The sequence below is a fragment of the Leucobacter sp. cx-328 genome (assembly GCF_014530035.1).
In the GTDB taxonomy this organism is placed as follows: Bacteria; Actinomycetota; Actinomycetes; order Actinomycetales; family Microbacteriaceae; genus Leucobacter.
On sequence record NZ_JACVMX010000010.1, the window covers coordinates 1 to 115343 of the forward strand.

General features: G+C 62.2%; 100 protein-coding genes, 6 tRNA genes, 2 rRNA genes and 1 pseudogene (1 of these 109 running past the window's edge). 62 read left to right on the forward strand and 47 right to left on the reverse strand.

Translation table 11 applies throughout. The annotated features are described in order from the left end of the window. The 4 genes from ICL81_RS10510 to ICL81_RS10525 all read left to right on the forward strand — a co-directional run. Positions 1-120: ribosomal RNA gene (locus ICL81_RS10510) — 23S ribosomal RNA — on the forward strand; the annotation flags it as partial. A 165-nt stretch (positions 121-285) separates the two neighbouring features. Then, positions 286-402: ribosomal RNA gene (gene rrf, locus ICL81_RS10515) — 5S ribosomal RNA — on the forward strand. A gap of 425 nt (positions 403-827) precedes the next feature. Continuing rightward, a complete protein-coding gene (locus tag ICL81_RS10520; RefSeq protein ID WP_188034842.1) occupies positions 828-5066 on the forward strand; it encodes a SpaA isopeptide-forming pilin-related protein in 4239 nt (1412 codons plus the stop codon). A gap of 158 nt (positions 5067-5224) precedes the next feature. Then, positions 5225-6067, forward strand: a complete 843-nt coding sequence (locus ICL81_RS10525) for a M15 family metallopeptidase (protein ID WP_188034843.1) — start codon at positions 5225-5227, stop codon at positions 6065-6067. Positions 6068-6143: 76 nt separating this feature from the next. Here the strand turns inward: ICL81_RS10525 and ICL81_RS10530 are convergent, their stop codons facing one another. Beyond that, entirely contained in the window at positions 6144-6881 is a 738-nt protein-coding gene (locus ICL81_RS10530) for a VIT family protein (RefSeq protein ID WP_188034844.1), read from the reverse strand. 138 nt (positions 6882-7019) lie between these two features. Between ICL81_RS10530 and ICL81_RS10535 the strand changes: the two genes are divergently transcribed. The 4 genes from ICL81_RS10535 (at position 7020) to ICL81_RS10550 (ending at position 9845) form a co-directional block, all read left to right on the forward strand. Then, on the forward strand, positions 7020-7763 hold the full coding sequence (locus ICL81_RS10535; protein WP_215394788.1) for a LysE family translocator: 744 nt from the start codon (positions 7020-7022) through the stop codon (positions 7761-7763). A 140-nt stretch (positions 7764-7903) separates the two neighbouring features. After that, on the forward strand, positions 7904-8275 hold the full coding sequence (locus ICL81_RS10540) for a GntR family transcriptional regulator (protein ID WP_188034846.1): 372 nt from the start codon (positions 7904-7906) through the stop codon (positions 8273-8275). Continuing rightward, positions 8272-9012: an ABC transporter ATP-binding protein gene (locus tag ICL81_RS10545; RefSeq protein WP_223160697.1), complete on the forward strand. Its 741-nt coding sequence runs from the start codon at positions 8272-8274 to the stop codon at positions 9010-9012. Before ICL81_RS10540 ends, ICL81_RS10545 begins: the two co-directional genes overlap by 4 nt. After that, positions 9009-9845 carry a hypothetical protein gene (locus ICL81_RS10550; protein WP_188034847.1) on the forward strand — a complete coding sequence of 279 codons (837 nt, stop codon included), beginning with the start codon at positions 9009-9011 and terminating at the stop codon, positions 9843-9845. Before ICL81_RS10545 ends, ICL81_RS10550 begins: the two co-directional genes overlap by 4 nt. A gap of 117 nt (positions 9846-9962) precedes the next feature. On the opposite strand, the gene ICL81_RS10555 is transcribed toward ICL81_RS10550, so the two are convergent. Next, positions 9963-10208 carry a hypothetical protein gene (locus ICL81_RS10555; protein ID WP_188034848.1) on the reverse strand — a complete coding sequence of 82 codons (246 nt, stop codon included), beginning with the start codon at positions 10206-10208 and terminating at the stop codon, positions 9963-9965. Beyond that, a complete protein-coding gene (locus tag ICL81_RS10560) occupies positions 10189-10413 on the reverse strand; it encodes a hypothetical protein (RefSeq protein ID WP_188034849.1) in 225 nt (74 codons plus the stop codon). The genes ICL81_RS10555 and ICL81_RS10560 overlap by 20 nt, the downstream gene beginning before the upstream one ends. A gap of 322 nt (positions 10414-10735) precedes the next feature. On the opposite strand from ICL81_RS10560, the gene pdxS reads away from it, so the two are divergent. The 5 genes and pseudogenes from pdxS to ICL81_RS10585 form a co-directional block, all read left to right on the forward strand. Beyond that, positions 10736-11620 carry a pyridoxal 5'-phosphate synthase lyase subunit PdxS gene (gene pdxS / locus ICL81_RS10565; RefSeq protein ID WP_188034850.1) on the forward strand — a complete coding sequence of 295 codons (885 nt, stop codon included), beginning with the start codon at positions 10736-10738 and terminating at the stop codon, positions 11618-11620. 250 nt (positions 11621-11870) lie between these two features. After that, positions 11871-12764, forward strand: coding sequence for an ABC transporter substrate-binding protein (locus ICL81_RS10570; protein ID WP_188034851.1), 894 nt, complete (start codon positions 11871-11873; stop codon positions 12762-12764). 26 nt (positions 12765-12790) lie between these two features. Further along, positions 12791-13783, forward strand: coding sequence for an amino acid ABC transporter permease (locus tag ICL81_RS10575; protein WP_188034852.1), 993 nt, complete (start codon positions 12791-12793; stop codon positions 13781-13783). A 20-nt stretch (positions 13784-13803) separates the two neighbouring features. After that, a complete protein-coding gene (locus tag ICL81_RS10580; protein ID WP_188034931.1) occupies positions 13804-14559 on the forward strand; it encodes an amino acid ABC transporter ATP-binding protein in 756 nt (251 codons plus the stop codon). A gap of 240 nt (positions 14560-14799) precedes the next feature. Then, positions 14800-15093, forward strand: a pseudogene (locus tag ICL81_RS10585) (YbjQ family protein); the annotation flags it as partial. Positions 15094-15162: 69 nt separating this feature from the next. Here the strand turns inward: ICL81_RS10585 and tagD are convergent. Beyond that, positions 15163-15561 (reverse strand): glycerol-3-phosphate cytidylyltransferase, encoded by a 399-nt coding sequence (gene tagD / locus ICL81_RS10590; protein ID WP_188024565.1) that lies wholly within the window; start codon positions 15559-15561, stop codon positions 15163-15165. Between the two features lie 77 nt (positions 15562-15638). Next, positions 15639-15857, reverse strand: coding sequence for an SCO4848 family membrane protein (locus ICL81_RS10595; protein ID WP_188034853.1), 219 nt, complete (start codon positions 15855-15857; stop codon positions 15639-15641). Positions 15858-16239: 382 nt separating this feature from the next. On the opposite strand from ICL81_RS10595, the gene ICL81_RS10600 reads away from it, so the two are divergent. Next, positions 16240-16641, forward strand: a complete 402-nt coding sequence (locus ICL81_RS10600) for an acyl-CoA thioesterase (RefSeq protein WP_188034854.1) — start codon at positions 16240-16242, stop codon at positions 16639-16641. 80 nt (positions 16642-16721) lie between these two features. Here the strand turns inward: ICL81_RS10600 and ICL81_RS10605 are convergent, their stop codons facing one another. Together ICL81_RS10605 and ICL81_RS10610 are read right to left on the reverse strand one after the other, a co-directional pair. Continuing rightward, positions 16722-17207 carry a GNAT family N-acetyltransferase gene (locus ICL81_RS10605; RefSeq protein WP_188034855.1) on the reverse strand — a complete coding sequence of 162 codons (486 nt, stop codon included), beginning with the start codon at positions 17205-17207 and terminating at the stop codon, positions 16722-16724. After that, positions 17204-17500 carry a cupin domain-containing protein gene (locus tag ICL81_RS10610; protein WP_188024559.1) on the reverse strand — a complete coding sequence of 99 codons (297 nt, stop codon included), beginning with the start codon at positions 17498-17500 and terminating at the stop codon, positions 17204-17206. Before ICL81_RS10610 ends, ICL81_RS10605 begins: the two co-directional genes overlap by 4 nt. A gap of 249 nt (positions 17501-17749) precedes the next feature. Between ICL81_RS10610 and ICL81_RS10615 the strand changes: the two genes are divergently transcribed. Beyond that, entirely contained in the window at positions 17750-18349 is a 600-nt protein-coding gene (locus ICL81_RS10615) for an HdeD family acid-resistance protein (RefSeq protein ID WP_251382106.1), read from the forward strand. Positions 18350-18434: 85 nt separating this feature from the next. On the opposite strand, the gene ICL81_RS10620 is transcribed toward ICL81_RS10615, so the two are convergent. Genes ICL81_RS10620 through ICL81_RS10635 form a run of 4 tightly spaced genes read right to left on the reverse strand, consistent with a single transcriptional unit; the run spans position 18435 to position 21076 of the window. Beyond that, positions 18435-19046, reverse strand: coding sequence for an SseB family protein (locus ICL81_RS10620; protein WP_188034856.1), 612 nt, complete (start codon positions 19044-19046; stop codon positions 18435-18437). A 29-nt stretch (positions 19047-19075) separates the two neighbouring features. Further along, positions 19076-19696 carry an energy-coupling factor transporter transmembrane component T gene (locus ICL81_RS10625; protein WP_188034857.1) on the reverse strand — a complete coding sequence of 207 codons (621 nt, stop codon included), beginning with the start codon at positions 19694-19696 and terminating at the stop codon, positions 19076-19078. Then, a complete protein-coding gene (locus ICL81_RS10630; protein WP_188034858.1) occupies positions 19693-20391 on the reverse strand; it encodes an ABC transporter ATP-binding protein in 699 nt (232 codons plus the stop codon). The genes ICL81_RS10625 and ICL81_RS10630 overlap by 4 nt, the downstream gene beginning before the upstream one ends. A gap of 4 nt (positions 20392-20395) precedes the next feature. Further along, positions 20396-21076 carry a biotin transporter BioY gene (locus ICL81_RS10635; protein ID WP_188034859.1) on the reverse strand — a complete coding sequence of 227 codons (681 nt, stop codon included), beginning with the start codon at positions 21074-21076 and terminating at the stop codon, positions 20396-20398. Positions 21077-21195: 119 nt separating this feature from the next. Here ICL81_RS10635 and ICL81_RS10640 point away from each other — a divergent pair, with 119 nt between their 5' ends. Further along, positions 21196-21789, forward strand: coding sequence for a TetR family transcriptional regulator (locus tag ICL81_RS10640; RefSeq protein ID WP_188034860.1), 594 nt, complete (start codon positions 21196-21198; stop codon positions 21787-21789). Between the two features lie 399 nt (positions 21790-22188). Here ICL81_RS10640 and nucS read toward each other — a convergent pair whose 3' ends face one another. Next, the gene (gene nucS / locus ICL81_RS10645; protein ID WP_188034861.1) at positions 22189-22881 is read right to left on the reverse strand and encodes an endonuclease NucS; all 693 of its coding nucleotides are present in this window, start codon (positions 22879-22881) and stop codon (positions 22189-22191) included. A gap of 17 nt (positions 22882-22898) precedes the next feature. Next, positions 22899-24260 (reverse strand): MATE family efflux transporter, encoded by a 1362-nt coding sequence (locus ICL81_RS10650; RefSeq protein WP_188034862.1) that lies wholly within the window; start codon positions 24258-24260, stop codon positions 22899-22901. 125 nt (positions 24261-24385) lie between these two features. Between ICL81_RS10650 and ICL81_RS10655 the strand changes: the two genes are divergently transcribed. Both ICL81_RS10655 and ICL81_RS10660 read left to right on the forward strand, forming a co-directional pair. Continuing rightward, on the forward strand, positions 24386-24574 hold the full coding sequence (locus ICL81_RS10655) for a hypothetical protein (RefSeq protein WP_188034863.1): 189 nt from the start codon (positions 24386-24388) through the stop codon (positions 24572-24574). Positions 24575-24702: 128 nt separating this feature from the next. Beyond that, positions 24703-26703, forward strand: a complete 2001-nt coding sequence (locus tag ICL81_RS10660) for a M13 family metallopeptidase (protein ID WP_188034864.1) — start codon at positions 24703-24705, stop codon at positions 26701-26703. A gap of 479 nt (positions 26704-27182) precedes the next feature. Here ICL81_RS10660 and ICL81_RS10670 read toward each other — a convergent pair whose 3' ends face one another. Together ICL81_RS10670 and ICL81_RS10675 are read right to left on the reverse strand one after the other, a co-directional pair. Continuing rightward, entirely contained in the window at positions 27183-27440 is a 258-nt protein-coding gene (locus ICL81_RS10670; protein ID WP_188034866.1) for a hypothetical protein, read from the reverse strand. Positions 27441-27540: 100 nt separating this feature from the next. Continuing rightward, on the reverse strand, positions 27541-28380 hold the full coding sequence (locus tag ICL81_RS10675; protein WP_188034867.1) for a TipAS antibiotic-recognition domain-containing protein: 840 nt from the start codon (positions 28378-28380) through the stop codon (positions 27541-27543). Between the two features lie 624 nt (positions 28381-29004). Between ICL81_RS10675 and ICL81_RS10680 the strand changes: the two genes are divergently transcribed. Continuing rightward, positions 29005-30174: an acetyl-CoA C-acyltransferase gene (locus ICL81_RS10680; protein WP_188034933.1), complete on the forward strand. Its 1170-nt coding sequence runs from the start codon at positions 29005-29007 to the stop codon at positions 30172-30174. Positions 30175-30239: 65 nt separating this feature from the next. Here ICL81_RS10680 and ICL81_RS10685 read toward each other — a convergent pair whose 3' ends face one another. Further along, positions 30240-31517 carry an MFS transporter gene (locus ICL81_RS10685; protein WP_188034868.1) on the reverse strand — a complete coding sequence of 426 codons (1278 nt, stop codon included), beginning with the start codon at positions 31515-31517 and terminating at the stop codon, positions 30240-30242. A gap of 254 nt (positions 31518-31771) precedes the next feature. Here ICL81_RS10685 and ICL81_RS10690 point away from each other — a divergent pair, with 254 nt between their 5' ends. From ICL81_RS10690 to ICL81_RS10730, 9 genes are all read left to right on the forward strand, one after another. Continuing rightward, positions 31772-33970: an ATP-dependent Clp protease ATP-binding subunit gene (locus ICL81_RS10690; RefSeq protein WP_188034869.1), complete on the forward strand. Its 2199-nt coding sequence runs from the start codon at positions 31772-31774 to the stop codon at positions 33968-33970. 95 nt (positions 33971-34065) lie between these two features. Beyond that, positions 34066-34521 carry a hypothetical protein gene (locus tag ICL81_RS10695; protein ID WP_188034870.1) on the forward strand — a complete coding sequence of 152 codons (456 nt, stop codon included), beginning with the start codon at positions 34066-34068 and terminating at the stop codon, positions 34519-34521. Positions 34522-34607: 86 nt separating this feature from the next. Continuing rightward, positions 34608-37541, forward strand: a complete 2934-nt coding sequence (locus ICL81_RS10700) for an adenosylhomocysteinase (RefSeq protein ID WP_188034871.1) — start codon at positions 34608-34610, stop codon at positions 37539-37541. A 47-nt stretch (positions 37542-37588) separates the two neighbouring features. Beyond that, complete coding sequence (locus ICL81_RS10705) at positions 37589-38020, forward strand: cupin domain-containing protein (protein ID WP_188034872.1); 432 nt, start codon at positions 37589-37591, stop codon at positions 38018-38020. Positions 38021-38077: 57 nt separating this feature from the next. Beyond that, entirely contained in the window at positions 38078-38914 is an 837-nt protein-coding gene (locus ICL81_RS10710; RefSeq protein ID WP_188024536.1) for an ABC transporter substrate-binding protein, read from the forward strand. Positions 38915-38936: 22 nt separating this feature from the next. Beyond that, positions 38937-39803, forward strand: a complete 867-nt coding sequence (locus tag ICL81_RS10715) for an amino acid ABC transporter permease (protein WP_188034873.1) — start codon at positions 38937-38939, stop codon at positions 39801-39803. Next, positions 39800-40555 (forward strand): amino acid ABC transporter ATP-binding protein, encoded by a 756-nt coding sequence (locus ICL81_RS10720; RefSeq protein ID WP_188034874.1) that lies wholly within the window; start codon positions 39800-39802, stop codon positions 40553-40555. The genes ICL81_RS10715 and ICL81_RS10720 overlap by 4 nt, the downstream gene beginning before the upstream one ends. Positions 40556-40817: 262 nt before the next feature. Then, positions 40818-41411 (forward strand): hypothetical protein, encoded by a 594-nt coding sequence (locus ICL81_RS10725; RefSeq protein WP_188034875.1) that lies wholly within the window; start codon positions 40818-40820, stop codon positions 41409-41411. 152 nt (positions 41412-41563) lie between these two features. Then, positions 41564-42790, forward strand: coding sequence for a multidrug effflux MFS transporter (locus tag ICL81_RS10730; RefSeq protein ID WP_188034876.1), 1227 nt, complete (start codon positions 41564-41566; stop codon positions 42788-42790). On the opposite strand, the gene ICL81_RS10735 is transcribed toward ICL81_RS10730, so the two are convergent. Together ICL81_RS10735 and ICL81_RS10740 are read right to left on the reverse strand one after the other, a co-directional pair. After that, positions 42791-43813 (reverse strand): low specificity L-threonine aldolase, encoded by a 1023-nt coding sequence (locus ICL81_RS10735; RefSeq protein ID WP_188034877.1) that lies wholly within the window; start codon positions 43811-43813, stop codon positions 42791-42793. 98 nt (positions 43814-43911) lie between these two features. Then, complete coding sequence (locus tag ICL81_RS10740) at positions 43912-44391, reverse strand: hypothetical protein (RefSeq protein WP_353055508.1); 480 nt, start codon at positions 44389-44391, stop codon at positions 43912-43914. Positions 44392-44615: 224 nt separating this feature from the next. Between ICL81_RS10740 and ICL81_RS10745 the strand changes: the two genes are divergently transcribed. From ICL81_RS10745 to ICL81_RS10760, 4 genes are all read left to right on the forward strand, one after another. After that, a tRNA-Thr gene (locus ICL81_RS10745) sits at positions 44616-44687 on the forward strand. Between the two features lie 29 nt (positions 44688-44716). Then, positions 44717-44790, forward strand: a tRNA-Met gene (locus tag ICL81_RS10750). Positions 44791-44944: 154 nt separating this feature from the next. Continuing rightward, positions 44945-45016, forward strand: a tRNA-Thr gene (locus tag ICL81_RS10755). Positions 45017-45045: 29 nt separating this feature from the next. Next, positions 45046-45119 (forward strand) — tRNA-Met (locus tag ICL81_RS10760). Between the two features lie 315 nt (positions 45120-45434). Here ICL81_RS10760 and ICL81_RS10765 read toward each other — a convergent pair. Beyond that, on the reverse strand, positions 45435-47243 hold the full coding sequence (locus ICL81_RS10765; protein WP_188034878.1) for an RNA polymerase sigma factor: 1809 nt from the start codon (positions 47241-47243) through the stop codon (positions 45435-45437). A gap of 287 nt (positions 47244-47530) precedes the next feature. Between ICL81_RS10765 and ICL81_RS10770 the strand changes: the two genes are divergently transcribed. Together ICL81_RS10770 and ICL81_RS10775 are read left to right on the forward strand one after the other, a co-directional pair. Then, positions 47531-50731: a hypothetical protein gene (locus ICL81_RS10770; protein WP_188034879.1), complete on the forward strand. Its 3201-nt coding sequence runs from the start codon at positions 47531-47533 to the stop codon at positions 50729-50731. A gap of 333 nt (positions 50732-51064) precedes the next feature. Continuing rightward, entirely contained in the window at positions 51065-52684 is a 1620-nt protein-coding gene (locus ICL81_RS10775; RefSeq protein ID WP_188034880.1) for a leucine-rich repeat domain-containing protein, read from the forward strand. Positions 52685-52957: 273 nt separating this feature from the next. Here ICL81_RS10775 and ICL81_RS10780 read toward each other — a convergent pair whose 3' ends face one another. Continuing rightward, on the reverse strand, positions 52958-53407 hold the full coding sequence (locus ICL81_RS10780; protein ID WP_188034881.1) for a MarR family winged helix-turn-helix transcriptional regulator: 450 nt from the start codon (positions 53405-53407) through the stop codon (positions 52958-52960). 171 nt (positions 53408-53578) lie between these two features. Between ICL81_RS10780 and ICL81_RS10785 the strand changes: the two genes are divergently transcribed. Continuing rightward, positions 53579-53992: a cytochrome c oxidase subunit 4 gene (locus ICL81_RS10785; RefSeq protein WP_188034882.1), complete on the forward strand. Its 414-nt coding sequence runs from the start codon at positions 53579-53581 to the stop codon at positions 53990-53992. 19 nt (positions 53993-54011) lie between these two features. Here the strand turns inward: ICL81_RS10785 and ICL81_RS10790 are convergent, their stop codons facing one another. The 3 genes from ICL81_RS10790 to ICL81_RS10800 form a co-directional block, all read right to left on the reverse strand. After that, on the reverse strand, positions 54012-54395 hold the full coding sequence (locus tag ICL81_RS10790) for a helix-turn-helix domain-containing protein (protein WP_188034883.1): 384 nt from the start codon (positions 54393-54395) through the stop codon (positions 54012-54014). A gap of 22 nt (positions 54396-54417) precedes the next feature. After that, complete coding sequence (locus tag ICL81_RS10795) at positions 54418-55050, reverse strand: NAD(P)-dependent oxidoreductase (protein ID WP_188034884.1); 633 nt, start codon at positions 55048-55050, stop codon at positions 54418-54420. 171 nt (positions 55051-55221) lie between these two features. Continuing rightward, positions 55222-55689, reverse strand: coding sequence for an SRPBCC family protein (locus ICL81_RS10800; protein ID WP_188034885.1), 468 nt, complete (start codon positions 55687-55689; stop codon positions 55222-55224). Positions 55690-56087: 398 nt separating this feature from the next. Between ICL81_RS10800 and ICL81_RS10805 the strand changes: the two genes are divergently transcribed. The 3 genes from ICL81_RS10805 to ICL81_RS10815 are packed head-to-tail and all read left to right on the forward strand — an operon-like array spanning position 56088 to position 59381. After that, positions 56088-56588 carry a hypothetical protein gene (locus ICL81_RS10805; RefSeq protein ID WP_188034886.1) on the forward strand — a complete coding sequence of 167 codons (501 nt, stop codon included), beginning with the start codon at positions 56088-56090 and terminating at the stop codon, positions 56586-56588. After that, positions 56509-58629: a LuxR C-terminal-related transcriptional regulator gene (locus ICL81_RS10810; RefSeq protein WP_188034887.1), complete on the forward strand. Its 2121-nt coding sequence runs from the start codon at positions 56509-56511 to the stop codon at positions 58627-58629. Before ICL81_RS10805 ends, ICL81_RS10810 begins: the two co-directional genes overlap by 80 nt. 38 nt (positions 58630-58667) lie before the next feature. Next, positions 58668-59381 (forward strand): DUF1361 domain-containing protein, encoded by a 714-nt coding sequence (locus ICL81_RS10815; protein WP_188034888.1) that lies wholly within the window; start codon positions 58668-58670, stop codon positions 59379-59381. Here the strand turns inward: ICL81_RS10815 and ICL81_RS10820 are convergent. Continuing rightward, entirely contained in the window at positions 59347-60711 is a 1365-nt protein-coding gene (locus tag ICL81_RS10820; protein ID WP_188034889.1) for an MFS transporter, read from the reverse strand. The genes ICL81_RS10815 and ICL81_RS10820 overlap by 35 nt on opposite strands. A 282-nt stretch (positions 60712-60993) precedes the next feature. Further along, positions 60994-62358 (reverse strand): class I SAM-dependent RNA methyltransferase, encoded by a 1365-nt coding sequence (locus ICL81_RS10825; protein WP_188034890.1) that lies wholly within the window; start codon positions 62356-62358, stop codon positions 60994-60996. 93 nt (positions 62359-62451) lie between these two features. On the opposite strand from ICL81_RS10825, the gene ICL81_RS10830 reads away from it, so the two are divergent. Continuing rightward, a complete protein-coding gene (locus tag ICL81_RS10830) occupies positions 62452-64167 on the forward strand; it encodes a long-chain-fatty-acid--CoA ligase (protein WP_188034891.1) in 1716 nt (571 codons plus the stop codon). Between the two features lie 358 nt (positions 64168-64525). On the opposite strand, the gene ICL81_RS10835 is transcribed toward ICL81_RS10830, so the two are convergent. Further along, positions 64526-65503 carry an SPFH domain-containing protein gene (locus ICL81_RS10835; protein ID WP_188034892.1) on the reverse strand — a complete coding sequence of 326 codons (978 nt, stop codon included), beginning with the start codon at positions 65501-65503 and terminating at the stop codon, positions 64526-64528. 103 nt (positions 65504-65606) lie between these two features. On the opposite strand from ICL81_RS10835, the gene ICL81_RS10840 reads away from it, so the two are divergent. Beyond that, entirely contained in the window at positions 65607-66263 is a 657-nt protein-coding gene (locus ICL81_RS10840) for a nucleoside triphosphate pyrophosphatase (RefSeq protein WP_188034893.1), read from the forward strand. A 48-nt stretch (positions 66264-66311) separates the two neighbouring features. After that, on the forward strand, positions 66312-67796 hold the full coding sequence (locus tag ICL81_RS10845; RefSeq protein ID WP_188034894.1) for a prealbumin-like fold domain-containing protein: 1485 nt from the start codon (positions 66312-66314) through the stop codon (positions 67794-67796). A 31-nt stretch (positions 67797-67827) separates the two neighbouring features. Here ICL81_RS10845 and ICL81_RS10850 read toward each other — a convergent pair whose 3' ends face one another. Continuing rightward, positions 67828-69591, reverse strand: coding sequence for a PucR family transcriptional regulator (locus ICL81_RS10850; protein WP_251382108.1), 1764 nt, complete (start codon positions 69589-69591; stop codon positions 67828-67830). 199 nt (positions 69592-69790) lie between these two features. Between ICL81_RS10850 and ICL81_RS10855 the strand changes: the two genes are divergently transcribed. From ICL81_RS10855 to ICL81_RS10865, 3 genes are all read left to right on the forward strand, one after another. After that, positions 69791-71278 (forward strand): CoA-acylating methylmalonate-semialdehyde dehydrogenase, encoded by a 1488-nt coding sequence (locus ICL81_RS10855; RefSeq protein WP_188034895.1) that lies wholly within the window; start codon positions 69791-69793, stop codon positions 71276-71278. Positions 71279-71412: 134 nt separating this feature from the next. Next, the gene (locus ICL81_RS10860; RefSeq protein ID WP_188034896.1) at positions 71413-72780 is read left to right on the forward strand and encodes an aspartate aminotransferase family protein; all 1368 of its coding nucleotides are present in this window, start codon (positions 71413-71415) and stop codon (positions 72778-72780) included. A gap of 158 nt (positions 72781-72938) precedes the next feature. Next, complete coding sequence (locus tag ICL81_RS10865) at positions 72939-74315, forward strand: NAD-dependent succinate-semialdehyde dehydrogenase (protein WP_188034897.1); 1377 nt, start codon at positions 72939-72941, stop codon at positions 74313-74315. Positions 74316-74769: 454 nt separating this feature from the next. Here ICL81_RS10865 and ICL81_RS10870 read toward each other — a convergent pair whose 3' ends face one another. From ICL81_RS10870 to ICL81_RS12225, 7 genes are all read right to left on the reverse strand, one after another. Further along, on the reverse strand, positions 74770-75489 hold the full coding sequence (locus tag ICL81_RS10870) for a CE1759 family FMN reductase (RefSeq protein ID WP_188034898.1): 720 nt from the start codon (positions 75487-75489) through the stop codon (positions 74770-74772). A gap of 33 nt (positions 75490-75522) precedes the next feature. Next, a complete protein-coding gene (locus ICL81_RS10875) occupies positions 75523-75981 on the reverse strand; it encodes a MarR family winged helix-turn-helix transcriptional regulator (protein ID WP_188034899.1) in 459 nt (152 codons plus the stop codon). 10 nt (positions 75982-75991) lie between these two features. Then, complete coding sequence (locus ICL81_RS10880; RefSeq protein WP_188034900.1) at positions 75992-77182, reverse strand: CE1758 family FMN-dependent luciferase-like monooxygenase; 1191 nt, start codon at positions 77180-77182, stop codon at positions 75992-75994. A gap of 385 nt (positions 77183-77567) precedes the next feature. Next, entirely contained in the window at positions 77568-78170 is a 603-nt protein-coding gene (locus ICL81_RS10885) for a DUF4190 domain-containing protein (RefSeq protein WP_188034901.1), read from the reverse strand. Between the two features lie 128 nt (positions 78171-78298). After that, positions 78299-78790, reverse strand: a complete 492-nt coding sequence (locus ICL81_RS10890) for a hypothetical protein (RefSeq protein WP_188034902.1) — start codon at positions 78788-78790, stop codon at positions 78299-78301. A gap of 6 nt (positions 78791-78796) precedes the next feature. Further along, entirely contained in the window at positions 78797-79675 is an 879-nt protein-coding gene (locus ICL81_RS10895; RefSeq protein WP_188034903.1) for an exodeoxyribonuclease III, read from the reverse strand. A gap of 75 nt (positions 79676-79750) precedes the next feature. Further along, positions 79751-80686: a CPBP family intramembrane glutamic endopeptidase gene (locus ICL81_RS12225; protein ID WP_188034904.1), complete on the reverse strand. Its 936-nt coding sequence runs from the start codon at positions 80684-80686 to the stop codon at positions 79751-79753. 207 nt (positions 80687-80893) lie between these two features. Here ICL81_RS12225 and ICL81_RS10905 point away from each other — a divergent pair, with 207 nt between their 5' ends. Next, positions 80894-81457 (forward strand): GNAT family N-acetyltransferase, encoded by a 564-nt coding sequence (locus ICL81_RS10905; RefSeq protein WP_188034905.1) that lies wholly within the window; start codon positions 80894-80896, stop codon positions 81455-81457. Positions 81458-81566: 109 nt separating this feature from the next. Further along, positions 81567-84980: a pyruvate carboxylase gene (locus ICL81_RS10910; RefSeq protein ID WP_188034906.1), complete on the forward strand. Its 3414-nt coding sequence runs from the start codon at positions 81567-81569 to the stop codon at positions 84978-84980. Between the two features lie 54 nt (positions 84981-85034). Here the strand turns inward: ICL81_RS10910 and ICL81_RS10915 are convergent, their stop codons facing one another. The 3 genes from ICL81_RS10915 to ICL81_RS10925 all read right to left on the reverse strand — a co-directional run bounded on the left by ICL81_RS10915 (position 85035) and on the right by ICL81_RS10925 (position 87539). Continuing rightward, positions 85035-85412: a DUF3592 domain-containing protein gene (locus tag ICL81_RS10915; protein ID WP_188034907.1), complete on the reverse strand. Its 378-nt coding sequence runs from the start codon at positions 85410-85412 to the stop codon at positions 85035-85037. Between the two features lie 78 nt (positions 85413-85490). After that, positions 85491-87017 (reverse strand): Ig-like domain-containing protein, encoded by a 1527-nt coding sequence (locus tag ICL81_RS10920; RefSeq protein ID WP_188034908.1) that lies wholly within the window; start codon positions 87015-87017, stop codon positions 85491-85493. 129 nt (positions 87018-87146) lie between these two features. After that, positions 87147-87539 carry an MmcQ/YjbR family DNA-binding protein gene (locus tag ICL81_RS10925; RefSeq protein WP_188034909.1) on the reverse strand — a complete coding sequence of 131 codons (393 nt, stop codon included), beginning with the start codon at positions 87537-87539 and terminating at the stop codon, positions 87147-87149. A gap of 136 nt (positions 87540-87675) precedes the next feature. On the opposite strand from ICL81_RS10925, the gene ICL81_RS10930 reads away from it, so the two are divergent. From ICL81_RS10930 to ICL81_RS10945, 4 genes are all read left to right on the forward strand, one after another. Then, positions 87676-88314 (forward strand): TetR/AcrR family transcriptional regulator, encoded by a 639-nt coding sequence (locus ICL81_RS10930; RefSeq protein ID WP_188034910.1) that lies wholly within the window; start codon positions 87676-87678, stop codon positions 88312-88314. A gap of 18 nt (positions 88315-88332) precedes the next feature. Beyond that, positions 88333-89424, forward strand: a complete 1092-nt coding sequence (locus tag ICL81_RS10935) for a zinc-binding dehydrogenase (protein WP_188034911.1) — start codon at positions 88333-88335, stop codon at positions 89422-89424. A gap of 150 nt (positions 89425-89574) precedes the next feature. After that, the gene (locus ICL81_RS10940) at positions 89575-90243 is read left to right on the forward strand and encodes a YoaK family protein (RefSeq protein ID WP_188034912.1); all 669 of its coding nucleotides are present in this window, start codon (positions 89575-89577) and stop codon (positions 90241-90243) included. Between the two features lie 60 nt (positions 90244-90303). Next, positions 90304-92079, forward strand: a complete 1776-nt coding sequence (locus ICL81_RS10945; protein ID WP_188034913.1) for an alkaline phosphatase family protein — start codon at positions 90304-90306, stop codon at positions 92077-92079. A 56-nt stretch (positions 92080-92135) separates the two neighbouring features. Here the strand turns inward: ICL81_RS10945 and ICL81_RS10950 are convergent, their stop codons facing one another. From ICL81_RS10950 to ICL81_RS10965, 4 genes are all read right to left on the reverse strand, one after another. Next, positions 92136-93848 carry a long-chain-fatty-acid--CoA ligase gene (locus tag ICL81_RS10950; RefSeq protein WP_188034914.1) on the reverse strand — a complete coding sequence of 571 codons (1713 nt, stop codon included), beginning with the start codon at positions 93846-93848 and terminating at the stop codon, positions 92136-92138. Between the two features lie 88 nt (positions 93849-93936). Beyond that, entirely contained in the window at positions 93937-94566 is a 630-nt protein-coding gene (locus tag ICL81_RS10955) for a trimeric intracellular cation channel family protein (protein ID WP_188034915.1), read from the reverse strand. Positions 94567-95199: 633 nt separating this feature from the next. Then, positions 95200-95276 (reverse strand) — tRNA-Arg (locus ICL81_RS10960). 81 nt (positions 95277-95357) lie between these two features. Further along, positions 95358-95431: transfer RNA gene (locus ICL81_RS10965), tRNA-Arg, on the reverse strand. 194 nt (positions 95432-95625) lie between these two features. Here ICL81_RS10965 and ICL81_RS10970 point away from each other — a divergent pair. Both ICL81_RS10970 and ICL81_RS10975 read left to right on the forward strand, forming a co-directional pair. Continuing rightward, positions 95626-96198, forward strand: coding sequence for an adenine phosphoribosyltransferase (locus ICL81_RS10970; RefSeq protein WP_188034916.1), 573 nt, complete (start codon positions 95626-95628; stop codon positions 96196-96198). Between the two features lie 15 nt (positions 96199-96213). Continuing rightward, a complete protein-coding gene (locus ICL81_RS10975; protein ID WP_188034917.1) occupies positions 96214-97989 on the forward strand; it encodes an AMP-binding protein in 1776 nt (591 codons plus the stop codon). Between the two features lie 623 nt (positions 97990-98612). Here the strand turns inward: ICL81_RS10975 and ICL81_RS10980 are convergent. Then, positions 98613-99593 (reverse strand): o-succinylbenzoate synthase, encoded by a 981-nt coding sequence (locus ICL81_RS10980; RefSeq protein ID WP_188034918.1) that lies wholly within the window; start codon positions 99591-99593, stop codon positions 98613-98615. A gap of 130 nt (positions 99594-99723) precedes the next feature. Between ICL81_RS10980 and ICL81_RS10985 the strand changes: the two genes are divergently transcribed. From ICL81_RS10985 to ICL81_RS10995, 3 genes are all read left to right on the forward strand, one after another. After that, complete coding sequence (locus ICL81_RS10985) at positions 99724-100665, forward strand: 1,4-dihydroxy-2-naphthoyl-CoA synthase (RefSeq protein ID WP_188034919.1); 942 nt, start codon at positions 99724-99726, stop codon at positions 100663-100665. Between the two features lie 202 nt (positions 100666-100867). Beyond that, positions 100868-102103, forward strand: a complete 1236-nt coding sequence (locus ICL81_RS10990; protein WP_353055509.1) for an AMP-binding protein — start codon at positions 100868-100870, stop codon at positions 102101-102103. Beyond that, on the forward strand, positions 102100-103077 hold the full coding sequence (locus ICL81_RS10995) for a 1,4-dihydroxy-2-naphthoate polyprenyltransferase (protein ID WP_188034920.1): 978 nt from the start codon (positions 102100-102102) through the stop codon (positions 103075-103077). Before ICL81_RS10990 ends, ICL81_RS10995 begins: the two co-directional genes overlap by 4 nt. A 224-nt stretch (positions 103078-103301) precedes the next feature. On the opposite strand, the gene ICL81_RS11000 is transcribed toward ICL81_RS10995, so the two are convergent. Further along, the gene (locus ICL81_RS11000) at positions 103302-103673 is read right to left on the reverse strand and encodes a DUF4229 domain-containing protein (protein ID WP_188034921.1); all 372 of its coding nucleotides are present in this window, start codon (positions 103671-103673) and stop codon (positions 103302-103304) included. A gap of 115 nt (positions 103674-103788) precedes the next feature. Here ICL81_RS11000 and ICL81_RS11005 point away from each other — a divergent pair, with 115 nt between their 5' ends. Together ICL81_RS11005 and menD are read left to right on the forward strand one after the other, a co-directional pair. Beyond that, entirely contained in the window at positions 103789-104271 is a 483-nt protein-coding gene (locus tag ICL81_RS11005; RefSeq protein ID WP_188034922.1) for a PLD nuclease N-terminal domain-containing protein, read from the forward strand. After that, positions 104271-105989 carry a 2-succinyl-5-enolpyruvyl-6-hydroxy-3-cyclohexene-1-carboxylic-acid synthase gene (gene menD, locus ICL81_RS11010; protein WP_188034923.1) on the forward strand — a complete coding sequence of 573 codons (1719 nt, stop codon included), beginning with the start codon at positions 104271-104273 and terminating at the stop codon, positions 105987-105989. Before ICL81_RS11005 ends, menD begins: the two co-directional genes overlap by 1 nt. Before the next feature lie 73 nt (positions 105990-106062). On the opposite strand, the gene ICL81_RS11015 is transcribed toward menD, so the two are convergent. After that, positions 106063-107403: an isochorismate synthase gene (locus ICL81_RS11015; protein ID WP_353055510.1), complete on the reverse strand. Its 1341-nt coding sequence runs from the start codon at positions 107401-107403 to the stop codon at positions 106063-106065. Between the two features lie 99 nt (positions 107404-107502). On the opposite strand from ICL81_RS11015, the gene ubiE reads away from it, so the two are divergent. The 3 genes from ubiE to ICL81_RS11030 are packed head-to-tail and all read left to right on the forward strand — an operon-like array spanning position 107503 to position 110690. Next, positions 107503-108252 carry a bifunctional demethylmenaquinone methyltransferase/2-methoxy-6-polyprenyl-1,4-benzoquinol methylase UbiE gene (ubiE, locus tag ICL81_RS11020; protein ID WP_188034924.1) on the forward strand — a complete coding sequence of 250 codons (750 nt, stop codon included), beginning with the start codon at positions 107503-107505 and terminating at the stop codon, positions 108250-108252. A 41-nt stretch (positions 108253-108293) separates the two neighbouring features. Continuing rightward, a complete protein-coding gene (locus ICL81_RS11025; protein WP_188034938.1) occupies positions 108294-109307 on the forward strand; it encodes a polyprenyl synthetase family protein in 1014 nt (337 codons plus the stop codon). Positions 109308-109313: 6 nt separating this feature from the next. Further along, positions 109314-110690 carry an FAD-dependent oxidoreductase gene (locus ICL81_RS11030; RefSeq protein ID WP_188034925.1) on the forward strand — a complete coding sequence of 459 codons (1377 nt, stop codon included), beginning with the start codon at positions 109314-109316 and terminating at the stop codon, positions 110688-110690. Positions 110691-111881: 1191 nt separating this feature from the next. Here ICL81_RS11030 and ICL81_RS11035 read toward each other — a convergent pair. The 3 genes from ICL81_RS11035 to ICL81_RS11045 form a co-directional block, all read right to left on the reverse strand. Then, positions 111882-112622: a hypothetical protein gene (locus ICL81_RS11035; RefSeq protein WP_188034926.1), complete on the reverse strand. Its 741-nt coding sequence runs from the start codon at positions 112620-112622 to the stop codon at positions 111882-111884. A 328-nt stretch (positions 112623-112950) separates the two neighbouring features. Continuing rightward, positions 112951-113907 carry a 3-methyladenine DNA glycosylase gene (locus tag ICL81_RS11040; protein ID WP_353055511.1) on the reverse strand — a complete coding sequence of 319 codons (957 nt, stop codon included), beginning with the start codon at positions 113905-113907 and terminating at the stop codon, positions 112951-112953. Between the two features lie 75 nt (positions 113908-113982). Continuing rightward, positions 113983-114420 carry an RNA-binding S4 domain-containing protein gene (locus ICL81_RS11045; protein WP_188034927.1) on the reverse strand — a complete coding sequence of 146 codons (438 nt, stop codon included), beginning with the start codon at positions 114418-114420 and terminating at the stop codon, positions 113983-113985. Between the two features lie 31 nt (positions 114421-114451). Between ICL81_RS11045 and ICL81_RS11050 the strand changes: the two genes are divergently transcribed. After that, the gene (locus tag ICL81_RS11050; protein WP_188034928.1) at positions 114452-115081 is read left to right on the forward strand and encodes a YigZ family protein; all 630 of its coding nucleotides are present in this window, start codon (positions 114452-114454) and stop codon (positions 115079-115081) included. A gap of 26 nt (positions 115082-115107) precedes the next feature. Then, positions 115108-115343, forward strand: the beginning of a protein-coding gene (locus ICL81_RS11055; RefSeq protein WP_353055512.1) for a DNA polymerase III subunit delta'. Its footprint extends 958 nt past the window's final position; only the first 236 of its 1194 coding nucleotides appear in the window; it begins with the start codon at positions 115108-115110; its stop codon lies beyond the right edge, outside the window.

Sequence of the window (115343 nt, forward strand, 5' to 3'; positions counted from 1 at the left end):
GAGATCTCCGTAGACTTCGGTCTGTGAGGCTCCCAGTAGATGACTGGGTTGATAGGCCAGATGTGGAAGCGCGGTAACGTGTGGAGCTGACTGGTACTAATAAGCCGATGACTTGATATTCTCCCTCATTGAGTTGAGGGGCATGGATTTCGGGATTCTTAAACGATATTGTTCGCGTTCACTTTGTGGTTCTTGATGTACGAGAAGCCACGCCGGTAAGCATTACCGATTCGCCTGTGACAGGGTTGAAACGGTATTCTGGTGTGGTTGATATGTGTATAGAGTTACGGTGGTTATAGCGTCAGGGAAACGCCCGGTTACATTCCGAACCCGGAAGCTAAGACTGACAGCGCCGATGGTACTGCACTCGGGAGGGTGTGGGAGAGTAGGTCACCGCCGGACACCTTTTGGTGGGTGAGAGGGGAACACTGTTTCAGCAATGAGTGCTGGGGCGGGGTTTCCCTTTCACTGTTTTTGGGGGGTTCGTTCCTCTGGTTTCTTCCTTTTTTGGGGGAGGGGCTAGAGGGGCGGGCCCCCCCCTTTTTTTGTACCCAAAACCGGGCAAGGCTCCTATCTCCAATAGTGGTGCTCGGGCAAAACGCCTGTTCGGGACATAGCGGTGATTGCGGGAGAGCATCTTCCGTGAAAGGTTTCCCTTTTGAGTTTTGATTGACACTTGTGCATTTTCTATGCGCGTGAAACAATTGAATGAACATTGTGCGCTCTGTGGGGACAGGCGCACGCTCTGGACGCAGACAACTCTGTGTCCTTCACGCGAGGCCGCGACATAGTTCGCGGTCTTTTTTCGTTTCTAGGGGGGAACGACGATGTCTGAGTACATCAAGCCGCGCCTTGGCGCGCGCTTTTTCGTGCCGCTGTTAGCAGGTTTGCTCACAGCACTACTCGCGTTTGCTGGCTTTGCTTCGCCCGCAAACGCTGCTGAGGATGCAGAAGGCCCAGCCGCTTCGAGTGGAACTGGTTCGCTGACGCTTATCGGCTTCGGCTCAACCGGCGGCTCGCATGATAACAAGCCCACCTTTGTTGAGGGATCTAGCTACAAGTTCAAGTTGGGCTACGACGACATCTCGGCTGGTGAAGTCATGACCTTTGCTCCGCCCGAGGGGATGGCTATCTCGCCGGACTCCTTGAAGGTGCCAGAGGGCAATGACGCAATCAAGGAGCTCGAGCTCCTCGCAGACGGTAGCGTGCGTATTACGTTCGCTGATGAGATTGATCCAGACTTCGCACAGGGCGTCCTTGAATTTGAGTTCATCGTCAGCGAGCGTATTGATTCCGAGGTGGCTGAGGTCAACTGGGTACTGAACGGTACACCCACTTCAAAGGTCACGATCGTCTTCCTGGAGCAGGATGATGAGCCCGGCTTCATTAAGGAGTCCCGCGCAAAGTCTGCAAACAGTGGCACGTGGAATCCCGGTGTTTCAGTGGAGTTCGATCCCTCGGATAAGGATCGCGAGCACGGCAAGGTTGTGCTCGGTAAGGGCGCTGCGACCAGTACCGTCACGTACACGTACACCGTGAAGACTGAAGCAGGCGGCGAGATCACTTTTGAAGACTCGCTTGGCGATGCTGATTTCGCTTTCGATGGTCAGCTCTCGATGTCAGGCACCACTCGTGACGAGGACGGCCTGAATATGAAGGACATTCCAGCGTCGGATGTCCTCGCTATTCAGGGGCAGAAGTTCACCCACACCTTCACCGCGGCTCCTAACTCGGTTTACGTCTTCACCTACACAGTAAAGATCGCCGATGCCGCGGCTCTCGCTCGTGTCCAGGAACGGCTGCAGAAGGCGTACGATGACAACATCGACGGCGTAGACGGCGGTACCTTTAAGTTCCCGTTGGCAAACACGGTGACCGAGGGTTCTAAGACGACCGGTAGCGCAACGGTTCAGGTGCAGGGTTCACTCGGTCGCATGCCCGGCCCCGGTTACGGCGAAGCGTTTACGAAGGCAGTCGATAAGACATCAGAAACGTTTAAGACTGTTGACGAATATCTGAAGTCCGGTGATCCGCTTCCCCAGTCGATTCCACTGAACTACACACTCACGGCAGACTTGACCAAGTTCAAGGATTTTGCAGATGGCGCACTCGCGCTGAAGCGCAACGTTGTCATGACCGATACGCTTCCTGCCTCGGCGGAATGGCTTGCGGCTGACGAGGACTTCCTGCAGCTCACCGACGGTACAAATACTGTCACACTGCAGCCTGCTGACCCCACAGAAGTCTCGAAGGCTGACTTTGCGAAGGACGAGTATGCCCTTCACTACCGTCTTGAGGGGCAGGTGCTGCAGGTCAACTTCGGCAAGGATGTGACCAAGAACTACACGCTCAAGGTCAAGGCACAGCTGAACAATGTGCCTGAAATTGCCAACAACCCGACCCACTACGATCAGACTTTCATTCTGAAGAACCGTGCGGTATTTGAGCACAGCACGCGCCCGACCATCGGCACGACCAACCCTGAAGCGAATACGAGCATCAAGGTAAACGTCGACACCACCGATGGCGTAAACGACGACAAGATGTTCTCGAAGACTGCGTCGGCAAATGAGATCAAGGCTAAGCCTGGTCAGTCGATCAAGGTGAACTACGGCTTTGAGATTGGTCGCGACTTTGCGTCCACCGGTCAGAACCTTCCTGACGCCTCACAGTCGCGAATCATCGATCATGTTGATCACAGCGTGTTCAACGTGTCGGACGTAACGATTCCTGCGATCAAGGATTCGATCAAGGGCACCTACGGCCCCAACGGCCAGGTTGCGCTGAACGGTTCGCACTTCGATCTTTCGCTTGACTCGGATGGCTACCTCGTCATCGCTCCGAACGCTGAGTTCGCGGCCGCGGTCAAGGCGAAGCTCCCCGCGGATACGTTCCAGTCAAAGTGGAAGATTAACTTCGACCTGGCAACGCACGCCTTTGACGGCAAGGAAACGAAGCAGCTGAGCAACTCTGCTGACTACCTTGGTGAGGGCCAGGAGATCACCTTCAAGTCGAACTGGCAGGTGAGCAGCAGCTCGTACGGTGACGAGCTCTCGCTTCGCAAGCAGGTAGCGCCGAAGAACTCGAATGATTACACGAACAACCTTCGTGTTCCGATCAATGCAGATGGCTCGCTTGCAAACAACGAGTTCGTCTACCGAATTAGCCTGACTGCACATGGCAAGTACGACGAGGTGTTTAAGGACATCGTCGATACGTTGCCGGCTGGAGTTAAGTTCAAGTCCTTCGTGAACACTGACCACAACCAGGTTTCTGGTGACGGTCAGAGCATGAAGCTGATCGACTCGGACCTGAACGCTACCTATGCCGACGGCAAGGTCACAATTCAGACTGGTCCGATCAGTCGTGCTCAGAACCCGATTCTGCTCTTCAGTGTTGAAATCACTGACTTCACGAGCGCTGTTGCAATTAAGAACAAGATGGCTGGTTCGATCGCGACGATCACGCCGACCAATGGCTACCCGCTGAGTCTCCTGAAGCAGGATAGCTCGGATCCTGAGAAGGTTTTGAACGATGAAGACGCTCGCTTTGAGCTGCTCGCCGCGGATCAGTCCACGGTTCTCTTCTCGGATCTTCGCCTTGAGGATGGAGACATTCTCACTGCTGACGGTACTGCGGTAGTCGTTGACGAAAAGGACTCGACGTACTGGCTGCGTGAGACTGTCGCTCCGAAGGGCTACGTTCTCGCGAAGGACGCAGTCAAGGTTGTTGTCGATGCGACTGGCGCCTCGGAGACCGTAACGCTGTGGAACAAGCCGCTGCTTGAGCTCGACCTCAAGAAGATCGATGCGACTGATGCTGGCAAGGTCATCTCGGATGAGAACGCACGCTTCTCGCTGCTGGGTCAGGATCCTGAAGATAACACCAAGCAGGTGGAACTCTTCACGGATCTGAAGCTTGATGCGAACGGCAACATTGTTCAGGCTGATGGCACCCCCGCAACGGTAGAAGCAGTTGGCACCTATTGGATTCGTGAAGATGTGGCCCCCGAGGGATACATCCTCGAGACGACTCCTCAGAAGTTCCTCATTGACGATATTTCTGCGGATGCACCCACCGTTAAGTTCAAGAACCAGCCCAAGCTCTCGCTGAACCTGAACAAGGTTGATGTTGAGACCGGTGCCGGCATTGCGACTGACAGCCAGGCAAAGTTCACCCTTATCGGCCAGGATCCAAAGGACCCTGCAAAGAAGGTAGTACTTGGCTCGGATCTCAAGCTCGAGAACGGAAAGATCGTTACCGAGGCAGGTGCGCCGGTTGCGATTGACGCAGTGGGTACCTACTGGCTGCGTGAGGATGCGGCGCCCAAGGGCTACATCCTTGATCGTAATCTGCTTGAGTTCGTTGTTGACGACATTTCGGCTTCGCCCGAGGTGAAGTTCCCCAACAAGGCAGGCAAGACCTACGCAATTGGTGACTTTGTGTGGATCGATGCAAACAAGGATGGCAAGCAGGACGGCCCCGAGTCTGAGAACCCTGAGGAAGTCCTTCCCGGCGTTCGCGTTGACCTGTTCCAGGACGGCGAGATCATCGCTTCGACTGTGACGAACGAGAACGGCCTGTACATCTTTGACCAGCTTCCCGCTGGTGAGTACGAGGTGAAGTTCACGCTCACCGAGGAACAGCAGAAGATCTACGGTTTCACGACCGAGCGTGCTGACGGCTCAACCCACGAGAACGATTCGAACGCAAACACCGAAACCGGCTTCACCGGCAAGATCGTGCTTGATGACTCGAACACGTACCTCACTAAGGACTACCCCTTCGGTAACGTACTTGCGAGCGAGGGCATCGATCCCACCTGGGACGCTGGCGTCATTGTCCTTGACTGGGACGACAACACGTCGGAGCCGATCGATCCCGATGGTGATGGCAACACGTCGACCCCGATTGACCCGGCTCACCCCGGCACCCCGATCGTGAACTCGCTCCCCAACACCGGTGGCACTTCGCCGCTGATCTACGTTGGCCTTGCTGGTCTGCTGATCGCTGCTGGTGGCGCGCTGGCGCTCTGGCGCCGTCGTTCTGCGAAGGCTGCGATCTAACACCTACTGAGATTGGTCGCTGGCTGATCTGAGTACACAACCGAGGGGCTCATGCACTGCATGGGTCCCTCGGTTTTTTCGCGCCAAGACGCTGTTGGTTGGGGGCCAGGGCGCGGATCCGCAGCAAAATGTCGGAGGCATATGAAACGATTGCAGGGATGAATATCGAGAAGACTTGGGCAAATCATCCCGAAGTACGAGCGCGGCGGCGACGCCGGCTCAAGCTTGGTCTGGGTATCGGCGGCGGCATTGTTGTGCTGCTGGTGGTCCTAGCTGTGGTCTTCTGGCCTGCGTTGCAGGCACGGTATGCGCCTGTCGCCCCTGCGGTGACAGCGCCCGCTCCGGCTCCGAAGCCCAAACCAGCACCGGAGCCCACTCCTGAGCCAGAACCTGAGCCGGCGCCGACGTACGATGTCGATTCACCAAGCTCAATCACGGTTGTCGTGAACAAGCAGCGACCCATGAGCCCGATTGACTGGGCTCCTGATGACCTGGTGGTACCTGAGGGGATTCCCTCGGTATGGGGGCATCCGATCCGCGCCGAGGCCGCAACCGCGCTCCGCAAGATGTATGACGCGTCGGTGGCCGCTGGTGTTCCAATCACGATTACCAGCGGATACCGTGATTACGAGCTGCAGAAGGAGATCTACGATGGTCTCGTGGCGCAGGGCGGCGTCGAATTTGCCGACCAAGATACGGCTCGGCCGGGTTTCTCGGAGCACCAGACGGGTCTTGTCGTAGACCTTGAGGGTGACGAGGGTTGTGCGCTCTCGGAGTGCTTCCGCGATACCGCGACGGGTGCTTGGCTGCGTGAGAACTCGTGGCAGTACGGTTTCATTCTGCGCTACAACGAGGGTGAGCAGCCGACGGTTGGCTACACGTTCGAGCCTTGGCACTTCCGCTATGTCGGTGTTGAAGTTGCTACCGCGATGCACGAGCAGGGCGTGAAGAACCTCGAAGACTTCCTGGGGTTGCCAGCAGCCCCCACCAATCTCGACTAGCGGCGTCGCTACCGCAACAGCATGCCCCGCCACTCACACTGTGAAGGGCGGGGCATGCTGCATGTGCAGGCGGGGCCTACGAGACCGCGACGCCGAAAAGTAGACCGATGAGGTACGTTGCGAGCATTGTGGCGGATCCCATAAGGACGTTGCGCAAGATCGCCGGCCCTCGTGGCGCCTCGCCGAGCTTGGCGCTGATCCACCCCGTCAGGAATAGGCCAACGACAACAGCGACCGCGGTCGTGATGACCGAGTTGCCGAAGGGGAGCAGCACCATGATGAGCGGAATGAGCCCGCCGACGGTGAACGCAATGAATGAAGAGAACGCCGCGGCCCAGGGGCTCGTGAGCTCTTTGGGGTCAATGCCGAGTTCGACCTCGGCGTGCGCTGCGAGCGCATCGTGCGCGGTGAGTTCTTCTGCGACCTGGCGTGCGAGCTTGGCGGAGAGTCCGCGGCGACGGTACAGGCCGGTGAGTTCTGCCAATTCGGCAGCGGGTTGCTCCTCGAGTTCCTGCTTCTCCCGCTCGATCAATGCCTTTTCGGTGTCTCGCTGCGTGCTCACAGAGACATATTCGCCACCGGCCATTGAGAACGCGCCAGCGACGAGGGCGGCGACGCCCGCGGTCATGATCGCTGCGGTGTTGCCAGGCGTTGCGGCTGCCACGCCGATAACGACACCGGCGACAGAAACGATGCCGTCGTTACCGCCGAGCACGCCCGCGCGCAGCCAGTTCAGACGCTGGCCGATGCCTTCTTCTTTGTGTCGCTCATGGAGATGGTTGATTGCAGATTCGATGCTCTGGTCGTCACTCATAGTGTCATCATCGTCCGAAAACGGGGAACGCACAAGCAAGGCAAGGCTGCCATTACCTCGATGTGATGGTCTCTCCTTCCCTTGCAATGTAAGGTCAAACGGCTCGGGAGGCAGCCCGCAATCTGGCAGAATTGATAGGTGGTAGTAAGCGCGATGTCGGTAACGGCGTGGGTAACCCTGTTGGTAACATTTGCGGCAGCGGTGATTGTGCCCGGACCCGATACCTTCCTTGTGTTGAAGCTTGGTCTCCGCAGCCGCAGCGCGGCGCTGTGGGGTGCGGTCGGCATCATGACGGGCAACGCGGTGTGGACGGCGGCCTCCGTCACGGGACTCGCGGCGCTCATGCTTGCGATGCCTGCGCTGTTGCCGATTCTGCAGGTCATCGGCGCTGCAGTGCTCGGTTGGATGGGCATTCAGGGTGGTCGGTCTGCGATCCGCGCCTTGCGTGACCGTGCGCGGGTGCGCGCGAGTGATCGTGCGCGTGAACTGGTGACGACCGGGTCGGTGACTATTCCTCTGGGTGAGGCCGCGGGCGCGGATCAGCCCAGCAGCAGCCCGTCGGTCGCCGGCGAGCCTGTGGCGCATCCCATGCGGATGGGCTTCCTCACGAACATGTCGAACCCGAAGGCGCTGCTGTTCTTCACGGCGCTGTTCTCGCAGATTCTTCCTGCGGAGGCGACAACGCTTGATCGAGCGCTGGTCTTGATTGCGCTGACGATTGTTGGTCTTGCGTGGTTCGTTTCATTTGCATTGCTCACATCTTCGCGTGGGTTCCAGCGGTGGTTTGGTCGTGCGACGCCCGTCATTGATCTGTGCGCGAGCGTGGTCTTCTTGCTCGTTGCGGTCGTGGTGGTTGTGGAGTTGGTGCTCGCTCTGCTGTAGGGGTTCATACTTCTTGACCTTGTATTACTGTCGTAGTACAGTGGTACGTGTGAGGGTTGAGTGACTCTGTCGAACGTGGACGGGGGAGCGCTCCGAACCGGTCGGCACTCTCGCGTGACTTTACTCAAGGAGAATTCCCTATGCAGATCGACGATTCGCGCCCGATTTGGGCACAGCTCGTCGACGAGTTCCGGCAGCGTATTGTTGCCGGAACTTGGCCTCCAGGCGGCAAACTTCCCTCGGTGCGTGAGCTTGCGCTCGACGTCGGGGTGAACCCGAATACGGTGCAGAAAGCGCTAGCCGAGGTTGATCGCCTCGGCTTAACGGTGACTGAGCGAACTGCGGGCCGGTTCGTGTCAACGGACGCTGCCGCCATCGCTGAGGCGCGCGCTGCGCTCGCCGCAACGAAGGTGACAGATTTTGCTGCCTCGATGGCTGCGATGGGAATGACGCTTGAGCAGGCTTCCGAGCTGCTCACGCAGCTCTGGAATGACAGAGAGGACGCGTCTTGACTGACCACTCGCTTATAGACCCGCCAGGGGGAGCCGCCGCTGCCCCGGTGATTGAGGTGAATCACCTCACCAAATCTTTCCGCGCCCGCAGGGTGTTGAATGACATCAATTTGCGCATCGCACCCGGCCGTATTGTCGGCCTCATGGGTGACAACGGTGCTGGCAAGACCACACTGCTGAAGATTCTTGCGGGCGTGCTTGCAAACTGGTCCGGCGACGCGCGGATCGCGGGCAGCGTGCCCGGCCCCGCATCGAAGGCGAAGGTGTCGTTTCTTCCAGACACCTCGTTCCTCGCCCCGCATTTGCGGGCGGCCGACACCATTGCGCAGTTCGAGCGCTTCTTTGATGATTTTGACGCGGTGAAGGCGCGGTCCATGGTCGACTTCTTCGGGCTGCCATGGGACGTGACGCTGAAGAACATGTCGAAGGGCATGCGCGAAAAGGTTCAGATCGCCCTCGCGATGTCGCGCAATGCTTCCGTGTACTTGCTCGATGAGCCGATCTCTGGCGTTGACCCCGCCTCACGTGATGTCATCCTCCGCGGCATCCTGTCGAACCTGAACGACGGTTCGACGCTCCTGCTGTCGACGCACTTGATTAGTGATGTTGAAGCAATCGTTGACGATGTCATCTTCCTGCGAGCGGGGCATGTGCTGCTCGAGGGGTCTGCTGACGACCTGCGTGAAGAACACGGTCTCGGCATAGATGCGCTCTTTAGGAAGGTGTACGCAGCATGATCGGCGCACTGCTTTCTCATCATTTCCGCGCCTCAGCGCGCACCGTGTGGGCTGGTCTCGCGGCGATTCCGGCCGTGATGATCCCTGCGTTCGCCCTGTTGGCCATCAATGTTCCGGTGCTTGGCGGCATTGGCTCGGTGCTTGGGGTCATCGCAGCGGTCGCTGCCGTGCCCGCAGCGTTGGTCATGCTGGCCATTGATTACTGGCGCACCATGTACGGCCGTGAAGGCTACTTCACGATGATCATCCCGGTGCGCGGTCGCGCTCTGTACTGGACGAAGCTGCTGCATGCGCTCATCGTGAGCCTTGCTGCGACGGCGCTCACGCTCGTCGGCTTGTTCTTGTGGGTGGTGGCGAATGGCATTGCGGCGCGCGCACCGCTGGGCGAACAGCTCGCCGGATTCCGTGAATTGATACTGAGCAGTGTTGGTAGCCCGATGCTGTGGTTCCTGGTGGGGGCGCTCGCTGCGCAGCTGCTCTTCGTGCTCGTTGCTGGCGCAACGGTGCTCTCGGTTGGGGCTGAGGAGAGATTCTCCAGTCTTGGCGGGGGAGCGCCCATCATCTTGGGAGTTGCGCTGTACTTCTTCATGCAGGTGCTCAGCGTGCTCGCGATGATGTTCGTGCCGCTCGGCCTGCAGGTCACTGGCGCTGACGCGGGCAGCATCGTTTGGAACGGTATGCTCTCCGAAATTGTGGAAGCCGTTCGTCTGGGACCTGAGGCTCCTGAGCAAACCATGATTGGCATTGGCTTCTTGCCGCTGCTCGTTGTGGTGGGCGCGCTACTTGCTTGGAAGGGCGTGCACTCGATCGAGCGACGCACCTCGCTCCGCTAACCGTGGAGATTGTCGCTCTGGGTGAGCGGCTGCCTTGAAGGCCCGCGTGGTTCTGACCGATTCCGGTTGGCGGCTACGCGGGCCTTTCTATGTTGGTGGGTCTTCGACGCGTCGGGGCTAGCGAGGTGTTTGTTCGTCGGCGCTCTGGCGAGCGCGCAGTGCTGCCAGCAGATCTTTTGCAAGCAAAGCGGTGGCGTAGGCAAACCCAAGGAAGGCGAAGAGATTGAGAATGACAAATATCTGATCGCTCGTGTGCGTCATCGACCACAGCGCAATTGCAGCCCAGATGGCAGCAAACGCTACTTGGAATGCGAGAAACAGCAGCGCAGCCCGCGGTGGAGTGTCAGCAGAGGAAGTTTCCATCGTTGTCCTTTGGCTCGTTGTTCAGTAACCCGGAATACGCGATCCATGCGCTGCCTGCTGCCCATGGCGAAATCGCGGTGGCTGCGAGCGCGCCCCAGAACCCGCCAACCACCCGGCCAGCTTGAGCCCAGCAGCGGCCACCGGAGTCGGAGTGGTTCGCGGGCGCTTCGGCCGCGACGAGAGTTTCAGGCTGTTGGCTTGGCATCGTCGCCAAACACAACAAACAGGCCAACGCGAGAATTGTGAGAACGGATCTTGCGGTTGAGGACATCAAGCGGCCTTTCTCTTGAGTGGCGCGTGCCTCGAGAGTATGACCGAGCTCGCCACGGTTACGAAACTGACGAGGAATGACAAGAATCTGCGGCAGTGTGGACCGATCCGCCCACTTTCCCTGGCCCAACGCGCGCTCGCGCGAGCCTAGGCCCAGACGCTCCGATGAGCCAAAGCGCACCCGCCACAGCCGGGAACTGGTCTACTTGGTTTTGCGAAACAAGGTCTATGTGGTGAACCAGTGTCACGCTGGGGACATGACTGAAAACAAGAATCTTTCCGCAAAGCTCGACGTCGCTACCTCGCTCAAGGGCGGCGTTATCATGGACGTCGTCGACGCAGAGCAGGCCCGCATCGCTGCGGCTGCAGGCGCCGTCGCTGTGATGGCGCTCGAGCGCGTTCCCGCAGACATTCGTGCCGAGGGCGGCGTTGCCCGCATGAGCGATCCCGATCTTATTGCAGGCATCCAGGCCGTCGTCGACATCCCCGTGATGGCAAAGGCTCGCATCGGTCACTTCGTCGAAGCGCAGGTGCTCGAGTCGCTCGGCATCGATTTCATCGACGAGTCCGAGGTCCTCTCGCCCGCCGATTACGTGAACCACATCGACAAGCGCGGATTCACTGCTCCCTTTGTTTGTGGCGCCACGAACCTGGGTGAGGCGCTCCGCCGCGTGACCGAGGGTGCGGCCATGATCCGCTCAAAGGGCGAGGCTGGCACCGGGGACGTGTCTGAAGCGACCAAGCACATCCGCACGATCAAGTCGGAGATCGCGGCCCTCACCCGCCTGCAGGAAGACGAGTTGTACGTTGCGGCTAAGGAGCTCCAGGCGCCTTACGAGCTCGTCGTCGAGGTCGCGCGTACCGGGAAGCTCCCCGTCACGCTCTTCACCGCTGGCGGCGTCGCAACCCCAGCTGACGCAGCGATGATGATGCAGCTCGGTGCTGACGGTGTCTTCGTCGGCTCGGGCATCTTCAAGTCGGGCAACCCCGAGAAGCGTGCCGCCGCGATCGTCCGCGCGGTGGCGAATTACAACAATCCCGACGTCATTGCTGAGGTCTCGCGCGGTTTGGGCGAGGCCATGGTGGGTATCAATGTGGCGGATCTTCCCGCGCCGCACCGCCTCGCCGAGCGTGGTTGGTAGGCGCTGAGCGATCCGCCCCCCCATATGTGCGCTGGCCACGAAAGTGAATCGTGGCCAGCGCACATTGTTTGGAGGATTCCGACGAGAGGTCGCGGCGTGGGGAAACAGAACGACAACAATTGCAGCTCAACTTCGTAGTGAGCACCCAAAACCTGGGTAGTGTTACTTTCCGATACAGGCGAACGGGCACTTCGACCAGTTCGAGCCCCGTCGCCGCACTTGAATACGTTTTGTCACAACGGAGAAATCAATGAAGATTCGTTATGTAATTCCTGCGCTCGCCGCAGCAGCAGCGCTCACCCTTACCGGCTGTGTGAATAACGCAGAGAAGGAATCCGAGGGCACGACCGAGAGCTCTGGCGTTGAGATCAAGGTTGACGAGGCAGCGGCTGCGCTGCTTCCCAAGGAGATCCGCGACTCGGGCGTCTTCCTCATCGGCACCGACGCCGAGTACCCGCCCAACGAGTACAAGGATCCGAACGGCAAGCCTATCGGCTGGGGCGTAGAGCTCGCAGAAGCCGTATCGGCCAAGCTCGGCCTAGAACCCGAGTGGGAGATTCTGCCCTTCGACAGCATCCTGCCCCGCATCGAGGAAGGCACCCTGAACATGGGTTCCTCATCGTTCACCGATAACGTCGAGCGCCAGAAGGTTGTTGACTTCGTCAACTTCCTCGACGCTGGTAGCCAGTGGGTTGCACAGCCCGGCAGCGATATCGATCCCGATAATGCGTGTGGCCTGACCGTCGCCGTGCAGACCGGTACCGTGCAGCACACCGACGAGCTCCCCGCTCGCAACGAGGAATGCAAGGCAGCTGGCAAGCCTGAGATTATCGTTCTCCCTGCTGCAGCGCAGTCTGAGGTGACCAACGCTGTGGTCAACGGCAAGGCAGACGCATTCTCGGCTGACTCGCCCGTTGCTGGCGCAGCTGTCGCAAAGCTCGGTGATGAGCTTGAGCTCGTTGGCGACATCTTCGACGGCGCTCCCTACGGCTTCGCCGTGCAGAAGGGCAGCGATACGACCAAGGCTGTGAACGCTGCGCTGCAGTCGCTCATGGACGATGGCTCGTACGAGAAGATCCTCAAGGCCGCTGGTGTTGACGCCGGCGCTCTCGACGCCGCGACCATTAACGCTGGCAAGGAGTAGTCGGACACCTTCGGCTCAAGGTAATCATGTCTGAGAATCAGACTCACGCGGTGTCGAAGCCGATCGAAGCGGTTCGGCTTCGACACCCCGGCCGAACGGTCCTCGCGGTCGTTCTGCTCGCCTGCGTGGCGTTGTTTGTGTACGACGCCGCCGTCAATCGTCCGGTCTATTCGTGGGACATCGTTGGTCAGTACCTCTTCGACCAGCGTGTGATTTCTGCGATCGGCTATACGATCCAGCTCACCGTCTACTCGATGATCATCGCGATCATTTTGGGTATTACCCTCGCGGTGATGCGCCTGTCAGACAACCCCATCGTGCGCGGCATTGCTTGGGTGTATCTGTGGATCTTCCGCGGTACACCGGTCTACGTTCAGCTCACGTTCTGGGGCCTTATCGCGACGATCTACAAGACGATCGACATTGGCATCCCGTTCACCGATCCGTGGCTGTCACTCAACACCAAGGATCTGCTGTCCTTCTTCGTGCTCGCAGTCATCGGCCTTGCACTCAACGAGGCGGCTTACATGGCGGAGATCGTTCGTTCTGGCCTCCTCGCCGTCGACAAGGGCCAGGAGGAAGCATCGGTCGCACTCGGCCTCGGTTGGTGGCACACGATGACCCGCGTGATCCTCCCACAGGCGATGCGCGTCATCATCCCGCCGACGGGCAATGAAGTCATCTCGATGCTGAAAACTACATCGCTCGTCACGGCTGTTCCGTTCACGCTTGAGCTCTACACGCGCACGCGTGACATCGCAGCGGTGACTTACAAGCCGGTGCCGATGCTGATCGTTGCATCGATCTGGTACCTCGTGATCACCTCGGTGCTCATGGTGGGCCAGTACTACCTGGAGCGCCACTTCGGGAAGGGCCTCGGCAAGCGACCAGACGTCATGAAGCCGTCGCTCGCTACCGGGGTGCTCGAGGTCATGGGCGATGTGCCTGAGGCTGCCGCGAAGCGGGATCCGCGCCCCGAACAACGGCCAACTGATGCAGGAAGCGGGGTGGCGCAGTGAGTGCCAACAACTCAATTCCCATGGTGCGTGCCGAGGCTGTATCAAAGTCGTACGGCTCGAACCTCGTGCTGAAGTCGATCTCACTCGAAGTGCAGCGCGGCGAGGTGCTCTGCCTCGTCGGCCCTTCTGGGTCGGGGAAGTCGACGTTCTTGCGCTGCATCAACCACCTCGAAACGGTGACCGCTGGTCGCCTCGAGGTGGAAGGCGAGGTCGTCGGCTACCGCGAGAAGGCGGGCAAGCTGTATGAGATGCATCCGCGGGAAGCCGCGAAGCAGCGCCGTGACATTGGCATGGTGTTTCAGCGGTTCAACCTGTTCCCGCACCTCACCGCGCTCGAGAACATCATGCTGGCGCCTGGCTTGCTCCGGAAGGGTGGCAGCAAGGCGCAGCTGAAGGCGCGGGCAATGGAGCTGCTCGCACGAGTAGGCCTGGCAGACCGCTACGACTACTACCCGGCGCACCTTTCAGGTGGTCAGCAGCAGCGCGTCGCCATCGCGCGTGCGCTCGCCATGGAACCGAAGCTCATGCTGTTTGATGAGCCGACGTCTGCGCTCGATCCCGAGCTCGTCGGCGAGGTACTCGACGTCATGAAGGGCCTTGCTGAGAGCGGCATGACGATGATCGTGGTCACCCACGAAATGGGATTCGCTCGCGAGGTCGCCGACAAGCTCGTCTTCATGGATGGCGGCGTCGTCGTTGAGGAAGGCGATCCGGTGCAGGTGCTCACGAACCCGCAGCGGGAGCGCACCAAGGCGTTCCTGTCGAAGGTGCTGTAGGTCGCTGGTCGCTGCTCGCTGCCCGCTGCCCGCTGCGCTCAACCCCGCGAGATAGACACTTTCTGCCGAAACTCCTAGTTTCATTCGCATGAAAGCCCTCGTTTCGAGAGAAACGGTCTATCTCGCGGGGTTGCGTGCGTTGTGGCACGGGAAGCGCCAAAGTGAGATCGTCGTAGAGCCGGCATAGCGACCGCAGGTACTGTTAAACACAAAGAAAACCCCGCGAGGAGAGTCACAGCTATGTTTGTTGTCACTACCAATGAAGTTCCCGGATACCGCGTCACCCAGGTCATGGGCGAAGTCATGGGTCTCACCGTGCGTTCGGCGAACTTCGGCCAGAACTTCACGGCAGGCTTCCGCTCGCTCGGCGGCGGCGAGATGCCCGAATACACCAAGGTGATCTACGAATCGCGTTGGGAAGTCATGAACCGCATGTGGGCTGAGGCCCAGGGCCGTGGCGCCAATGCCGTTATTGCGATGCGCTTCGACTCAGGCTCGATCGGTAACTTCACCGAGTTTTGCGCGTACGGCACCGCGGTTGTCATCGAGCCGATCCCCGGATACCACGGCGAAACCCAGCAGCCCCTACTGTTGCGTGAGGATTTAGGCGTTGACGCCGAGATCCTTCTTGATCTTGGTCGTCGAGACGCCCTCGGTGCGATCGAGGTAGATAACCTCGCAGTAGTCCTTGAGGATCTCGAAGCGGGGATCGCCTTCCCAGTCGCCACCCATGACGACGGTATCGATCTCATACTTCTTGACGTCGTTGATCTTCTGATCCCAGTCGGTCTCAGGAATGACGAGGTCGACGTAGCGAACAGCTTCGAGCATGTTCTTGCGGGTGTCGAAGTCGTGGTAGGTCTTCTTGCCCTTGCCGGCGTTGAACTCTTCGGTCGACGCGGCAACGACAAGGTAGTCGCCGAGCTGACGAGCGCGGCGGAGCAGGCGGATGTGACCCCAGTGCAGGAGGTCAAATGTGCCGTAGGTAAGAATTCGCTTCACGATATCTATCCTATGCGTGGCCGCTGAATGACGGCAGAGTAAGCGGTAGACGAATGAGCGGCAAAAGAATCTGGCTGTTAGCCGATGAAGAACATCAGCACGCCAGCGACAGCTGATACGGCCGCGATGACGAGCGCGATCGAGATGAGCACGCGGTGCACCGTGTAGAACTTCGTGGGGCGACCTGCTTCATCGCGGGCGCGCGGATCGGCAGCAACGCGCTTCCAGAACTGGGGCCATACAACGAAGTTGTAGACGGCGTTAACGAGTAGCAAGATACCAGCGAGAATCGACACGTTGCCAGGGTATCCGGTTGGGCTGGGTGAGTGCCGGTTTTGGCCGCCAACCCCGCCGCTGAGCTAGCCAACCCAGCGAGAAGGTGTGTTTCTCTCGAAATTGGGTGTTTCATGCGTATGAAAGGGCTGGTTTCGGGAGAAAGGGGGAGTTTCGCGGGGTTGGGTGGCGCGCAGCGGGTGAATGACGCGGGCTGGCGGGTAACGCGGCTCATCGCGGGTACTGCCGGGGAGAGAAACGGGCCGGCCTGCGGCCGGGCGGCCCTATTTCACTCAATCTGGGCGGCGGCGGGGTGGACGCTGTGTGCGACCGCGGCGTGAACGCAGCTTGGGCAGTGCCTGAGCTGAGCGTCAGACGGCATATAGCCAGCGGTACACTTGCGCCATGAGTGACGCGCGAATTCTTGTCCGTAAGTGGGTCAAGCCCGAAGACCTGAATCAGCACGGCAGCCTGTTCGGCGGGCGTCTGCTCCACTGGGTTGATGAAGAGGCTGCGATCATCGCGACCATGCAGCTCGGCACGATCAACGTCGTCACCCGCTATGTATCTGAGATTGCGTTCGTTTCGACCGCTGCCCGCGGTGACCTGCTCGTACTCGAGTACTCCGTGAAGGAGTTCGGTCGCACCTCGCTCACCATGAGCTGCCGCGTCGAGAACGCCGTCACCGGTCAGGAAGTGCTCACGCTCGACCGCATCGTATTCGTCGCGGTCGACGCCGAGGGCAAGAGCTGGCCGCACGGCCAGACGGAGCCAACGGTCGCGACGGAGCGCCTTCGCCAGGAGTAGGGCGGGACGGCGAAGGGGCCGGACGAGAGCGCGGATCCGCGCCCACCGACCGACCCCCCCCGGTATCAGCAGGAAGCGACCTACGCCGAAGCGCCGGGAAGCGCCGCCGGCTGCATGTCGTAGGTGTCGAAGGGCACGCGCGCCGCAAGGCTGTCGTAGAGACGCTTGGCGGTGGCGTTGTCTTCGGCGGTGATCCAGCGGACGAGGGCTGCGCCTTCGCGACGGGCGATCCGCGCCAATTCATCGAGGATCTGCGTTGCCGCACCCTTGCCGCGTGCGGCGGGCGAGGTGAACAGGTCGTCGAGGAACAGCGCAGTCACGCCATCGAGCGGGCGCGCGAAGGTGCGGAAGTGGCCGAGGCCGACGAGTTCGCCGTCGAGTTCGGCGACGAGTCCGCGGACTTCATGTGCGGGGTCTTCCAGCCAACCCCACACCGTCTCATAGACCTCTGGGTTGTGCTCCTTCTTGTAGAAGTCGCGGTAGCCGCGGTACAGCGCGGCCCAGCCAGCCTGATCGGCAGCAGTGACCGGGCGGATGATGAGGGTAGATGCGGTCGACTCGCTCATGCCAAGCGCTCAACTTCGACGAACACGACTGTGGTGTCGGTGCTGCGGTTCTCGATGCGGTGCTCGGCGCCAGCTGCGCGGGTGTAGCTCTGGCCCGAAACGAGATTCGCGACGATCTCGGTGCCGTCAGAGTTGAGCACGTGCATGGTGCCGGTCATCATCGGAACGACAACGTAGTCGTAGTGGTGCGGGTGCATGGGGATCGCGCCGCCGGGCTCGATAACCCACTCGGTCGCGCGCAGCACCTCGGTCTCGAGCTGAACGGTGCCGGTGGAGCCTGAATTTTGCGTCATTGAAATGTCCTTCTGCGTTGAAAGTTTTGGGCTGCCGCCAGCGTATCCCGCGGATCACGCGCGAGCGATAGGCGTTTTGGACGATTTTCACGATGATTTTGTCCATTCCGTCGCGTGTTTTGCGTAACGCCGTGTGCGTTACCAATTTGTTCGCGATGCTTCTGCCACAAATTGCCTGAACTGGTACAGAATGGGAACAACTGCGGGCCCCAACCGTGAGGCCTGCAAAGCATTCAAGAGGAGAAACCCTTGACTCAGAACCAGCTTCCGTTTGCTGCAAAGGCAACCGACGCGACCCGCATCATGTTTGGTGTTGGCGGTCTGGTTGCGGCTGTGCTCGGCCTGCTCATCCTGATCTTCCCGGGTAAGTCGGCAAGCTTCACCGTCAGCGTTGTCGCGGCAATCGTAGCCGCATACGCGTTCGTCGCTGGTGTTGTCTACCTCGGCGGTGCAATCTTCAGCCGCACCAAGGGTGGTTGGGCACGCACCGGGCACATTCTGCTCGGCCTGCTCTACATCATTGGCGGCATCGTCATGGCCGTGAACCTCAACACCACCGGCGCAGTGCTCGCACTCTTCCTGTCGATCACGATCGGTGTGCTGTGGCTCATGGAGGGCATCATCGCGCTCACCATGCTGAGCAAGATTGAGGGCAAGAAGCTCTGGACGATCATCTACTCGATCATCAGCATCCTCGCTGGCCTCACCCTGATCCTGTCGCCCCTCATGGGCGCAATCACCCTCTGGTGGCTCATCGGTATCTCGATGCTCGTGCTCGGCATCATGCAGATCATCCGCGCATTCACCATCAAGACTCCTGCCGACGCAGTCGAGCAGCTGATGCGCTAATACCGCTGAACAACGGCGAACGGGCCGGGCAAGGGAGCAATTCCTGCCCGGCCCGTTCGCGTTGGTGCGTGGGGCGCGGATCCGCCTACTTCATCGCCTCAAGCGATTCGGCCGTGATCTCCTCGTCGCTGTGCGCGAGGGTGATGTACTTGCGCAGCAGCACGAGCGACGCCGAGGACTTATCGAACTCGGCCGCAACGAAGCGGTCAGAGTGGATGAGACCGAGCGCATCGCGTGCGGGGAGCACGGCGCCCTTGACCTCGCTGCGCTTGTGCTCTGGCGTGAGCGCGCGGAGCTCGGCGAGCGACGTGAAGAGCGGGAGCACCAGCTGACCGCGAGTGGAGCGGATCGTGCGCACGCGAGGTCCGCGGCGCTTGCCGCCGGTGCCGCTCACGTCTGCGACAAGGTATCCCTCGCGGAACGAGTTCAGCAGCGCCGCAAGGTGCTCGTAGTCGGGGGTCGCGTGGAACGCCGTGAGCGCCTCGCGGGCCGCGGTGTTCTCGTAGTCTTTGTGGACCTCGGCCGGGATCTCCGGCTCTTCGGGGGCGCCGTCGGTTGCCTCGGTGTCGGCCTCAGCGTCAGCCTCGATGACGGTCGTCTCGACCGCGTCCGCCTGCTCCTCGACGGGTGTCTCAGCGGCTGCCGCGACGGGAGTCTCGTCCTGGGGCTGGTCCTGCGCCTGATCCTGTGATGCCATGCGTCTAGCCTACGCGCCCGCTGCTGCGATCACGCTCGATCCGCCTCATCGAGCCCGCGCGCAGCGAGCGCCTCGCCCGTGCGCTCCGCCTGTGCCACCGCGCGCAGTACGAACGGGACGAGCCTGGCCCGAGGGCTGCGCTCTAGGCCGCGTGCCCTGGCGGCATCGGCAGTCTCGCGACCAACCTCCAACATGGACGGAATGGCGCGGATCGCAAGCGAAAACGTGAGCGCCACCCGGTCCGGGCGCACGCCAAAGATCCGCAAAGGCCCGAGCGCCCAGGTGAGGGTCTCGAGCATGTCGGCCGCCGACGTGCTCGCCGTAAGCGCGCTCGCCGCAAGGATCAGCGCGAAGAGCCCGCCGACCACGTCGAAGGCGTGCTGCCAGTCGCTCTGCCAGAGCTGGAACGCGAACAGCAGCACCGCCACGATCGCGAAGCCGCGCGCGACGCGCAGCAGCCCGCGGCCACGCAGGCCAGCGAGCAGCGCGAGGGCGATGCCGAGCGCGAGGGCGATCGCGGTCGGGATGACCCCCGAAGTCGCGATGACCGCGACGGAGAAGCCGATGAGGCCGAGGAGTTTCGCGCCGGGGCGCAGGCGGTGCAGGGGCCCGCCACCGGGGATGTACGCCCCCAGAACCGCGGTGCTCACCCTGCCAGCTCCCGGTAGTGCGCGATCGCTTCGGTAGGGGGGCCGTCGAAGGCGATCCGCCCATCGTGCACGACCAGGGTGCGCTCGGCGCGGGCGGCGAGCTCGAGGTTGTGGGTGACGATGACGGTCTGCTGGGGGAGCGAGCAGAGTAGGTCACCGATCATGCGGGTGTTGCGCAGGTCGAGGAGGGTGGTTGGTTCATCCGCGACCAGTACCGCGGGGTCGGTCGCGAGGACCGATGCGAGGGCGACGAGCTGGCGCTGGCCGCCGGAAAGCTGGTGGACGCTGCGGTCTGCGAGATCCGCGAGCCCGAAACGGTCGAGAACGGTGCGGGCCGCAGCGAGCCGATCCGCCTTCTGCTTGTGCTCGCGGCGCAGCGACAGCGCGATGTCCTCGATGACCGTGGGCATGATGAGCTGGGCTGCGGGATCGGTGAACGAGAACCCGACCGTGCGACGGACGGCGGATCCCTTGCGAGCCGTATCCAGCCAAGCGTTGCTCACAGGATCGAGCACGAGGACACGGCCGGTATCAGGGACAACGAGGCCGTTCATCATGCGCGCGAGCGTCGATTTGCCCGAGCCATTCAGGCCAATGATCGAAATGAGCGACTCCGAAAGTCGCAGGCTGACGGGTTCGAGGATGATCCCCGACCCGTCAGGCCTGCGGACTTCAGCGTTCTCGAAAACAATCACCGAATTAGGCTACCGGCTGAGCCTTGCGGCGGACCGGCAGGATCTGCGGGAACGCGCGATGCACGGCGGTTGCCACAATCGCGACCAGGATGTTCTTAATCACATCGCCAGGCCAGAACACGAGGTCGGCCATGAACGCCTGCTGGAGCGTGAGATCGAGCACCTTCGACATGCCCAGAATGCCGAGCGGGTGAATGAACACGAAGCTGCTCGCAAGGCCGGCGACGAAGATGAGCGGCAGGCTCGCGGCGATCTTTGCGCGCGGCAGGCGCTCGACGATGAAGCCTGCGAGCAGGGCGGTGAAGGGGAAGGCGATGAGGTAGCCAACCGAGGGGCCGGCGAAGACTGCGGGGCCGGCTGATCCGCCGGAAAAGACCGGGATACCAATCGTGCCGAGCGCGAGGTAGAGGAGGACCGCGAGGAAGCCGCGGCGTGCGCCGAGCACGGCACCAGCGAGGATGACGCCGAACGTCTGCAGCGTGATCGGCACCGGGCCAACGTTGAGCGCGGGCAGCAGCGCGCATGCCGCGATCACGGCCGCGAACGTCGCAATCAGCGCGATGTCGGTGCCGGGCTTGCTCCGCTTGGTGGCCGAGCGCTTGGTGGCCTTGCAGGCTTCGTTATTGGCGGATCCCTGCTCCTGCTTCGGCAGTTCTGGGATCTGAGTGGCCTCTGCAGGCGTCATGGTATTTCCTTCGGTCTTGCATGGTGATCGTAGCTTGGCGAGCTGAGTGCGCTCGCCGCCGCGATGAACCTGAACAGTGTTCTGGTGAACAGTGTTCAGGTTAGTCATAAGATGGTGCCATGCGCAACAGCCGTGCCGACGTCGTAGCCGCTGCGCTGCGCGTACTCGACGAGCACGGCCTCGAAAACTGCTCGATGCGCCGGGTCGCATCTGAGATCGGGGTGCAGGTCAGCGCGCTCTACCATCACGTGCCGAACAAGCAGTCGCTGCTTGCCCTGATGGCTGACGAAATCGTCGCCGGAGTGCTCCACTCAGCAACCGTGCGTGCGGCGGCGGGAAGCGATCCGCTCCCCATGGCGCGTGCCATCTGCCTTGCCCTGCGCGATGCGCTGCTGGCTGTGCGCGACGGCGCTGATGTCGTCGCGACCGCTAGCGCGTTCCACACTGGGACCATCGCGATCGAGCAGCGCCTCACCGAGCTCGTCGGCCCCGACGGTGCCCGGACCCTGCTGCTGTTCTCGTTCGGTCATGCACAGTCGACCCAGACCTACCTGCAGGCGGCCGAGTTCGGCGCACTCATTGCGGGGGCTGGTGCCGCTGGCTCGCTCGAGGCCGACCCTGCCGGTCCCGCTAGCGGGCGCGGATCCGTCGCAGAGTCCTTCGCCCGTGGCATCGACATTATCCTCACGGGCATCGGCGCGGAGCGCTCCTAAGCTCTCGCCTCCCAGCCCTCGTCTTAAAAAACGACCGTCGTTAAGACGAATCTGCAGATTTTCATGCTGATGACGGTCGATTTGCAGACCCAGGCAAGACGCCCGCCGAGCCTCTCGCTCTGTGACGCCACAGCTCACTGAATCCCAGCCCAAACATGCCACAGGCAAGGGCGGACGCAAGGCCGCCCGCGGCAGCCCAACAGGCAGCACAGGGCCATTCCTCAGGCATGCCCCAAAGCAGCTCACTTGAGCCAAAACCACTGAGCCACGGTCAGAAATCGCAACCTCGGTAAGACCAAATCAGCGATTTTGGGCATACCGAAGCGCGATCCCATACCGAAGCGAAACAAAACTCTCAGCAGAGATAGAAAAGGAAGCCGCGCAGCGGCCGCCCCGCGCTTAGAACAGCGCGTTCACGTCTTCCTGCCCGCGCATCGCCTCGTAGTCGAGCACGACGCAGCGAATGCCGCGGTCCTCGGCGAGCGTGCGCGCCTGAGGCTTGATTTCCTGCGCCGCGAAGACGCCCTGCACGGGCCGCAGGTTCGGGTCGCGGTTCATGAGCTCGAGGTAGCGGGTGAGCTGTTCGACGCCGTCGATCTCGCCACGGCGCTTGATCTCGACAGCGACTGATGCGCCCTCGCCATCACGAGCGAGGATGTCGACGGGGCCGATCGCGGTCATGTACTCGCGGCGCACGAGGGTGTGGCCGTCGCCGAGCAGGTCGATCTGGCTCGCGAGGAGTTCCTGCAGGTGTGCCTCGACGCCGTTCTTGATGAGGCCGGGGTCGATACCGAGGTCATGCGACGAGTCGTGGATCATCTCGTAGATCGAGACGATGAGCTTGTCAGCGGTTTTCTTGTGGGTGACCTGCCACTGCTCGATCACGCCGACCTCGCGTACGCCTTCGTCGAGTTCGAGGGTCTGCATGGAGCAGGGAGGGCTCATCCAGTTGAGGGGTTTGTAGGATCCGCCGTCCGAGTGAACGAGGATACTTCCGTCACCCTTCAGCATGAGCACGCGCTTAGCGCGGGGGAGATGCGCGGACAGTCGTCCCGCATAATCAACAGAACAATCAGCTACCACGATTCGCACCGAGCCAGTGTAACTGGTTATGCGCCGAGAACCATCCACCGATCGCTGCGTGCGCGCAATCCGAGTGTGGTTGCGCGCGCGAGCATGAGTACGACCATGAACGCCGCGGTGATTCCGACAAGGGCGGCGGATCCCGCAGGCAAGAACACGGTAGCCGCCCAGAGAAAGGGCAGGTAGAAAGCGAGATTCGCGAGGCTGGTCCACGCGAGGTACCTCGCGTCGCCCGCGCCCATGAGTACGCCGTCGAGCACGAACACGAAGCCGCTGAGTGGCAGCGCGATCGCGAGCGTGATGAGGGACGGCGGCAACAGCTCGCGCACGGCGGGGTCGTTCGTGAAGAGTCCGCCGAGTACGGGGCTCACGGCAATGAGCAGCAGGCCAATAACCACGCCGCAGATGACACCCCAGAAGAGGGTGCGCTTGACGATGAGGCGGGCACGATCCGCGTTCCGTGAGCCGAGTGCGTCACCGACCATCGCTTGGGCTGCGATCGCGAGCGCGTCGAGCGCGAAGGCTGCCGTCGAGAAGATGGTGAACACGATTTGGTAGGCCGCGGTGGCCTCGGTGCCGTGCTGGGTCGCGGCGAAAACGGTTGCAAGGAGCGCAGCGCGCAGCCCGAGCGTGCGGATGAATAGCCAACCGCCACTGCGACCCGCGTGACTGAGCCCGTCGCGCTGTGGGAAGAAGCCAGCGCCGTGCTTCCGTGCGTGACGCGAAATGACCGCCAGATAGCAGATCACCATGCCCCACTGGGCGACGACGGTGCCCCACGCGCTGCCCGCGACACCGAGTCCGAGACCGTAGATGAACCACCAGTTGAGCAACGCGTTCACGGCGAAGCCGACGGTCGCGACGACGAGTGGGGTCTTGGTGTCTTGGAGCCCGCGCAGCAGACCAGACGCCGCAAACACGACGAGCATCGCGGGGATGCCGAAGCAGGAGACGGAGAGGTAGATCCGCGCATGTTCTGCTGTCTCACCTGAGACGCCGAAGAGCGACACGAGCTGGGGTGACAGGATCCACATCACGGCGCCAACGACCGCGCCGAGCGCGAAGGCGAGCCAGAGACCATCGATGCCAGCCTGGACCGCACCCTGCAGGTTACCTGCCCCACGGCGGCGCGCGACGATCGGGGTTGTCGAGTACGCGAGGAAGATCATGAGACCGACCGCGGTCTGCAGGATCGCGGCCGCAACCGCGAGGCCAGCGAGCGGCGATGCGCCGAGATGACCCACGAGCGCGGAATCCACAATCAGGAACAACGGTTCCGCAATGAGCGCGCCAAGCGCCGGAATCGCCAGGTGCGCAATGCCGCGATCAATCGTGCGGCGGGACGGCAGGGGCGGAGGCGGCGTCTGGGACACAGCAGATGCGGACATGCTTTCAGGGTAGTCGCGAAGCGTGATCCGCCGCCCGATTGCACCAGAGGGGGTGCGGATCGTGCCCAAACGCGCGAACATGGGTAGTAACCGAATCCAATCAGTGAAGATCTGGAGGAAACGCCATGAGTATGAATGAAAAGCGTGAGCATGAAGCGCACGTAGGGCATGGGGACGATCACGACTCCGATCCCGCGCACACCCCCGGCGCTGGTTGGGGCGAAGAGGGCGGGGCGTCCCACCTTGGGCCCGCGACGAATGTTCCGGCGCTCGACCCTGACGCGTTCACCAACGAAGACGAGACTGACAAGTAGTTCACCGTGCTGAGCCCACCTCGGCGCACTGCTGCGGGTGGGCTCAGTGCTGGGCGCGCGCTGTGACGCGCTTGCGCCCTCGGCGATCATCTACCGCAATGTCAGTGGTGCTCTGTAGTCTGAAACGCATGAGCAACGCAGCAAACGGCCCCTTCGTATCAGGCATCGACCTCGCTGAGCTCGATGCTGCCGTCCGCCCGCAGGACGACCTGTTCCGCCATGTCAATGGCAAGTGGATGAACCGCACCGAGATCCCAGCAGATAAGGCACGGTACGGCTCGTTTGCTGTACTCGCCGAGAACGCTGAAGAAGCAGTGCGTGAGATCATCACCGGCACGCCTGCACCCGCGCCAGGTACGCCAGCAGAGACCGAAGCTGACAAGGTCGCTGCGCTCTACGCAAGCTTCATGGACACCGAGCGCATTGATGCGCTTGGTGCAGAGCCGATTCGTGCAGACATTGAGCGTGCGCTCGCCGTCGTATCGGTCGACGAGCTCATCGAGGTCACCGCGCAGCTTGAGCGCGCTGGCGTCGGTGGCTTCTACGGCATGTTCATCGACAACGATCCGGGTGACCCCTCGCGCTACATCACCTTCGTGATGCAGGGCGGCATCGGTCTGCCTGATGAGTCGTACTTCCGCGAGGAGCAGTTCGCTGAGATTCGCGACCAGTACCGCGCGCATATCTCGCGCATGCTCGGCCTCGCTGGCGTTGCAGACGCTGACCGCCTGGGCGGTCTCGCGTACGAGCTCGAGGCACGCATCGCGGCTTCGCACTGGGACAAGGTCGCGAGCCGCGATATCCAGAAGATGTACAACCTGCGTGACTTCGCCGGCCTGCAGGAGCTGACCCCCGGTCTCGACTGGACCGCATACCTCGCAGCCATGGGCGCACCCGAGTCGGCATTTGCCGAGGTCGTCGCAGCACAGCCCGAGGCCCTCGCCGGTCTCGCCGAGCTGCTCGCTGGCGCACGCGACAACGCTGACGAGCTCGAAGCATGGCGTGCATGGCTCGTCTGGCAGATCGTGCGCGGATCGGCTGCCCTCCTCTCACAGGAGATCTCGCGCGCAAACTTCGACTTCTATGGCACCGCACTCACCGGTGCGCCCGAGCAGCGCGAGCGCTGGCGCCGCGGCGTCTCGTTCGTTGAGGGCGCGATGGGTGAGGCTGTCGGCCGCATCTACGTCGAGCGTCACTTCGACGAGCGCGCAAAGGCTGCAATGGACGAGCTCGTTGCGCACCTCATCGAGGCGTACCGCGACTCGATCACCGACCTTGAGTGGATGAGCCCCGCTACCCGCGAGCGCGCACTCGAGAAGCTCGACAAGTTCACTCCGAAGATCGGTTACCCCGTAAAGTGGCGTGACTACTCGGCGCTGGTCGTCGACTCGGGTGACCTCATCGGCAACTCGCGCCACGTCTCCGAGCAGGAGTTCGTGCGCGAGCTCGGCAAGATTGGCAAGCCCATTGACCGCGACGAGTGGTTCATGACCCCGCAGACGGTGAACGCGTACTACAACCCGGGCTTCAACGAGATCGTATTCCCCGCTGCAATCCTGCAACCCCCGTTCTTCGATGTCACGTGGGACGCTGCGACGAACTTTGGCGCGATCGGCGCGGTCATCGGTCACGAAATCGGCCACGGCTTCGACGACCAGGGCTCGCGCTACGACGGCGACGGCAAGCTCACCGACTGGTGGACCGAAGACGACCGCGCAGCATTCGAGAAGCTCACCGGCGCACTCATCGGCCAGTACAACGAGCTCTCGCCCGAGGGCGCTGACGGCCAGAAGGTCAACGGCGAGCTCACCATCGGCGAGAACATCGGCGACCTCTCGGGTCTCGAGATCGCGTGGAAGGCGTACGTTCGATCACTCGGCGGCGCAGCATCACCCGTCATCGACGGTCTCACCGGCGCAGAGCGCTTCTTCCTCTCGTGGTCGACCGCGTGGCAGCAGAAGTCACGCCCCGAAGAGACCGTGCGCCTGCTGACGATTGACCCGCACTCGCCGAATGAGTTCCGCTGCAACCAGATTGTCGCGAACCTCGAAGCATTCCACGAGGCGTACGCGACCAAGCCCGGCGACAAGCTCTGGCTTGACCCCGAAGAGCGCGTCAGCATCTGGTAATTCTTCGTCTGGTCTCGCTCGTGCGCATGCGCGCTAGTGGGTGAGGCCTAGACGCGGCAGTGGCCCGGACACTTGATTGTGCCCGGGCCACTGGTGTTTATAGGTCTCGATTTCGCCGGGCTGGAGTTAGTTGTCGAACTTCACCTGGTTGGTGTCCGCGGATTCATGGAGAAGACGGACTACACGTACTTTGGGTTTTGCGCATTGGTAAAAGGCGAGGTGCCTGGGGCGTCCAACTTTTCTCACGCCGCGTCGTACCCTAGAACGACAAGTTCGCAGATGTAGCGTCCGTGCTCCGACGGCCAGGTCACCCCGGTCACGGGTGCCCAGTGAAGTCGGGCCATGCTGAATCTGTTTGAGAGTGACGATGATGAGCGCTTCGTAGGCGACTCGAGCATCGGGGCCAAAGCTGTTATTGGACCACGCCAGGGTTTCAAGAATGTCACGGCTGGCTTCGCGCGTGATTGAGAAAGAGAAACTCACGCTATTCGCCGTGTGGCTCGTTCTGCCGCGATCTGTCCGAGTCCGTGAATGTAGGCATCGATATCCTCCGGCGCGATTTCGACTGTTTCCCCGCGATCCAGTTGTGCGATGCCCAGGTTGATTGCAGCCTTCAACGCCGCATATCGAGCTTCATCCGTTTCGACTTTTGTGAAAAGCGACGGAGTTACCTCAGGACGAGGCTCGCTTGGCAGCGCACGGGCGGCTTCAAGGGCTTCTGCGAGGGTCGTTTTCATGCCGCCAATTTTACGTTGGCGCCGTTCAAGAGGAAAGAATGATCCCGAAAATCCGCTCGTTGGTAGCCATCCTCAATCAGGACCGTCCCAAATCTGAGATTTAGCGCAGTCCTGCCTCAACGAAGGCGACCAGAGCGCTTCGCACGAACTCGGCGCCCTTCGTGCCACCGTAGTTCGCGGCAAAGCGATCATCGGCGACGTACATTTCGGCGAGGCCGAGCACATACCCGCGGAGGTCGCCCTCGGGATCTGCCGACGGTGTTCCGGGCACGCTGCGGAGCCACGCAACATGACGGGCCGCCAACGCTTGGCCGACCTGGCCTAGGGGGTCTTCGCCGCGTTCCGCGGCTGCCGTCCACTCGCGCGACAGCTCAGCTACCGCTGCCTGCCACTCGGTCTGGTCGCGCTTCGAGAGCGACCGCCACCACGCATCGCTCTGCTGATAGGCGGCAGCGCCCCAGCGCTGCTCCACTTCTTCCTTGTGGACCGCGGGGTCAAAGCCCTCGAACATGTTCTCTGCCATGAGGTTCATCTCCTGAATATCTGGCTGTGAAGAAGACGGCTGAGCCCGTGACGCCTTGCGGCTGAGCGCAGCAATCGTGCGCTGCACCGAGCCAATCTGTGCAGCCACCCGATCGCGCTCGCGTTCGAGCAGCACGAGGTGTGACTCGAGAATCTCAACCTCGGCCGGCTTCTTGTCTGGGCGCTGGCTTGTCTGCGCATCCTGCGCCGCAAGCACCTCGCCTATGGCTTCGAGGCCGAGTCCGAGCTCTTTGAGCAGCAGGATCCGCTGCAGCCGCAGCAGCGCCCGGTCGTCGTAGAAGCGGTACCCGTTCGTGCCGATGCGGCTCGGCTCGAGCAGGCCAATCGCGGCATAGTGTCGCAGCGCGCGCGACGTGGTGCCGGCCGCGCGTGCGGTCTGCTGGATCGAGTACTCCATGGTGCTGCCTGCTTCTGCCTGTGGCTATTACTGTCTTCTGGTGAACGGTTGCTCACCACAGTTCACGTTAAAACTTGACGCTACGTCAAGGTCAAGCGCGAATTGAAAGTGTTTTCGTCGCAGAACCAGCCAACTCTTTCTCCCCGGTAAGAAAAAGGGCCCTCGGTAAGACCTAAACGGACAAATGCGTCTTACCGACGCTCGATTGCATACTGAAGCTAAATAGCGAGAGGCAGAACCCAGTAAGGCAACTACTTCAATGGCAAGGTTGGCCAGCAATGCCAACCGCGGCAGCCTGAATTAAGGTGCCACCCGACTGGGATGACAAGAATTGGGGCTGCCGCGGGTGGCCGCTCGGCCACCCTTGCCTGAGGCCAGTTGCCTTTCGCCGGAGATATGCTTTCGGCCGTCAAAATGCAGAATTCGCCGCCAAACAACATATTGATGGCAGATCACATATCTACGGCAAATAGTGGGTCGGAGGGGAGAAGGGAGCGGAAGCCCGCACCATTGCACACCCGCGCACCCCCAACATGGGCAAACCGTGCGTGCGCGCACGCCCAGAACCCGGCAAGATGGTGGGGTCGCCGTGTGAGCGGATCCGCGGCAGTGAAGGAGACGATGATGTCGGCGCTGATCGTGGGCTACGCCCGCACCCCGTTTACGAAGTTCACCGGCCAGCTCGCGGCCCAGCCTGCGACGGCACTCGGTGCACACGCGACCGCGGCGGCGCTCGAGCGCGCTGGCATCGCACCCGACCAGGTCGATCAGCTCGTTGCTGGCCAGGTGCTCCAGGCAGGCGCAGGCCAGAACCCCGCTCGCCAGACCGCTATCGGCGCGGGCATTCCGCTGAGCGTTCCCGCGATCACGGTTAATGCGGTCTGCCTCTCGGGCACCGAGGCTGTCTCGCAGGCGGTCCGCCTCATCAAGGCTGGCGAGGCTGATGTCGTCGTGGCCGTCGGCCAGGAATCGATGTCGCTCGCACCCCACACCATCGCACTACGCGCTGGCGTGAAGTTCGGCCCCGGCACCCTCGTTGACACCGCCGAGCACGACGGGCTCACCGACGCATTCAGCAAGACCGCGATGGGCGCGCTGACCGAGTCGGGCAACGCCGATCGCGACCTCAAGCGTGACGAGCAGGACGCGATCGCAGCCCGCTCGCACCAGCTCGCAGCGGAGTCAGAAGACTTCCTCGCTGGTGAAATCGCGCCCTTCACCGTGAAGTCACGCCGCGGAGACCAGGTTGTCGCCACCGACGACGGCATTCGCGCCACCACCACGACCGAATCGCTCGCTGGTCTGCGCCCCGCGTTCGCGGCAGATGGCACGATCACCGCGGGCAACGCCTCGCAGATCACTGACGGCGCAGCTGCGCTCGTCATCGTGAGCGAGGCCGCAGCTGCGCGCCTCGCGCTGACCCCGCTTGCTCGCGTCGAGGCAACCGCGTTCGTCGCGGGCCCCGATACGCACTTGCATTCGCAGCCTGCACAGGCGATCCGCGCCGCGCTTGCGAAGACCGATGCGGCTGCAACCGATCTTGCGGCCGTGGAAATCAACGAGGCATTCGCGGCAGTTTCGGTGCAGTCGGTGCGTGACCTTGGCATCGATGCCGACATCGTGAACCGTCACGGTGGTGCGATCGCGCTCGGCCATCCGATCGGCGCATCTGGCGCGCGGATCGTAGGTACGCTCGCCCGTCAGCTCGCCGAGCTCGGCTCCGGCTCGCTCGGTGCGGCAGGCATCTGCGGCGGTGGCGGCCAGGGCAGCGCGGTCATTCTGCGCGCGGTCTAAACCTCAGCAAGCACAAAGGGGCGGGCGTCCGGTATTCCAGACGCCCGCCCCTTTGTCTACCCGAACTACGCCTGCACGTCGTGTGCGCGGCCGAAGACCATCCGCTCGCGCATGAGCGACAGGCCCGCCGCGGTCTGAGTGAGCGTCGCGAGGAGTACGACGATGAGGGGCAGCCACCAGTTGCCGCCCACCTGGAATAGCCAGCCGAACAGCACGGGCGCGACGCCCGCGATGAGGTAGCCGAGTGACTGTGACATGCCTGAGGTCGCGGCGGCGACGTTGGCATTGCCCGAGCGCTGCACGACGAGGGTGAGGGCGACGCTGAGTGATGAGCCGGTCATGAATCCGCTCACTGCGAGCAGCGGCACGAAGATGCCGGGCGCCCCGATGAAGCCGAGGGCGCAGAGTCCCATGATGAAGGGCAGCAGCGGCGGATAGATCTTCCGCAACTTCCCGCGCCAGATGAACGGCGTGACGAACGAGCCGATCATGCCGCTCACGTGGTAGACCATGATGTGGGCGCCGGCCGCGATCGCGGTCGTGCCGCGCGACATGTCGACCGACACGAGCCAGGTTGCCCACGTGTAGAACGTCGCTGACTGGCAGCCCATGTAGATCGCGATCGTCCACGCGACCCGGTCGGTCCAGACGCGCAGTCCAAGCTTTGACTGTGGAACGGCGGATCGAGCAGCACCGGCAGCGGCAGCGTCGCGATCCGCGCCCTCGCTCTTGGTCCGTACGCGCGACGCGATGACCCACAGAATGAGCGCGGGGAACGCGAGCAGGCCTGTCGCGAAGAGGCCGATGCGCCAGCCAAGCGGTTCGCCGCCGGCCGGGGTGAAGTGGGAGATGGGGGCGACGATTCCCGCGCCGATGGCCGCGGCACCGCTGAGGAGGGCGGAGTAGATGCCCATCATGAGCGGGACGCGGGGCCCGAAGTCGCGTTTGATCGTCGCGGGGAGGAGGACGTTGCCGACGGCGAGGGAGGCGCCGAGGAGGACGGTTCCGGCCCAGATATTGATGGGGGAGCCTGGCAGTACGCGCCACACATTTGCGAGCGTGAGGGCGAGCAGTGCCCAGCTCACCGCGCGGTCGATGCCAACCTTTGCGGCGAACGACTGTGCGAGTGGCGAGAACGCGGCCCAGCTAAACAGCGGGATAGACGCGAGCAGTCCCAGTACCGCGGGGCTGCCACCCTCGGTCGCGGCAATCTCGTCCAGCAGCGGGCCGACGCCCGTGATGGTCATGCGGAGATTCAGCGCAACGAGGCAGACTGCGGCGATGAGTAAGACCCAGGTTGCTCGGCTGTGAGTCGGGGTCGGAGTGGGGGCCGCGTTTGTCATAGACGGCCACTCTATCTCGAATGTGTGTTGTGAACAGGGAGTGTTGAGCGGCGCGGAACAGCGCCTCCAATTTGGGCTTGCGAACCCGGCCGTAAGGGAGTTAGCTCATAGTGAACAGGTGGCAAATGATGCCCTCCGACCTGGCATTTCTGCTCACGGTTCGCTAAACTTGAGTCAACTAAGCTCAACTTTGAGCACACGCGCTGTTTTGGCGCGATCCGCCCGCAGAAACACGACAGCAACGAAGGAGCGACATGCAGGCAAATTGGACCCCGGCCCAGGGCGAAGAGGGCCAGAGCGCACTCGAGCAGTTCGGCGTGAACCTGACGGAGGTTGCACGCTCGGGCAAGCTTGACCCGGTCATTGGTCGCGACGCCGAGATTCGCCGTGTGAGCCAGGTGCTGACCCGCCGCACGAAGAACAACCCGGTGCTGATCGGTGAACCCGGTGTCGGTAAGACCGCCGTGGTTGAGGGGCTTGCCCAGCGCATCGTTGCTGGTGACGTCGCCGAGTCTTTGAAGGACAAGGAGCTCATCAGCCTCGACATCTCCGCGCTCATCGCCGGCGCAAAGTACCGCGGTGAGTTCGAAGAGCGCATGAAGGCTGTGCTGCAGGAGATTAAAGAATCCGACGGCAAGATCATCACCTTCATTGATGAGCTGCACACGCTCATGGGTGCAGGCGGCGGGGAGTCCTCGGTCGCGGCATCGCAGATGCTCAAGCCCATGCTCGCCCGCGGAGAGCTGCGCCTCATCGGTGCGACGACCCTCGACGAGTACCGCGAGTACATCGAGAAGGACGCCGCCCTCGAGCGCCGCTTCCAGCAGGTGTACGTTGGCGAGCCAGCGGTCGAAGATACCATCGCGATCTTGCGTGGTCTGAAAGAACGGTACGAGGCACACCACAAGGTGACGATTGCCGACTCGGCGCTCGTCGCCGCCGCTTCGCTGTCTGACCGCTACATCACCTCGCGCCAGCTGCCTGACAAGGCGATTGACCTGATCGACGAGGCTGCGTCGCGCCTCCGCATGGAGATCGACTCGGCCCCGATGGAGATCGATGAGCTGCGTCGCGCGGTTGATCGCCTGAAGCTCGAAGAACTCGCGCTTAAGAAGGAGAAGGACGACGCCTCGAAGGAGCGTCTCGCGAAGCTGCGTGCTGACCTCGCAGTGAAGGAGACCGAGCTCAGTGGGCTCGAAGCTCGTTGGGAGCGTGAGCGCGCCTCGCTGAACCGCGTTGGTGAGCTGCGTGAGCAGCTCGACCGCATGCGCATGGACGCCGAGCGCGCCCAGCGCGAGGGCAACCTCGAGCGTGCGTCGAAGCTCCTGTACGGTGAGATCCCCGTCATTGAGAAGCAGCTGGCTGAGGCCGAGCAGGCAGAAGCCGCTGACGCCATCGATGGCGAACCGCGCATGGTGAACGACCAGGTCACTGACGAAGACATCGCCGGCGTTGTCGCTGCGTGGACGGGTATTCCCGTCGGCCGCCTCATGCAGGGTGAAACTGAGAAGCTGCTCGCGCTCGAGTCTGAGCTCGGCAAGCGTCTCATCGGCCAGACCGACGCGGTCACCGCGGTGGCTGACGCCGTGCGCCGTACCCGTGCTGGTATTGCTGACCCGAACCGGCCGACCGGATCGTTCCTGTTCCTCGGCCCCACCGGCGTCGGCAAGACCGAGCTGGCCAAGGCGCTCGCGGAGTTCCTCTTCGACGACGAGCACGCCATGGTGCGCATCGATATGAGCGAGTACGGCGAGAAGCACTCGGTCTCGCGACTCGTTGGTGCCCCTCCGGGGTACGTCGGGTACGAACAGGGCGGCCAGCTCACCGAGGCTGTGCGCCGCCGGCCGTACTCGGTCGTGCTGCTCGACGAGGTCGAGAAGGCACACCCCGAAGTCTTCGATGTGCTGCTGCAGGTGCTCGACGATGGGCGGCTCACCGATGGTCAGGGTCGCACGGTCGACTTCCGCAATGTGATCCTGATCCTCACGTCGAACCTGGGCAGCCAGTACCTGGTCGATCCCGATCTGCAGTGGGCTGAGAAGGAAAGCGCCGTTCGGGAGACCGTGCGCCGCGCTTTCAAGCCCGAGTTCATCAACCGTCTCGACGAGATGGTCATCTTCCACCCGCTGTCGCGCGAGAACCTCGCGCAGATTGTCGGGCTGTCGGTCGACCGTCTCCAGTCGCGACTGGCGGATCGTCGCCTCACCGTCGGCGTCACCCCGGCTGCGCGTCAGTGGTTGGCGGATCGCGGCTACGACCCCGTCTACGGCGCTCGTCCGCTGCGCCGCCTCATGCAGACCGAGATTGATGACCGCCTCGCGCGGGCTATCCTCTCGGGCACGGTGCACGATGGCGATGCGATCCGCATGGATGTCGCGGCCGACGGCAACAGCCTTGAGCTCCACAATGAGGGAGCTCCGGTCGTCGGTTCGAGCTTCGGCGAGGACTGCTAACCGCACGAAAGTAATGTAGGTAAGCGGAGCACAGTGGTGGGTCCGGTGATCGCACCGGACCCACCACTTTCTGTTTTCAAGTTAGGAGACCTCGTATGCCAAATACGCCGTATCTGAGTGGAACAGAACGCACTCGCATGCCGGCCAAGGTCGCTGCGGGCCAGATCGGCTGGGTGCTGGGGCAACGCGAGTGCTCAGCGTCCGAGGTTCAAGAACGTGACTTGATGGTTCGTGACGGAAATCTGAGAGTGTTGCGACTCTTGCCTGCACACGGCAATGACTGGCCACTATGGGAACGTGGTCTCGGCCCTGTGGAGCCCGCTGACGTCGGGCTGAGCGAATCGCTCGCGAGTGAGCTGAGGCACTGGGGGAGCCAATGGCAGCGAGCTGCAGATGCGGAGCTCGACGATGCTGACCAACTCAGCGAGGCACAGTTTCTTGATCGGGAGTGGTTTGTCCAGGGCGAAGACCTCTGCGAATTCCTTGCGGTAGAGGTTTGGGAACGCGCAGCTGTCGTGCCCGAGTTCCGGAGCTATTGGGGCGAGTTTTGAACGCCCCGGGGCCCAGCGCGGTGTAGCAAATGCTGCCCGGCTGAGCGCACAGCACGAAGCGGGACTCACCCTGAGACAATAGAGGGGTGAGTCCCGCTTCTGATGTGTACCGTGCCGAGCGACTGGTCGCCCGGTTTAACCGTTCAACGAACCGTTTGATCGCAGGCACCCGCATGGGTGTCATGCCTGATCCGGCAGCGCCCGAAATGACCGCGACGCTGCAGCAGATGCTCGCGGGCATGGGCGCGCGTGTGACAGTGCTTGAGCAGGGCGCTCCCGTGCCAGGCGACGTTGAGGTCGTGTTCGCGGCAGACGTTGCAGCGCTGCCCGCAGGCCAAGAAGCCGGCCCGATCCGCATCGCCGAGGGCGCAGCCCTGGTCGGCCCCGCGGCCACAGCAACCGAGGGTGACTCGCTCGCGAAGCGCGGTGCCGCACGGATTGAGTGGTCGCACCAGTACATGCCCATCACGCGTGAACTCGCAGAGGAGTTCGCGGTGAGCGGCGCCCTGCGCGGAGTACGTATCGGCGTCGTGCTCGTGCTCGAGCCCAAGACCGCGGTACTCGTACTTGAACTTGCTCGCGCCGGCGCAGATGTGCGCGTCTTCGCGCCAGCAAACGAGGTTGATCCCGAGGCGGCAGCAGCCCTGCGCGCCCGCGGCATCGTCGTGCTCGCGAGCGACGACGCCGACGCAGAACACGAGGCAGAGCAGGCGCGCGACCTCATCCGCTGGCAGCCACAGCTGCTCATCGACGACGGCGCTCACCTCATTCGCCTCGCGCACCTCATGCCCGAGGCGCGCGCCTCGCTCCGCGGTGCGGCAGAGGAGACCACGAGCGGTGTACGCCCGCTCCGCCACATGCACGCAGACGGCGAGCTCGAGATTCCCGTTGTTCCCGTGAACGACTCGGCAGTGAAGACCCTCTTCGATAACCTGCACGGCACGGGCCAGACCTGCGTCTTCGCAATCGTTGACGAGCTCGAAACCCTCCGCGCGATGCGTCCGGTACCCCAGACAGCAGACGCGACCTGGCTCGTGCTCGGCTACGGCCCGGTCGGTGCAGGCGTCGCCCGTCACGCCCGCGCCCTCGGTGCGAAGGTCATCGTCGCAGAACTCGATACCGTTCGTGCCCTCACCGCTGAAGCCGATGGCTACGACGTCGCGCTCGCCGCAGAGGCAGCCGCGATTGCCGACGTGATCGTCTCGGCGTCTGGCGTTCGCGGCACGGTCGACCTGCCCCTCGCACGTCACGCTCGCCCCGGCACGATCTTCGCGGTCGCTGGCGGCGTTGACGCCGAGATCGATTTCGAGGGCCGCGCCATGCACGACCTCACACCCCAGATCAGCACAGTTGACGTTGGTGCTGCGGGATCCGCGCACGAAGTCATCATCCTGGCCCACGGTTACGGGGTGAACTACACGGCGAGCGGCGGCAACCCCATCGAGATCATGGACCTCTCGTTCGCCGCCCAGCTTGCCGCGCTGCGCCAGCTCCTCGACATGGGGGCGCTCGGTGACGCGAAGCTCGCGCCGGGCATCTTCCCGCTCTCGAGTGATCAAGAGCAGCGCATCGCACGCCTCGCGCTCGCGACCCACGGCAGTACTGTCGACACGAAGAACGCCGCCCAGGCGCACGCCGCCGCTGATTGGCGCCGCCAGCGCTACCAGGCCCAGGCTGCCCCGAGCGAGACGGGCGCGGATCGCACCGCAGCACCAGAGCAGGCCGGCAAGCCCGCGAAGTTCATCGAAACCCCGACGGTCACGGTTTACAGCGCTGACCTGGTCATCCCGGTGACCGGCCCACGTATTGTGAACGGCGCCGTCGCCGTGCGCGGTGACCGCATCATGCACGTTGGCGACCGCGGCTGGGTCGTGCAGTCGCTGCGCGATAACGGCATCGACTTTGCGGAAGAGCACTGGGACGGCGTGCTCACGCCCGGTCTCGTGAACGGCCACACACACCTGCAGTACACGAGCATGGCTGAGGTTGCGAAGCGCACCTACAATGGCTTCGACGACTGGGCGCTCGCGTTTGACGCGATCTACGACCATCAGGTGCACGACTGGGCTGCCTCTGCAGCGCAGGGCGCGCGCCTCGCGCTCGCGAGCGGTACGACTGCCGCGGCAGACGTTGTGACGGATACCTCCGCGGCGACCGCCCTGCACGACGCCGGCATGCACGGCATCGCGTACTGGGAGGTCATGGGCTGGAGCAACGACGAGTGGCAGCAGACCGGCCGCGACCAGACAGCGCTGCAGCTCGACACTATGCCCGCGACCCCAGGCGTCGGCGTCTCGCCGCACGCGCCGTACTCGCTTGAGGTGCAGCCGCTGCTCGACGTCCCCGACCTCGTACGCGGCCGCGGAATGCGCCTGCACATCCACCTCGCTGAAGCGCACATGGAGCTCGAACACCACTCGAACCACGATGAGTGGGCAGAGCTGGGCGCTGAGAGCTTCCGCGCGCTGCGCAACCGCGGTGTCGGTGTGAGCTCGACCCAGTTCGTCGATCATCTCGGCGTGCTCGGCCCCGATTGTCACATCGCACACGGCGTCTACATGACTGACCGTGACCGTTCGCTCCTGCGTGCCCGCGGCACCTCGGTCGCGCTCTGCCCGCGCTCGAACGAGGTCATCGGCCTCGACATGCCTCCCGTCGCCGCCTACCTGCGCGAGGGGAACCTCATCTGCGTCGGCACTGACTCGCTGTCTTCCTCGCCGTCGCTTGATCCGCTCGCTGACGTCGAGCTGCTCTACAAGATTGCGCGCGAGCAGGGCTACGGCGATCACGATCTACACCAGCGCCTGTTCAACGCGGCGACCCTCGGCGGCGCGACAGCCCTCGGTCTCGGCGTTGGCCCACAGCGGATCGGGCAGCTCGCCGTCGGCGCCCTCGCCGACCTCGCGTTCTTCGACATCGACGCTTCTGACCCCGATGCGGCTCTCGCGGAGCTCGTCGAGGCAGGTGCTGGCACCTGCCGCCGCACGATCGTTGCCGGCGTTGAGCGGTTCCGCGCGTAGCGATCCGCACCCCACGACTGACTTCTCCACCAGAAAGAGTGCAGCAGATGACTGACGCAGCATACGATCCGATTACTGAGCTCGGCCTTGAACCGCATCCCGAAGGTGGCTACTACCGCCGCATGTACACGGCGACCGATGCGATTGAGACCGCCGGCGGTCTGCGTCCCGCAGTAACGCTCATTCACTTCTGGCTGCCCGCCGGTGACCGCTCTGAATGGCACGTCGTCTCGTCTGACGAGATGTGGCTGTGGCACGGCCCCGGCCCCCTTGAGCTGCAGCTCGGCGGTACCGGCGAGAATCCGGTCGACGGCGACAAGATCTTGCTCGGCGCCCCGGGAACCCCTGGCGCGAAGCAGCAGGTGCTCGTGCCCGCAGGGGTCTGGCAGCGCACCAACCCCGGCAGCGAAAATGTCCTCGTGAGCTGCATGGTTACGCCAGGTTTCGACTTTGCCGACTGGCGTCTCGAGACCGAGTAGAATTGACCATTAGCGCGCAAATCCGCAGCCGCGCGCCAGAACCTTTGGAGACAAACAGTGAACAGCAAGTTCCTTCGTCGTTCGTCCGCAGTAGCGGGCGCCCTCGCAGCATTGCTCGCGCTCTCGTCGTGTGCAGGCGCTGACACGGCAGCAGAGACCACTCACGGCCTCGAGACCGTTACCCCGGGCAAGATCACCATTGCTACCGGCAACCCGGCGTACTCGCCGTGGGTAGAGAATGATGACCCCGAGTCGGGCGAGGGCCTCGAAGCAGCAGTTGCGTACGCAATCGCTGACGAGCTTGGCTTCGCCAAGGACGAGGTTGTTTGGACCCGCACCCCCTTCGACGCGGCAATTGCGCCGGGTCCGAAGGACTTCGACTTCAACATCCAGCAGTACTCGGCTACGCCCGAGCGTGAGAACGCTGTCGACTTCTCGACGCCGTACTACGAGACCGGCCAGGCTGTTGTCACCACCGAAGATTCGAAGGCAGCAAGTGTTGCATCGATCGCTGACCTGAAGAACGTCAAGCTCGGCGTTGCAGCAGCTTCGACCTCGATCAAGGTAGTCAAGGAAGTTGTGGGCGTTGACCCCCAGATCTTCAACAGCACTGAGGACGCAGTCATGGCGCTCCAGGCTGGCACCATCGACGCGCTCGTCACCGACATCCCCACCGCGTTCTACAACGCGTACGGCGTGCTCGAGAACGGCAAGCTCGTTGGCCAGATCGAAAGCTCGCAGGCTGGCGACAAGCTTTCGGTGCTCCTTGCAAAGGATTCGTCGCTGACGAAGCCCGTGAGCGAGGCAATCGACACCCTTCGTGAGAACGGCACGCTCGATGAGCTCGCTGAGAAGTGGATCGCTGACAACAGCGGCGCTCCGGTTCTGAAGTAAGGCTTTTCACGAATTGTCTTCAGTGACTTCAAGTGACCACGGCGCCCGACCTGTACCCAGTGAGGTAGAGGTCGGGCGCCGTGCGTTCCGTCGCAAGCAGAGCGTTAAGTCGCTCGCCATCAGCATCCTCAGCACGATCGTCTTTGCGATAGTTGTGTGGATCGCGCTCGTCAACAGCCCAGGCTGGGAAGACGTCAAGCGCTCGTTCTTCGACTGGGAGATCGCAAAGGCTTCGGCCCCCGAAATTCTCAAGGGCCTCTGGCTCAACGTCCAGGTGCTGTTCTTCACCTCGATCCTCGTGGCGATCTTCGGCTCGCTGCTCGCGATCGCTCGTACGCTCAAGGGCGCGGTCTTCACCCCGATCCGCCTCGGCGCAGCTCTGTACACCGACTTCTTCCGTGGCATTCCCGTGCTGCTCGTCCTGTACTTGGTTGGCTTCGGTCTGCCCGGTCTCGGCTTCGTCGGACACCTGCCCATGCAGGTCTGGGGCGCAATCGCGCTGACCCTGACCTACTCCTCGTACATCGCAGAGGTGCTTCGCGCTGGTATCGAAGCCGTGCACCCCTCGCAGCGCATGGCAGCGCGCTCGCTTGGCCTGAGCCACGCGAAGACGCTCCGCCTCGTCGTCATGCCGCAGGCCGTCCGCAAGGTCACGCCCGCGCTCATGAACGACTTCGTGTCCATGCAGAAGGACGTCGGCCTGATCTCGGTGCTCGGTGCGGTTGACGCGATCCGCGCCGCCCAGATCGAGGTCGCCAGTGCCTACAACTTCACGCCGTACGTCGTCGCGGGTATCTTCTTCGTGCTGCTGTCGTGGCCGATGATCCGCCTGACCGACTGGTACACGGCTCGCGCCCAGCGCCGTGAGCAGATTGGTGGTCAGGTATGAGTTCAGAGAAGGCAACTACGCCCGTCCTGAGCGTCCGTGGTGTGCACAAGTGGTTCGGGGAGACTCCCGTCCTGCGCGGCATCGATCTCGAAGTCAACGCGCACGAGGTCGTCGTACTCATCGGCGCGAGTGGCTCGGGCAAGTCGACCCTGCTGAAGACCATCAACCTGCTTGAGCGGGTTGACGACGGACAGATCTTCCTCGGTGACGAAGACATCACCGACCCCCGCGCGAACGTCGATAGCGTGCGCGCCAGGGTTGGCGTCGTGTTCCAGCACTACAACCTCTTCCCGCACCTCACCGTGCTCGACAACGTCACCCTTGCAAGCCGCAAGGTGTTTGGCGTCTCGAAGCGCGAGGCAGAGAAGCGCGGCATGGAGCTCCTCGAACGCATCGGCCTCGGTGCGAAGTCGAAGGAATACCCCGACCGCCTCTCGGGCGGTCAGCAGCAGCGCGTGGCGATCGTGCGTGCGCTCGCGACTGATCCGCGCCTGCTTCTGCTTGATGAGATCACGAGCGCGCTCGATCCGCAGCTCGTCGGTGAGGTCCTTGATCTCGTAGGTGAACTCAAGCAGTCGGGCTCGACCATCGTCATGGCAACACACGAGATGTCGTTCGCACGCAAGGTCGCAGACCGCGTCGTGTTCCTCTCGAAGGGCCGCCTCATCGAGTCGGGTACCCCCGAGCAGATCTTCGAAAACCCGCAGCACCCCGAGACGAAGGAATTCCTCTCGCGCGTTGCCGGGCTGTAAAGCTCTCGCGTCTCGCGTCTTACGCTGAAGCCCCGTGCGCCGATTGGTGTGCGGGGCTTTTGCTTGATTTCTCACGAGGAATATGCCCAACGGTGAGGATCTAACAAGACTCAAGATACTTCTTTTAAATGAGGTGCTTGCAGACATTGCAAAGAGTGTGTAATGTTCCTTTCGTGCCCCTCACATCTTGGGCACACCGAAGTGCTGAGCGTTAATACTCGCCAGAGTGAAGCCGCTCGGACCTACAGTGAACGGAAATATTATGTGCGAACTTTCGCCGGAGCTGGCCGCCGTCCTTGGCCGCAGTATCTTGCAGGCAAAGAACCCAGAGGTTACAGTCACGAGGCGGTCGGTTATTGGACTGCTCGAAACGGGCGCTCTAAAGAGCCTCGAAGAGGATGAAGTCCGTCGCTTTTTTGAGGGAATTCATGTTCTCACGGGAAGCGGCATTGAAGTGGTTCGGGTTTCGCTCGCAGAGATGAGCGACTCCGAAGTAACTGATCCGCGCCCGTACGGTGCAACGCGCCAGTTCGCGGGCGTGGACTTTAGCAATCAGCGTGGCCTTTCGAAGCAGGAGCGTCGCGACGCTTGGACTGGAGTCTGGCCGGTGAGCGCACGCAATCTCGCTATTGCCGCGTTGGGAGAGAAGGCTCTGCTGGGCGTGATTCGCGGGTTTGTGTCGCCAAAGCTGGCACGAATTGTGACCGGCAGCACGCTGGACGTGACTACCGGACGCCATTGGATCCAGACCCGGAAGATGACCCCGGAAGAGCGTGAGGTATTCTTCCCCAACGGAACTACCGGCGCATGGGTCATGGTTCAACCTGGCCCCGTCGCCGCGATTGAGGAGCTGTAGGTCTTTCGCCTTATAGATAACTCCTTGCAAGAAGCCCCGTGCACCGATTGGTGTGCGGGGCTTTTGCGTGCTGGCACACCACTACGGACTCCGGCCGCAGGGGTGTGCATCTGCCTCGCGCAATGCGGGCACCCCTGCGATAGCCTGGAATGATGATCGGACGCAGCGTTGCACCTCAGTCGGGACGTATTACCCCGGGCCTGATGCTCGTCCTCGGATACATCTCGATGGCCGGCTCGCTCTCGACCGATCTGTATCTTCCAGCGTTCCCGAGCATTACTGCGGCGTTCGGAGTCGGCGCATCTGGTGCACAGCTCACACTGACGGCGTTCCTTATTGGCGGCGCGTGCGGTCAGCTCATCATCGGCTCAATCTCAGATGCGCTCGGTCGTCGCTTTACGCTGCTTATCGGCCTCGCGATCTTCGCGCTCTGCGGCGTCATTGTCGTATTCAGTCTGTCGATTGAGATGTTCATTGCGGTGCGGTTCTTGCAAGGTTTGGCTGGGGCTGCCGGAACGGTGCTCGCGCGTGCGGTGATCTCGGACATTTCAGATCCGCGCACGACCGCGAAATCTTACAGCGTGCTGTTTGTCATCATCTCGTTCGGTCCCGCCCTCGGCAACCCGCTTGGCGCCTGGCTCACGCAGCTCGGCGGATGGCGCGCCCCCATGGTCTGCCTCAGCCTGCTCTCGGTCGGCATGTTTATCGCTGCGGCATTGAAGATCCCTGAAAGCTTGCCGCTCGACAAACGACAGCCGTTCAAAGCTCGCGTCCTCGCAGGCAACATCGGCTCGCTCGTGCGCAAGCCACAGTTCATGGGCTTCGCGCTTGCGTTCGGCCTCGGATACGCCGCAATGATGGTCTACATCAGCGCCTCGTCGTTCATCGCGCAGGGCATCTACGAGCTCTCACCGGTTGAGTACTCGCTGATCTTCTCGTTCGGTTCGGTGACATTCATGGTCGGCGCCCTGTTCAACGCGCGGCTTGCTGGGCGGATCGGTCCCCACCGCTCACTCCGCGTCGGGCAGAGCATCCAGTTGCTGATGATCGTCACGGGCGCAGCGCTCGCGCTCATTGGCGTCTTCCCGTTGCCCGCGTACATCGCGATCATCGGAACCTTCACCTTCGCGACGGGCATGATCATGCCTGGTGCATCCTCGCTCGCGGTCGGTCAGGCCGCCGGCATGGTCGGTGCCGGATCGTCGATCGTCGGCTTCGGTCAGTTCCTCTTCGGTGCGCTGGGCACCCCGCTTGGCAGCGTCTTTGGCACAGATAGCGCGGCCCCGACCTTCCTCACGATGTTCGTCCTGTCGGGCGGCTCGTTCGTGATGGCCGGGGTCGCGATTCGCAAGCTCGCGCGCGATGGCGCGGAGCGCTAATTAGCCCCTGAGCGCTGTGAGCAACGCTTCGACATCGGCCTCAGCCGTGTCGAAGGCGCACATGAGGCGGTAAAGGTCGGCGTCGCCGCCGGGCCAGCCGCCAAACGCGAAGGCCGCCTGGCCGCGGGCAGCCATGTCGGCGGGAAGATGCGCGAAGACGGTGTTGGATTCGACTGCGTGCGCGATCCGCGCCCCCGGAATCGCCGCGATACCGTCAGCGAGGCGAACTGCCATCGCGTTGGCGTGGGATGCGGATCGGTTCCACAGATCGCCCTCGTACAGTGCAAGCAGCTGCGCCGAAACGAATCGCATCTTGGAGCCGAGCTGCAGGTTGATCTTGCGGAGGTGGGGGAGTCCAGGCGCGGATCCGGGACGCAACACCACTACAGCCTCGGCGCCGAGCAAGCCGTTCTTCGTGCCACCCAGACTCAGAATGTCGACGCCAGCGTCGGTCGTGAGCTCGGCGAAAGTCGCGCCAAGGAATGCGGCGGCGTTCCCGAGGCGCGAGCCATCGAGGTGCAGGAGCATGTTGTGCTCGTGCGCGAAATCAGCGAGTGCGCGGATCTCAGCCGCGGTGTAGACCGTGCCAAACTCGGTCGACTGCGAGATCGAGATGACCGACGGTTCAGCGCGGTGCGGGTTGCCGAAGCCCCACGCCTCGCGGGCCGCGAGCTCAGGGGTGAGCTTGCCGCCGGGGGTGTCGACGGTGAGGAGCTTGAGCCCGCCCGTCTTCTCAGGCGCGCCAGTCTCATCGGTCGCGATGTGTGCGGTGCGTGCACAGATGATCGCGCCCCACCGCGGCGAGGCAGCCTGCAGCGAGAGCACGTTCGCGCCCGTGCCGTTCAGCACGGGGAACGCCTCAGCCTCGGTGCCGAAGAGCTGCTTCGCGAGATCCTGGAAGCGGCCCGTCCACTCGTCGCCGCCATACGCCGGCTGGTGACCGACATTCGCCTCAGCGATTGCCGTAAGAACCTCGGGGTGAATGCCTGCCCAGTTATCGGACGCGAAGGATGTGGTGCTCATTGCTTCAGCGTACGCCTGTTGGGGCGGGTGGCGTGCGAGGTACTGGGGCTCGGCCGTGCGCGTTGGTGCGTCGGTGTGCTGGCTCGTTCGAGAGTTGACTAGGCGAGCGGGTGCTTGGGCATCTCGCCCTCGCCGGGGTAGTACTCTTCTTCTTCCTCGCGCTTGTCACGCGAGTCATTGATCGCGAAGGCAACCGCGATGCCGCCGATCGCGAAGGCAATGATGCCGAGCGGGTTGCAGAGGGCGATGGACATGCCGATCGAGAGGCCGCTGCCAGATGCGGGGCTCACGATCGAGACGAGCTCGCCCGCGACTTCGTTCGGCACGGTGAGGCCGAAGCCGACCGCGCACGCCCACGACAGGATGATTGCGACGACTGTGCTGCGGCTCGTGCGCTTGCCGTTCGCGACCGTCACACGCATGCGCTGCGCGAGCCAGAGCTGGAGTGCCGCGAACGTCAGGCCAATGCAGGGGAGATACCACCACGTCAGCGGGCCGCCAATGCCGAATGCCCAGTGGCTCAGCGACATCCAGGCTGCGAGAAGCAGTCCGATCGTGGTCACTACTGCGTTCTTCACGGTGTGGGCTCCTTTGTGAGGTGCTGGTGGGGTGTTGACGGTGTGCGCTTGCGTGCAATTGTGCGCATTTTGGTGTGCATTTCTGGCACCCGTATTGAGTGCCAGACACGCCCGCATTTCTCCATTGATCCTAATGCTAGAGCCAAAAATCCACCTAAATGGGGGCTGATTTGCGTGAGTCCAAAATCTATTGGTACTGTATAGCAGTTGTCATCGACAACGACGCCCCGATAGCTCAGTGGTAGAGCACTTCCATGGTAAGGAAGGGGTCGCCAGTTCAATCCTGGCTCGGGGCTCTGACTCTTTTGGTCTTCGGGCCAAGTATGGCTGAGTAGCTCAGCTGGTTAGAGCGCACGACTCATAATCGTGAGGTCGCGGGATCGAGTCCCGCCTCAGCTACGAAGAGTCGCGCAAAACCCCCGCTTATGGCGGGGGTTTTGTTGTTTGTGCTTGTTTTTCTGCGGGGCGGTTGCCTTGTGACACGCCGTGCATGCGGGATTTCGCACCGGTGATGGCGCTTGTTAAGATAGAACGGTTGTCGCAAGATAACTACGCCCCGATAGCTCAGTGGTAGAGCACTTCCATGGTAAGGAAGGGGTCGCCAGTTCAATCCTGGCTCGGGGCTCTGGCTTGTTTCTCTCTCGCAGAGAATATGGCTGAGTAGCTCAGCTGGTTAGAGCGCACGACTCATAATCGTGAGGTCGCGGGATCGAGTCCCGCCTCAGCTACGACAAGCCGATTAAAACCCCCTGGTTCGCCAGGGGGTTTTGTTTTTTCTCGGGTGAAGGTCATGTCGTTGAGCTTGGTTTGCCTTGCTCGATGAACGTGTCCATTGCTTGCCACATCACGTCAGAGTCGTCGAGTAGGGGCAACGCGATACTCACTGTGTGGCCGTAGAACCCTGTACCTTTAGGACATTTTGGTGACCTAAAGTGTCCGTCCAACGCTATGAGCGCGTTCGTTGCAGGCCATACCTAGCGCGCTGTTGCTCAGGGAGCACTGCGGTGTGTGCCGGTCGCTTGTGGGATGACCGGCACACACCGTTAGCTCACCGAAACAAGCCCGCAGGTCTCGATCGGGGGCGGCGTGACCGGAAGGGTGACGGGTTTCCACGGGGATTTGCGGCCGTCGAACGTGAGCAACTGCACCTCAACGAGTGAGTTGCGAATGTCTCCTGGCGCGAGCCCGTCCCACTTCTCGAGCGGGTTGAGGGGTTCCGTAAACCACCAGTTGCCATATCCGGTAACCGTGGTGACGCCATTGGCAACGATGAGCTCTACGGGGTGCTTGGCGGGTGGCTGAGTAATGCGCACCTTCACGTAACCGGGGTGTGAGGCTACACCGGCAAGATTGATCGAACCCGGCCCTTCGTTCTCGAAGAAGCACAGCTGATTTGGGAAGAGTGAATGATCATAGCCATCATTCGGCGTCTCGCCACCAGTGTCGCCATCACCGTCCGTGCCGCCGTCTTCATTTCCGTCGGTTCCGGGATCTGGCTTCTCACCGGTGCCGGTGCCATCGGAGTCGCCATCGCCAGATGAGTCTGGCCCGTGAGTATCGGTGCCTGTCGGTGGCGCAGTGTTGCCGTCGAGCACTTCCACGCCATCGTTCTGCGTCGGTGAGGGGTCAGCGCCTGGTTCGGGGTGTTCTTCCTTTGCGGCGAGTGCACTCGGATCTGTGATGGGGGCAGACAACTCTGAGGTGCTGTTGCCTGGAACTGAAACACTGGTGTCCGGAGTAGGGGCAGCAGTGGTTTCTTCGGCCGTTGGCGCGAACACGCCTGCCGCGATCGCAATGGCGCCTGCGGCGCCGAGAACAGTGGCGCTGCCTGCTGCGACCGCATTGACCGGAGAACGCAACATAGCCAGGAAGCTCTTCGCTCCAGCGGTGCCGGCACTCGCAAAGCTTCCACTCGCGCCGACCGCAGTGGCTCCCGCCGTTGCGGCAGCTACAGCATGCACACCCGCGTCGCCCGCGGTGAGAAACTCGGGCGGGACGAGCGTCCCGGCAGCACCGTCGGTAGGCGGAAAGAGCCCTGCGGCTGAAGCGGGGGTCGCCTGCGCGAAGGCATTGAGGAACAGCGTCGAAGACCCGCTGCCGACGATGAGCAGGAGGAGCGCGGGCACGATACGACGCTTGGCGGTGTCGAGCTCGTACGCAGCATTGCGGCAAAACGCACAGTCATCAAGGTGCGACTGGAGCTCATTGGAGAGCTTCGTCGAGAGACGCCCGCGCTGCAGCTTCAGGAGCAAGCGCAGCGGGCGTTCGCACTCTGGCGCGTGACGCTTGTTTGCGAGGTGGGCTTCGATCCACGCAAAGCGCAGCCCCTCGCGCGCTCGAGCGGCGAGCTTCGAGACACCGTTCGGGGAGATTCCCATGAGCTTGGCGACCTCGCGGGGAGGTAGCTGCTCCACTTCGGTGTACCACAGCACCGATTTCCACCGTTCGTCGAGCGCAAGGAATGCCTGTACGGCAATTTCGCCCTCGAGCACGCCGTCGTCCCAGGGCCAAGCTGTGTCTGTGTCTGGGATCGCATCGATCGGCTCGCGGGTCGAAGTTGCGATTGGGTCCCGTTCTTGGAGCCAATCGGCTGAGAGGGACCGGAGCACGCGGTACATGTAGGGGCGGAAGGAGTCAGTCGGGCCTTTGCCGGCCTTGAGCGCGCGAAAGATCTTGAGAAACGCCTCAGAAACGAGGTCTTGGGCGTCAAGGGACGGTGCAAAATTACGCGATGCGGTTTCAGCTGCCTGGGCATGCCTGTTCCACAGCTCGCCATACGCGTCTAAATTGCCTGAACGGGTCGCGTCAAGCAACTCCGAATCCGGTGCAGTGCGCACCTGAATATGGGCCATTGAGTCCTCCCCAAACTCGTACCCCAGTGCTAGCTCATGTACAGCTTGTACATGCCAAATGGCGTGAAACGCCATGAATCCCCAGCCTTAAGTATGCGTTGAATATGCGGCTAGTGCACACCTGTAGTGAATCTTCTGATGAGTTTTTGTGTTTCGCGTCACGATTCTTGTCTTACGCGGTGTCTATTAGTGGGCCCGGCTTCTGTCTCCAAGAATCCCCTTTCTCAGTGCGGGAGTCGGGCCTCTAAACGTGAATGCGTGAACTACACGCATCTATGGGGGGAAACATGGTGGAGAATTCGGCGCGCGCGAAAGCGCGGCGGAACGCTTCGGGAGTAGGACTTCCGGGGATCGCGAACACACAGGAGCAGCGTGGGGAACGCCGCAGCGTGTGGTCACGGATCGTTGCTGGAATTGCGGCAATCGCAGTTGGCATTGGTCTGGTGAGCGTTGCGGGTACCGCAGCGCAGGCTGCCGTACCCGGCATCAATATTTCGGTGTTGTACAAGGGGGCGGTCGTTGCAGATGACACGGTGATCCCCGAGGGCGAACAGATGATGCTGCGTGTGCAGTACGACGCTGCGCAGCAGATCGCAGGCAAGCAGATTAAGTTCACGCTGCCGAAACAGGTCACGGTGTCCGGCGGACTCCCGAAGAACGAAGCCGTTGAGTCTGCGGTGCAGAACGCAGATGGAACCTACACGGTGACCTTCAAAGATCCGCTTCCCGGAGACATCACTGAGGGCGCATTCGCTATTCAGCTCGTCGTGGGCAAGGTTGACGGAAACACTGAGTCGCCCATCAGCTGGGAGATCGGTGACGACTCTGGCGGCGTGAAGATCATTGTCGAGGAGACGGTGACCCCGCCTGAGAACATCACCGATAGCTACGCAAAGGCAGTGAACACAAACCTTCTCGACGAGTACGTCGTGATGGGCGATGCGCCAGAGTACGCGTTTGTGGGGCTCAAGCCAGAGCTGGCCGACAAGAAGCTGACCTACACGCTCACCATGCAGTCGGCTGACGCGCGTACTGGTTACGCCATTGCAGACGCCCTGCCCCAGGGGCTGAGCTATGTCGCAGACTCGTTTGCGGCAGAGCTCACCGCCGCAGGCGAGACGACCGCGATTGGGTTTGCGCCCACCGTTACCGGCAACAGCTTCGCAGGTGTCGTTGACGTGCCTGCGCAGTCGGTGCTGAAGATCACGTACGACGTTCAGGTCACCGACCTCGAGCAGCTTGAGTCGGCACTGCGCGAGCAGTTCCGAGATCGCAAGGGCGTTCCTGGTGTGTACCAACTCCAGCTGACGAACACCGCAACCTTCGGTGATGAACACGAGCGCAAGACTGACGTGTACCTGCGTGGAAGCATTCCTGGCGTGGGCGCCGGTCACTATTTCGGGAAGAGCGGCAACTGGAACCTGCGTGATGTCATCGCTGACGAGCAGGGCAAGCTCACGCCTGCCGCGCCAATGACCTACACCCTGAGTGCGAACCTCACCCCGTGGGACGAGCGCAATGCGAACTTCACCCTGCAGCAGAACGTCGTCATCAGTGACACGCTCATCGAGCAGGCATCGTGGAAGACCGGTGACGGGTTCATCACCATTGCCGGCGAGGGCCCGCTTACGGCGTTGAAGGAGGCGGCAGGCTTCAGCGGATCCGCCGCAGATTTTGCCGCAGAAAAGTACGTCGGCCAGTATGCCGTCGTGGGCCAGACGCTGTTCGTCAATGTCGGGAAGAGCAAGGCAACCAACGTTCAGATCAAGGCCAAGGCCCAGCTGAACACCGTTGCCGGGCTGCCTGGCAACGACCAGACCACGGTTGTCGGCGGCACTTCGTACCCCTGGAACAACACCGCTGAGTTCTACTACGGTGATGGTGATCCCGTGAAGAAGGAGCACAACGCTGAGGTCGTTGTGCTGCCGAAGGACATCGAAGGCGGCGTAAACGACACCGCTGCGTTCTCGAAGACTGCTGGCGCCGAAGAGGTGCGCGTGGTACCTGGCGAGAGCGCGAAGGTGCCGTACCAGTTCTCGATTGACACGGCAAAGCCGAAGGTCGATCCGCTGACGAGCCGCATTGTCGACCAGATCAACACCGATATCTTCGATGTTGCTGATCTTGACTCGATTCCGGTCTCGGGTACCTATGGTGGTGCGAACCTCACCCGCGAGCACTTTGCGTTGAGCACCGATAAGTCGGGCAACGTGGTCATCGAGCTGAGCGAAGCGGGCAAGAAGGTTGTCGCGGCTGAGCCTAAGCGCCAGCGGTGGACTATCGATGTGATCTTCACGACCGTTCCGTTGACCGGTAAGCAGACCCTGGAAATCTACAACCGTGCGACCTTGCACAGCGTCGATTCGGAATGGGACTACTGGAGCGAGGACGAATCGGAAGCTACCTCGTTTGGTGATGAGGCCGAGATGCGCAAGCGCGTCTTCGACCGTGAAACCGGCAAATGGACGGCAAACCTGAATGCGGCCATCGAAGATGGTGCGTTTGTTGATGATCGATTCGTCTATGCGATCGAATTGATCCCGCGCGGTAGCTATGGCGCTGCCTTCCCCGTGAGCATTTTCACGCGTGAAGATGTGCTTCCTGAGGCAGTCGAATTCCTCGGCTTTGTTGAGCTCGACGCCGACGGAGTACCGAACCTCGACAGCGCGACGGACGCAGAAACTGACATGCGCGGCAACGTGCGTTCGAGTTATGCCGACGGCGTTGTCACCATTCGCCAGGCTGACGATACGAATCTTGACCCCACTCAGGGGCGGATCGTCACGTACTTCGCGGTTCGCGCGACTAATGCGTCGAAGCCGATCGTGAACACGATTGCCGGCTCAGAGGCGGTCATTACTCCGGTGGGTGATCCGAGCATCGACATTGAGAAGTGGAACGACGAGGGCGAGACACCCGAGTACGACGCTTCTGGCGCACTCGCGAATGACGGATACGAGGGCGATCACGACGCGGCCCCGGGATTCCCGTTGGCTGAGGGTGAAGAGCTGCCGATCAACTTCACGATTTCGAACGACGGCCGTGAAGACCTCATTGATGTACGAGTGAGCGACAAGCTCATCGACGGCGTCGGTGAGATCACCAACCTCGACTGCACGTTCCCTGACGACTCGACCGGCACCGAATGGGCGGGCCCGTTCAAGGTTGGCACGCAGTTCTCCTGCACCGGAACCCTGCCGGGACTTGCACTCGATGAGTCGCACAGTGACCGCGCAACGGTGACGGCGGTTGGTGTCCACACAGGTAAGTCGGTTGAAGATTCAGACGACTGGCACGGTGCCACCCCGATGACGTCGACCCCGATCGATCCGGAACCGGGTGTTGATCCTGGTGTGAAGCCGGGTACCGGCCCGACCGGTGGCCTTGCGCTCACCGGTGGCCAGACGCCGTGGGTGGTTGCGGGCATCGCCGCGCTCATCCTTGCGGCCGGCGGAGCGCTGCTTGTGCGCCGCCGTCGCTCGGCCTAACGAAGAATGACAGAACTGCACTCGGGCGTGAGCCGTCCGGGTGCAGTTCTGTCGTTTTAGCGCTGAGTCGGAACTGATCCAAGGCAGCTTTGCCAGATAGGGCAGCTGTCCCGTCCTTGCAGGCACATCCCGGAAACTCAGCTGACCGCTGTCTGCGCACTGCTTTCTGAAAACCGTTTACAGTCTGTCATTCTCGCCGTTCTGGTGCTGGGGGTGCCGGCATGCCTGTTTGTGGGTTACAAAAGGCGATCAACCCAATAAGCTTTCACTTGCATTGGAGTTAATTTGCTCGCTCTAAGGTGGAGCCAGTGAAGTTCTTGAGGATGAGGGTTCATGAAGAAGCGATCGTTGCATCCATACCGGCTAGCCTTTGGCATCGCAGCCGTGGCGCTGGCGCTAAGTACCGTTGGGGTTTCCACTGCGCAGGCGGTGAACCCGCTCGTCAACATCCCGGAGTCGTCAGACGGGTTCGTCGAGCCGGCCGCGCCACCAGAGATTGATGATTCCGGCGACGATACCGATCGAGACAACGATGATGAGATCGTTGACGTGCCAGACCCGCTGCTGGCTGAGGCGATCCTCGCGAAAACCGGTAAAACGGAGATGACGCGCGCTACCTTGCGCAAGTTGGTGACCTTGAACATCGATGGGCTTGACGTGAAGGATCTCACGGGCCTGCAGTATGCGACGAGGCTCTCGAAGCTTGAAATGCGAGACACGCTGGTCACTACGCTAGCCCCGCTCGCCGGTGCTGAATCGTTGATGTACTTGTATGCGGGCTATCAAACTTCTGGTGCTGGCACGGTGCTCGAGAGCCCGTTGAGCAACATCTCCGCTCTGCGGGAGCTCCCGCTTCTGAATTACGTAGCGCTCAACGGCGCGGATATCACTGACATTGAGCCGCTGCGCGGTGCTGAAGGGCTTGTGCGTGTTGAGGTGGCGAACGTCACTAAACTGCGTGACCTCTCCCCATTGTCGAAGTCGCCAATTCTTCGGGAGGTCTACGCACAAGGGACCGCTGTCTCTGACCTCTCGCCTCTGAGTGACCTCCCCGAAATGCGGACAATCTCGGTGCCGAATGCGAATGTCAGTGACATTTCGGTCGTTGCGGGGTTGCCGCACCTCTCGATTCTGAATGTGAACGGCAACCATGTGACTGACATTTCCATGATTGATACCTGGCCTAGTCTCCAGCAGGTCGGCTTCAAGAATCAGACGCTGAGTCTGCCGCGTGTGTTCCCGTCGGCCACCGAGACCACGTATGTGAATCTCGACACTGCGGAGCCATTTAGTATGCCCGGTGGTGCCTCGGTCGTGGCCTCCACTGGAGCGGAAGCTGTCGAGAGTGGTGGCACTCTGTGGTCCGGGCTTGACAGAACTGAAGAGGAGATCGCTGCGGTCTTTGAGTACATTCCCGAGGGCGGCGGCGCTCCGCACTACTCGGCCACGGCCACGTACCCTGTGACTTTTGCAGACTTTGACCTTGCCCCCGCGCAGGGCGAGCATGTTGCGGCGACAGAAGGTCGTGCGCTTGCGTTTGACTTCTCAACTATCGAAGAGTTTGCAGGCGGTGACTACACTCTGCGCGGGGGAACGATCCCCGGCATGACTCTCAGCTCGGATGGGCAGTTGTCCGGTGTCCCATCTGCGGCAGGGCACTTTAGTCCCGTTGTTGAGCTCACTGATAAGCACGGCAATGCAATTGAGCGGTCATTTGAGTTGGAACTCTCGCAAGGCGATTCTGGTGGATCGGATGACCCTGTGGAGACACCCGATGGGGGCGATCAAACTGCGCCAGGCGGCGGCCAGACTCCCCAGGATCAGGGCAGCAAGGGGTCGCAGCTAGCGCACACGGGCATGACTGGCCTCGCTGGTACGTGGCTTGTGGGTGCGGCCCTGCTAGTCGCAGGAGCCGCGACGCTTGGTGCGCTCCGCAAGCGGCGAGCGGCTTAGGCTGCGAGTAACACGTAACGTCGGCGCATAGCGCGGCAGGCGGCACTGAAAGGGTGAGGCTCTCTGGGGTACCAGAGGGCCTCACCCTTTCAGTGTTCTGCGTGGGAGTCGAGTGGGCTGGTTTTAGCGCTCAGTAGCGCGAGATGGCCTATATCGATTCATTGCCGAGATGCCTGTCGGAATGCGTTGCGCAAGGCGAGAGCCAGTACCTCAGCCTCTATTTGGCATACCTGTTGGCCCGCAACGCGGCAGCCCGCAAAAGACCGATTCCGGTTAGGGCTTTGGTTGCGCCGCATCGATCACTCGCCAGAGCGTCTCGCGCAGGTGGGTAAGCTCGGCGATCTGCATATCGAGTTGCTTCGTGACGGCTACTGGCACGGGCGGGGCGAGTTCCCGAAGCTCCCAGCCCTTGTCGGTGAGCTCAACTTCGAGGCGTCGTTCGTCTGCTGCGCTGCGTCGACGTGTAAGAAGCCCCGCTGATTCGAGTCGTTTGAGGATGGGGGACATCGTGGGTGCATCCTGTAGCAGCAGCTCACACAGCTCGTTTACCGAGCAGGGGCTGTGTTCCCAAAGCGCAAGCATTGCGAGGTACTGCGGGTGGGTGAGTCCGAGTGGCTCGAGGAGTGGGCGGTAGATCCCGATGAGTGCGCGGTTCGCAACTGACATCGCGAAACACACCTGATTATCGAGCTTCAAAGCTTCGTTGTCGTCAAGCGAACTCATGGCTCTACCTCTCGGGCTCGGTTGCGTTTGTCTTGAGATAAAACTACCATCGACATGAATGCTTAACGCGTTAACTATTCATGCGTTAGGTGTTATTCGCAACGACGTGCATCAACCGGAAATTGGCGCACGAAAAAACGGCAGAGAAAACCCGGCAGGAAAGGCCCCAACGTGCGCACACACATCGTCATCTATTGGATTCTTGGCATCTTCCAGTTTTTCCTTGCGGCGCTGTACACCACTTGGAATCTCATCGATGTTGGACGCATTGAATGGTTTGGCACGATTGCATTCATCTTTGGTGGCGGCTTCATGGTTTGGCTTGCGTTCTACCTGGAGCTGCTTGTGAAGAAGCAGGGTCCGCTCATTGAAGACAATGATGATGCCGACATTGATGACGGCGACCCAGAGATTGGCCACTTTCACCCATATAGTTGGTGGCCCATCACCCTCGCCCTTGCGATCAGCATGATCGTGTTGGGTGTGGCCATTGGGTTCTGGTTCGCTTATGTGAGCGTCCCGCTCCTCATTATCTCCGTGACGGGTTGGGTATTTGAGGGCTACCGGGGCGCTTCTGCTCGTTAGCGAGGCTGGGGCTACGGCGCTACCCGGTGACTGAGCTGGCTTCCCCGTCGAACCGTGAGCGCGCGACCAAGACCTCGGGCATGTGTGTTCGCACCCACCCGTCCAGTGCAAGCAGCACGGGGCGCAACTCGCGCCCGCTCGCGCTGAGTTCGTAGGTCACGCGCGGTGGAACCTCTGCATACGCGCGCCGCACGATCAGCCCGTCGCGCTCGAGCGCCTTCAGCGTCTTGGACAGCATGCGCGGCGAGATGCCGCCGACTGTCTCTGCGAGCTCGCTGTAGCGCGCGGGCCTCTCAGCGAGGGCGCCGATAATGAGAACTGTCCAGCGATCACCAATCTGATCCAGCACTTGCCGACTCTGGCAGTTGGGATTGTAGGGATCGAACGGAAGTTCCTCGCTCATGGCGCCCTCTCTGGAGTGGTGGTTAGTATGCGACGCTGATACGCGAACGGTTGTGTGCGTTCTGCTCAAGTTCGTCTACGTAAGCAATAGCGTAGTCGGCGCCTGAGATTGCCGATTCGCCCGAAGCGTCTGACATGAGCACGTCGCCGCCAACGCGGAACGAGCCGGTGCGCTCGCCGGCGTTCCAGGCGCCGAAACTTGCTGCGGGGCTGACGTAGAACCAGTCGAGGGTGCCGTCAGTCGCGCGCAGCGCCTCGAGGATCTCGCCATGCGAGCGGGCCTCGGACAAGAACGCTTCGGGGAAGTTCGGGTCTTCGAAGACGCGAGGGCCGCCCTCGGTGACCTGCAGTGAGCCGGCGCCACCGACGAAGCTCAGGCGTGCGCCTGCTGCGATTGCTACATCGCTGAGGAGCGGGAGGGCGGTAATGAGCAGCGGATCGCTCGCCGCGCGAAGTGCTACCACGATGTGGTCTGCGCCCTTGGTGGCCTCGCGAACGAGTGCCTCGTCAAAGATCGAGCCAGCGTGCGCCTCGACCCCCTCGACCGGTGCTGCGTTGCGTGAGATGCCGGTGACCTTGTGGCCGCGCGAGATGAGTTCGGTAGTGATCGCTCCGCCTGCGTAACCAGTGAAACCGAAAACGACGACCTGTGCCATGAGATGCTCCTTGGGTTGAAAAGACTAATAAGTAACTAAAGAATAGTCGCTACCTAAAAGATAGTAAAGGGGTTATCTGTGAGCGAGCCGAGCGCCCAACGGCACGGTCAAGGCATAAGAATGGGGGCGCGGATCAGTCTCACCGATCCGCGCCCCCATTGCTGTCAGCCGCTACGCTGCCTCAATCACCCGTTTGATGGCAGCCAGGGTCTCGGGGATGCCAGTGCGCGCAGCAGCCTTGCGGCTCGCGATTTGCTCTTCGACATCGTCTGGGAAGCGGTTGACCACGTACTCCTGGCCAGCGGGCAACCATTCCCAGGTTTCGGTGAGCTCGGTGCCGCCATCAACTGCGCGCATGCTGTACCCCCAGTTGGTGCGGCCCGGGCCGACGTTCCATGCGAATGCGACGCCAGGCTCAGCGGTAATGACGGTGCTCTGGGTTTCCCACACTCGATTGCCATCGTCGTTGCGACCGGTGAATACCGCGCCAACCGCGGGAGCATCGCCCTGCTCCCACCAACATTCCTTGCAGACGGGAGACCATTCGCCCGTGCGAGTGATGTCGGAGACTGCGGCGTACACCTCCTCGGGGGTCGCGGCGACAAAGATCGAATCTGAGAAGGTGAGCGTCGTGTACATGGAGTCATTATGCACCCGGGCAAACGAATTGGGAACACTCACGAATCGCGTGGGAAAAATACTCAACTCAGGTAGGAAAGCGCTTACTGCAGCACCCAGGTGCGTCGTATGATCTCAGTCTGCTGCTTCACTGAGTGAAGCGTTCGGGAGTACATCGGTGGACACCGTGAACACCAGGGCTTCGTAACTGGCCAGCCAAGACCGATGAGCTTCGCAGGTGTGCAGCGCAGGTGAAGCTGCATCGCACCCGTGATGAAAAGTAGTGACCAGTTCTCGTTTCTGGCCTATTGTCGAGGAAATGGGCGCCTCGTGAGAATGGCGCGGATCGGGGTTGTGTCCCATCTCACGTGGCTCCGAACACTCACGAACCAGTCCTGGTTCCGAGGAAAGGTAGACGCATGAGTGCGAGACTTCGAGTGCTGTCGAGAGTGCTGACCGCACTGACGAACGGGCGGGACATTGAACTCGTTGGAGACGTTGGCAGCGGCAGAACAGAGATTCTGAACACGCTGAAAACAGTGCTCACAGAGCGGCGGTGGACGACGTACCTCGTCACGGGAAACGCTGCCCAGCGTTCGACCCCGTTTGGCGCTCTGACACTCGCCAACTTGCTCGGCGACATGCGCCCTGCGATGCCAGCAGCGCAGCTTGCCGAGGCAGTGACCCAGCTGGGAGAACGCCTCACCAGCTCATTGGCGGCAATTTTGGTTGACGACATCGATGACCTCGACAAAGCGTCATGGGCGGCGATTCTCGGACATATCGCTGAGCATCCGGAAACGCGAGTGGTTGTCGCACGCAGCTGCCGAGCCGCCCCCGTTGCCGGCGAGCACTGTCTGCAGGGGGCTCACTGTCGAGATTCCGCCCCTCACTTTCCGAGAGCTGCAGTCGCTCGCTGAGGCACGGCTCGGTGCGCCGCTTGATGAGGCAGTGCTGCGCAAAGTGTTTGCAGATACCGGGGGAGTTGCCGGTCTCGCGCGAGACTACATTGATGCCGCGGTCATCAACGGCCGGCTGCATCGTGATGGACGCGAATGGGTGGCCCACGCCAACCTCTGGTCAGGTGAGCTTGTCGGGCGCATCGAACTGATGCTTGCGCCGCTCACAGAATCCGCGTTGGAAGCGCTTGAGCTCCTCACCATCATCGGGGTTGCAAACGTTGGCGACGTGTTGAGTCTGGTCGACTGGGACACGCTCGAACACCTCGAACGTCACCGCCTGGTGCGGATCCGCGCCGTCAACGGCGCCCTGCGCATCGCGACCCATCCGCCGCTGCTGACTGACTACTTCCAAAGCCGATCGCTGGTTGCACGCCGGGCTCGCCTTGGCGAGCTTGCCGCGGCTGTGCAAGGGCAGCAAACGGACGTCTTTGAAGACGACAGTTTTGCGCTCGACGACTCGTCAGCGCAGGAGAATGCGCTCATTCTGCGCTTGTTCCAAGATCAAGCGCAGGGCCGAATGCGGGCCGCACTTGCTCAGTGGAACACCGACCCTGGTGTGCACACCGCCATTGCCGCTGCGAGGGCGATGATGGAAGTAGAAGAGGCGCTGCCAGGAATTGAGCGCATCCTTGAGTCTGATCTGGCGAAGAGCGATGACCGCGGCGAAATGCTGCAGCTCCGCTTGCTGCAGGCGGAGTGGTACGGCTGTACCCACTTGGACGTTGCGCGTGCCGTAGCTTTGCTGCGTCAAGACGGGCACAACGGTGTTGTTGGGACGCGTGTTGCTGACGCGTATTCAATCCTGCTCGAATCTACGCTCGACCACGTTCCTGCCGACTACGATGCGCGGCTGGCGCTCACCTCCGAGATGCCGCCAATGGCGCAGTTTCGTATGTTGCAGGTCAACATCTCGGCGCAGATTCTCTCGGGAGACTTTGCTGGCGCAGCACGCAACTTGGAAAAGCTTGAGTCCATTGGCATCGTGGGAGATGAATTTTCAATCGGGTATCTGCGCGCACTCGTGCAGATCGGTACGGGCGATCTCACGGAAGCTGTCACCTCCTCACGGCTGGCGTATTCGCGGGCACTGACCGCGCTTGACTCCCACGGACTCATTCAGCATGCGGCCGTTCTCGTCTACGCCCTCGAAGCACAGAGTCGCTATGCCGAAGCGGAAGACGTGCTTGCGACAGTGATTCCGATTGCCCATCCCCGTGGCATGTCGGCGATGATTTCATACCTCATCTTGCATGGCTGTGCGGCGCTCATCGCGGCACGTGCCGGTCGTCTTGAACAAGCACAGACGCACCTGAACGCATTGCGAGATTTGGAACAGAGCGGTGTATCCATCTTGCGGCAGCTGCCGATCGAGGCAGAAGCGCAACTGCTAATTGTGGGCAACCAACGGATGCAGGCGGCGGAATTGCTGTGGGACCGTGGCACGGAATTGGAAGCCAAAGGCTACCTCTTCCCGGGGCTCATGTTGCGGATCGGGGCGCTCGAGGTTGGCCAAGATCCCACGCGGCTTGCCCTGCTTGCACCGGATGTAGCAGCCATGGGCAGTGAGTTTGTGAGTTCGTATTTTGAAGTGGTGTCGTACTTCCACAACCCTGAAGGTTTCGATCCGCGTGCGGTGATTCGGCGCGCGGCTGACGCTGGGCGGATCGGCCTCGCACTCACCACCCTGGACTTTGCAGCCGCGCTCGTCGAAGCAGAGACCCGGGAGGAGCTACAGGTGATTCGTGAGGAGCTGCTGACACGGGAGCCGCGCGCTCATTATGAGACGCGACGGTTCCAGTCATCGGCCGCACGCCTCACCGAACGGGAATCGGAGATTGCCCACCTCGCTTCCGGAGGGCTCTCAAACGCACAAATCGCGACCCAGCTCACGCTCAGTGTGCGGACAGTTGAGAATCACATGCACCGCGTCATTCGGAAACTCGGAGTGAGCGGGCGACAGGGTGTGCGTGACTATTTGTTTAGCGAGCACGGGTTGTGAGCGGCCCCATGCGACAGCCATCGAATTACCTTTGAACTATGTCGAGTATCTTTACTGCCGCCGTGCTGCTGAACGTCTATGCTGCGCTACTGGTGCTGCTTCGTGCGCCGCTTTTCCGAACGCAGCTGTATCGACCAATGTTGTGGAACATTTGGCTGTCTGTGTTGCCGGTCATCGTGCTCGCAGTCGGCGGCCTTACCGGGCTTGTGTTGCTCCTGGCTTCCCGGCCGGCCGCAATCGTGGTGCTGGTGATAACGGCACTCGTTTGGCTCCTGTTGTTGCCCAACGCGAGCTATCTCATCACCGAGCTCAACTTCTCGCACCGACGCGATGACGATCGCACCGCGCTCTGGTACGACATCATTTTGGTGATCAGCCTCGCGATGTCAGGGGTTGCGAACGCGGTGGTCAACGTCTTCATCGCCCACATTGTGTTTGCCATCACAATGTTTGGCGACGCCGCGAAGTCATTGACTCGGGGGTCTTCACTGGCGTTCGTGGTCGTGATTATGGTGCTTATCTCGTTCGGCATGTATCTCGGGCGGTACCCCCGATTCAATAGTTGGGACCTCAAGCACCCCATCGGTTTTGCGCGCAAGCTCATCGGGCACTTCTCCGAGCGCAGCAACGTGATTACTGCGCTCGGGTTCACGCTCACGTACGCCACCTTCCTCGCACTGATCTATTACTTGATCGTCGGGCCAGCGGTTGAAGGACTCATGATGGTTGAGATGGTCCGCAACGGCGGGTAGCCGGCATGACTGAGCGCAAGTGGTTTTCGTTGTCCAGCCAGTTTGCGCCTGTGTTCTTGAGAAAGAAGATGTACACGAAGAGCGACATCGCAATGACCGTGGTGACGTATCCGATGAAGAGTGGAATCTGGCCGTTTTCCGAGCTCGCTTGATAGAGCAGCGGTGCTGTACCGCCAAAGGCTGAGTTGGAGAGCGCGTACCCAAACCCCACACCGAGCGCGCGAATGTGCGTCGGGAACAGTTCGGCCTTCACGACGGCGTTGATCGAGGTATAGCCGGTCAAGATGATGAAGCCAACCACAAGAATGCAGAATGCCGAGAACGGGTTGGTCTGCTGGGGGAGCGCGGTGAGGAAGTACCAGGTGTACAAGACTCCGCCGATGCCGAAGAAGACGAGCAGCGTCTTACGGCCTACTCTGTCTGAGATCCATCCTCCGAGAGGTTGCAGCAGCATGAGAATTGTCAGTGCCACCAGATTGATGACCGTGCTTGCGATGACGTCGCCAGCGGCAAAGCTCGCTTTGACGATGCTGGGGCCCGTAACGGAGTACGTGTAGAAAGCGAGTGTTCCGCCGGCTGTCACCAGGAAACACAGCAGCAACGGGCGCCATTGATGCACGAGGAGTTCACGCATTGAGCCGCTCTTTGCTGCCTGTCCCACCCGGGCCGCGTCAATCGTGGCTGTTGTGAGTGACTCGTCCATGGAACGGCGAAGCCACAGAACCACAAGAGCTCCAACACCGCCGATACCAAATGCGAGCCGCCATCCCCACGCCGAAATGGCCTCGGGAGTCATGGTGAGCACCATCATCATGAGCGTGGTTTGCGCCAGAACGTGCCCGCCGACGAGTGTGACGTAGTGGAAAGACGACAAGAATCCGCGATGGCCATCGATCGCAGTCTCAGACATATACGTGGCGCTTGTGCCGTACTCGCCTCCGGTGGCAAATCCTTGCAGCAGACGAGCCGCCACGAGAATTACCACTGCTCCTGCGCCGATGGTTACTGCGGTTGGTGTGAGAGCGATGAGCGCTGAGCATGAAGCCATGAGGGCGACCGAGGCGTTGAGGGCGCGGCGCCGGCCATGCCGATCAGCAAACCGGCCGAAGAACCACGAACCGACCGGGCGCATGAGGAAGGTCACCGCAAAGATCGCCCAAACATAGAGTCGTGAGTTTGCGTCACCCTCATCGAAGAACTGAGACTCGAAGTAGGTAGAGAAGACCGAGTACACGTACACGTCGTACCATTCGACCAAATTCCCAGCTGAGCCTTTGAGCGTGTTTGAAATGGAACGCCGAAGCGTTGGTGAGGGCTGTGTTGTCGACATTGACTGGGTCCACCTTTCGCGCTGCGACGCCCCTCGGAGCGGACGGCGCATTCGGAAAAGTATCGACGTGGATGCGCCTCCGAGCAATGCTTCTTGACGACACCGCTTCCGCATGCTGCGATGTGGCGCGGATCGCTGACAGTCTGCGTCACCGGCCGCCTTCGAGCCCGCCCAAGTTCGTTCAGGTCTGGCCCAGCCGACAACAGTGAAGGCCTGGGAGAGCGGTTGCTCTCCCAGGCCTTCTCAGACGTGCGACGACGTTATGCGCGGCGCTTCAAGCGCTTACTCGCCAGCTTCTTCTTCCTGGCGCGTGAACACGGCCATGGTCTCGAAGTGGTGGGTGTGCGGGAAGATGTCGAAGCCGCGCAGCTCGATCAGGTCGTAGCCCTGATCGGTGAGCGTGCGGGTATCGCGCGCAAGCGCGACGGGATCGCATGCGACATAGATGATGTTGCGGGGTGACAGCTTTACGAGCTGCTCCGAGACGTGTCCACCTGCGCCCGAGCGGGGCGGGTCGAGCACGACGGTGCCGCGGGTGATCCGCTCACGAACGGTCGGTGCAGCCTCGAGCAGCTCGGCGAGGTACTTGTCGACCTTTGCCGTGATTGCCATCGCGCCTACGAGCTCAGAGAGGTTCTCTGCTGCGTCGTCGGTTGCTGCGCTTTCAGCCTCAACGGTCGTGACCTTGATGTTCGGTCCGACTGCCTCTGCCATTGCGGCTGCGAGCAGGCCCGCGCCACCGTAGAGGTCGAGGTTGGTTGCGGTCGCGTCAACGAGACCGTCTTCTGCGAGCTCGGCGATCGAGTCGCGAACCGCGTTGAAGAGTACGACAGGTGCGAGGTCGTGGATCTGCCAGAAACCACCCGCGCGTACGGTGAAGCCGCGGTCTTCGACGAGCTCCTGCATTGCGTCGCTCTCGCCGTTGCGCTTGCCCTCAGCAGTGATGAGCATGCGCGAATCGTCGCCTGCCGGATCAACGAGGTCAATCGAGTCAACGCCGAGCATCGACTCCTCAAGCGGAGCGAGCTGGTTCAGCGAATCGGTTGCGAGGGGCAACGACTGCACGGGCACGATATTGCGGCTGCGTGCTGCGTAGGGGCCGACAGCGCCGGTCTCGGGATCAACGTGCAGGCGCACGCGAGTGCGGTAGCCGAGGCCGTTACGCTCGTCGTCGCCGGGCACTGCCTCGACGAGTTCGTCGAGCAGCGCCTCGAACTCTGCCTTGGTCTCTGCATCGTCGTCCTCGCCTGCTGCGAGCTCGATGCCGCCGAAGCGCTGCATCGAATCAACAAGCACCTCCGCCTTCAGGCGACGCTGGCGAGCGAGTGCGATGTGACCGAACTCTGCGCCGCCTGCGCGCTCCTCGGGGGCGCGCTCGACCGATGCTTCTGCCCACACGTGGGGGCGGCGGTCGGGCGAGGCCTCGAGTACCTCAAGCACGATTGCGCGTGCGAATGACTTTTTCTTGGCATCGGTGACGCGCGCAAGTACGCGCTCGCCGGGAATTGCATCAGCGACGAAGACCACGCGGCCTTCGTGGCGTGCAACGCAGACACCGCCGTGGGCGATGCCGGTGATTTCAAGTTCAATCTCATCGCCGACGGAGAGGGCTCCGGCCTGCGGGGAACTAGCTGTACGCTCAGACATCCTTCTATTGTCCCATGTTCTGAAGAGCGGTGCGGTACAGGATTCCTCCCTGGGACTGGGAATATTACCGAAACGGTACGTAAAATCATTACTATGCATCTGAATGAAACCCGAGCGTGGAACAAGTTCTACGCAAAAGGCACTCCGATTGACATTGAGCCAGTGACCGGCTCGCTCATCGATCTGCTCGATGAACGCTGCGCACAGTACGCAGATCGCCCGGCTGCCGCATTCTTCGGTGCCACCACCACGTATCGCGAGCTTGGTGAAAACGTTGCTCGCGTCGCTCAAGGTCTATACGACCTTGGCGTGCGCGCGGGTGACCGTGTTGCGCTCATTATGCCGAACGCCCCGCAGCACGTTGTAGCGTTCTACGCGGTGCTGCGCCTCGGCGCGGTCGTCGTCGAGCACAACCCGCTCTACACCCGAGACGAGTTGGAGACCCAGTTCCGAGATCACGGAGCGCGGATCGTCATCTCCTGGGACAAGAAGGTCGAAACCCTTCAGCAGCTCCCTCAAGACCTCGGCATCGAGACGATCATCGCGGTCGACGTGACCCGCGCGATGCCCCTCAAAATGCGCGCGCTCCTGCGCCTCCCGATCGCGAAGGCGCGTGAGTCGCGTGCGAACCTCACCGCGCCCACCTCGGGAACTGTGCCGTTCGCTCAGCTCATGAAGTCGTCTCCCATCGCGGCGGATCACCCCCGTCCGAAGAAGGACGACATCGCCTGCCTGCAGTACACCTCGGGCACCACCGGTGCGCCGAAGGGCGCGATGATCTCGCATGAGAATCTGTGGGCGAACGCGCGCATGGGCGCTGCGTGGATGCCTGACTTCGAGCACGGCACGGGCAACATCTACGGCTTGCTGCCGATGTTCCACTCGTTCGGTCTGCTGCTCTCGGTCATCTACGCCGTTGAGACGGGTTCGTGCGCGGTGCTGTTCCCGACCTTCGATCCCGCACTCGTCGCAGATGCTTCGAAGAAGTTCCCGCCGACCTTCATTCCCGCCGTGCCGCCGATGTTCGACCGTATGTCTCGCGTCGCGCGTGACGGTTCGCTCGACCTGAAGAACGTGGTCTACGCGATTTCTGGCGCTATGACGCTGACTCCCGCGATCGTCAACCGTTGGGAGGACCTCGCGGGCAGCATGCTCAACGAGGGCTACGGCCTCACTGAGACGAGCCCGATTGCACTCGCGAACCCGTTCAACGAGTCGCGCAAGATTGGCGCGATCGGCCTGCCGTTCCCGTCGACTGATATTCGTGTGGTGGATCCCGAAAACCCCGCGCGCGAGGTCGCGCAGGGTGAGACCGGCGAGCTGCTGATTGCCGGCCCGCAGGTGTTCCATGGGTACTGGAATCGACCAGAAGAGTCTGCAGCAGCTATTTTTGACGGCCGCTGGCTGCGCACGGGTGACCTCGTAGCGCAGGACGAGGACGGCTTCGTCACGGTTGTTGACCGCAAGAAGGAGCTCATCATTACGGGCGGCTTCAACGTCTCGCCGAGCGAGGTTGAAGCGGTCGTGAACGCGCTTCCGGGCGTCGCTGAGTGTGCGGTCGTTGGCGTACCCCGCGGCAGCGGCACCGAGGTGGTGACAGCTGCGATCATTTTGGAGCCCGGCGCTGAGTTCGACGAGGAGGCAGCTCGCGCTGCAGCCCGCGAGCATCTCGCTGAGTACAAGCGTCCGAGTAGCTACCTCATTTGGGAAGAACTCCCGAAGACCCTCATCGGCAAGGTTATTCGCCGCCACGTGCGCGATGCGCTGATCGCTGACCGCAAGGCAGTGCGCGCAAACCTCGACGACTAGGGGCCCGTAGCAAATTTCGGCTCAACCCCTCGAAAACACCCCTTTCTCCCGAAACACCCCCTTTCTGTCGCAAGAAAGGGTCACTCTCGGCAGAAACGGTCGATCTCGAGGGGTTGACCGCAGCCCTGAGCAACCCTGAGCTGATGTGGCACCCAACGCGCAGCATTCCTGGTCCTCGCCAGTGAATAAGGAACGGGCCGGCCATCGGCCGGGCTGCCTTTCCCAATGAGCCGAGGCGCTCACCCAGCTGCACAGCCGAGATTCACCTCACTCCAACGGGCCTGAGGCCGCGCACACGGAGAAAGCCCGGGCAATCACTCGATGAGTGACCGCCCGGGCTTTCGGGTACTTGCGGGGGCTACAGCTTCGCTGCATCTCCCGAACCGTCAGCTGCCTTCGCGGTCAAGATCGAAGTCCGAATCTGCTCGCCAATGAGGCCAACGCCGTCGGCACCGCCGGGCAGGAAGACCGTGGTCGTCTTGCCAGCACTCGCGACGCCAAGCATGGTGTCGAAGTACTGGTTGGCCAGCATGACCTCTTCTGCGTTGGCAACGCCCGCCTCCTGAAGCACGCGGCGCTGCTCTGCCAGACCCTCAGCGATTGCGCGGCGCTGCATCGCGATGCCCTCACCCGAGAGGCGCTTAGCCTCACTGTCGCCCTGCGCCTTACCGATGACGCCGATCTTGTACGCTTCAGCTTCTGCGGTCGCGGCGTCACGCATGCGCTCGGCGGCGTTGATGCGGTTCATCGCTGCCTCGACCTCTCCGTCGGGGCGGACACCCGTGACGAGGGTGCGCACGATCTCGTAGCCGTACTCCTGCATCGTGGTGCTGAGCTGCTCGTTGACCTCTGACGCGATGCGGTCCTTCTCGGCGAAGACATCATCGAGCGTCTTGCTCGGCACGGTTGAGCGCACGGCGTCGAAGATGTAGCTCGCGATCTGCTCGTCGACGTCGGTGAGCGCGTAGTTTGCGCGGTACAGGTTGCTGTCTTCGCGGGTGTCAGCGCTGCCGTCGGTGCGTGAGGGAGTGCGCTCCGAGTTTGCGACGCGGTACTGCACCGAGACGTCGAGATCGACGGTCACCTTGTCGTTCGTGATCGTTGAGATGACGCGGTCCATCTGCTGAATACGCAGGCTCATGCGGTTCGCAATCGTGTCAACGATGGGGATACGTGCGTTAATGCCAGCCTTTGCCATGCGGTGGAACTTGCCGAATCGCTCGATCACGGCCACCTGGTTGGTTTTCACGATGTAGAGAGATGCTGCCAAGAGAATGACAATAAGCACGATCGCCACTACCGCGATCACCACACCAAGAATTGCTGAGTCGGACATCTGAGTTCGCCTCCTTTGCGCGCGCTTTCGGTGCGCGTCGCGTTCAGTTCGACAATTCTCCCAGGAACCACCGACACTTGTCGATGCACCTTAGGCTTGTGGCATGCGCCTGTATCTCGCTTCCACGTCACCCGCTCGACTTTCGGTTCTCCGTGGAGCCGGCATTGAGCCAATCTGCTTCTCGCCCAACGTTGACGAGGACACAGAAGTGCAGAAGCGCGAAGCCGAGCTCGGCCGCAAGCTCACTACCCCCGAGTTCACCGAGTACCTCGGCCGGCTGAAGGCCGAGGACGTCGTACGCCGCTATGGCCCAGAGGGGACAAATGAGATTGACGGGCTCGTGCTCGGCGGTGACTCGATGTTCCTGCTCGACGGCGAGATCCTCGGCAAGCCGCACGTCCCCGACGTCGCGCTCGATCGCTCCAAGCAGCACCGTGGCAAGACCGGCGTCCTGCACTCGGGCCATTGGCTCGTTGATGTCACGGGCGGCAAGGTGCACGGTGGGCGCGGATCCGTCGACACCGCAACCGTCACCCTCGCAGCCGATGTCACCGACGAAGAGCTTGCCGCTTATGTCGCGACGGGGGAGCCGCTGCAGCTTGCTGGCGGATTCGCCATCGACGGCCTCGCAGGCGCCTTCATTGAAAAGATCGAGGGTGCTCCGAGCTGCGTCATCGGTCTCTCGCTGCCCGCACTGCGACTGCTGGTGCGTGATCTCGGCCACGACTACACGACCCTCTGGAACCTCCCCGCGGCCTAATACTCCACACCTCTTGCTTATTCGTGGCAAAAGCATAGATTTATATGTATGAACACAAAGCAAAGAGGCTTGGGCATCGCGCTGGCCGGAGCAACCGTATTGTCGCTGGGGCTGCTCACGGCGTCCCCTGCACTCGCGGAGGATGCCCCCGCGGACTCCACTGCGGCTAATGCTGCCGCGGTCGAAGATGTTCCTTCGAACTGCACGCTCAGCGAAACGCACTTCCTGTATGACACATATAAAGAACCTGCGTTGAACCTCTTTGTGAAGAGAACGATTACACCCGATCCGAATGTTCCGTTCGATCCAGACAATCCGCAGCAGTTTTTCCGAAGCGGGACCGGCACGTTCACAAACCAAACCCATCATGTGTTCTACGAGCCGGTGATGTTTATTCGAGACAAGGCTGTCATCCAAGATGTTGGTCCAGGCGCCGTCACCGTATGGTTGGTGTTTGATCCAGCGACCATGGCGTTCCGGAGCTCTACCAACGTAAAGTGGCTACCCACTTGGGAGCCGATCACAGGACGCATGGAAGTGAAGTATCGGGACACCGATACCCCAGTGATTCTTTTTGATGCCAGCGACCTCAACCTCACAAACGGTGGGTCGCGCCCCGGATATCCGCTGCCCAATATTGCACCTGGTGCAACACAGACAGTGAATTACAAAACCTCGACCACTGCTCCGACCAGGGGAGGGGGTGCCTACTATGGCTACAGCTGGCACGCAAACCTCGCAGGGCAGACCTGTCTTCCTGTTCCCACAGTTGCGCCGGTGACCGATTCGAGCACCCTCCTGCTCGAGGGCACCGGAACCACTCAGGGCGACGTGATCACGCTGAGTGACGATCTGGGAAATGACCTCGGTACGGCAACGGTGCAACCTGACCTGACCTGGAAGGTCGATTTGGCCGCACCCGTGGACCCCACTGCGCAGAAGGTGGTGGCTGTAGCAACCGACATCTTTGGCTTCACAGGTACGGCCGAGACCGCATTGCTCGGCTCAGTGTCTTGGACAAAAGCGAGTAGCGAGAACTCTGAGCTCTTGGACGGATCAGCCTGGAACATCTCCGGCCCCGATGGCTTCACACTCGATGTGACCGATGGTGGGCAGCGCGACACCAATGCGGAAGCGGGCCAGCTGGAAATTGAGAGCCTGAAACTTGGGAAGTATGTACTGACGGAAACGGTTGCGCCTCAGGGGTTTGTGCGGTCGGAGAAGCCGATTGAGTTCGAAATTGATACCAACAATTGGGTGATTGATCTCGGGCAGGTACTCAACGATCCGATTAAGGCCGTGGACCCGGTTGAGCCGGTGGATCCAGCCGACCCGAAGGATCCTGCAGACCCTGAGAAACCTGGCGACACCGCGAAGCCAACGGGGCAGACAAAAGCACCTGCCGGTGGCGGGCTCGCGCACACGGGCGCTGATTCCCTGTCGCTGCTCGGGTTCGGAGCAGCGGGTCTCGTGCTGGCAGGGCTTGGAGCCACGTACCTCGCGTCACGCAGAAAAGCGCGCAACGCGGCCTAACCTCCCGCTGCAGCAGCGCCGATCGTTGCCCTCACCCCCGCGCCAACAGCGCCACGGTGAGGGCAGCGATCGTTGCGCCCTCCGCAAGGTCGACGTCAAGCAGCTCCTCGATGAGTGCAATGCGCTGGTAGAACACTGATCGCGATAGGCGCGCCTCCTGGGCGGCGAGTGAGCGGTTCGTGGGGTGTGCAAGGTACGCCGCGAGCACCACGAGGAGATCGCCGCTGTGGCCAGCACCGCGCTCGCCGTCGTGGGTGACGAGCGGTTCAAGCATTGAGCGAGAGAAGTCCTGGACCTCGGGCGTGGACGACAGACCACGCACGAGGTAGGCGAGGGGTTGGCGTTCGGCGAGGAGGACGTCGACTCGGCCTGATCCGCGCACCGTGCGAGCGACAGAGCGCGCGGCAGGGCCGGGACCGACCGGGCCCGCACCGAGCGCCCCCGCGCCCGCAGGCACCTCGTGCGCGATGCGCTCCAGCGAGGAGATGAGTGCTTTGGGGCGCCGGGCGGCGACACCGAGGGACAGCCGCGCGCGCCAGGACGCTGGCAGCGTCGCGGGAAGCATCATCTCGAGCTCCTTCGCGAGCCGCGACGCGAGTGGATGCGGTGCGTCTGGCAGCAAATCCGCGCTCGTGAGCGCGCGCGTCTGACCGGTGCGCGGATCATCTTCAGGGAACGACAACAGCGCGACCAATCCGCGAGCTGACCGAGGGTTCGCCGCAAGCAACACCCTGCCGTCTGGGGCAACTGCACGGCGCAGCGCGGTGCGCAGGGTCGCAAGTTCGAGACCCTCGTGCCCACCAAAATCACCCGTGCCCGTGAGCGTCGCGCCGAACAGTTCGCGGCCGGCCATGGGAAGGCCAGCCGACTCCAGCTGCAGCGTGAGATCGCGCTCGCCGCGGTACCGGCCCTCGAGCACGGCATCGAAGAGTCGCTTCGAACCGAGTTCGAGCCACTGCTCGCCATCGGCATCTGCGAGGCGGCCGAGCGCGAGGGCGAATGCGCCGAGCTCCAGCACGGTTGCGCGGCCGGCTGGGTGCGGCGCCCCTGGTAGCGCCGTCAAGAATCCCCAGCGCTGCCCGCGAGCTTCCACCGCGACCCTGGTTGAGCCAGCTGGGGGGCGCGGATCCGCACCGCTGTGCTGCGCCGCAGCCCACACCGCGAGCAACTCGTCGTCTCCAGCAGGGACGGTGCCCGTCTGTGGGCCTGCCTGCGCCCACGCGATCACGCGATGGCCAGCGTCTTCGAGCACGACGGGGGAGCCGAGCACATCGGCGATCCGCGCCACGACATAGTCGACCGGGCTGCGGTTCAGGCCGAGCTCCGTGAGCATGCTGTGCACGGCCTCGCGGGCTTCGAGCGCTTCGTTCTGGGCGGCGAGCACGCGCTGGTGCACGCGCTGCGTAATCTGTACGAACCTGACCTCGTTGTGTAGAGCGATGAGCGGAATTCCGTGTTCGAGGCAACGCGCGACGAGCGCGGGTGGTGCGGTCTCGAAGCCGGCCCCGAGCTCGAAGACGACGGCAGCGGGATCCGCGCCCGTCAGCGTCTCGGCGAGCGCCGCAAGTGAGGCATCATCGCTCGGCCAGCCGGCGCCCGTGGTGAGCACCAGCTCGCCACCGTCCAGCAGCGCGGCAGCGCTCGCGCCCGCGACGACGTGCGCCCAGCGGACCGGACGCATGAGTCCCAGGTCGCCCGTGACAAGCTCGGGTGAACCAGCCGAAATCTCGGTGAGGCTCAGCACATCGCGCACGGTCGGAAGCGGGGCATTCTCCTGCTGCATTGCGGTCTCCATGACTCGATCATACAAAGTGTCCGAAAAATGCGAGCATTGGGGATGTTTTGCTGGTCGCGGGCGTCGATTCGTCCTGGCAAGCTAGATCTGCACGGGGAATCTTCCCCGAACACTCTGCCTGAAGTTCAATGTGGATCCCAGTGACGGCCCGCTTGAATACCCAGGTTTCACCAGTAATCACGAGAAAGGACGAGCACGCATGGCGCTCATTCCTCACGTTATCGGCGGCGAAAAGGTCGAAGCAGCAGCACGCAAGCAGGCTGTCTACAACCCCGCAACCGGTGAGCAGATCCACGAGGTCCCCATCGCAGGCGTAGAGACCGTCGAGCAGGCAATCGCTGCAGCACAGGCTGCACTGCCCGCATGGCGCAAGACCAGCCTGACCAAGCGCGCAGATGTGTTCTTCCGCCTCCGCCAGCTCCTCAAGGCACGCACCCCCGAGATCTCGGCACTCGTGACCGCAGAGCACGGCAAGGTCCTCGACGACGCAGCAGGTGAGGTCGCACGTGGCCTCGAGAACGTTGAGTTCGCAGCAGGCCTCATGAACCTCCTCAAGGGCGAGCGCGACGAGCAGGTCTCGACCGGCGTCGACGTCCACTCGGTGAAGCAGCCCGTCGGCGTTGTCGCGGCAATCACCCCCTTCAACTTCCCCATCATGGTTCCCCTCTGGATGATCGCTTCGGCAATCGCATGCGGCAACACCGTGGTTCTCAAGCCTTCGGAGCGCGACCCTTCGGCTTCGGTCTTCATCGCTGACCTCTTCCGCGAGGCTGGCCTGCCCGACGGCGTGCTCAACGTCGTTCACGGCGACAAGACCGCTGTCGACACCCTGCTCGACGCACCCGAGGTCAAGGCAATCTCGTTCGTCGGTTCGACCCCCATCGCGAAGTACATCTACTCGCGTGCGGCAGAGAACGGCAAGCGCGTGCAGGCACTCGGCGGCGCAAAGAACCACATGCTCGTCATGCCCGACGCTGATCTCAAGGTCACCGCTGACGCAGCTGTTTCGGCAGGCTACGGCGCAGCTGGCGAGCGTTGCATGGCCGTTTCGGTCGTCGTCGCTGTCGGTGACGAGGTCGCGGATCGCCTGATCCCCGAAATCGCAAAGCGCATCGCAGACCTCAAGATCGGTGACGGCGCTGCTCCCGGCACCGACATGGGCCCGCTCATCACCCCCGAGGCGAAGGCTCGCGTTGAGGGCTACGTTGCAGGCGCAGAGGCAGAGGGCGCAACCATCGTGGTTGACGGCCGCGACTTCAAGTTCGAGGGCAACGGCTTCTTCACCGGCGCAACCCTGCTCGATCACGTCAAGACTGACAGCGCGGTATATCGCGAAGAGATCTTCGGCCCGGTCCTCGCGGTTGTTCGCGTAGACAGCTACGAAGAGGGTCTCCGCATCATCAACGAGCACCAGTACGGCAACGGCACCGCGATCTTCACCCGTGACGGTGGCGTCGCACGCCAGTTCGAGTTCGAGGTTGAGGCTGGCATGGTCGGCATCAACGTGCCGATCCCCGTACCCGTTGGCTCGTTCTCGTTCGGTGGCTGGAAGAACTCGCTCTTCGGCGACACCCACATCTACGGCCCCGAGTCGATCAACTTCTACACCCGTTCGAAGGTCGTCACCACTCGCTGGCCGAACCCCGAGCAGTCGAAGATCGACCTCGGCTTCCCGAGCAACGGCTAACGAGCCCCACACTTCCATCGCCCCGAGGGCGGTTCGTGAACTGCTGTCTTCCCCAGCGCGGCAGCTCACGGACCGTCCCGGGGCTTTGGTCCTAGGTTTTAGTACTTTCACCGCAGAAGGAACTCTCACACAACATGTCTGATTATGTAGACCTCAACGGCACCGAGCAGGCGTTCGGTGATACCGACGCACAGCGCGAGGTTCGTTCGAACGATCGCGACTACGTCTTCCACTCGTGGTCGGCGCAGGGCAAGATTAACCCGCTCCCCATCGCCAAGGGCGAGGGCGTTCGTTTCTGGGACTACGACGGCAAGGAATACCTTGACTTCTCGTCGCAGCTCGTGAACCTGAACCTTGGTCATCAGCACCCCGGTCTGATCCGCGCCATCCAGGAGCAGGCAGGTCGCCTCGCGACCATCCAGCCCGCAATGGCAAACGACGTGCGCGGCGAGCTCGCAAAGCGCATCGTTGAGCACTCGTTCGAGGGCGCGCGCTCGGTCTTCTTCACCAACGGTGGCGCAGACGCCAACGAGTACGCAGTGCGTATGGCTCGTCAGTCGACTGGTCGTCAGAAGATCATGGCGCGCTACCGCTCGTACCACGGCTCGACCTCGACCGCGATCACCCTCACCGGTGAAGCACGTCGCTGGCCGAACGGCACCCCCGACGCAGGCGTTGTCCACTTCATGGGCCCGTACCAGTACCGCTCGGAGTTCCACGCTGAGTCCGAGGCGCAGGAGTCGGAGCGCGCGCTCCGTCACCTCGAGCACACGATTCAGCTCGAAGGCCCCGACACCATCGCGGCAATCATCCTCGAGACCGTGACCGGCACCAACGGCATCTTCGTCCCGCCCTCAGGCTACCTGCCCGGCGTGCGCGAGATCTGCGATCGCTACGGCATCCTCCTCATCTGCGATGAGGTTATGGCTGGCTTCGGCCGCACCGGTGAGTGGTTCGCGTTCCAGGGCTTCGACATCACCCCCGACCTCGTCACCTTCGCAAAGGGTGTCAACTCGGGCTACGTCCCCCTCGGTGGCGTTGTGATCAGCGAAAAGATCCACCAGGCGTTCGAGGAGACCTCGTTCCCCGGTGGCCTCACTTACTCGGGTCACCCGCTCGCCTGTGCAGCAGGCGTCGCAACCTACGACATCTTCAAGGAAGAGCAGATCCTTGAGCGCGTTCGCGATCTCGCTGCGCGCGTGATCGAGCCCCGCCTCACTGAGATGGCAGCGAAGCACAAGTCGATCGGCGAAGTGCGCGGCAAGGGCTTCTTCTGGGCGCTTGAGCTCGTCACCGATCGCGAAACCCGCGAGCCGCTCGGCGCAGAGGCGTACAACAACGTTGTCGCAGCCTGCAAGAGCGCGGGCCTCTGGCCCTTTGCAGCTGGCAACCGCCTGCAGATTGCGCCGCCGCTCATCACGAGCGAAGAGGACCTCGTGAAGGGCCTCGACATCATCGACGCAGCGCTCGACGCTGCAGATGCTGCTTACGTAGGTAAGTAACCCTTAGCCGGGGATTGGGTGTGAGCCTGATCCCCGGCTCTTGGTTTTCCCGATCCGCCACGACAGACTGGCTACGGGGCAACCCCAACCGCATCCATCCGCGCGCGACACGACTCGTTGCGCGACCGGAGCACCCAACCCAGGACAAAGGAGTTTCAATGTCCAAGTACCGCGTGCAGAACCCTGCAACCGGCGAAATCGTCGAGACGTTCGAAGCAGCGACCGACGCACAGATCGACGCTGCGATCACCGCAGCAGACGACGTCTACCGCGAGTGGCGCGAACGCAGCGTGCAGGAGCGCGCAGGCGTCATCAAGCGCGTCGCTGAGATCTTTGGTGAGCGCAAGGAAGAGCTTGCAAAGATCATCGCAGTCGAGATGGGCAAGACCTACGAGGAAAGCCTCGACGAGGTCCAGTTCGCAACCGACATCATCGAGTACTACGCGGTGTACGGCCCCGGCCTCATCACCGACTACGAGATCCCCAGCACCGTACCCGGCAAGGCGTACGTCGAGCACAAGTCGCTCGGTGTGCTGCTCGGCGTTATGCCCTGGAACTTCCCGTACTACCAGGTCGCGCGCTTCGCAGCTCCCAACCTGCTGCTCGGCAACACCATTCTGCTGAAGCACGCAGACATCTGCGCACGCTCGGCACTCACCATGCAGGAGATCTTCGAGCAGGCTGGCGTTCCCGTCGGTGGCTACCAGAACATCTTCGCGTCGCACTCACAGATCGCGACGATCATCGCGGACAAGCGCGTGCAGGGCGTCTCGCTCACCGGTTCGGAGCGCGCAGGCGCGATCATCGGTGCGCAGGCTGGCCAGAACCTCAAGAAGTGCGTGCTCGAGCTCGGCGGCATCGACCCCATGGTCGTGCTCGACTCGGACGACGTCGCTGCAGTTGCTGCTGAGGCGTGGAACTTCCGCGTCTACAACGGCGGCCAGGTGTGCAACTCGAACAAGCGCCTCATCGTCATGGACGACATCTACGACGAGTTCGTTGCAGAGCTCAAGAAGCTTGCCGCTGGCCTGAAGCCAGGCGACCAGCTCAACATGGGCGAGGGTGAGTACGCTCCGCTCTCGAGCCGTGCGGCTGCGGAGACCGTCAACGAGCAGGTGCAGCGCGCGGTTGCAGCAGGCGCGACCATCGAGGCTGGCGGCGTGCTTTCGGAAGGGCCCTCGGCGTACTACTCGCCGACCGTCCTCACCGGTGTGCCTCGCGACTCCGACTCGTACCGCGAAGAGATCTTCGGCCCGGTCGCTACCGTCTACCGCGTATCGAGCGACGAGGAAGCGCTCGAACTCGCAAACGACTGTGACCTCGGTCTTGGTGGATCGGTCTTCTCGACCGACGAAGCGCGCGCAGCTCGCGTCGCATCGCGCCTCGAGGTCGGCATGGCACACGTGAACACGATCGCTGCGGAAGCCGCAGAGATTCCGTTCGGTGGCGTCAAGAGCTCTGGCTACGGCCGCGAGATGGGCCCCCTCGGCATTGGCGAGTTCGCGAACAAGCGGTTGTACTTCGTCGCTGCGTAGTTCTCGCTGGGTCTGAGCGCTCACCCTGGGGTCAACCCCTCGAAACTGGCACTTTCTGCCGAGATCATCCCTTTCATACGTATGAAAGGCCCCTTCTCGAGAGAAACGGTCGGTTTCGAGGGGTTGACTCGTTGGCGGGCGCCGTTTGGGTGTCTGAACCGGTTCCGTTGAGGTGTTCTGTCGCCCTGGTGGGTGGGAATGGCCGCCCGGCCACTGGCCGGCCCGTTCTTCCTCCTTGGCGGTGCATGTGAGGTGCTGAGGTTTGGGTGCCGCACAGCCTGCGCCCACCGTGCGCCATTGGCGCGCACATCACGCGCTAGCCATCCTCATCCAGCGCGCAAAATGCACATGGGCTCCTCAACAGAGAAGCCCATGTGCGGGATACGAATGACAGCGCGCTCCCTCAGAAAGGGGACAGGGCCGTGAGGCCCAACGGGGGAGCGAGCCCGAAGCGTTACTTGCCGCCGGTTGCCATGCGCATGAGGTCGGAGTCGAAGTCGATGCCGAACTCGGATCCGCCAGCACTACCGAAGGTGTGCTGGTAGCTGTTCCACGAATCTCCGCGGACGGTCTCGCGGAAGCCCGCCTCGACCAACGCAAGCAGCTCGGTAGCGGCGCGATCCACGCGCTTGCCGAACTCGCCGGTGCTGTAGTCATCTGGCGAGCTCACGAGTGAGGTCGGAACGGTGATCGTGCGAAGGTAAGAGAAGAGCCCACGCAACTGGTCGTCAACGACGAGCGAGTGACGTGCGCTGCCGGCGGTCGCGCCGAGCACGACCGGGGTGCCGATGAGCAGGTCGTTGTCGAGCACCTGGAAGAATGCGGTGAAGAGCCCGCTCGCGCCTGCCTTGTAGACGGGGGTCGCCGCGATGATGCCGTCGGCATCGCGCATGAGATCGCTCGCCTTCTGCAGCTCGGGCGACACGTGCTGGGTCGTGATCGCGGTCATGATGTCGCTGGCGATGTTGCGCAGGTTAATGACGCGCGCTTCAATGGCCACGCCCCGCTTCTCAGCGAGTGCGAGCACGCGGGAGACCGTGCGATCGGCGAGCATGCCTGTCGACGAGGGTTCACCGGTGCCGGCGTTGACGACGACGATCTGCTTGACTGCCGAAGCGGTGATTTCGGTGTGTTCAGGGTCGGCGATGCCAACCCCATCGAACGGTGCGTTCATGAGGTGTTTCTCCAAAGAAAGTCTGTGTGGGTGCTACTTGTCGAGTAGCTTGCGGCAGAGCGCCTGGAGCTCTTCGAGCTCTTCGGAGGACAGTCTGCTGGTGAGTTCGCGATTCACGCTGCGGCCGTGCGCGCGACCGATCTCGCGCTGTACCTCGGTGCCGGTTTCGGTGAGGCGGATCCGCACTGCGCGACCATCCTCTGGGTCTGGTTCGCGCGCAACAAGACCGCGGTTTACGAGGCGATCGACGAGCCGTGAGAGGGCGGGCTGGCTGAGCAGCACGCCCTCGCACAGATCGTTCAAACGCAGTGGCGTCGAGGCCTTCGCGAGGGTGTAGAGCACGTCGTACTCGCGCATGCTCGCGTTCTTCCAGATCGGCTCGGCGCCAAACCCGCCCATGAAGCGTGAGTACACGGTGATGAACGACTCCCAAGTTTCATTGGCGAGACGAATATCGGCGCGTGAGCTGCCTGCTACTGAGTCGGGGGTCATGACACTAATTTTAGTTCAGGCCGAAAGCTGCGCCGCGCGCACCCGGTGAATCCTGGTAAGGGGAGCCGCCGGTGACGTTGTCGCCACGGTTTGCGTTGGGGCGCGGCTGGCGAGGTGCCTCGTCGCCGTACTTTGCCTTGACCAGCTGTGCGTGGGTCGGCGCGGTTGCGGGAACGCCTGCAACGCGCTTCGCCTCGAGCTCTGCCCGGACAACGGGGACGACGTGCTCGCCGAGCAGATCGATCTGCTCGAGCACCATCTTCTCAGGGAGGCCTGCGTGGTCAACGAGGAACAGCTGGCGCTGGTAGTCGCCGAACGTCTCGCGGAAGGTCAGGGTCTTGTCGATGACCTCCTGCGGGCTGCCGACCGAGAGCGGAGTCTGCTGCGCGAAGTCTTCCATGCGGGGGCCATTGCCGTAGACGGGAGCCGCGTTGAAGTACGGGCGGAAGCGCTCGTGCGCATCCTGCGAGTTCTTCGAGATGAAGGCCTGGCCGCCGAGGCCGACGATTGCCTGCTCTGCCTTGCCGTGGCCGTAGTGTTCGAAGCGCTGGCGGTAGAAGTTGATAAGGCGGAGCGAGTGCTCTGAGGGCCAGAAGATGTGGTTCGCGAAGAAGCCATCACCGTAGTACGCAGCCTGCTCTGCAATTTCAGGAGTGCGGATCGAGCCGTGCCAGACGAACGGGGGAACGTCATCGAGGGGACGAGGCGTCGAGGTAAAGCCCTGCAGTGAGGTGCGGAACTTGCCTTCGAAGTCGACGACGTCTTCTCGCCACAGGCGGTGGAGCAGGTTGTAGTGCTCGAGCGCGAGGGGGAGACCGCTGCGAATGTCCTGGCCGAACCAGGGGTACACGGGCGCAGTGTTGCCGCGGCCGAGCATGAGATCCATGCGGCCATCAACGAGGTGCTGGAGCATTGCGTACTCTTCGGCGAGACGAACGGGGTCGTTCGTGGTGATGAGCGTGGTACTCGTCGAAAGCTTGATCTTTTCGGTCAGTGCGCCGATGTGCGAGAGCAGCGTGGTCGGTGACGACGAGAAGAATGGCGGGTTGTGGTGCTCGCCGACTGCGAAGACGTCGAGGCCTGCATCTTCTGCGTGCTTTGCAATGCGAACGGTCGCCTTGATGCGCTCCGCCTCACTCGGGGTCTCGCCCGAAATCGGGTCGCGAGTGATGTCACTGACCGACATGATGCCGAATTCCATGATGTTCTCCGTTTCTGCTCGGATCCGCTGGGCTGACTCGAGCGAAACCGTGGAGCGGTGTTGTTCGAGAGTGTGCCCGAGGGGCTAATAACTAAAGTATATGCGCTTGCATGTAAATATAACGTGAAAGGTTGCTGGGTATTCCAACTTTGGGAAAAAGTTTTTCCGCGGGCCTGCCAAACCCCGCGAAAACGGGCCTTTCTCCCGAAACAGGTGCTTTCATGCGCAAGTAACACCCCTTTTCGAGAGAAACGGGTGATCTCGAGGGGGTGACTTCGAGCGAAGCCTGCCGATGAGGCGGGGCTGGGGTGCTCGAATGACAAAAGGTGCTGACCCAGTGACACACTGAGTCAGCACCTTTTGCCTTGCGCCGGGCGGCTACTGCCTAGTAGTAGTACATGTTCGACATGATCATGGCACCGATGATGGAGCTGATGAGCGAACAGAACAGGCCAATCGAGCCGGTCACGATGCCGGTAATCGCCTTCCCTCGTGCATTGCCGCGCTTGAGCGCGAGAATGCCCATGACGATGGCGGTAATACTTGCTGCCCAGCCAAGAATGGCGAGGAGCCAAGCGAGAACGATCGAGAGAATGCCAAGAATCATCGATGTGGTGGCACCTGCGGTAGATGAGTTGGCACCTGGAGGAATCGCGCCGGTGCCTGGCATGTACCCGGGAGCTGCGTACTGCGGCTGGAAGGGCTGACCCTGCTGAACCGGCTGGCCCTGCTGAGCCGGCTGGCCCTGCTGGAAGGGCTGACCCGGCTGAGGTGCATAGCCGGGGTGCGGTGCGTACTGGGTCGCAGCCGGCTGCGCCGGGGCTGCAGGAGGCTGCACCGGTGCCGCAGCAGCTGCCTGGCGCTGTGCTTCAGCTTCGGCGATCGCTGCTTCCTGAACCGCGTCTACCGGCTGCGCTGGGTGCTGCGAAGCCTTAACGGGAGGCTCCGGGGGCACTGCGGGTCCTGAGAATGGCGTGAGTTCTGACACGTCGGCTCCTTCGTGTGCGAAGCCTTCAGGGTGAAGAATCCGCGCTATAGGTCTGACCTGAAGCGTAACTCACATATGCCATTCATAGGGTGTTCCTGTGCAGGATTGTAGGGATGGTGAGTAGCCACTCAACGCCGAGCCTCAGAAACTGCGGTGCGGAACCAAATTTCGAGCGATTCTGAATTTTCTGTAACGACACGAAACCCCGGCTTCGCACGCATCAGCTCGAGAAACACCTGTGTGGCCTCAACGTACGGGAGCCAGTATTTGCCGGTTTCCATCGCATCGATCCGCCAAGTACTCACCTTGCCAGCGATGGTTTCGAGGCGCAGTTCGCCTGGGTCGTGCGGATCGAGGGGAGCGGCCTCGCCGCTCGACGCGGTGAGGAGTGCCGAAAGCGCATCAAATAGCCGCGAGCCGGCGCGTGAGCGAGTGGTGTCGCAGCTGAGATCGATGCTCGTCAGTGAGTCCCACGGGAGGAACTCGTCGAACTGGTGGGTCTGCACCCCGCAGATCCCGCTGGCGGAGACTACCGCGTGACTGCCCAGCGGATCGCCCAGCAGTACCTCACCCGCCGCGTGATGCAGTGGGCCAAAGCGCCAGTCAGCCGTGGGAGACATGAGTAGTTAGAACACCATCGGGCGGTCGTACTCGTCCTCGAATGTGCCGCCGAGGAGTGACGGGTCGATCTCGACAACCACCGGGACATGGTCGCTCGGGCCGTCGCCCTTACGCTCGTCGCGTGCAATGTGCGCGTCGACGACTGTGTCAGCGAAGGCTTCTGAGGCCATGATGAAGTCGATACGCATGCCTTCGTTCTTCTGGAAGCGGCCGGCCTTGTAATCCCAGAACGTGTATCCCTCAGGGACGATCGGGCGCACGACATCGCTCACAAGCGGCAGGAACGAGTTGAAGACCTCGCGCTCCTCTGCTGAAACATGCGTCGACTGGCCGACGGTGAAGCTCGGGTCGGCCATGTCGGCGTCGAGCGGTGCGATGTTCCAGTCGCCCATGAGCGCGAGCGGGAGATCAGGATCTTCACCCAGCCACGCCTCAGTGTTGGCGCGCAGCGCACGCAGCCAGTTGAGCTTGTACTCGAAGTGCGGATCATCGAGCCCACGGCCGTTCGGCACATACAGGCTCCAGAGACGCAGATCGCCAACGGTCACGCCGAGCGCACGCGCCTCGACGGGCAGGTCGTTTGCGCCGGTCGTCTGCACGCCTTCCTGGCCCTTGATCGGGTTGCCGAAACCCGGGATATTCGGGAATTCACGAGCAACATCAGTCATCTCGTGGCGGCTCGCGATCGCGACGCCGTTCCACTGGTTCAGACCAAAGATCTCAACCTGGTAGCCAGCCTGCTCAAACGCCTCGAGGGGAAACTGCTCAGGCTTGCACTTGATCTCTTGCATGGCGAGCACGTCAATGTCTTCCCGCACGAGCCAGTCGACGACGCGGCCGACGCGAGTGCGGATCGAGTTGACGTTCCAAGTAGCGATCTTCATACGTTCCACACTACCGGCGACCACTGACATCGGGTGGCGGTGAGGCGATGCGGTCGCGATCCGCGCCCCTGCGAGTTAGGCGCCAGCAACCGCGGCCGAGTCAGCAGCCGGAGCAGCTACCCGCGCCTCACGTAGCTTGCGCACTGCCGGTCGCACGAGCAGGGCGAGCATTGCCGCGAGCACCAGGGTCACGATGATGCTGCCCTCGATGCCGAAGGTGCCGCCGGTGAGGAGCGCATTGCCCGACTCCGAGGTCGTTGTGGTGAAGATGCTGCCGCCCTTACTGCTCTGGCCAGATACGGCCGCGCCAAAGAGCCACGACTGTGACCAGTTCCACGCGGCGTGGAACGCGCAAACGCCCCACAGTGCGCCGTCGCGAATTGCCCAGCAGCCGAGCACAAGGCCGACGAGCAGCAGGTTGATGATCGGGAGCACGTTCATACCGTCGTTCTGCCCGTGGAGCGCAGCGAACAGCACCGCCTGCAGAACGATCGCGACCGGGGCGCCGAAGCTGCGTGCGTACGACTGCATGGCAAAGCCGCGCATGGCGATTTCTTCCGCAGATGACTGCACGCCGAAGATTGCGATCCACGCCACGAGCATGAGCCACTGCGAGCCGGTCATGGCGCCGGCGGTCCAGCTGATGGAGCCCTGCCCGGTGAGCGCAAGCAAGACCATCGAGATCGCCACGAGGCCGACGCCGGTGCCGGCGCCGAGCAAGATCTGACGCGGCGCGCGGGTAGCGTTTGTGAAGCCGAGCGTTGAGAACTTGCGTCCCTCCTTGAACCGCACCCACAGGAAGATAATGAGCGCAATCGCGCCGAATGCCACGATTGTCATCCACGCGGGAGCGTCCATCGTGCCGGTAATCATGGAGTAGACCATCGAGGAACCGATGAGTCCGCCAAAGACCGCCACAACTGCGATGATCGTGCCCAGGATGAATCCGGTCGGGCGCTTCGCAGCGAAGGTGCCGCTCAGTGGTGCGGGGAGAGTGGTGGGACGAGGCACGATTGGCTCCTTGGGGCTTGTTGAGTGCTGTCTCTGACTGTAAGTGATGCGTTGCCTGCCGTGTGGAGTTTGGCGCATAGCTGCCATCGGCGCTCACAAGGCGCGGATCGGGAACTTCCGGCCAGTATTCGAGAGATTCTGTGGACAACGGGAAGCTCGGCATACGCCGCGTGGAAAAATGGTGCCAACGGGGCAGGAAGGCAGGCCATGCACATTCGCGACGCGGTACACGCTGACATTGAGCCGATCACCGAGATCTACAACGACGCGGTGATCAACTCGACGGCGATCTGGAATGACCAAACGGTCAGCACAGAGGACCGGCGTGCGTGGTGCGAAGCACGGCAGGCTGCGGGCTTCCCGGTGATCGTCGCGGTTGACGAAACCGCGGCTGCGGGGTCCGGCGTCATCGCCTATGCGACCTTTGGTGACTGGCGTGCGTGGGACGGCTACAAGCACACCGTTGAACACTCCATTTATGTGCGATCAGACCAACAGCGCGGGGGCCTCGGCATGCAGCTCATGACCGAACTGATTGCGCGGGCTCGAGCAGCAGAGAAGCACGCCATGATTGCGAGCATTGAGTCGGGTAATAAGGGGTCGATCCGCCTCCATGAAAAGCTCGGTTTCACGACCATAGGCATCTTCCCCGAGGTGGGTACGAAGTTCGGCCGCTGGCTCGATCTCACCTGCATGCAGCTGACGCTGCAGTCCGCAGCGAGCCCGGCAGAGATGACGCGTTCAACGGTGATGGCTGTGCCCGCTACCTGAGTCACAGCCGCGATTCCCTCCATACGGGGGTGACGCGGCGAAATGTTCGCAGATACGATGCACAGAGCGGGGTTGCTCCGCTGAACGCCTGAAAGGACCGTCGGTGCCGATGTTCACGAAGATTCTGGTTGCAAACCGTGGTGAGATTGCGATTCGTGCGTTCCGTGCGGCGCACGAGCTTGGTGCGAAGACCGTTGCGGTGTTCCCGTATGAAGACCGCAACTCGCTCCACCGGCTGAAGGCCGATGAGGCCTACCTCATTGGCGAGGTCGGGCACCCGGTACGTGCGTACCTCGATGTGTCTGAGATTGTGCGCGTTGCGGTCGAGTCAGGTGCTGACGCGATCTACCCAGGGTACGGTTTCCTGTCGGAAAACCCTGAGCTGGCTGCTGCCGCAGACGAAGCTGGGATTCGCTTCATCGGGCCTGGCAAGCTTGCGCTCGAAATGGCGGGCAACAAGGTTGCCGCGAAAGAGCATGCGATTGCGGCGGGTGTTCCCGTGCTGCGATCCACGCCCCCATCGACCGACGTCGAAGAACTGATCACGGGTGCCCGTGAAATCGGCTTCCCCGTATTCGCAAAGGCCGTTGCCGGTGGTGGCGGTCGCGGCATGCGCCGAGTTGAACGCGAAGCTGATCTGCGAGACGCCCTCAACTCCGCGATGCGGGAGGCGGGCTCTGCGTTCGGTGACTCGACAATGTTCATTGAACAGGCAGTGCTGCGCCCGCGCCACATCGAAGTGCAGGTGCTCGCTGACCACACGGGCGCGACCGTGCACCTGTTCGAGCGTGACTGCTCAGTGCAGCGTCGACATCAGAAGGTCGTTGAGATCGCTCCCGCTCCGAATCTCTCGCAAGAGAAGCGTGACGCACTCACCCGCGACGCGATCGCGTTTGCTGAGTCGATTGGATACGAGAATGCAGGAACCGTAGAGTTCTTGCTCGACACCGAGGGTGACCGCGCCGGCGAGCATGTGTTCATTGAGATGAACCCGCGCATTCAGGTCGAGCACACTGTCACCGAAGAGGTTACTGACGTTGACCTTGTACGTGCACAGATGCTCATCGCCTCTGGCTCGACGCTCGCTGAGCTCGGCCTTACCCAGGACAAGATCGAGCTCAAGGGTGCGGCGCTGCAGTGCCGCATCACGACGGAAGATCCGGCAAACGGGTTCCGCCCCGACCTCGGGCGCATCACGGCCTACCGTTCACCGGGTGGTGGCGGTGTGCGTCTCGACGGCGGCACGATCGACGCCGGCGCACAGATCAGCCCGCACTTCGATTCCATGCTGGCCAAGCTCACCTGCCGTGGCCGCTCGTTCGACGACGCGGTGGTGCGTGCTTTGCGTGCGCTGGCCGAGTTCCGTATTCGCGGTGTCGCGACAAACATCCCCTTCCTCCAAGCCGTGCTGGCAGATCCCGACTTCCAGGCAGGCAAGGTCGCAACCTCGTTCATCGAAGAGCGTCCGCATCTGCTCAATATGAACAAGCCAAAGGACCGCGCAACCCGCCTCCTGCAGTACGTCGCAAACGTAACGGTCAACCAGCCCAACGGTGACAAGCCAGCCGTCCTCGACCCGGCAGACAAGCTGCCCGCGCTCGACCTCTCGCAGGCCGCACCAGCCGGCGCACGCCAGCGCCTGCTCGAACTCGGCCCCGAACGCTACGCACAGGCGCTCCGCGAGCAGACCGCGCTCGCCGTCACTGACACCACGTTCCGTGACGCGCACCAGTCGCTGCTTGCTACCCGCGTACGCACGAAAGACCTCGCGCTGGTTGCGCCGCACGTCGCCCGTCTGACCCCTGAACTGTGGTCGGTTGAAGCCTGGGGCGGCGCAACGTATGACGTCGCGCTGCGCTTCCTCGGAGAAGACCCTTGGGAACGTCTCGCGGCACTGCGCGAAGCGTTGCCAAACGTGCCTATCCAGATGCTGCTCCGCGGCCAAAACACCGTCGGGTACACGCCCTACCCAGCTGAGGTTGCGCAGGCGTTCGTGCGTGAGGCTGCGGCGACTGGCGTTGACGTCTTCCGCATCTTCGACGCGCTCAACGACGTCAACCAGATGCGGGTAGCGATCGATGCGGTGCGTGAAACCGGGTCGGCAGTTGCAGAGGTGGCGATGGCCTACACGGGTAACCTGCTCTCGCCAGCGGAAGACAAGTACACGCTCGACTACTACCTGCACCTCGCGGAGTCGATCGTCGATGCCGGTGCCCATGTGCTCGCAATCAAGGACATGGCCGGCCTCCTGCGCCCCGCCGCAGCTGCGAAGCTCGTGCGCGCGTTGCGTGAGCGCTTCGACCTCCCGGTGCACCTGCACACGCACGACACCCCTGGCGGCCAGCTCGCGACCCTGCTCGCTGCGGCAGACGCCGGAGTTGACGCGGTCGATGCGGCCTCGGCACCCATGTCGGGCACGACCTCGCAGCCGTCGCTGTCGGCGCTCGTTGCGAGCCTTGCTGACACCGAACGTGACACTGGCATCAGTGAGCAGTCCGTGACCGCGCTCGAGCCGTACTGGGACGCAGTGCGCACGCTGTACCGTCCGTTCGAGTCCGGTCTTCCCGCGCCAACCGGCCGCGTGTACGCGCACGAGATTCCCGGTGGCCAGCTGTCGAACCTGCGTCAGCAGGCGATCGCACTCGGCCTCGCTGAGAACTTTGAGAAGATCGAAGACATGTATTCGGCAGCGGATCGCATCCTCGGCCGCATTCCCAAGGTCACGCCATCGTCAAAGGTCGTCGGTGACCTCGCGCTGCACCTCGCTGCCGTTGACGCTGACCCGGCAGACTTTGAGCAGCACCCCGCGAACTACGACATCCCTGACTCGGTCGTCGGCTTCCTTGCTGGCGAGCTGGGCGAGATTCCCGGTGGCTGGCCCGAACCGTTCCGCTCGAAGGTGCTCGCGGGCCGCCGCGTCGGTAGTGGCGCTGGTGCTGGGACGCTTGGCGCGCTGGAACCAGCTGACCAGGCATCCTTGGTCGAGGCGGGGGCGGATCGTCGCGCCACGCTCAATCGCCTCCTGTTCGCAGGCCCAACCAAGCAGTTCGAGGCAACCCGGGAGCAGTTCGGTGATCTTTCAGTGCTGAACACGGGAGATTACCTCTACGGGCTCGAACCGGGTGCTGAGCACGCGATCGACCTGGCGAAGGGCGTGCGACTTTACGTTGTGCTCGAAGCAATTGGCGAGCCAGATGACAAGGGCGTGCGCACCGTCATGCTGAAGGTCAACGGCCAGCTGCGCCAGGTCTTCGTGAAAGACGAGAACGTCGCCGTCACTGCTCCCGTCGCAGAGAAGGCAGACCGCACGGTCGCTGGCCAGGTCGCAGCGCCCTTCTCAGGCACCGTCACGTTGCACGTCGGTATTGGCGAAGAGATTGAGGCGGGTCAGCCTGTCGCAACCATCGAAGCAATGAAGATGGAAGCGGCGATCACCTCGCCCGTGGGTGGCCGAGTGGCGCGCGCAGTCTTCGCAGGTGCGCGTTCCGTCGAATCCGGTGACCTGCTGCTCGTCATCGAGTAGCCAAGGCGGTGTGGGTGCCTCGCGTCACCCTGCGCGTTCGGCCCAGCCAACCGGCTAACTGGCCAGCGCCCACACCCCGAATGCCAAGCTCGCCACGAGTGTGAGCACGCCGACACCGATCAGCGTCGAACCATTACGACTGACCCTCGCGGGGTGCGACTCTGCAGGGTTCTTCGGATCATAGGCGACTTCGAACGTGCCACCGAGAGACTTTCGAAATTCAAAGCGAATGTGCGAGGTTCCCGAGTACTGATCCTTGCCCACAGTGTAGGTGTAGGTGTCAGGGGAGTGGCGATAGTTATAGTTCGTCCACGTGCCTGTGCAGCGTTTCCAATGCGGCGGAATCATGTTGCGCACGCGCCACCCCGCAATCGTGACCATAGTTCCAACAAGGAGAAGCACAGCTGGTCCAGCTAATTGCAGAATGGTCATGCGGCATCGAGCTCCGGGTTGTCAGGCGATTCAGGGCTACGCACGTATTTCTGCGGAGGCAGCGGCGTTGTGTGCGGTCTAGTGCTCTGCCGAACGCTTCCGGAGGCGCAGCGTCGTCAGCGCGACGAGCCCAAGTGCGATGCTTGCGGCCGCGGCCCACAGCAGTGCGTCGTGCTGTGACGCACCGGTGTTTGCGAGGGCAGCGTGAGGCTTGGTGACAGCCGGGTCAACGGGCTTCACGGGCTTCACCGGGTCAGTGGGGTCGACCGGCTTCACGGGGTCATCCTCATAGATGTTGATGACGGTGAGAGTGGTGGGATCCGCCCCAATCGTGACAGGGTCCGAGATCTCCACGCGGGTTGCCCCGAGCGCATCAGGCTCGGTCGCGGTGCAGATTGCGCCGAGCGGTACGGCCTGCTTCTGCGGCACGAAGCTCGCGTCGTCGGTTGCTGCGGTGATCTCGTACTGCTTCGGGAAGCCCGTGACGATCTTGTCGTTCTTCGTGCACACGACTTCGATGGTGAAGCGCGTCGAAGGGGTGATCTCAGGATCGACGTTGCCCTCGGTGCGATCGTCGACCACGAACTTGATGATGCTGAGCTCACCGAGACCGGTGCCGGTGCCTGATCCACTGCCGCCACCCGAGCGCTCGAGCGTTGCGGTGGCGTCAGCAGTCGAGGTGCCGTTGTAGATCTTTGTCGTATTTGCGTACAGCGACGCGGTCGAGTCAGTAATTGTGGTGCGGTAATCGAGCAGAATGACTTCATTCACCTCGGTACCCTGCGGGAGCTGCAGTTCAAAGCCATCCTCAGTGCAGGACACCAGGTCGTAGCGGCTGCTGTCAATGAGTGCGAGATTGGAAAGATCGCCCGTGATCGGGTCGACGGTCGTCGTACCAAATACGCGCAGGGTGGAGCATTCCATCTGCTGGTGCTCCCCAACGACATCGGTGAAGACGAGCTCAGGGAACGGGCCGATTGCAGATGCCACGTTCCACGCGATCGCCTTATCGGGCGCGCTTACGCCCTGGTCATCGAGCTGTGTCCACGCACCTGATTTAGCAACGCTGTTCCGGTTGATGATCGTTTCATCGATGACAATGTCGTCGGTGAACGTCCCGCCGTTGCCCGTGCGGAACACCAGCGTGACGGTCGAACCGTTCCCGGCGTTGGAATTGAACTCCGTGTAAATCTTGCCCTCGCCAGTGATGTCGGTGTGGGTCAGCGCAAAATTAGTGAGGGTGAAGGTGACGATCTGACCGATCATTGTCGCCTCTGCGACGGCCTCACCAGCGGTGTTGCGCAGGGTGAACCCGCGAGACAAGGGCTTGAGCTGCTCAGGGAGCGTGATGCTGAAGATGTCTCCAGGGTGGCTTTGGCCAGGCAGGTTGAACGTGAAGTCAACCTGTACTCGCGACCAGTTCTTTGCCGCGTCTTCCTTCAGCGTGATTGAGGTGACCGCGCCATCAAGCGGGTGCGCAGATGCTGGCGTCGCGAACGGTCCAGACAAAACAGTCATCGCGAACACGAGGAGGGCAATGACGAGCGCACGAACTCCGGTGACCCGTTGCGTGGATGACTTCGCGAGCGGACGAGCGGAATCCATGCGTGTACCTCCGTGTAGCAGCTTGCCGATTCCAAACAACGAAATAACTATGTAAATCGCAAGACTCGGCGCTGTACTAAGTATGGCGGGACTTCTGGGGAAATCTCAACACGGTGGTGGGGCGGAGCACTAGTCCGCGTGAGTAGTCTGCCCAAACACCGCAGGATCAACCGGCCGTAGCCGCGCAGGCAACCCCTCGACGACGAGGAGGTACGACTCGGTCACCAGGTCCCGCACCATCTCGCGCTCGAGTTCCGGCCCGGGATCAAGCGTGATCCAGTGTCGCTTGTTCATGTGCCAGCCCGGAATGATCTGTGTGAACGCTTCGCGCAGCAACGCCGAATCTGCTGGTCGTGCCTTGAGTGTGACAATCGGGCGCCCTGGCTTGTCAGTGACCATCATGAAGATCTTGTCGGTCACGCGATAGACGTCGTGATCGTCTCCGAACGGCCGGGTGAGCATAGCGCCCGGAAGCTCGTCGATCCGCTCACGAGCCCACTGCTGAATTTGGGTGGGTTCCATGCGCGCTCCTGGGTTGCTAATGAGGTTACTCAAGTTTCACACTATTCCGCTCACGGGGGCGGATCGCAGCACGGATCCACCTCCGAGCTTTCTGTGTTTCATAGACACCTGTCCATGAACTTGATACGTTGAGGCCATGAACGTCATTGCAGACGGCATGCAGATTGTCGACGCAACCAAGATGGATCCGCGCTCTGAGCGAGTGCGGGCGCAACTGTTTGCTGCTGCGGCCGAGTTGGGCGCTGCGGGGGAGAGTTTCTCCGTGAGTAAGCTCGCCCGGCAGGCTGGGGTGAGCCGCTCGGTGTTCTACCTCCATTTCAATGACCTGTCTGACTTCGCGCTTCACCTGCAGCGGATCCACATCGATGAGATTGCGCGCGCGGCAGCCCTCGACCGTGAGGCGGACCCGCACGCCTCAATGCTCCAGTCGCAGCGGGCGCTCATCGCTCACATCGCCGCGAATCGCAGTCTCTACCGAGCGGCGTTCGCACTTGCAGACAGCCGGGCCACGGGAGAAGGAACCGCGGCGACAATCGCCGGCGTCCTCCTCGCCCACATCGAAGAGATCGGCACGATGCCTGCCGGGCTCCGCGCCGAAATTGTTGCGGTCTACTTCGCAGAGGCCGTGACCGGGCTCATCACCGCATGGCTGCTCGATGAGTTCGTCGCGACTGAGGAGGAACTTGCGCAGCACCTCTTCCAGCTCTTGCCGTCGTGGATGCACGACGAGTCACCAACCACCGCCGACACGCACGGCGGAACCCACAACAAGTAAGTACAGAAAGGCAACACCATGAAAGCATCAGTCGTACGCGAACTTGGCAAGGGCTTCGAGCTTGCCGATGTTGACATCGCCTCTCCCACCGGCCGTGAGGTGCTCATCGAGGTCAAAGCATCGGGGCTTTGCCACTCGGATGAGCTCGCCGCCAACCACGACCTTGGCTACGCGCCACCGATGGTCCTCGGACACGAGGTCGCTGGCATCGTCACCGAGATCGGTCCAGACGTCACCCAGTTCAAGGTCGGCGATCACGTCGTCGGCTGCCTCGTGCAGTTCTGCGGTGTGTGCGTTCGCTGTCGTGAGGGCAAGACATCGCTGTGCCTGAACCCTGACGCAACCACGCGTCGTGAGGGGGAGGAGCCGCGCCTCACTGAGAACGGCAAGCCGGTCGCACAGGGTATGGCGCTCGGCGGCTTTGCCCAGCAGGCGCTCATCCACGAGAACCAGCTCGCTGATGTCCCCAAAGAAATGCCGTGGGCCCAGGCAGCACTGCTTGGCTGTGGCGTCGTGACCGGTGCGGGCGCCGTGTTGAACACGGCCAATGTGCAGCCGTCAGACGCTGTGGTCGTGATTGGCCTCGGTGGCGTTGGTCTCAACGCCATTAACGGTGCAATCACCGCCGGCGCTGCGACGATCATCGCGATCGATATTGCTGACGACAAGCTCGAACGCGCCAAGGCCTTTGGCGCAACGCACGTCATCAATTCCAAGACGCAGGATCCGGTTGCCGAGGTCCTCGCCATCACCGGTATCGGCGCTGACGCGGTATTTGATTTCGTCGGCGTTGGCCCGGTCACCGAGCAGGGCTTCAAGATGGTCGCGCCCGGTGGCGGGCTGTACCTCATCGGCGTGCTTGACCCGACCGCGACGCTGAACATCTCGTCGATGGAGATGCTCATGACCCGTCGCCGTGTACAGGGCGTCTACATGGGGAACACCAACGCGAAGCGCGACATCCCGCTCTACGCGAAGCTCTACCTCGAGGGCCGCTTCGAGCTCGACTCACTCGTCTCAAAGGAGATCTCCCTCGGCGAGATCAACGAGGGCTACGCCTCGCTCAAGGATCCGACGATCGCGCGCGTCGTCATCACTGACCTGTCGTAGTCGCCGGGTAACGCACTGCGGAGGGGCGCGGATCGTGAGCAGCCAGCACGGGCTTCGCGATCCGCGCCCCTCTCGCGCGTAGCGATCGATCTGCGTGCAATAGTAAGGTCGCAGTGAAGACCAACACGCAACGGGAGGGTACGAGCGAACATGCAGCAGATCTCCCGCGTCTCATTCGCTGGCTCACTCGTGCTCGCGGGCATGGCGGGCTTCGTGGACGCGGTCGGCTTCATCTTGTCTGGCGGCCTCTTCGTCTCGTTCATGAGCGGCAACTCCACGCAGGCGGGCGTCGAAGTGAGCGCGGGAAGCAGCCAGACTGCGCTTGTCGCGATGTCACTGGTCGGCGGCTTCCTCGTCGGCGTCATCGCCGGCAGATTCGCAGGGCTGCGAACTCCGCACGTGACGACCGGCACCCGCATCATCGGCCTCGGCATCGCGCTCGCCGCAGCTGCCCTCATCGTCGCTGCGTGGCCAGCGCCCGGATACACGCTCGCTGCCCTCGCAGCGGTGATGGGCGCGATGAACACGCTCTTCATTTCCGACGGTCGCGCCCAGGTCGCCATCACTTATGCGACTGGCACCTTGGTGAGCGTGGGTATCGGGGTGGCGGATCAGGTCGCCGGGCTCAACCGTGGCGCATGGATCCGCCCATTTTTGCTCTGGGCATCGATCACGCTCGGCGCCGTCGTTGGAACGCTGTGCTGGCGGGTGCTCGACGTCTGGGCGCTCATGATTGCCGCCGCCGTGCTGTGTGCCTTGGGGGTTGTGCACGTTGTGCGGGTGCGGGCACAGGCTCACATTCAATCGAAGGGCTTATAGTCCGTCGCGGCGCGAAAAGCCACTCTGTTTTTCGACCACACCCAGGGGTAGCCTGACCCCATGGAAGCAGCGAGCGGACCGCAGGAATCAGCGAAGCATGCGAGTGGGCAGCCTGAGGACGCCTCGTCGGCTGGCCCCACACGGCGCTCAGTGTTGCGAAGCGGCGGGCTGCTTGCCGCCGGCGCCGCGGTCGGAGCTGCCGGGTTCGGTGCTTGGCGTTCGGCGGAATCACGTGCACACCCTGGTGACCCTTATATTCCGCATGAGTTCTCGGTTCCGAAGCCGCGGAAGAATCCCGGATTTGATCACCTGGTGGTGTTGATGGGGGAGAACCGTTCGTTCGACAACGTGCTTGGGTATTTGTACACCCCTGACGACCTCCCGCCAGACGGGAAGTTCGAGGGGCTGGCATTTGGAAACTACAAGAACACCGCCGAGGACGGCACTGAGGTTGCCGCGCATCGGTACTCAGGCCCAACTGACAAGATCATGCGACAGCCAGACCCAGACCCTGGTGAAGAGTACCCGCATGTGAACACGCAGATCTTTGGCGAGCAGAACTCTGGCAACCGTGGCCGTGACGTCGGTGAAATGCAGCCACCGTACAACGCGCCTGCTAAGGGGGCGCGCGGATCCATGAGCGGTTTCGTGCGTGACTACGAGTCTGAGTTTCTGCGTATCGCGGGCCGTGCGCCATCGGCATTGGAGCGCAACCAGATCATGGGCTCCTTCGACCCAGCAATGCTGCCCGTGGTGTCGACGCTCGCACGTGAGTTTGGGGTGTTTGACCACTGGTTCTGCGCGGTTCCCAGCCAGACGTTCTGCAATCGAAGCTTCTTCCACGCGTCGACTTCGCACGGCTATGTCACAAACCAGCACGGTGGTGGGTATGAGAAATGGCTGCAGGCCGCTGCGACTCCGACCGTGTTTAACCGGCTCGAAGAGGCGGGGGAGAGCTGGCGCATTTACTTTGACAAGCTGCAGCTTGTTTCGTTCACCGGTGTCATTCACGCCCCAGTGCTTGAGAAGTACTGGAAGACTGAGCGCTTCGCCACCATGGAGCAGTTCGAAGAGGACGCGAAGAATGGCACTCTCCCGGCGTACGCGTTTGTAGAACCGCGTATGACCTTCAACCACAACGATTTTCACCCGCCCGTTGGCGTGCTGCGCGAGAGCGAAGTGGACAAGATCGACGTCTACAACGGCGCCCTCTCCGACGTTCGCGCGGGTGACGCGCTCGTACATCGGGTGTACACCGCGATCCGCACAGCACTGTCAGAACGCGGCTCCAACTACCTCAACACGGCGATGCTGCTGACCTTTGACGAACACGGCGGCACGTACGATCACGTGGTGCCCCCGGCAGCAGAGAATCCAGATGCTGAGGCAGGCGAAATGGGATTCACCTTCGATCGACTCGGAGCGCGGGTGCCCTCGATCTTGGTGTCTGCCCACGTGGAACGCGGCAGCGTGTTCTCTGAGGTTATGCATCACGGTTCGCTGGCAGCAACGCTGAGCGAACGCTTCTCATTCGAACCGCTTACCGTGCGTGACAAGAATGCTCGTTCGTTGGCAGAGAGCTTTAACCGCAAGGTTCCGCGGCATGTGTCTGATTGGCCACAGCCAGTTCCCGCGTTCGTGCCGCCGAATCCAGAAGACTCTGGTCACCCTGCTGACGCCGACCCTGATCGACCGTTGAGTCCACCTGCGAAGGGGCTGCTGGGACTGTTGCTTGCCAAGTATGGCGACGCGGCCGAAAAGGCAAACCCGCCGCAGACATTTGCTGAGGCGTACGCGGTGCTCCAGAAGTACGGTCAGGGGCTGTTCGGGGTGTGATCCGCGCCCCGTTCGAATCGCACGATTGACGGGGCGCGGATCAATGATCGCCGCAACTAGCCCGCGGCGATCATCAGCTCCCGCACCTCGCGACGCAGTACCTTGCCAATGAGCGAGCGAGGGAGCTCGTCGACCACATCCACGCGCTTGGGAACCTTGTAGGCCGCAAGTCGGCTGCGGCAGAAGGTACGCACGGCATCGGTATCGACGTCAGCGCCTTCGCGCACGACGATCGCAGCAGCGACCATCTCCGAGCCGTCACCGCGGGGGAGTGCCACGACTGCGGCCTGGTCGATGTCGGGGTGCGAGACGAGCACCTCTTCGACTTCGCTTGGGGAGACGTTGAAGCCACCAGTGATGATGAGCTCCTTCTTGCGGTCAACCACCGTCACGAAGCCGTCCTCGGAGACTGTCACGATGTCACCGGTGCGGAGCCAGCCGCCCTGCAGCAGGGTCTCGGCGGTGTCGTCCGGACGGTTCCAGTAGCCCTTGAAGACCTGCGGGCCCCGCAGCAGGAGTTCGCCGGGCTGGCCGGGCTCGACCTCAATCGTTGGATCGTCAGGATCAATGACGCGGATCTCGGTGCTCGGGAACGGCACGCCAACCGAGCCGGGGCGACGGGCCGGGCCTGCCGGGTTGCCGAGTGCAACGGGCGAAGCCTCGGTCATGCCGTAGCCCTCGACGAGGAGCCCGCCGGTAACTTCCTCCCAGCGCTGCACGGTCGAGACCGGGAGCGGCATTGCGCCCGAGATGGCGAAGCGAATTGTTGAGAGGTCGATCTTGCCGTTGAGCGCTTCGCGGGCGAGACGGTCGTACATCGGGGGAACACCGGGTAGGAAGGTCGGCGGTGACTTTTTCGCCGCCTGCTTCACGAGGTCGACGTCGAAGGTTGGGAAGAGCACGAGGCGCGCACCAATGCTCATCGCAAAGGTGAGGCACAGTGTCAGACCGTACGCGTGGAACAGCGGGAGAACGCCGTAGAAGACCTCATTGCCTTCGTGGAGCCCGGGCAGCCACTCACGCCCTTGCATTGCATTCGCACGCAGGTTTGCATGGGTGAGGATCGCACCCTTGGGCCGGCCGGTCGTGCCACTCGTGTACTGCAGCACGGCGATGTCTTCGAGTTCAGGGCCAGCGACTCGCTTCGAGATGCGGTTGCCGAACAATGACTCCCACGGGCGCATGTCTTTCGATGCCGGCTTCGCGGTGAGCTTTTTGCGTGCGGTGCGGGCCTTTGAAATGGGGAGGCGCAGCGCGAACTGCTGCAAGCCTGGCATTGCCTTCGTCATGTTGACGGTGATGATGTGATGCGGGCGCACGTCGGCTGGGAGAGCGTCGATCTTCTCGCTCGCCACGTCCCAGACGATCGCGACGGTCGCCTCATGATCTTCAAACTGATGGCGCAGTTCGCGCTCGGTGTAGAGCGGGTTGTGCTCGACCACAACGGCGCCGAGTCGGAGCACCGCGTAGAACGCGATGACGTGCTGCGGGCAGCTCGGGAGCACCAGCGCTACGCGGTCGCCCTTACGCACGCCGAGCTTGCGGAGGCCGGCTGCGGCTCGCTCGACCTCGTCGTACAGTTCTTTATACGTGGTGGTGCGCCCGAAGAACTCGAGCGCGACGTTGTTGGCGAACCGCTTGGCGCTCACCTTGAGTGCGTCGGGGAGGGTCTGCGTGACCTCATCAATTTCGGGACGCACGCCCTCGGCGTAGGAAGCGAGCCACGGTCGCGTCTCATCTGGCTGAGCCTGGTTGTTTGCTGCAGTCATGTGCTGGCCTCCCTGCCATTCGGTATGAGGCGAGCCTAGTGTCTGTTACATCCCCAGTGGGGTATCTATTCCTGGGTGCGGAGTGTGGCTAGTTGGTGACTCTGCGCGGTTTGGGCAGATGCCATCCGCGCGCGTAGGACGTCAGGCGGAGGGCAGTGGCGACCACACCACCGGCTGCCGTCGCGATGAGGAGATGTCCGGTCATCTGAGTGATCAGCGTTGCGATGATTGCGCCGACTATTGCTGAGACGGCGTAGAGCTCACGCGTCAGAACGCCGGGCACGTCATTCACGAGTACGTCGCGAATCACGCCACCGCCAATCGCAACAACCGTGCCAACGAATACAGCGGTGACGAAGCCGAAGCCCTTCTCAGCCGAGATCGCGGCACCGTACGCGGCAAAGATACCGAGACCCAGCGCATCGAACACGATCTCAAACATGCGAATCTTCGAGAGGCTTGGATGGAAGAAGAACGTGGCAAGAGACGCAAGGAGGGCTGATGTCCAGTAGGGCCAGTGCGTGAATGAGACCGGCGGATGAACGCCGAGAATCATGTCGCGGATCACGCCGCCACCAATACCCGTAGCCAGGCCGACGACGAGCACTCCGAGAAGGTCAAGATTGTGGCGGACTCCAACAAGTGCGCCAGATACGGCAAACGCAACAATGCCAATAATCCACAGGGCCTCGATGACCCATCCAGCAATTTCAACCATGCCCATATTTTATATGGGTGGGCGGATCGACGACTCCTGCAGGTGGAACTGTGGCGGGGCCGGCGGGTGCCTGTTGTTTGTTGTTTGTGGTCTGTGGTCTGTGGTCTGTGGTCTGTGCATTATCCCGGTCAGGGGTTTCGGGACCCTTTGGCGCTTTGGCGTTGTCAGGCCCGCACCTGTGGGGCGCCGCTGTGGCCTATGCTCTTGCCGTGCAAATTAGGGAGAGGATTGGCACGCGCCCAGGGCGCGCCTGAAATCTATTGGGGCAGCCATGGCGTGAGCCATGGCTGGGCGTCATTCCTCGTCAGAGGAACCTGGGATGAGTGGTGCTGGCCCGTGAGCGGAGCTGCTTGAGCGTGTCGCCAGGCTTCACCCTGCCGAAACCGACCGTTTCTCCCGAAACATGGCCTTTCATGCGCATGAAAGGGGTGATCTCGGCAGAAACCCCTAGTTTCGAGGGGTTGGGGCTGAGCGGTGTGAGAAACCCTTGTTTTGCGGGGGTGGCCTCAAGGGAGAAGGGCGGCGCGGTGCGCCGGCTGCCTCGATCCGCCGGTCCGCCAACTCGGCACCACAACACCACAACACCACAACACCAAAAAGACCCGGTCACATTCCGTGACCGGGTCTTTACTCTGGTGCGCCCCAAGGGATTCGAACCCCTGACCTTCTGATCCGTAGTCAGATGCTCTATCCAGCTGAGCTAGGGGCGCATGCTGCCGAATTCTCGGCCGCTAGCTGTTGATTTCTCAACAAAATACCCGGCCACTTTCGTGACCGGGTATTTTTAGCGGTGCGCCCCAAGGGATTCGAACCCCTGACCTTCTGATCCGTAGTCAGATGCTCTATCCAGCTGAGCTAGGGGCGCATGCTACTGATTGCTCAGTCGCTATACCGTTGATCTCTCAACAAAAGAAAACTTTACACGGCCTCCCCGCGAAACAAAAATCAGGGCGCTAAGATTTCGCATCCCGCGAGTGTCGTTGGGGCAGAATTCCGCATAGATCTCCCGCTGAACGCCTATTTACCTCAGAAACTGCGGGTACTCTGGATGTTGTGCCTATGAACACTTCGAGCGAACATTCGTCCACGACTGAGCCCAATGCTGCACTGATCCGCGCAGAAGGCCTGATTGCCGAGCTGCCTGATTACCCGGCTCCGGGCATCCTCTTCCGCGACATCATGCCGCTGCTTGCCGACGGCGATGCGCTCCGCGCCACCGTCGAAGCGATGATTGCGCCTTTCGAAGGCAAGTATGACGTCATCGCGGGCTTGGAGGCGCGTGGCTTCCTGCTCGCTTCTGCTGCCGCATACGCTGCGGGTGTCGGCGTGATGCCGATCCGCAAGGCTGGCAAGCTCCCGCGCCCGGCCGCAAAGGCAGATTACGCGCTGGAGTACGGCACCGCGTCGATTGAGGCGCACAATGACTTCCCGCGCGGCACCCGTGTGCTGCTTCTTGATGACGTGCTTGCGACCGGCGGAACCCTCGCCGCAGCCCGCGAGCTCATGGCCGAGCTTGGCTACGTCGTCGCCGGCACCACCGTGCTGTTCGAGATTGACGGGCTTGGCGGACGTGACGTGATCGGTGATCCCGAGCTGCACACGGTCTTCCATAACGCGCACGAAGCGCAGTAACTAGATTTGAGCTCCATGTCACTTTCCTCTGCATCCGCTGCATTCTTCGCCGGACGCGACCAGCTGCTGTCCCTAGCGGGCGATCCCGCGCGCGCTCGCGAAGAGTTCGTCTGGCCCGACGTTGGGCCAGACTTCAACTGGGCACTTGACGTCTTTGACGTCATCGCGGCCGGCGATGACCCCGGGAGCGAGGGCGGCGACGCGATCGCACTCTGGATCGCAGAGCAGAACGGCAACGAGCAGAAGATCTCGTTCGCCGAGATGAAGCGTCGTTCTGACCAGGTCGCGAACTGGATGCGCAGCATCGGTGTGCGCAAGGGCGACGTCGCAATGCTTATGCTCGGCAACCGCCTCGAGCTGTGGGAAATCATGCTCGCGTCGATGAAGATCGGTGCAGTCATCCTGCCGACGTCGGTCGTGCTCGGCTCGCACGAGCTCGAAGATCGCGTCGCTCGCGGCCAGGTCAAGTGGGTCTTCGCTGCCCCCGAAGACGCAGTGAAGTTTACCGCAGTTCCCGGTAAGTACCGCGGCGTCTGCGTCGGCTTCGAAGCAGCTGACAAGAACCAACGCGCCGCGCTCTGGGACTGGTCGCCGTATGATGAGGCGCGATCCGCGTCCCAGGCACCGATCTCACGGGTGACCGTGAGCGAAGATCCCGCGCTGATCTACTTCACTTCGGGAACCACGAGCCTGCCCAAGATCGTCGTGCACTCGCACACGAGCTACCCGCTCGGCCATCTCACGACGATGTCGTGGATCGGCGTGCGCCCCGGCGACATTCACTCGGTCATCAGCGCGCCCGGTTGGGGCAAGCACGCATGGTCGAGTTTCTATGGACCGTGGCACGTTGGTGCGACGATCTTTGTTGCGAACTATGCAAAGTTCGACGCGGATCACCTGGCCGCCGAACTGGACCGCGTCGGCGTGAACACCTTCTGTGCGCCGCCCACCGTGTGGCGCATGCTCATTCAGAAGAAGCTCGAGCACAAGCCCGCCGCGCTGCGCGAGGTCGTGTCGGCTGGCGAACCGCTCAATCCCGAGGTCATCGCGCGAATCGAGGAGTGGTGGGGACTCACCATCCGCGACGGATACGGCCAGACCGAAACCACCGCACTCATCGCGACTATGCCAGGCGACAGCGTCGTGGCAGGCGCAATGGGCCGTCCGTTGCCCGGCGTCGATGTTGTACTCGTCGACCCGATGACCGGCGAGCCGGCTGCTGAGGGTGAAGTCTGCTTGCGCCTCGGCGCAGAAGAAGGCGGATCGGCCACTCGCAGACCCGTGAACCTCATGCCCGGCTACTTCGGCAATCCCGAGGCAACCGCGAAGGCCACCGCCGGCGGATACTTCCACACCGGCGACGTCGCGGAAGCAGACGAGTCTGGCGTGCTGACCTTTATCGGTCGCACCGATGACATCTTCAAGTCCAGCGACTTTAAGGTCTCGCCCTTCGAAGTTGAGAGCGCGCTCATCGAGCACGAGTTCGTTGCCGAGGCGGCCGTTGTTGGCGCACCCGATGACACTCGCCTCAACGTCACCAAGGCGTACGTCGGGCTGGCGCCCGGCGTCTCGGGGGATTCCGAAGCCGCGCGTGCGATCCTGGCGCACGCACGCGTGGCGTTGCCACCGTACATGCGCGTTCGCCGCGTGGAGTTCTTCGAGCTGCCGAAGACGATCTCGGGCAAGATCCGCCGCGTTGAACTGCGCAAGCGCGAGGTTGAGGCCTTCGAAGCTGGCACGCGCATCGAGAGCGAGTGGCGCGAGGAAGACTTCCCCGACTTGAAGCGGTAGTGGGCGCCCGCGTTGGCACCTCCCGCGCCGCTCAGCCGCGTCGCCCGCCAACCCCGGCGCCGCTGACCCCGCGAAAAGGGCCCGTTCTCTCGAAACCGGTAGTTTCATGCGCATGAAACCCCTGTTTTTGTGAGAACGGGCCCTTTTCGTTGCCTTGGCCCTCGCTGACCGGGGTTGGTGGACAATGCAGCCCGGCCGTTGGCCGGCCCGTTCTTATTGGCGCGCATTCGCGCGGGGGAGAGCTGGGCGTCGAACCTGCGCGCGAGTCATCCACAGTGAAAGCGGAATTATGGTCCAAACCAGGGCCGAAAAATAGGCCTTGCTACGAATTACACACATGTAATTATCCACATGTGGATAACTCCATGTGTGTAATTCCAATGGTGGCGTTAGGCCAGTTGTCACAATGATTTTGGACTCTGGCGGACGCGGGCGTTTCGTGGTACGTGTGAGAAACCTGGGAGCTTTTCGCCAAGTTATACACAGTTATGCACAGGTTGTGCACCGACGTCCCGGGCGTGTGGGGATAAGCTGCCGGGCGTGTTCGTCCAGGAGCGCCCGCGGAGGCCGTGGCTGCTCGTCGTGACGAGAAATGGTATGCGCTGAGGCGCTGGGGTGCCGGGCTACAGCGCCGCGAAGCAGCGCTGCACGCGTTCGAGCCACCAAGCTTCGCGGTCGGGCGCTGCTCGGAACTTCTCAAGCGCAGCAGGGGCAACCTCCGGGCGCCGAACAGGAAGTTCACCGCCTACAGGCAGCAGTGGATCCGCCGCCACATCACCATCAAGCAGCGCAACCGTGGCAAGCCCACAGGCGCCAGCGAGCATTCCCTCGGGAAGTGCAGCCGCTAGGTGCAGCCCCATGGAAATGCCAATTGACGTGTCAAGTGCGCTGGAGATCACCACCGGAAGCCCAGCCTCCGCAACGATGTCGAGGGCCGAGGCAATCCCGCCGAGCGGCTGCGCCTTCACAATGAGCAGGTCCGCTGCGCCGGCGCGGGCCACGGCCAGCGGGTCCTCTGCCTTGCGCACGCTTTCATCAGCGGCGATGCGCACCGATCCGCCCAACATCTCGCGCAGCTGTGCCAGCTCGGGCACGGTTGCGACTGGCTGTTCCGCGTATTCGAGCCCGAATGGTGCGAGCTTGGTGATGGCCTCGTGGGCTTCGCTCACGGACCAGCCGCAGTTTGAGTCGATGCGGATCCGCGCCCCATCGCCCATGATCTCCCGCACGGCGGCGACGCGAGCGATGTCGTCCGCGAGTGATTGGCCGCGTTCAGCCACCTTGACCTTGGCGGTTGTGCAACCGGGGAAGCGCTCCAAGATGTGAGCAACACTGTCGGCCGCGATCGCGGGAACGGTCGCGTTGACGGGAATTGTTGTGCGCAACGGTGCGGGCACCGCGCCCCATCCGTACTCGAGTGCGGCAGCCAGCCAGCGCGAGGCCTCGGCGTCGTCATACTCCGGGAACGGGGAAAACTCACTCGCGCCATTGGGTGCATCGAAGATGACGGCTTCGCGAACGGTGATTCCGCGGAACCGCGTGCGCGTGGGAATTGCAACCACGCTCGCAGATGTGAGTAACGCTTCGAGAGACGGAGTGGTCATACTGCGATCTTCCCACGTCAGGGTGCGAGCGTCGATGCAGGCTTCGATGCGGTCGCGGTGGTGGGTGGGCCGTTGGGCGGTGCATGTGCATATCTGTCTGATGCGGCCATGAGCGAAGTAGGCTGGGCACATGACGACGCAGGATTCACAGCCCAACCAGGCGCGCAAGGTTTCTGACATCTTCGATCCCGAGGTGTGGGAGGTGGCGCCCGGTTCCGAGCGCTACACCGACATCACCGCGCACCTGAGCCTCGACGGCCGCATCGCGCGCATCGCGTTCGACCGTCCCGAGGTGCGCAATGCGTTCCGTCCGCGCACGGTTGACGAGCTGTATGACGCGCTCGATCGCGTGCGCGTGAATCCCCGCGTCGGTGTTGTGTTGCTCACAGGCAACGGTCCGAGTGCGAAGGACGGCGGTTGGTCGTTCTGCTCGGGCGGCGATCAGCGCATCCGTGGCCGTGACGGCTACAAGTACTCGGAAGACGAGACCGCGGTCGGCCCCGAGGCGTCTGCGCGCGCTGGCCGCCTGCACATCCTTGAGGTGCAGCGTTTGATCCGCTTTATGCCGAAGGTCGTCATCGCGCTGGTGCCGGGCTGGGCAGCCGGTGGCGGCCACTCGCTCAACGTGGTCTGCGACCTCACGATTGCGAGCCGAGAGCACGCGAAGTTCAAGCAGACCGACGCCGACGTTGGCTCGTTTGACGCTGGGTACGGCAGTGCCTACTTTGCGCGACAGGTCGGCCAGAAGTTCGCGCGTGAGATCTTCTTCCTCGCTGAGACCTATGACGCGGATCGCGCCCGCGAAATCGGTGCCGTGAACGAGGTTGTGCCACACGCTGAGCTCGAGACCAGGGGCATCGAGTGGGCGCGCACGATTCTGGGCAAGTCGCCGACCGCGATCCGCATGCTCAAGTATGCGATGAACGCCGTCGACGATGGCATCGTCGGTCAGCAGCTCTTCGCTGGTGAGACCACGCGCCTCGCCTACGGTACTGACGAAGCTGTTGAGGGCCGCGACTCGTTCCTCGAGAAGCGCGACCCTGACTGGTCGGCGTTCCCGTACCACTACTAAGAGTTGAGTTCGCGCTAGCCTCGCAAGCGTCTCAACCCCTCGAAAGGGCCCCGTTCTCCCGAACGAGGCCCTTTCTTGCGCAAGAAAGCCCCAATCTCGACAGAAACCCCCGGTTTCGCAGGGTTCGCGCCGAAGCAAAGGCAGAATTCCCGGCTGGGAAAGGGCTAACCCCGAAATAAGCCACCCCGGGTACGATTAACGGGTGACTTCTTCGCAGACGCTTCGCGCGATTCCCGTAGATGACCGAGCTTGGCTAATCGCCGCGCTCGGCGATGCCCTGCAGGGCGGAGCCCCGGTACTGCCGGTCGGCCCGGGCATCGATGAGCAGGCTGTCGACAAGCTGCGCGCCGCCGAACTCCCCGCGGGCACCGCGGTCGTCGTGCGTACCTCGGGCTCAAGCGGTGTTCCGAAGGCAGTCGCGCTTTCTGCCGCGTCGCTCCTTGCAAGTGCAGAAGCGACCCACGCCGTGTTTGGTGGGCCCGGTCAGTGGCTTATTACCCTTCCCGGCCACCTTATTTCGGGACTGCAGATGCTCGTTCGAAGCGCGGCCGCCGGTATCGACCCGGTGTTCTGTGACGAAGCTGGCGACCCAGGAGCGCTGCTTGCTGCGGCAGAGACCATGGACCACGATCGCCGTTACGTTTCGGTCGTTCCCGTGCAGCTCGAACGCCTGCTCGACCTGGCTGAGACTGACGAAGACGCGGCAGACACCCTTCGCCGCTTCGATACCGTGCTCGTCGGCGGTCAGGCGCTGTCGCTCGACCTTCGCACGCGCGCGTACAACCTCGGCGTGAAGATCCGCCGCAGCTATGGCATGACCGAAACCAGCGGCGGATGCGTCTACGACGGCGTCGAGATCGGTGACACGGGGGTGCGGATCCGCCAAGGCGAAGTCCAGCTCTCCGGCTCGTGCCTGGCGCTCGGTTACATCGGCGACGCAGAGCTCACCGATGACCGCTTCATTGAAGAAGTGAACCGTTCCGGTGAGCTCGTCCGCTGGTACCGCACCGGCGACGCAGGTGAGCTGCTCGGCGGGATGCTGACCGTCACAGGTCGCATCGATCGCGTGCTCATCAGTGGTGGCATCAACGTGTCGCTCGACGAGGTCGAGCGCGTGGTCCGCGAGCACAGCGGCTGGGGGAGCGCAGTAGCGTTGTCCACAGGCGCAATCGGTGTTCCCGCGAACGAGTGGGGCGACCGTCCCGTGCTCGTCGTGGAGGCGCCCGCGGGCACTGACCGCGAAGACTTTGAGGCGATCCGCGCCTCAGTTCACAGCGCGCTCGGCCCGGCAGCGGTGCCCGAGTGGGCAGTGGGAATTGCAGCCATGCCGCGGCTCGCGGGTGGCAAGCCAAACCTGCGCGCGATCGCAGAATGGCTCGCGGATCAGGACCTCACCGCACTTGAAAACCTCGACTCGAACTCAGGAGACGCTCGATGAACCAGGCTCGCGAATCGCAGCACCAGGCGCAGAATAAGCTCAAGTCTGGCAATCCGGCAGCCCGTGCTGCGGCTGAGCGACAGGTTGCTGCGGGTGCTCCGCCCCGCATCACTTGGCGCAACTGGGTCGGGGGTGCGCGTCTGCGCACCTTGCCCCTCGCGGTCGCACCCGTCGTAGCCGGCGCAGGCATCGCGAACATGCTGCAGGCGTTCTCCTGGCCGCTTTCGATCCTTGCGCTCGTGGTCGCAGTGTTCCTGCAAATCGGTGTGAACTACTCGAACGATTACTCGGACGGCGTGCGCGGCACCGACGAGTATCGAGTCGGCCCGGCTCGCCTGACTGGATCTGGACTCGTCAATCCCAAGCACGTGCTCATCACGGCACTCGTGTTCTTCGGGCTGTCAGCGGTTGCTGGCCTCGCCGCGGTGGTCATCAGCGGCCGCTGGTGGTTCCTCGCAGTCGGCCTCATCGCGATCGTAGCCGCCTGGTTCTACACCGGCGGTAAGAAGCCGTACGGCTACATGGGTCTCGGCGAGATCATGGTCTTCATCTTCTTCGGCCTGGTAGCAACAGTGGGCACCGTGTGGCTGCAGAGCGACATCGTCCCGCAGGAAGCATGGTTCGCTGGCGCCGGTATCGGCTTCTTCGCGGTCGCCGTGCTGGTCGTGAACAACCTTCGCGATATCCCGACTGACCGACTTGCTGGCAAGAACACGCTCTCTGTGCGGATCGGCGCAGGCTGGTCAAAGGCACTCTTCATCGCGTGCGTAGTACTGCCATTGCTTGTTCCCGCGATCTTCCTGATCTTCTACCCGGGCATGCTGTTCGTGTTCTTCGTACTTGTACTGGTTGGTCCAGCGATTATCATCGTGCTGACCGCGAAGACTCCGAAAGAGCTCATTCTCGTGCTGCAGCTCACAAGCTTCGCAGCGCTGTTCTACGGCGTCGGGCTCGGCTACGCTTTCGGGTTCTAAACAGTGAGCTTCCCCGCCTCAGCGGCCTAGAACCGCCAACCCGCGAAAGCGCCCGCTTCTGCCGAGATCACTCGTTCCTGTGGTCGGAAAGTGTGCATCTCGGCAGAACGAGGTCATCTCGAGAGGTCGAGCGAAGCGAGCCCGCGTCGCGGCACGGCCGCGATAGCAAAGTAAAAGGCGCCCGGTAGTGAACCACTACCGGGCGCCTTCCGTTCTTTTGAAGCTTATGCGCGAGCTTCGGGCGTCTCAGGCGCATCGGTCTCAGTCGCGGGCTCTGCCTCAGCAGCCGCCGGTGAAGCCTCAGCCGCTGCCGCAGCTGCCGCTGCCGAACCCGGCTCGTCGAGAATGTCATCCTCAATGATGTCGTCAGCGGTGCGGTCGCGGTTGCGCCAGTCGTAGATGCTCTCGGATGCCTGCTCGCGCGGCTTCGACAAGAGAAGAATCGACAGTGCGACGCCAATCAGCGTCGCGAATCCGGCTGACCACCAGGGGCCAAGGCCAATGAGGTACAGCACTACTAGCGGGACGAAGAAGAACGCCAGACGCAGGAGAGTGTAGGTCAGCCATGCTTTGCGATTGCTACGGTTTTCGGTCACGAACGGCAAGTGTACCGGCGCACGCTGAAGACAACCCTCAGGCCAGCGGAAATCCCTATCCACAGGCACGAAGTGTGCTCGGACATCGCCCAGCACACCCGAGTAGCATGGGGTCATGGTTCGGTTCTTGATCGTAGGCGTCGTACTCGCCGTTGCATTCACACTCTTCGCATTGGTTGATGCGGCGATGACCGATGCCAAGCGTGCCCGCGGCGTCGCGAAGCCAGTTTGGATCATCCTGATCGTTCTCCTCCCCGTCATCGGTGCGGTGCTCTGGCTGATCGTCGGTAAGGGCAAAACTGCGCAGACAAAGGTCTTGGCCCCTGACGACGACCCACGCTTCACTGGACCAACACTCTCCGAACAGGAGAAGAGTGTGTTGAACGACCTTGAAGCGCAGCTCCGTGCTCTCGACAACGAGGTGTTCCCTGGTGAGGGTGCAACCGATCACACTGACCACTCGCACGATGCGCAGAAGAGCGCTACGCCTAGCAGTGAAGCGAAGCCCACATCAGACCCGCAGCCTCAGTCGGAAACTGGCGAAGACCCCAAGAACCCGGCTGATAACGCTGACCCTGAGAACGGTTCGCGTCGCTGATGAGCGCAAGTTCCGCGCCCGCTGCCCCCGCTCCATCTTCGATTTTTGCTGTTGAACTCCTCGCTGGTCTGATTCGCCGCGGAGTGCAAGACGTCGTCGTCTGCCCAGGTTCTCGTTCGCAGGCGCTCGCGCTTGCAGCGGCTGACGCAGAACAGGCTGGCGCGATCCGCCTCCATGTACGGCATGACGAACGGGCCGCAGCCTTTTTCGCGCTCGGTCTTTCTCGCGAGACGGGACTCCCTGCTCCCGTGGTTGTGACGAGCGGAACCGCGGTTGCGAACCTCCTCCCCGCCGCGCTCGAGGCGCATGAGGGGCGAGTCCCATTCATTGCGCTGAGTGCAGATCGCCCGGCTGACAAGCGTGGCGTTCGTGCAAGCCAGACCACGACCCAGCACGACATGTTTGGTCCGGCAGCGCGGCTTTCACGCGATGTCGCACCGCCAGAAGCGCAGCTCGCAGAAGACCCTGACGAGCTCGCACGCGACGCGTTCGCAGCAGCGCTTGGCCATGCCGGTGGCCAGCCCGCCGGCCCCGTGCAGTTGAACCTGCAGTTCCGGGAGCCACTCTCCGGCACGGCAGGCTTCGAATCGATGATCGCCGGTGGCTTCGCTGCTGCAGCTGAGGAAGGGGCGGAAGCCCGCACGATCCGCGCCCTCGACGCTCGCAACGTCGCGGCAGCAGCATTCGGAACCGCAACGATCAACACCTTTACGCTCGAGGCCGAGCATACTGCTGGCTCAGATGCGCGCACCGTGGTGATCGCCGGCGCCGCAGCAGGCACCGAGGCAACCGACTTTGCTCGTGCTGCTGGGCTCCCGCTCCTCGGTGAGGTTGTGAGTGGCTGCCGCGAAGGTGAAGAAGCGATCGTGGCCTACGCGGCGCTGATTGATCAGCATTCGCTCGGTGGTTCCGTGAATCGCGCAATCGTTTTCGGCCACCCCACTCTTACGCGCCAAATTGGCGCCCTCGTTGGTCGCGCTGACGTTGAGGCGATCGTGGTTGATCCGCACGTTGATACTGATCACTACGATCCAGTTCGGTCTGCGCGCATCGTTCGCCATGCTCGCGTTGCCCCCGGCTACGATCGGGCTGCCAACGCGACCTGGCTTGCCGCATGGCAGACGGCGGATCGCGCTCACGCCAACGCACTTCCCGCCATCGACGCAGGCGCTGCGCCGTCGCGCCGCTCGCTTGTCGCAGCGGTGTGGAACTCCACAGCACCGACAGATCGCCTCATGCTTGCGGCCTCGCGCCTCGTGCGTGTGCTCGACGGCGTCGCAGAACCACGCGCAGTTGACGTACGTTCGAATCGGGGTCTTGCAGGCATCGACGGAACGATCGCAACCACCGCGGGCATCGCCTTCGCGAGCCAGTCTGTAATTCCAGACAGCGTGACACGGTTGCTCATTGGCGATATCGCGCTGTTGCACGATGCCTCCTCGCTCTTCGCGCCAGCGGGGGAGCGGGTTCCTCGCATGCAGATCATCCTCGGCAATGACGGTGGTGGCACGATCTTTGACGGCCTCGAGGTTGCCAGTTCTGCTGAGCGGTCAGCGTACGAGCGCGTCATGTTCACGCCGCAGACGGTGAACATCGCCGCCCTCGCCACCGCTGCAGGTTGGCAGCATGTGCTCGTCGAGACGCAGCAGCAGCTTGAGACGGTGCTCGCCGAGCCAGTCACCGGCCGAGTATTCGTCGAGGTAGCGCTCTCGCGCTAACGGGCATCGGTGGCAGCTGCTGTCACTGAGGACGCAGCTTCGGCAATGCCTTACCTTGTGCCGCTAGGCATCGCTAGGCACCGAACGCGGTCGTAATTGGCCGGAACTTCGAGACGGTCTCAAGCAATTCGTGCTCAGGGTCTGAGCCTGCGACGAGTCCGCCGCCGGCACTCGCCACGATAGACCGGGTGCCGTCAACGGCTCCGCCCAATTGAGCACAACGGAGCGCGATGACCCATTCGCCATCGCCGTTACCGTCGATCCAACCGACCGCGCCAGAGTAACGACCTCGATCGAACTGTTCGAGCTCGTGAATGACCTCGACAGCCTCGGCAGTCGGGGTGCCGCCGATCGCTGCAGTCGGGTGCATCGCCGCGACCAGCTCCAGCGTCGTCACGTCTTCTGCGAGCTGCGCGCGCACGTCGGTCGCGAGGTGCCACACATTTGGCAGCTGCAGAGCGAAGGGTGCTTCGCTCGTGGTGAGTTCCGTGAGGTGCGGGCTCAACGTCGTCACCACACTCTGCGCGGCAAAGGCGTGCTCGTGTTGATCCTTGTCGCTCGCGAGGAGTTCTGCACGCACCGCCTGATCGGCAACCTCGGTGAGACCCGTGCGAGGCCTCGTCCCTGCGAGCACACGGGCTTCAAATTTGCCGTTGATGACGCGGGCGAGCGTCTCAGGGCTCGAGCCGACGAGACCGTCGATGGCGAAGGTCCAACAGTTGAGGTATTCGGCGCTCAGGCGTGCGAGGGGGGTCCGGATGTCGGCGTCTGCCGCGATCCGCCCTTCCAGCTGCCGTGAAAGTACGACCTTCTCCAAATCGCCAGCATCGATGCGACGCACGGATTCAACGACACCCGCGGTGTACCCGGCGACGGTGCAGGGTGACTTCGGGACACAACCGGTTGCGGCAGCGAATGCTTCGGGAGAGTCAAGTTCGATGGCTTCCCATGCGGCGAACGGCGTCGCCACTGGAGCTTCAGCGTTGCTCACAGGGGTGCCGGTGTCAGAGGCAGCACCAGTGCCAGCGTCAGCAACGCTCACCTCGGTGCGCCACATCTCGTTACCGGATCGACCAATGATCGAACGCGGCACAATCAGCACGCTGACGTGCTCGCTGCGCGCGTCGAACGCGAACGTGCCAAACGCGAGGAGCCCAGTGCCGGGCAGGCCAACATGGTTTTCAATGTTGGCGGCAGCTGCGATCCGCCGCCACATGCGCGAGGCTTCGGTGAACCTGTGAGCGCCGCTGAACTCGAGGCGGATCGCCTCACCAATTCCCACGGCTCCGCGGTCACCGCGGTTCCAGTACAGGGGCTGCTGCGGGTCAGCGAAAGCCAACAACTCAGGAAGTTCGCCGTCTGTGAGTAGTGGTCGCGTCACCGAGCGAAGCTGCGGGACAGACGACTCAGGCACACCACTAATCTATCGCGGTCGACTGGGAAAGATAGTGGCGCGCTGCAAGTGCGTCACTATATGAGAGTTCATGTCAGTGGAACGGGCTAGCATGGTGGGGTGACTCGCCCAGATACCGCGACTAAGGCCGCCGCAGACGTCTCCGCTATGTTCGATGACGTCTCCACGAAGTATGACCTCATTAACGATGTTTTGACGTTCGGCAGTGACCGCTATTGGCGCCACATGACGACGGAAGCGGTTGCGCCGCACACCGGCATGCGTCTGCTCGATCTTGCGGCAGGCACCGGTACCTCCTCTGCATCTTTCGCGGCGCGCGGTGCACACGTCGTCGCAGCTGATTTCTCTGAGGGCATGCTCGCGGAGGGCCGCCGCCGCCAGGCAGGCAATGAGCTCATCGAGTTCCAGTGGGCAGACGCGACGGACCTTCCGTTCGAAGATAACTCTTTCGACGCGGCGACCATTTCATACGGTCTCCGTAACGTACAAGATCCGAAGAAGGCCATCGCCGAGATGACCCGCGTGGTGAAGCCGGGCGGCCGCATCGTGATTGCTGAGTTCTCGCGCCCGACCAACGGCCTCATCCGCCTCGGCTATGGCATTTACGGTCGTCAGATTCTGCCCCGCGTTGCGGGTCTCATCAACCGCAGCGCTGCAGCTGCGTATGAGTACCTCAATGAGTCGATCGAGCAGTGGCCTACGCAGGAGGATCTCGCGAAGTGGCTCCGCGAGGCCGGCCTCGAGCGCGTCGGCTACCGCAACCTCACCTTCGGTATCGTCGCGCTCCACCGCGGCTTCGTGCCGTACGAGGCGCCCACCGAGAGCCCCGAGTCAGGAGATGCAGAGTGACCGATCCGATCGTCGCTGACACGACTACTCAGGCGCTGCCGATGCGCATGTTCCGGAGCGCGCACGAGCGCCGCTTCGAGAAGAAGATGCGCGAGCAGCTCGACCTCATCGAGGTCGGCCTGAACGAGCACCTCACGTTCGCGTCGCCCATTGCTGACGCGCCCGCACGCTACCTTTCTGAGGCTGGCGGCAAGCGGATCCGCCCCGTTCTTACGGTGCTCGCAAGCCAGCTGGGCGATGGCCCGAACGAACTCGTACGCCGCGCTGCGCAGGCCGTTGAAATGACGCACCTCGCATCGCTGTACCACGACGATGTCATGGACGATGCAAAGCTGCGCCGCGGTGTCCCCGCAGCACAGATCGTCTGGTCGAACTCGGTCGCGATCCTTGCGGGCGACTTGCTCTTCGCACGCGCTTCGACGCTCGTATCGGGCATGGGTGAAGACGCGATTCTGCTGCAGGCACGCACGTTTGAGCGCCTCTGCCTTGGCCAGCTGCACGAAACTGTCGGCCCGCAGCCGGAAGACGACGAGATCGCGCACTACATCCAGGTGCTTGCAGACAAGACCGGTGCCCTCATTTCGACCGCTGCGCGTATGGGCGCAATGTTCGGCGGCGCAAGCTCCGAGGTCATCGAGGCAGTTACTGAGTATGGTGAGCGGATCGGCGTTGCCTTCCAGCTCATCGACGACGTCATCGATCTCTCCCCGAAGAAGGAACAGACCGGCAAGCGCGCCGGTACCGACCTTCGCGCGGGCGTAGTCACCTTGCCCCTGTTGCTGCTGCGCGAGCGCGCGGCACAAGGCAATGAAGCTGACGCGGCTCTCTTGCAGCGCATCGACGCAGGTGTCGAAGCGATTGCAGGTGGCGCGGATCCCGCAGTTCTGGACCCCGAGGTTGAAGCACTCCGCAACCACGAGGTCACGCTGGAAACCGAAGCTACCGCCCGCAAGTGGGCAAACGATGCTGTCACCGCACTCGACGTGCTCCCGAAGTCTGCCGTCAAGCAGGCGCTCGTGGAGCTCGCCGATTCGATCGTGACCCGAGAGGGATAAGTACCTATGGAAAAGATGCGTGTTGCAATTGTCGGCGCGGGTCCCGCAGGCATTTACGCGGCAGACCTGCTGCTGAAGGCTGAGCGCGACTTCGATGTCGAGGTGGATCTGTTCGAACAGCTCCCCGCACCCTACGGCCTTGTCCGTTACGGTGTCTCGCCTGATCACCCCCGTATCAAGGGCATCATCACCGCGTTGCGAGACGTGCTCGATTCGGGTTCGATTCGCTACTTCGGCAATGTCCGCTACGGCGTTGACGTCACCCTTGACGACCTGAAGAAGCACTACAACGCGGTCATCTTCTCGACCGGCGCGATCCGCGATGCAAATCTCAACATCCCGGGTATCGATGCTGAAGGTTCTTACGGCGCAGCTGACTTCGTGAGCTGGTTCGACGGTCACCCCGATGTGCCCCGCACCTGGCCCCTCGAAGCACAGAGCGTTGGCGTCATCGGCAACGGCAACGTCGCGCTCGATGTCTCGCGCATGCTCATCAAGCACGCAGATGACCTGCTGCCGACCGAGATCCCCGAGAACGTGTACGAGGGGCTCAAGGCAAGCCCGATCCAGGAACTCCACCTGTTCGGTCGCCGCGGCCCCAAGTACGTCAAGTTCACGCCGCTCGAGCTCCGCGAGCTCGGCGAGGTTCGCGACGTCGACATGGTCATCAACGAGGCGGACTTCGATCGCGAAGATGCGTACGCTGACGAGACCCTCATGAAGAACAAGCAGGTCATCGTGATGACCCGCATCATGGACAAGTGGCGCGCTGAGCAGAAGGAACGCGAGGCTGGCGACATCGCTCCCGCATCGCGCCGTCTGCACATGCACTTCTGGTCGAAGCCCGTCGCGGTCGTCACCGAGGAAGGCCGCGTCACCGGCCTCAAGATCGAGCGCACCGCACCCGACGGCAACGGCGGAGTCATCGACACCGGCGAGTTCGAAACCATCCCGATGCAGTCGCTGTACCGCGCGATTGGTTACTTCGGTTCGCCGCTCGACGAGATCCCCTTCAGCGAAGAGCGCGGTGTTATTCCCAATGACAAGGGTCGTGTCCTCGACACCACCGGCGAGCAGATTCCCGGCGTCTACGCGACCGGCTGGATCAAGCGTGGTCCGATTGGTCTCATCGGCCATACGAAGTCCGACGCTATGGAGACCCTCGAATGCCTGATCGCGGATCAGGCAAACCTGTGGTCGCCCGAGGCGACCGACACTGACGCGATCCCTGCCCTGCTTGAGTCACGCAACGTCCCCTTCACCACCATCGACGGTTGGCACCGCCTCGACGCCCACGAGCTCGCGCTCGGTGAGGCTGCGGGCCGTACCCGTATCAAGGTGGTTCCTCGCGATGAGATGACCAACATTTCGCGCGGTGAGTAACGTGTTTGGCGCGTAGCGCTCGCTTACTGAGGTGCCCGGTTCCGTTTGGAGCCGGGCACTTTTGTCTGCACCGGATCAAAATATCGAGCACTCACCCAGTACAGAATTGGTCACCATCCACAGGAAACTGGACTATTTTTCCCTGGGGTTTTAGGGTTCATTGAGGGGGGCATTCTTACCAATTTTCAGAAATGGTGAACGCCTTGAACAATTCAGCCGTAAGGTTTTCTGTCAGGCCGCGCAAACGGTCGGCATCGCGGGCAGTCGCAGTCATTGCCAGTGCGGTAGTGCTTGGTGCATCAGCCAATTTGTATTCGAGTGGGCCCGCGCAAGCGTGGGAAGGCTACCTCTACACGACCATTGGTGAATGGGGAATGAGTGGTACAACGGCTACCGGGCTGATTGCAAACAGCAGTATGGGGAGTGACCGCGGGCTCTTCCGAATCCCCAACTTGGGAAACACCGCAGACATTCTCTACCAAACTGACACGGGTGAACAATGGTGCCTGGCAGCTGAACAACCAGATGCCGTAAATGGCTTGCGATGGATCCCGGTTGGCGAGGGCACCTGCCAACTCGTCACCACGGTGCGCGTTGGTGCCACTTGGACGCAGTTTGGCTTCGTCGCGAAAGACGGGAAATACCGCGGAAAGTATCTCGGCCCGAGGTCGGGTTCTCATGACATCGTGTGGGGTGGGAGGAGCTACCACTTCATCCAAACGCCATTCCCCATCAATTACGTCGAGATTCTGGGTCAGTCGACAGTGAGCGTGACCCAAACACCGCTCATTTACGGCAGGGCAATTGGGCGCAACGATCTGACTCTGAGAAACGGTGCTACCGATGAGCTGCTGGCGACAGTTTGGGTCGAGCGTGATGGGTACTGGTTCTACCGATTCAAGCATCCCTTGGCGTGGGGTGACGAGGTCGATGTTGTGGCGACACAAACCGTCAAAGGTAAGACCTCGACAGCCCGGCTGAAAGTCAAAGTAGCTGAACTTGCAACGATCAACCTCGACGCGCTGGACCCAACGGCCCGTACGGTGACCATGAGCGGGCGTGCGACACCGGGTTCCTTGATTGGTATTTACAACGCAGAACGCACGATCATCTGGCGGCGAATTGTCAATCCCGAAGGCGTGTGGGCCCCAGTTACCATCCCTAACCTGTCATACGGCAAGAACGAATTCTTCATTGAACAACACATTCTTGATCAAGAAGTGGTGAACCCAGCTGGTGTGTCGGTGGTCTCCTTTGACCTTGTGAAGCCAGCACCACCGAAAGACCCTGATCCGCCGAAGCCGCCTGAGCCTCCGGAGCCTCCGGAGCCTCCTGAGCCTCCTGAGCCTCCGGAGCCGCCTGAGCCGCCGGAGCCGCCTGAGCCGCCGGAGCCGCCTGAGCCGCCGGAGCCGCCGAAGCCGCCTGAGCCTCCGGAGCCGCCGGAGCCTCCTGGTCCTTCGGGGGATCCTGATCCGCCGGAGCCTCCTGGTCCTTCGGGGGATCCTGATCCGCCGGAGCCTCCTGGTCCTTCGGGGGATCCTGATCCGCCGGAGCCTCCTGGTCCTTCGGGGGATCCTGATCCGCCGGAGCCTCCTGGTCCTTCGGGGGATCCTGATCCGCCGGAGCCTCCTGGTCCTTCGGGGGATCCTGATCCGCCGGAGCCTCCTGGTCCTTCGGGGGATCCTGATCCGCCGGAGCCTCCTGGTCCTTCGGGGGATCCAGATCCTCCTGAGCCTCCTGGCCCTCCTGGCCCTCCTGGTCCTCCGACCGAGCCAGGACCTCCTGGAGATTCTGATCGACCCGAGCTGCCGGCAGACTCTGACGATCAGCCCGGTAGCCCTGAGAATGACATGAAAACAGAGACAGCGAAGGAACATGCTCAACGTAAGCCCATTCAGTCGCCTCTTGGCGAGATGAACGTTGTGCCGACACGCACTTGGTACATCGAAGCTCCAAAAGCGCCGGCTGCAAGGGTCGTGCCGGCAACAAGCCCAGTTGAAACCAAACAGCGAACGGTATCGCCAGAACCGACCCCAGGCTCAGCAGATCGGTCAACGGACTCGGAGAACAGGATGGTCGAGGAGGTAGAACTCAAAGACTCCGAGGTCGTCTCACTTGTGAACCCAGTAGCCGTGACTGTAGCGGCTGTGACACTAGCTGGCGGAATCGCTGCCGCAAATGCTGGTCAGGTCCGTCGCAAACTCTCAATCAAGAAAGGAAAACCACCAAAGATTAGCTAGGCGATTGCCCGTTCACTCGCCTACGAGGCTCGTGCAGTCGCAATCGCTTGGATGACGCGAACGCGTAATGCGTTACCTCGATCGGTGAAGGCTCTCTGGCGGTGAGCGTACTCGCGCTTACCGTCAGGGGTCTCGATTGGGATCGCGGGAAGATCGAAACCGCTCACGTCATAAGGTGACGCTTGCATGTCAACGGTCCGGATATCGCGGGCCAGCTCAAACGCATCGAGCAACAGTTCACCAGGCATGATCGGCCCGAGCTTTGTTACCCACTTGTACACGTCCATGCCAGCATGTAGGCAACCGGCCTGCTCGTCGTTGATTTGTTCAGCCCGAGTTGGCGTAAGTCGATTGAGAGGTCGTGCGTCTGGGGTAAAGAAACGGTAGGCGTCGAAATGGCTACAAGAAATGGGATTGCTTTCCACAACTGCATCTGTGGCCTCGTGGCCAATCCTCAGCGGAAGACCGGCGTGACGGATTTGCTCAGGAGTGAGTTTGTACACCATCGCCCATTCATGCAGTCCAAAGCAGGCGAAATGAGGAGGCCGTTCGATTGTCTTCTCGAGAAGATCCGCGATGAAATCCACCGAAGTTGCGCGCTTCGCAAAGAACGCGGGCAGATCAACCGTTAAATCCGAGCCGTTTGCCGTCCGGTAGTAACGCCACTCCGAGCGTGCCGGGACAGGGATCGTTGACCCGGGCCCTTCAAAGGCCTTGCTCGGTGCGACGTCAGCAGCTCCTTCGAGAACAACGCCAGCTCCGGGATGCCACCGACGTAGGTCTGCAGGTTTGTAGGAGTAGTACGTCCAAAGGAAGTCCTCGATGGGGTGCTTCTTGCCTGCGAGCCTGCGCGCACGATGGTCAGCGGAAAAGGCATCTGCGCGCGCTTCGTGTGCGGCTTCGCGAGCAGTCCACTCGGCGCGACTCAGCACAATCGAGGTTGCCGAAGCCTGCGCGCTGAGTGCCGAAATATCCACGCAGTAAGGGTACCCGGTCGGGCTGGGGTGATCCGCGCCCTGAGAATCAGAAGGTAAAGCCGCCGAATCGGGTGGCTAGAAGCCCAAGGGATCGAACGAGTCGCTATCGCGCCCACGCAGCCGATCAATGTCGCGGCGGTCCCGCTTCGTCGGGCGCCCGGCGCCGCGATCTCGTACCACGGCCGCGGGTCGTTCCTCGCGCGGGGGAGGGGGTGGCGAATGATCTTCGAAGAGGGTGGCAGCTTCTGTCGCGCTTCCACGGCGGATCCCCAGGCCCCGCACCACGTACACCTTTTCGAGGCCGTGCAGACGTACGCGAACAGTGTCGCCCACCTTGACGGCCTGCGCTGGCTTTGCTGACGAATCATTTACGCGAACGTGTCCAGCTTTGCACGCTGCAGTGGCCTGGCTACGGGTCTTCGCGAGACGAGCCGCCCAGATCCACGCATCAGCGCGCACCGAGGTTGGCCCTGAAGGGGCTCCGCGCGGGACGTCTTGACGCTGTGGTTCCATAGCTCTTGATCGTAGCGGGCAGAATAGAGGTATGGCCGAAGAATACGAGACGATCGCGGGACGCGTCGATACCGAGGTGGAAATCTCGCGGTCTCGGTTCTTAACCAGGCTTGAACGAGTCGATAGCGAAGCGGCCGCGCGCGAAGTGATCGCTGTGGTGCGGGCAGAGCATCCGCGGGCACGCCATCACTGCTCGGCGTTTGTGCTCGGACATGACGGTCGTGTGCAACGTTCCAACGATGATGGGGAGCCGAGTGGCACTGCAGGCGCGCCCATGCTCGATGCGCTCACGTCATCAGGTCTGAGTGACGTGGTGGCAGTTGTGACCCGATACTTTGGCGGCATTCTGCTCGGTGCAGGCGGACTTACCCGCGCGTATCGGGCTTCCGTAGCGGACGCCGTGCTCGTATCGAAGCGCGTGCAACGCGGACTGCGCCACGAAGTTTCAGTGATCACTGGCTACGACGTCGCAGCACAAATTGAGTCTGAAGCTCGCCGTCGCGGGTATGCAGTTGGCGAGGCAACCTATGGCGCCGATGTAACGCAGCGATTTGCAGTGGCCGCGCACGAAGTTGCCGCATTGGAGGCACTCGCTGCCGAGCTCAGTGCGGGCGCAGCACTGTGCGAACGAGGCGAATCCGGATACGTTGATCTGCACTAATTTTCAGCAAGAACCACACATTGTCAGTGGCCACCGGTAGCCTTGCGAGCATGGGATTCTGGTCTGAAATCGTCGGGCAGCCCGTGGCCGTTGAAATGCTTGATCGCGCTGCTTCATACGAGCCAGGGGCGGCTGCGCCTGCGCACGCGTGGCTGATTACTGGCCCTGCGGGCTCTGGCCGCTCGAATCTTGCGTACCGGTTTGCTGCTGCGTTGATCGCCCGTACCGAGGCTGATCGTGGCCGGGTGTACGCGCAGGTTCA

Excerpts from the sequence above, each read along its gene's own strand:
- ICL81_RS10890 (WP_188034902.1), bottom strand. The coding sequence starts at position 78,790 with ATGTCTCCCACGGCTGACTGGCGCTTTGGCCCACTGCATCACGCGGCG.
- ICL81_RS11050 (WP_188034928.1), top strand. The coding sequence starts at position 114,452 with ATGGCCGAAGAATACGAGACGATCGCGGGACGCGTCGATACCGAGGTG.
- ICL81_RS10880 (WP_188034900.1), bottom strand. The coding sequence starts at position 77,182 with ATGGAATTCGGCATCATGTCGGTCAGTGACATCACTCGCGACCCGATT.
- ICL81_RS10540 (WP_188034846.1), top strand. The coding sequence starts at position 7,904 with ATGCAGATCGACGATTCGCGCCCGATTTGGGCACAGCTCGTCGACGAG.
- ICL81_RS10635 (WP_188034859.1), bottom strand. The coding sequence starts at position 21,076 with ATGACGCCTGCAGAGGCCACTCAGATCCCAGAACTGCCGAAGCAGGAG.
- ICL81_RS10790 (WP_188034883.1), bottom strand. The coding sequence starts at position 54,395 with ATGAGCGAGGAACTTCCGTTCGATCCCTACAATCCCAACTGCCAGAGT.
- ICL81_RS10685 (WP_188034868.1), bottom strand. The coding sequence starts at position 31,517 with ATGACAAACGCGGCCCCCACTCCGACCCCGACTCACAGCCGAGCAACC.
- ICL81_RS10920 (WP_188034908.1), bottom strand. The coding sequence starts at position 87,017 with ATGGATTCCGCTCGTCCGCTCGCGAAGTCATCCACGCAACGGGTCACC.
- ICL81_RS10680 (WP_188034933.1), top strand. The coding sequence starts at position 29,005 with ATGTCGGCGCTGATCGTGGGCTACGCCCGCACCCCGTTTACGAAGTTC.
- ICL81_RS11030 (WP_188034925.1), top strand. The coding sequence starts at position 109,314 with ATGGAAAAGATGCGTGTTGCAATTGTCGGCGCGGGTCCCGCAGGCATT.
- ICL81_RS10825 (WP_188034890.1), bottom strand. The coding sequence starts at position 62,358 with ATGTCTGAGCGTACAGCTAGTTCCCCGCAGGCCGGAGCCCTCTCCGTC.
- ICL81_RS10875 (WP_188034899.1), bottom strand. The coding sequence starts at position 75,981 with ATGACCCCCGACTCAGTAGCAGGCAGCTCACGCGCCGATATTCGTCTC.
- ICL81_RS10800 (WP_188034885.1), bottom strand. The coding sequence starts at position 55,689 with ATGTACACGACGCTCACCTTCTCAGATTCGATCTTTGTCGCCGCGACC.
- ICL81_RS10835 (WP_188034892.1), bottom strand. The coding sequence starts at position 65,503 with ATGTCCGACTCAGCAATTCTTGGTGTGGTGATCGCGGTAGTGGCGATC.
- ICL81_RS10675 (WP_188034867.1), bottom strand. The coding sequence starts at position 28,380 with ATGGAGTACTCGATCCAGCAGACCGCACGCGCGGCCGGCACCACGTCG.
- ICL81_RS10690 (WP_188034869.1), top strand. The coding sequence starts at position 31,772 with ATGCAGGCAAATTGGACCCCGGCCCAGGGCGAAGAGGGCCAGAGCGCA.
- ICL81_RS10640 (WP_188034860.1), top strand. The coding sequence starts at position 21,196 with ATGCGCAACAGCCGTGCCGACGTCGTAGCCGCTGCGCTGCGCGTACTC.
- ICL81_RS10770 (WP_188034879.1), top strand. The coding sequence starts at position 47,531 with ATGGTGGAGAATTCGGCGCGCGCGAAAGCGCGGCGGAACGCTTCGGGA.
- ICL81_RS10940 (WP_188034912.1), top strand. The coding sequence starts at position 89,575 with ATGCAGCAGATCTCCCGCGTCTCATTCGCTGGCTCACTCGTGCTCGCG.
- ICL81_RS10525 (WP_188034843.1), top strand. The coding sequence starts at position 5,225 with ATGAATATCGAGAAGACTTGGGCAAATCATCCCGAAGTACGAGCGCGG.
- ICL81_RS10860 (WP_188034896.1), top strand. The coding sequence starts at position 71,413 with ATGTCTGATTATGTAGACCTCAACGGCACCGAGCAGGCGTTCGGTGAT.
- ICL81_RS10995 (WP_188034920.1), top strand. The coding sequence starts at position 102,100 with ATGAACCAGGCTCGCGAATCGCAGCACCAGGCGCAGAATAAGCTCAAG.
- ICL81_RS10580 (WP_188034931.1), top strand. The coding sequence starts at position 13,804 with ATGGTGCGTGCCGAGGCTGTATCAAAGTCGTACGGCTCGAACCTCGTG.
- ICL81_RS10795 (WP_188034884.1), bottom strand. The coding sequence starts at position 55,050 with ATGGCACAGGTCGTCGTTTTCGGTTTCACTGGTTACGCAGGCGGAGCG.
- ICL81_RS10600 (WP_188034854.1), top strand. The coding sequence starts at position 16,240 with ATGAGTGACGCGCGAATTCTTGTCCGTAAGTGGGTCAAGCCCGAAGAC.
- ICL81_RS10895 (WP_188034903.1), bottom strand. The coding sequence starts at position 79,675 with ATGAAGATCGCTACTTGGAACGTCAACTCGATCCGCACTCGCGTCGGC.
- pdxS (WP_188034850.1), top strand. The coding sequence starts at position 10,736 with ATGACTGAAAACAAGAATCTTTCCGCAAAGCTCGACGTCGCTACCTCG.
- ICL81_RS10570 (WP_188034851.1), top strand. The coding sequence starts at position 11,871 with ATGAAGATTCGTTATGTAATTCCTGCGCTCGCCGCAGCAGCAGCGCTC.
- ICL81_RS10915 (WP_188034907.1), bottom strand. The coding sequence starts at position 85,412 with ATGACCATTCTGCAATTAGCTGGACCAGCTGTGCTTCTCCTTGTTGGA.
- ICL81_RS10975 (WP_188034917.1), top strand. The coding sequence starts at position 96,214 with ATGTCACTTTCCTCTGCATCCGCTGCATTCTTCGCCGGACGCGACCAG.
- ICL81_RS10655 (WP_188034863.1), top strand. The coding sequence starts at position 24,386 with ATGAGTATGAATGAAAAGCGTGAGCATGAAGCGCACGTAGGGCATGGG.
- ICL81_RS10815 (WP_188034888.1), top strand. The coding sequence starts at position 58,668 with ATGTCGAGTATCTTTACTGCCGCCGTGCTGCTGAACGTCTATGCTGCG.
- menD (WP_188034923.1), top strand. The coding sequence starts at position 104,271 with ATGAGCGCAAGTTCCGCGCCCGCTGCCCCCGCTCCATCTTCGATTTTT.
- ICL81_RS10910 (WP_188034906.1), top strand. The coding sequence starts at position 81,567 with ATGTTCACGAAGATTCTGGTTGCAAACCGTGGTGAGATTGCGATTCGT.
- ICL81_RS10845 (WP_188034894.1), top strand. The coding sequence starts at position 66,312 with ATGAACACAAAGCAAAGAGGCTTGGGCATCGCGCTGGCCGGAGCAACC.
- ICL81_RS10850 (WP_251382108.1), bottom strand. The coding sequence starts at position 69,591 with ATGGAGACCGCAATGCAGCAGGAGAATGCCCCGCTTCCGACCGTGCGC.
- ICL81_RS10650 (WP_188034862.1), bottom strand. The coding sequence starts at position 24,260 with ATGTCCGCATCTGCTGTGTCCCAGACGCCGCCTCCGCCCCTGCCGTCC.
- ICL81_RS10705 (WP_188034872.1), top strand. The coding sequence starts at position 37,589 with ATGACTGACGCAGCATACGATCCGATTACTGAGCTCGGCCTTGAACCG.
- ICL81_RS10765 (WP_188034878.1), bottom strand. The coding sequence starts at position 47,243 with ATGGCCCATATTCAGGTGCGCACTGCACCGGATTCGGAGTTGCTTGAC.
- ICL81_RS10985 (WP_188034919.1), top strand. The coding sequence starts at position 99,724 with ATGACGACGCAGGATTCACAGCCCAACCAGGCGCGCAAGGTTTCTGAC.
- ICL81_RS10855 (WP_188034895.1), top strand. The coding sequence starts at position 69,791 with ATGGCGCTCATTCCTCACGTTATCGGCGGCGAAAAGGTCGAAGCAGCA.
- ICL81_RS10805 (WP_188034886.1), top strand. The coding sequence starts at position 56,088 with ATGAGTGCGAGACTTCGAGTGCTGTCGAGAGTGCTGACCGCACTGACG.
- ICL81_RS10520 (WP_188034842.1), top strand. The coding sequence starts at position 828 with ATGTCTGAGTACATCAAGCCGCGCCTTGGCGCGCGCTTTTTCGTGCCG.
- ICL81_RS11025 (WP_188034938.1), top strand. The coding sequence starts at position 108,294 with ATGCGCATGTTCCGGAGCGCGCACGAGCGCCGCTTCGAGAAGAAGATG.
- ICL81_RS10840 (WP_188034893.1), top strand. The coding sequence starts at position 65,607 with ATGCGCCTGTATCTCGCTTCCACGTCACCCGCTCGACTTTCGGTTCTC.
- ICL81_RS10730 (WP_188034876.1), top strand. The coding sequence starts at position 41,564 with ATGATCGGACGCAGCGTTGCACCTCAGTCGGGACGTATTACCCCGGGC.
- ICL81_RS10560 (WP_188034849.1), bottom strand. The coding sequence starts at position 10,413 with ATGCCAAGCCAACAGCCTGAAACTCTCGTCGCGGCCGAAGCGCCCGCG.
- ICL81_RS10605 (WP_188034855.1), bottom strand. The coding sequence starts at position 17,207 with ATGAGCGAGTCGACCGCATCTACCCTCATCATCCGCCCGGTCACTGCT.
- ICL81_RS10780 (WP_188034881.1), bottom strand. The coding sequence starts at position 53,407 with ATGAGTTCGCTTGACGACAACGAAGCTTTGAAGCTCGATAATCAGGTG.
- ICL81_RS10550 (WP_188034847.1), top strand. The coding sequence starts at position 9,009 with ATGATCGGCGCACTGCTTTCTCATCATTTCCGCGCCTCAGCGCGCACC.
- ICL81_RS10620 (WP_188034856.1), bottom strand. The coding sequence starts at position 19,046 with ATGGCATCACAGGATCAGGCGCAGGACCAGCCCCAGGACGAGACTCCC.
- ICL81_RS10610 (WP_188024559.1), bottom strand. The coding sequence starts at position 17,500 with ATGACGCAAAATTCAGGCTCCACCGGCACCGTTCAGCTCGAGACCGAG.
- ICL81_RS10970 (WP_188034916.1), top strand. The coding sequence starts at position 95,626 with ATGAACACTTCGAGCGAACATTCGTCCACGACTGAGCCCAATGCTGCA.
- ICL81_RS10945 (WP_188034913.1), top strand. The coding sequence starts at position 90,304 with ATGGAAGCAGCGAGCGGACCGCAGGAATCAGCGAAGCATGCGAGTGGG.
- ICL81_RS10725 (WP_188034875.1), top strand. The coding sequence starts at position 40,818 with ATGTGCGAACTTTCGCCGGAGCTGGCCGCCGTCCTTGGCCGCAGTATC.
- ICL81_RS10870 (WP_188034898.1), bottom strand. The coding sequence starts at position 75,489 with ATGAACGCACCGTTCGATGGGGTTGGCATCGCCGACCCTGAACACACC.
- ICL81_RS10820 (WP_188034889.1), bottom strand. The coding sequence starts at position 60,711 with ATGTCGACAACACAGCCCTCACCAACGCTTCGGCGTTCCATTTCAAAC.
- ICL81_RS10660 (WP_188034864.1), top strand. The coding sequence starts at position 24,703 with ATGAGCAACGCAGCAAACGGCCCCTTCGTATCAGGCATCGACCTCGCT.
- ICL81_RS10530 (WP_188034844.1), bottom strand. The coding sequence starts at position 6,881 with ATGAGTGACGACCAGAGCATCGAATCTGCAATCAACCATCTCCATGAG.
- ICL81_RS11005 (WP_188034922.1), top strand. The coding sequence starts at position 103,789 with ATGGTTCGGTTCTTGATCGTAGGCGTCGTACTCGCCGTTGCATTCACA.
- ICL81_RS10955 (WP_188034915.1), bottom strand. The coding sequence starts at position 94,566 with ATGGTTGAAATTGCTGGATGGGTCATCGAGGCCCTGTGGATTATTGGC.
- ICL81_RS10720 (WP_188034874.1), top strand. The coding sequence starts at position 39,800 with ATGAGTTCAGAGAAGGCAACTACGCCCGTCCTGAGCGTCCGTGGTGTG.
- ICL81_RS10575 (WP_188034852.1), top strand. The coding sequence starts at position 12,791 with ATGTCTGAGAATCAGACTCACGCGGTGTCGAAGCCGATCGAAGCGGTT.
- ICL81_RS10695 (WP_188034870.1), top strand. The coding sequence starts at position 34,066 with ATGCCAAATACGCCGTATCTGAGTGGAACAGAACGCACTCGCATGCCG.
- ICL81_RS10865 (WP_188034897.1), top strand. The coding sequence starts at position 72,939 with ATGTCCAAGTACCGCGTGCAGAACCCTGCAACCGGCGAAATCGTCGAG.
- ICL81_RS10830 (WP_188034891.1), top strand. The coding sequence starts at position 62,452 with ATGCATCTGAATGAAACCCGAGCGTGGAACAAGTTCTACGCAAAAGGC.
- ICL81_RS10905 (WP_188034905.1), top strand. The coding sequence starts at position 80,894 with ATGCACATTCGCGACGCGGTACACGCTGACATTGAGCCGATCACCGAG.
- ICL81_RS10950 (WP_188034914.1), bottom strand. The coding sequence starts at position 93,848 with ATGACTGCAGCAAACAACCAGGCTCAGCCAGATGAGACGCGACCGTGG.
- ICL81_RS10930 (WP_188034910.1), top strand. The coding sequence starts at position 87,676 with ATGAACGTCATTGCAGACGGCATGCAGATTGTCGACGCAACCAAGATG.
- ICL81_RS11045 (WP_188034927.1), bottom strand. The coding sequence starts at position 114,420 with ATGGAACCACAGCGTCAAGACGTCCCGCGCGGAGCCCCTTCAGGGCCA.
- ICL81_RS10670 (WP_188034866.1), bottom strand. The coding sequence starts at position 27,440 with ATGAAAACGACCCTCGCAGAAGCCCTTGAAGCCGCCCGTGCGCTGCCA.
- ICL81_RS10735 (WP_188034877.1), bottom strand. The coding sequence starts at position 43,813 with ATGAGCACCACATCCTTCGCGTCCGATAACTGGGCAGGCATTCACCCC.
- ICL81_RS10775 (WP_188034880.1), top strand. The coding sequence starts at position 51,065 with ATGAAGAAGCGATCGTTGCATCCATACCGGCTAGCCTTTGGCATCGCA.
- ICL81_RS10555 (WP_188034848.1), bottom strand. The coding sequence starts at position 10,208 with ATGGAAACTTCCTCTGCTGACACTCCACCGCGGGCTGCGCTGCTGTTT.
- ICL81_RS10980 (WP_188034918.1), bottom strand. The coding sequence starts at position 99,593 with ATGACCACTCCGTCTCTCGAAGCGTTACTCACATCTGCGAGCGTGGTT.
- ICL81_RS10935 (WP_188034911.1), top strand. The coding sequence starts at position 88,333 with ATGAAAGCATCAGTCGTACGCGAACTTGGCAAGGGCTTCGAGCTTGCC.
- ICL81_RS10925 (WP_188034909.1), bottom strand. The coding sequence starts at position 87,539 with ATGGAACCCACCCAAATTCAGCAGTGGGCTCGTGAGCGGATCGACGAG.